We start from the raw sequence: 115343 nt of genomic DNA on the forward strand, positions 1-115343 counted from the left end.
GCGGCGCGGCGCCGGGGTGTTCCTGGTCGGGTTCGGGGTGCGGCTTGGGATGAACGGGTAGTCGCTAAGCCGAACCTTCGTCATTCCCGCGAAAGCGGAAATCCATGGACGTTGTTCTTCGTAGGCTTAACGTCCTTGGATTCCCGCTTTCGCGGGAATGACGAGCAAAAACCAACGCGTTTGGCTTGCCCATTGTTCAATCGCGCGTACTGATCTCCCACGTGGCATGGGCGACGCCGGGATGGCGTTCCAGTTCGTCGACCACCGCGTCCATCTCGTTCGGATCGACCGCGGTGCTGACCAGGGTGGCGACCACCTCGACCTGTTCCTCGCCGCGTTCGTGCAGTTCCACGTCGCCCACCGGGTAGTCGGCCGCCTCCAGGTGCTCGACCAGGCGTTCGCGCACGTGCGGCAGCGCCTCGGTGTCGGTGGTCAGGCGCACCTCGTAGGTGGCCTCGGTCGCGCGCTCGTTGATCGGGATGCGGTTGATCGCGTTGACCAGCGGCCGCAGCACGGTGTTGCCGGCAATCACCAGCCCGGTCAGCAAGGCGCCCTCGGCCAGCATGTCCGCGCCGGTGCAGCAGCCGACCGCGGCCGAGCACCACAGCGTGGCGGCGGTGTTGAGGCCGCGCACGTTCATGCCCTCCTTCATGATCACGCCGGCGCCGAGGAAGCCGACGCCGGAGACCACGTAGGAGATCACCCGCACCGCCTCGGCGTTGCCGGCGATGCGCATGCCGAGATCGACGAACGCCGCCGCGCCGACCGCGACCAGCACGCAGGTGCGCAGGCCGGCGGTGCGCTGGCGGTACTGGCGCTCGACGCCGATCAGGGTGCCGAGCACGAACGCGGCGACCAGGCTGACCACGGTGTCGAGGAAGGGGCCCGCCTGGAAGGTCTCGATGAAACGCATGGTCGGCTCCGCTCTCAGGTCGGGTTGTCCAGGGTGAGCAGGCCGGCCTGCTCGTCGTAGGCGAAGTATTCGCCATAGCGCGCCCAGCTGATCACCGCGCGCAGGGTCTGCGCGGCATTGTCCTCGGACATGTGGTCCTCCAGCTCGTCGCTGAAGCGGCTCAGCGGCGCCTGGTGGCTGGCGCGGTCGTCGAGCACGCGGCGGATGTGCGCGGCCAGCGGCACGTAGGTCGCCAGCTGCTGGCTGAGCAGGTGCTTGCGCGCGTCGGTGCCGGCCTCGACGAAGCGCTGGCCGGTCGCGGTCAGGCGCAGGTCGCCGCCTTCCAGCTCGGCCAGCCGCAGCAGCTGCAGCACCTCGGCGATCGGGAACAGCTCGTCGATCTCCAACTGCAGGCTGGCCGCCAGCGGCGGCAGGTCGGCCTGGCCGCGATAGGGCTCGGCGGCGACCGCTTCGAGCAGGCCGGCCAGCAGGTTCGGCGACACGCGCGGCAGCGTCATCGCGATGCCGGTGCCGGGGAACAGGCCCTCGCGCGCCGGCGCCGCCGGGCGCGCGGTCATGCGCGCATAGATGTCCTCGACCAGCGCGCGGAACGCGGGGTCGAGCCGGTTGCGCGGCTGCGGCAGCGCCACCGCGATCTCGCCGATCACCCGGCCCGGGTTGGAACCGAAGATCACGATGCGGTCGCACATCAGCACCGCCTCCTCGATGTTGTGGGTGACCATCAGGATCGACTCGATCGGCATGCGGCCCTCGCTCCACAGGTCGAGCAGGTCGGTGCGCAGGGTCTCGGCGGTGAGCACGTCCAGCGCCGAGAACGGCTCGTCCATCAGCAGCAGCCTGGGATGCACCACCAGCGCGCGCGCCAGCCCGACGCGCTGGCGCATGCCGCCGGAGAGTTCCTTCGGGTAGGCGTTCTCGTAGCCGTCCAGGCCGATCAGGTCGATCGCCTCCAGCGCGCGGCGGCGGCGTTCCTCCGGCGCGACGCCGCGCGCCTCCAGGCCGACCTCGACGTTCTGCTGCACGGTCAGCCACGGGAACAGCGCGAAGCTCTGGAACACCATCGCCAGTTCGTCCGGGCCGCCGTCGCGGTAGGCGATCTCGCCGGCGCTCGGCTGCAGCAACCCGGCGATCGCGCGCAGCAGCGTGGACTTGCCCGAGCCGGAACGGCCGAGCAGCCCGACGATCTCGCCCGAGCGCAGGCTCAGGTCGACGTTCTCCAGCACCACCAGTTCGGCGGCGCCCTTGTCGTAGGTCTTGCGCACGCCGCGCACGCTGACCAGCGGGCGCTCCAGGGCGAGGTTGGACACGTTCATCGGCAACTCCTGATCGAAAGCGGAAAGGGCGGGTCAGTCCAGGCGCAGGCGGCGCTCGGCGTACACGTACAGGCGGCGCCACAGCGCGCGGTTGAAGGCGGTCACGAACAGCGACATCACCAGCACGCCGAGCACGACGCGCGGGAAATCGCCGGCGGCGGTGGCGCGGGCGATGTAGGCGCCCAGGCCGTAGGCCTCGACGTGCCTGTCGCCCCAGCTGGCCAGTTCGGCGACGATGCTGGCGTTCCAGGAGCCGCCCGAGGCGGTCAGCGCGCCGGTCAGGTAGTACGGGAAGATCCCCGGCAGGATCACCCGCCGCCACCACGTCCACGAGCGCAGCCGATACACCTGCGCGGCCTCGCGCAGGTCGGTCGGGAACGCGCTGGCGCCGGCGATCACGTTGAACAGGATGTACCACTGGGTGCCGAGCACCATCAGCGGCGACAGCCAGATGTCCGGATCGGCGCCGGTGGCCACGATCGCCACGACCGCGAACGGGAACAGCACGTTGGCGGGGAACGCCGCCAGGAACTGCGCCAGCGGCTGGATGCGCTGCGCCAGCGCCGGGCGCAGCCCGATCCACACGCCGACCGGCACCCACACCAGCGAGGCCAGCGCGATCAGCACCGCCACGCGCAGCAGCGTGGCCAGGCCGCCGCCGATCGCCTCGCGCAGGTCGGCCAGGCCGAGCGTGCGGTGCGCATAGTCGAACACCAGCCAGGTGCCCGCCAGCGCCGCCGCCCCGATCGCGCCCAGCCACAGCCGGTCGCCCCATGCGCCGCCGCGCGGCGTGCGCCCGGCCCGTATGCGCGCACCGCGGCGGCGCGGCCAGCGCAGCATCAGCGCGCGCTGCCACAACGCCGCCACCGGCGCGGCCAGCCGGCGCAGCAGGCGGGTGCGGCGCAACAGGTCGTACAGCCACGAGCGCGGCACCACCTGGCTGGCGGTCTGCTCGACGCGGAACTTGTCGGCCCAGGCCACGATCGGGCGGAAGAACAGCTGGTCGTAGAGCACGATCAGCAGCGCCATCGCCAGTACCGCCCAGCCGACCGCGGCGAAATCCTCGCGCTCGATCGCCAGCGCGAGATAGGAGCCGATGCCCGGCAGCGTCACCGTGGTGTCGCCGACCGTGATCGCCTCGGAGGCGACCACGAAGAACCAGCCGCCCGACATCGACATCATCATGTTCCAGACCAGCCCCGGCGCGGCGAACGGCGCTTCCAGCCGCCAGAAGCGCAGCCACGGCGAGAAGCCGAAGCCGCGCGAGACTTCCTGCAGGTCGCCCGGCACGGTGCGCAGCGACTGGTAGAACGAGAACGCCATGTTCCAGGCCTGGCTGGTGAAGATCGCGAACACCGCCGCGCACTCCGCGCCGAGCTGGCGGCCCGGGAACAGGCCGAGGAAGAAGGTCACCGTGAAGCTGATGAAGCCCAGCACCGGCACCGACTGCAGGATGTCCAGCGCCGGCACGATCACCTTCTCGGCGCGGCGGCTCTTGGCCGCCCAGGTCGCGACCACGAAGGTGAACGCCAGCGAGGCCGCCATCGCCGCGAACATGCGCAGCGTCGTGCGCAGGCCGTACTCGGGCAGCTGCCACGGATCAAGCGACACCGCCTGCGCCGACAGCGCGGCCAGCGGTGCGCGCGCGTCCTCGGCGCCGTGCACCAGCAGTACGCCGAGCGCCAGCAGCAGCGCCATCGCGGCGAAGTCGTGGAGATTGGGCCATAGCCGCGGACGCGCGAGCGACGCCACGGGAGGTACGGAACGATCACGGAATGCGAAGGCCATGACGATGCCTCGGGAGCAAGTGACAGGATGGGGCCCGCTTATTGCGGGAGCAGGACGTTCAGGCCGAGCGTGAGCCAGCGCGTGCCATCGCCATCGGCGCGATGGCGGCCGGCGAGCAGGTCGAGGCTGGCGTTCGGGCCGAGCGCGCGGCGCAGGCCGAGTTGCCCGCCAGCGCCGCCGCGGTCGTCGCCGCGCAGTGCCGCGAGCAGTGTCCAGCGCGGATCGAGCACCCGTTCGAGGCCGATGCCGGCGGTCGCCGCGCGGCGTGCCCGGTCGGGCGCCTCCCAGCCCAGGTTGAGGTGGACCAAGGTCCGCTGCGCGGGATCGAGCGCGACGCTGGCCGGCAGCGCCAGCACCCAGCCCGGGCCCTGCCCCGGTTCGTGGCTGGCGCTCGCGGCGACGGCCAGGCCCCAGCCGCGCCCGTCGAACGCGCGCAGCACGCGCTTCAGCCCGAGCGACAGGCCGGCGCCCCCGGTGCCTGGATCGCGCCCGAGCACGCCCAGGCTGACCTCGGTGGCGGCCACGGTGCACGCCGGCACCGCCACGGCCTGGCGCTGCGCGCTTTCGCGGCGCAGCCAGCTTTCGACCTGGCAGCGGCCTTCGGGGGTGATCGCGGCGTCATCGATGTCCAGGCTGGCGCCGGCCCACGCGGCAACGGGCCAGGCCAACAGGACGACCGGCAACAGGACGAGCACGAACAAGGGCGGCATCGGCGACCTCCGTAATGCAAAGGCGCGCCAAAGACCGGCCTCCCGGGTATCCGGAAGAGGTTCGCTACAGCTGAGGGGGAATGCAGGCGTGGCGGTCGCCACGCACGAGGCCCCGGTCCCGAGTCACGGAACCGGCCCTGGAATCGGACGGTCCGTCGGCTCAGGCGCCGTATCGAGATCGACTACAAGATTCCAAGGAGGGGCCTCTGGAGCGGAAAAGGTGGCGCACGATAGGCCGATCGCCGGACCGCGTCAACCAAGCCGGGGCTTCATTTTCAAGGCGGGAATATCGACGTTCAGGGACGGCGGCGCGACGGCCGCGTTCCGGCCGGCCATGGCTTTGCTGCACCGCATTCGGCGAAACTCGCGCACTGTTCTTTTTTACCCGAGGTCCGAATGCAGTCCTGGCTCCGGCGCAAGCCCATCGATCAGGTCACCACGCACGAAGCCGGCCGGCGCCTGATCCCGACGCTCAGTTGGCCCCACCTGGTAGCGCTCGGCATCGGCGCCATCGTCGGAACCGGCATCTACACCCTGATCGGCGTCGGCGCCGACAAGGCCGGCCCCGCGGTGCTGCTGTCGTTCGTCGCCGCCGGCCTGGTCTGCGCCTGCGCGGCGCTGGCCTACGCCGAGATGGCCACGCTGATGCCGGCCGCCGGCAGCGCCTACACCTACAGCTACACCGCGCTCGGCGAGACCATCGCCTGGGTGGTCGGCTGGAGCCTGGTGCTCGAATACTCGCTGGTGGTCAGCACCGTGGCGGTGGGCTGGTCGGGCTACTTCGTCGGCTTCCTGCAATGGGCCGGCGTGGACCTGCCGCACAAGCTCGTCGCCGGCCCCCACGCCGGCGGCGTCATCAACCTGCCGGCGGTGGCGATCACCTTCGTGGTGGCCGGCCTGTTGATGGCCGGCACCAAGGAAAGCGCCACGCTCAACGCGGTGCTGGTGGTGGTCAAGCTGGTCGCGCTGGCGGTGTTCGTGGCCTTGGCGCTGCCCGCGTTCAACGACGCCAACCTGCAGCCGTTCATGCCCTACGGCTTTCCCAAGTCGATCGGTCCCGACGGCGCCGAGCACGGCGTGATGGCCGCCGCGGCGATCATCTTCTTCGCCTTCTACGGCTTCGACGCGATCTCCACCGCGGCCGAGGAAACCAAGAATCCCGGCCGCGACCTGTCGATCGGCATCATCGGCTCGATGATCGGCTGCACGCTGATCTACGTGCTGGTGGCGCTGGCCGCGGTCGGCGCGATGAGCTACACGATCTTCGGCAAGAGCGCCGAGCCGCTGGCGCTGATCCTGCGCGAACTCGGCCACGGCAAGGCCGCCGCGGGGATCGGCATCGCCGCGGTGATCGCGCTGCCGACGGTGCTGCTGGCGTTCCTGTACGGCCAGAGCCGGATCTTCTTCGTGATGTCGCGCGATGGCCTGCTGCCGCGCGGGCTGTCCACGGTCAACGCGCGCACCGGCACGCCGATCGCGACCACGCTGTTCACCGCGATCCTGGTCGCGGCGCTGGCCGGCGTGGCGCGGCTGGACGAGATCGCCGCGCTCGCCAACGCCGGCACGCTGGCCGCGTTCATCGCGGTGGCCGCCTGCCTGCTGGTGCTGCGCAAGCGCGAGCCGCAGCGGGCGCGGCTGTTCCGCACGCCGCTGGCCTGGCTGGTCGGTCCGGTCGCGATCCTCGGCTGCCTGTACCTGTTCTGGAGCCTGCCGGGCAAGACCCAGCTGTGGTTCCTGGCCTGGAACGCATTCGGGCTGGTGGTCTACCTGCTGTACGGGCGCGGGCACGCGCTGCTGGCGCGCAAGGGCTGAATATGGCGTCGTGGTGCCAAGCATCTGATCGAAGAGGTGGAAGCCTTCATCAAACCGCGTCATTCCCGCGAAAGCGGGAACCCATGGACTTTCGCATCGGAAAGGGCGCCGCTGAACGTCCTTGGGTTCCCGCTTTCGCGGGAATGACGAGGGAAAGATTTTCGGACCGATGGGATGGCGAGAAAATCAGTTCGCCCCATCCAGCGCGCGTCGCAGCGCCGCCACGACGGCGGCATCGGAAGCCTGCCAGTCGTGTTCCAGGCCCTGCAGCGCGGGATTGCGCCAGCGCATCGCCGAGCGCACGACCTGCTTGGCCGAGGCATGCAGGTCGCGCACGCCAGTGCTGCGCGCGAGCGCGGCGATGTTGCCGGCGGTGACGCCGGCGCCGGCCATCACCTCGATGCGCCCGGCGGCCTGGCGCACCAATGCGGCGATCGTGTCCACGCCTTCCGGCGCGCTGGCGCGCGCGCCGGAGGTCAGCACGCGCCGGCAGCCGAGCGCGATGGCCTGCTCCAGCGCCTGCGCCGGATCGCGCGCGGCATCGAGGGCGCGGTGGAAGGTCACGTCCAATCCGGCGGCCGCATCGACCAAGCGCCGGCACAGCGCGACGTCGACGTTCCCGTCGGCGTCGAGCGCGCCGATCACCACGCCGTCGCAGCCCAGCCGCACGCACAGCTCGACGTCGCGCAGCATGGCCTCGGCTTCGTGCGGTGCGTAGAGGAAGTCGCCGGCGCGCGGCCGCACCAGCACGTGCAGGCCGATGCGCAGGCGTTCGCGCGCCAGCGCCAGCGTGCCGTACGACGGCGTGCAGCCGCCCTCGCTGAGGTTCTCGCACAGCTCGACGCGGTCGGCGCCGCCTTCCTGCGCGGCCAGCGCCGAGCCCAGCGAATTGGCGGCGATCTCCAGCCGCAGCGGGACCGGCGCGCTCATGCCTGCGTGGTGGCGTAGACCGAGGACGAATCGCGCAGGTCGTCCTGGCGCTGCGCGTCGCAGACCGCGTAGACGAAGCCCTGGTGCAGCGCGAACGCGCCGACCTCGCCGTGCTTGTTCAACGCGAGGAAGCAGACCTGCAAGGTCTTGCTGGCCTCCGGGCGCTTCTTCACCACCCGCGCGATGGCCTCGCGGCAAGCCTCGGCCGGTGAGCGGCCCTGGCGCATCAGCTCGACCACCAGGAAGCTGGCGGCGTTGCGGATCATCTCCTCGCCGACGCCCGATGCGGTGGCGCCGCCGACCTCGTTGTCGACGTACAGGCCGGCGCCGACGATCGGGCTGTCGCCGACGCGGCCGTGCAGTTTCCAGGCCATGCCGCTGGTGGTGCAGGCGCCGGCGAGCCGGCCCTCGCGATCGATCGCGAGCATGCCCAGGGTGTCGTGGTTCTGGCTGTTGCCCGGGATCAGCCTGCGCTCGGCGTTGATCTGCGGCTGGTACCTGGAGGTCTTGCGCCACGCCTCCCAGGCGCGCCTGGCCTCGGGCGTCAGCAACGGCTTCTTCGCGAACCCCTGCTCGACGGCGAACTGCTGCGCGCCCTCGCCCACCAGCAGCACGTGCGGGCTCTTCTCCATCACCGCGCGCGCCACCGAGATCGGGTGCTCGATGTCCTCGATCGCCGCGACCGCGCCGCAGCGCCCGTCGCCGTCCATGATGCTGGCATCCAGGGTCAGCACGCCGTCGCGGTCGGGATAGCCGCAATGGCCGACGGTCGGGTTGCACAGCTCGCTCTCGACCCAGCGCGCGCCGGCCTCGACCGCATCGAGCGCGCTGCCGCCGGCCGCCAGCACCTTCCATGCGGCCTGGTTGGCCGGCACGCCGAAATCCCAGGTCGACACCACGCGGGCGCCGCCGGCGGTGGAGGAAGCACGCACGCGCGGGAGCGCGAGCGCGCCGGCCGCGGCCAGTCCGGCCTGCAGGAACTGCCTGCGATCGGTCATCGGGATCTCCTGTGGTTAGAGCGCGTCATGGACTTCGGGATGCGTACGAAGCGGCCTTGGGCGCGTCGAGACAAAGCATGCAACGCAGCATCGGCGCGCCCCACCCGGCACCGGCTCATCGCCGACGGCCCGCGCATTTCCCCAAGGTCCATGACACCCCCTGGAGGTCACGCGCCCGTGCCGCGGCGCCAGGCATGCCAGGCGGCCGCGCCGAGCACGCCGAGTTCGCCATGCTCCACGCGCCAGACCGGTACGTGCGCCAGCACTTCGCCGAGCACGCCCTTGGCCAGGAAGCGCTCGCGGAAGCTGCCTTGCAGCAGGAACGGCTCGATGTGCGCGGTGATGCCGCCGGCCAGGTACACGCTGCGCGCGCCGAAGACGATCGCCAGGTCGCCGCACACGCTGCCGAGCCAGCCGCAGAACACGTCCAGCGTCTCGGCGGCGAGCGCATCGCCGCCGTGCAACGCGGCTTCGACCAGCTCGCTCGGCGTGTTCCAGCGCGGGGTCGCGCCGCGGATCTCGCACAGGCACGGATACAGGTTCATCAGCCCGGTGCCGGACAGCACGCGCTCGGTGTCCACGTGCGGCCAGCGCCGCATCAGCTTGCCGAGGATCTCCAGTTCCAGCGCGTTGGCCGGCGCCAGCGCCGAGTGTCCCGCTTCGCTGGCCAGCACCGGATGCTCGCCGTCGGGCAGGCGCAGCGCGGCGCCCAGGCCGGTACCGGGGCCGAGCACCAGCGCGGGCCACTGCAGGCTGCGCGGCTGCTCGCCGTTGAGCGGCACCAGCGCCTGCGCCGGCACGTGCGCGATGGCGTGCGCCACCGCCTCGAAATCGTTCATCAGCTCCAGCCACGCCAACCCGGCCTCGCGGCGCGTGGCCTGCAGCGATACCGGCCACGGCAGGTTGGTGTTGACCAGGCGATCGCCGTCGAGCACGCCGGCGATCGCCACGGTCGCGCCGTTCACGGCACGGCCCTCGGCCTGGCGGAAATCGCGCAGGATCGACGCCAGCGAAGGATGCTCGGCGCAGGCGTAGCGGCGCAGCGCGAGGATGCGCGGCTCGCCGCGGCGGGGGATTTCCGCCAGCGCCACGCGCGCGAAGGTGCCGCCGACGTCGGCCGCGAGGATCGTCGATGCCGCCGCCGGCACGGGCGTATCGAAGGCCGGAGGAGCTGCCTCCGCCGCGGAGGGCTGCGACGCCGTATGGTCCATGCGCTGCTTCACTACCTTATTCGGGAAAGCGGCCGCGCCGCTCGTCTTCGTAGTCTAAGCGGACGGCGGCTTTCGGGGCCGGATGGCATGCGCAATTGTGCGATGGATCCCCTGCATCGAGGGAAGGCCCGCAGAAGCGGCGCAGCCGAGCCGCGACCGGGCTTTCCCCTGGAAGCCCGCCGCGGCTCGCCTCGCTCCTGCAGGGACACGCGCGTGGACAGGGAAAGTCCGTGCAGGTCAGCGCCGGCTGGCCGCCCAGTCCTGCGCCTGGCGCATCACCCGCAGCACGTTGCCGCCCCAGATGTCGGCGATCTGGCGCTCGCTGTAGCCCTTGCGCAGCAGCCAGGCGGTGATCTTGGGCAGGTCGCTCACGTCGCGCATGCCCTCCACGCCGCCGCCGCCGTCCCAGTCCATGCCGATGCCGACGTGCTCGGGGCCGACCAGGTCCAGCACGTGCTCGAAGTGGGCGAAGAAATCGTCCAGCGTGGCCTTGCGCACCGGATAGCGGGCGTCCAGCGCCTCCAGGTCGGCGGCCAGGCGGGCCCCGTCGGCCACCTTCATGTGTTCCCAGTCGCCGTACTTCGCCTGCAACGCCGCCAGCGCCGCCTTGCGCTGCGGCGTGGCGCCGTCGTCGACCAGGTAGCCGCCGTAGGAGTTCATCTGGATCACGCCGCCGTGCTCGGCCAGCCGGCGCAGGCGCGCGTCGTCGAGGTTGCGCGGGTGGTCGTGGACCGCGCGGGCGCCGCTGTGCGAGAGCAGGATCGGCACCGGCGACATCGCGATCAGCTGGTCGAACACCGCGTCGGAGGCGTGCGACTGGTCGATCACGATGCCCAGCCGCTGCGCGCGCTCCACCAGCGCCTTGCCGGCCGGGCTCAGCCCGTGCCACTCCGGCCCCTTGGGATCGGTGGCCGAATCGGCGAACTCGTTGTTGGCGAAGTGCACCGTGCTGAGCAGGCGCAGGCCCTGCTTGTAGTAGAAATCCAGCAGCGTGGGATCGGCGACCAGCGGGCTGGCGTTCTCCATGCTGATGAAGACCACGCGCTTGCCCTCGGCCTTGATCCGCGCCGCGTCGTCCGCCGTGGTGGCCAGCGCGAACTTGTCCGGGTGCGCGGCCAGCAGCTGCTTGATCGCGACCAGGCGCTGCAGTCCGGCATCGCGCTCTTCGCGGTGCGCCCGGTCGCTGCGGTCGCCCTGGCCGGTGTAGATCGCCCAGAAACCGCCGTCGAGCGCGCCCTGCACCATGCGCGGGTAATCCACCTGCGCGAGCGCGTTGCCGGCATGCGCGGCGAGCACGTCGAAGTCGGCGCGCTCGAAATTGGCCGGCGTGTCCAGGTGCGAATCCAGCGTCAGCAGTTTCTTCTGCAGCTCGGCGGCGCGTTGCAGTTCGGCCTGCGAGAACTCGACGGCACGGGCGGGCAGCGCGGCGGCCAGCGCCAGCGACAACGACAGGGAAAGGCTCAGCACTCGCGACATCGGCGGACGATCCTTGAGGGGGTTCGGCCGATCATAGCGGCGCACACCTTGTCTCGACACGCCCAGGCCGCTTCGCACTCGTCCCCAAGTGCATAACACGCTCTACAGATCGGCCAGCCCGGCTGGATTGGTTTCCGAGCGCGGCACCGCCTCTTCGCCGAGGTTCCAGCGCGCCAGCACCTGGGCGTAGGTGCCGGCTTCGATCTGGCTGTTGAGCGCCTGGGTGACCGCCTCGGCCAGGCCGCTGCCCTTGCGCGTGGTCACCGAGATCGCCGCCGCCTTCGGCCAGCCGCCCGGGAACAGGCCGACCCGGCGCACCCGACCGTCGCGCGCGGCCCAGGCGCCGGTGGCATTGGGCTCGAACGACACGTCGGCGCGGCCGGTGATGACCGCCAGCCGGCCGACCACCGAGTCGTCGAAATACTGGAACTCCACCGGTTTCAACCCAGCCGCGACGTTCTGCGCATCCCAATGGCGCAGGATCTGGTCCTGGTTGGTGCTGGCGCCGATCGCCACCTTCAGCCCGGCCACGTCCGTGGGGCCGGTGATCGCCTTGATCGGGCCATCGCTGCGGGTGTAGATGCCGAGCAGGTCGTGACGGTAGCTGGAGAAGTCGAACTTCTTCTTGCGCTCCTCGGTGACGGTGATGTTGGCGATCGCCGCGTCGTACTTGCCCGACTCCAGGCCGAGCGGCCAGTCCGCCCAGGCCACCGGCACCAGGTTCAGGCGCAGGCCAAGCGCATCGGCGACCAGCTGCGCGATGTCCGGCTCTACGCCGATGAGGGTCTTGCTGTCGGCGGCGTAGTCGCCCAGCGGCAGCGCACCGGCCACTGTGGCCACGGTCAGCGTACCCGGCACGATCGGCTTGAACCGCTTCGACAGCAGTGCGATCGCGGCCGGGTCCGGCTGGGCATGGATCGGCGGCCCGGTAACGACGCCGGGCTTCGAGGCCGCCGTCGCGCCGGTCTCGCGCGAGGGGCGCGAATGCAGGATCGCCGCGATGCCGGCGGCGAGCACCAGCACGATCACGGCGATGTTGAGGTAGCGGCGGCGGGAGACGGGCATGCACGATCCTTGGGGAGGGAGATTTGCGATTGCTTTGTGGGGTGCTTTTGCAGGTCTTTATTTGTGGGAGCGACTTCAGTCGCGACGGGCTTTACCGGTGAAGCCCGTCGCGACTGAAGTCGCTCCCACAGAAGGCAGGAAGACAGGAGGAGACAGGAAAGCGCTACAGCACCTTGGCAAGGAACTCGGCGGTGCGCGGGTGCGTGGGGTGTTCGAAGATCCGTTCCGGAGCACCGACCTCGACCACGCGTCCCTGCTCCATGAAGACGATGCGATCGGCGATGCGCCGGGCGAAGCCGATCTCGTGGGTGACGATCACCAGCGTGGTGCCCGAGCGCGCCAGTTCCTCGATCACCGCCAGCACTTCGTTGACCAGTTCCGGGTCCAGCGCCGAGGTCGGTTCGTCGAACAGCAGCACCTTCGGCCGCAACGCCAGCGCGCGCGCGATCGCCACGCGCTGCTGCTGGCCGCCGGAGAGCTGGCGTGGGTAGGCATCGGCCTTGTCAGCCAGGCCGACCCGCGCCAACAGCGCCAGCGCCTGGCGTTCGGCCTCGGCGCGCGCGAGGCCGCGCACCGCGCGCGGCGCCTCGATCACGTTCTCCAGCACGCTCAGGTGCGGGAACAAGTTGAAGTTCTGGAACACCATGCCGATGTCGGCGCGGCGGCGGCGGATCTCGGCCTCGCGCAGTTCGTGCAGGGTGTCACCCTCGCGACGGTAGCCGACCAGTTCGCCATCGACGGCGACGTAGCCGGCATCCACGCGTTCGAGATGGTTGATCGTGCGCAGCAGGGTGGACTTGCCGGCGCCGGAAGGCCCGATGATCGCAGTCACGCTGCCGGCAGGCAGATCGAGGTCGATCCCGTCGAGCACGCGCAGCTCGCCGAAGCGCTTGCTGACGCCATGAATCGCCACCGCGCCGCCGCGGCCAACGGGATCGGCGGCACCGGCCACGGCCGCGTTCGGCACGGGGAAGACCGCGGATGCGCGCCGCGGTGGACGCGAGCGCCGCCCCGGTGCTTCACGCAAGGCCCCTCGCGCGAAGCGGCGCTCGATACGCAGCTGCGCCAGCGACAGCAAGGTCAGGATCACCAGGTACCAGACCGTGGCGACCATCAGCAGCGGCACCACTTCCAGGTTGCGCCGGTAGATCACCTGGATCGTGTAGAACAGCTCCGGCAAGGCCAGCACGTACACCACCGAGGTGGCCTTGGCGAGGTTGATGATGTCGTTGAAGGCGCCGGGCAGGATCGTACGCATCGCCTGCGGCAGCACGATGCGGCGCACCTGCCGCGCGCGCGGCAGGCCGAGCGCGGCGGCGGCCTCGAACTGGCCCTGGTCCACCGACAGGATGCCGCCGCGAATGATCTCGGCCGAAAACGCGGCCTGATTGAGCGACAGCCCCAGCAGTGCCGCGACGAACTGGCTGATCAACTGGGTGGTCGGCCAGGACGCCAGCACGGTATCGGTGAACGGCACCTGCAACTGGATGGTCGCGTACAGGTAGCCCAGGTTGTTGAGCAACAGCAGCAGCACCAGCAGCGGGATCGAGCGGAACAGCCACACGTAGCCCCACGACACACCCACCAGCAGCGGCGAGCCCGACACGCGCGCCAATGCCAGCGCGGTGCCGAGCACGAAGCCGAACGCGGTACCCAGTGCGGTCAGCAGCAGGGTGCGGCCGAGTCCTTCCAGCACCGGTTCGGCGAAGAACCATTCGGCGAATATGTTCCAGCCCCAACGCGGGTTGCCGAGCACCGATTGCAGCACCGCCAGCAGGATCAGGATGGCGAGCACCGTGCCGAAGGCCTGGCCGGGATGCCGCGCCGGCACGATGCGCAGCGTGGCGGGGGCGCGCGTGGCGGGGGCGCGCGACAGGTCGGGAAGGGTCTGGCTGCTCATGGCCCGTGCGTCCTCGGGAATTCGGCGGGGGCGGCCGGCCACGCCGGCGCGATCGGATCCAGGTACTTTTCGAAGGCGAGATGGACCACGCTCTCCGGATCGGCCTGCAGATCGAACAGCGCCGTATAGCCCTGCTTGAGATACAGGCCGACCGCCTCGGGCTGACGGAAGCCGGTGGTGAGATAGACGCGCCGATATCCCTGGCGCGCGGCCTGCTCTTCCAGCTCGCCCAGCACCCGTTGCGCCAACCCCTGGCGGCGCAGGTCGTGGCGAGTCCAGATGCGCTTGAACTCGGCGGTGTCCGCGTCGCGATGGCGCATGAAGGCACCGCCGCCGACCACGTCCTCATCGCGCAGCAGCAGCAGGAATGCCCCGTGCGGCGGCGCGAACGCCTCGGCCGGATAGCGCTCCAGCTCGTCGCGCGGCGTTCCGCCGATGCGCGCGATCACGTCGCGGTAGCGCTCGCCGTACTCCTGCTCCAGTCCGTCGAACAACGGCTTCGCGCGCGGGTCGCGCACCGAGGTGTAGAGGATGCGCTCGCTCATGTCGTTGTCTCCACGGGTTCGGCCAGGAAGCGCTCGGCCAGCCGCGCCCAGTAGCTGGCGGCCGGGGCGATGATGGCGTCGTCGAACACATAGCGCGGGCTGTGCAGTGAGGCGCTGTCTCCATTGCCGACGAACAGGAAGCTGCCTGGGCGCTGCTGCAGCAGGAAGGCGAAATCCTCGCTGGCGGTACGCGGCGCCAGGCCAGGCACCACGCCGGCCTCGCCGAACGTTTCCAGCGCGACCTGGCGCGCGAACGCGGTCTCGGCGGCATGGTTGAGCACGCTCGGGAAACCGAGCGGGAACTCGATCTCCACACTCGCACCGAAACCGGCGGCGATCGACTCGGCCAGCACCGGAATGCGCCGGCGCAGCGTCTCGCGCACCTCCGGCAGGAACGCGCGCACGGTCAGCTTCAGCTCGACGCTGTCGGGAATGACATTGGCCGCCTGACCGCCATGGATCGAACCGACCGTCACCACCGCCATCTCGCGCGGATCGACGTTGCGCGCCACCACGCTCTGCAGCGCGGTGACGATGTGCGCGGCGGCCAGCACCGGATCGATCCCGGTATGCGGCTCGGCACCATGCCCGCCCTTGCCGACCACCCGGATCCGCGCCCAGTCCACCGAGGCCATCGCCGGCCCATCGACGAAACCGAAGCGCCCGGCCGGCACGCCCGGCCAGTTGTGCAGCCCGAAGATCGCATCGACCGGAAAACGCTCGAACAGCCCGTCCTCGATCATCCGCGTGGCGCCCTTGCCGATTTCCTCGGCGGGCTGGAACACCAGGTGCACCGTGCCGTCGAAGCGTCCGTGCTTGGCCAGGTAATGCGCTGCCGAAAGCAGGATCGTGGTGTGGCCATCGTGGCCGCAGGCATGCATCAGGCCGGGATTCCGGCTGGCGTAGGCCAGCCCGGAGTCCTCGCTGATCGGCAGCGCGTCGAAGTCCGCGCGCAGGCCGAGCCGGCGCGTGCCGGTGCCGCGCGTCAGCGTGCCGACCACGCCGGTGCCGCCGACGCCGGTGGCCACGTCGTAACCCCAGTCCGCCAGCAGGCCGGCGATGCGCGCGCTGGTGCGATGTTCCTCGAAGGCCAGCTCCGGATGGCGATGCAGATCGTGACGTATCGCGATCGCCTGTTGCTCGCTGAAGGCGGCCACCTGCGGGATCACGCCGGTGGCCGCTGCCGGAACGCGAGGCAATGCGCTCATCGCGATTCCTCAACCGGCCTTGCGCGCAGCGTCGGACGCGGCGGCATGGCGGCTCGGCTTGTACGGCAGCCCGAGGTGATCGCGCAGGGTCTCGCCGGTCAGTTCGCGGCGGTAGTAGCCGCGCGCCTCCAGCACCGGCAGCACCAGCTCGACGAAGTCGTCCAGGCCCTGCGTCTGCACCGGGAAGCCGAGGATGAAGCCATCGCTGGCACCGGCATCGAACCAGCGGATCAACTCGTCGGCGACCTGCTCGCCGGTGCCGATGAACTGGGTGCGCGGGCTGACCGATTCCTGCGCCACCTGGCGCAAGGTCAGGCCCCGCTCGCGGGCGTCGCGCTTGAGCTTGTCGGTGCCGGATTTGAAACTGTTGGCGCCGATCTCGCCCAGCTCCGGGAACGGCTCGTCCAGCGGGTACTGGCTGAAATCGTGGTGATCGAAGAAGCGCCCGAGATAGGCCAGCGCCTCGTTGATGTCGGCCAGCGCGGCAATCTGCTGGTACTTGGCCTCGGCTTCCTCGGCGGAGCGGCCAACGATCGGGCCGATGCCGGGAAATATCTTTACATCGCCGGCGCTGCGCCCATGCGCGATCGCCGCGTTCTTGACCTTCTGGGTGAAGGCGCGGGTTTCTTCCAGCGACGGTGAAGGCGTGAACACCGCATCGGCGTACTTGCCGGCCAGGCCGATGCCGTCGTCGGAGGCGCCGGCCTGGAAGATCACCGGCTGGCCCTGTGGCGAGCGCTGGATGTTGAGCGGGCCTTCGACCTGGAAGAAGCGGCCTTTGTGATCGAGCCGGCGGAACTTGTTCTTGTCGAAAAATTCGCCGCTGGCGCGATCGCGCGGGAACGCATCCTCATCCCACGAATCCCACAGGCCCTGCGTCACTTCCAGGTACTCGTCGGCGATCCTGTAGCGCAGCGCGTGGTCCGGATGCGGGCGGCCGTAGTTGCGACCGGAGCCTTCCAGCGGCGAGGTCACCACGTTCCAGCCGGCGCGGCCACCGCTGATCAGGTCCAGCGAGGCGAACTGGCGCGCGACCGTGAACGGATCGCTGTAGGACGTGGAGAGCGTGCCGGCCAGGCCGATCTTGGAGGTGGCGGTGGCCAGCGCCGAGAGAATGGTGATCGGCTCGAAGCGGTTGAGGAAGTGCGGAATCGACTTCTCGTTGATGTACAGCCCATCCGCGACGAACGCGAAGGCCACGCCGTTGGCCTCGGCCTTGCGTGCGATGTCGATGTAGAACTGCAGGTTGACGCTGGCATCGGCCGGGTTGGACGGATGCTTCCAGGCATTCATGTGGCCGCCGGGACCGTGCAACATGATGCCGAAGGGAATGGGACGGGGTGCGGTGCTCATCGGAAAGTCCTCATGGATTCATGGCGCGCGGGCTGCGGGAATCTGATCGGTGCCGGATGCCCGCTTTTCCCTTCTCCCTTCGGGGGAAGGCGTGTTGCTTGCGAACCGCGGGGGTTCGCACACGCCTGAACGCCTGGCGCGCTGCGCCAGGCCGGGGCGCGAAGCGAGGTACCCGCTTTTTTCCCTTTTCCCTTCGGGAGAAGGTGCCCCGTAGGGGCGGATGAGGGTCCGGGCGAAGCCTCATGCGGTCGGACATCGTGAGGGCTTCGCCCCGTACCCTCACCCCAACCCGCGCCCCGGCCCACGCCAGCGGCGTAGGCGCTCCAAGGCACGCACGCCAGTGGCGTGCAAGCCGTGCCTTCTCGCCCCGAAGGGAGAGGGGCTTGGTTGGCTGACGCTCCGCGCTCGTCGAGCCAGCGAACAACCCGACGCTCGCCCATGTCGCGCTCACGCCGCTGCCGCTCGCGGTGCCGGCGCAAGCAGTTCCAGCGATGCCAGCCGCGCCTGGTGATCGGCCACCGGTGCATCCAGCACGAACTCCTCGACGCCGAAGCGGCGATGCAGCAGGTCGAGCTGGCCGCGCACGTAGTCGGCATCGCCGGCCAGCACGCTGGGATGGGTTTCTTCGATGCGGTAATCGCTCACGCCGGCCTGGCGCGCGTACTCGGCGGCCAGCTCCTGGCTCGGCAGGTTGACGGTCTGGCCGGGGCCGAGATGCAGCTTGTGGACGCGCAGAGCGCTGATATGGCGTGCAGCCTCGTCGCTGCTGCGCGCGGCGAAGGCGATCACCGCCAGCAGCGGCGTCAGCGCACTTCCGCGGTGATAGGCATCGAACGCGCGCTCGATATGCGCGTGGTCGCCATCGAAGTGAGCGGCATAGACGAAACGCCACCCCAGCCGCGCCGCCAGCTCGGCGCTTTCCGGGCTGGCACCCAGCAGGAACCGCTGCGGGCCCTGCGCCGGCAATGGCGTGGCGATGGCGTCGGCGTGGCGATGTCCTTCCGGCAACGTGTTGGACAGGAAACCGTCCAGGTCGGTCAACTGCTCGGTGAAGTCCGGCGCACGTTCGCGGCCATGGGCGAGTGCACGCGTGGAAGCGAGCAACCCGCCCGGTGCCTTGCCCACGCCGAGATCGACGCGGCCCGGCGCCAGGTTGGCGAGCAGGTTGAATACCTCGGCCACCTTGTACGGCGCGTAGTGGCGCAACATCACCCCGCCGGTACCGATACGGATGCGCGAGGTCTGTGCGAGCACGAACGCCGCCAGCACCTCCGGCGCGGAACTGGCCAGCGGCGGCGCCGCATGATGCTCTGCGAACCAGTAGCGGTGATAGCCCAGGCGCTCGGCCTGCTGCGCCAGCGCAAGGCTGTCGCGCAGCGCCTGGGCGGCGTTGCCACCCTCGGGGATGTAGCTCTTGTCCAGGATACTGAGGTGGTAGGGCATGGTCGGGCTACGGGTCGGGATGCAACAGGGAGAAGCTCGGTGGCGTCATGGCGGCGGCTTTACGGATGCGGCTGCGCAATGCCGTACAGCTCGCCGAGCGCGGCAAGGATCGGTTCGGTACCGGAAATGTATTGGCGCCCCTCGTGCTCGCCACCGGCATGCGTGCTGCGGATTTCGGCCGGCAATACCAGCTTCGGCAGCGACTGGTTGCTTTCGCCAACCACGTCGATGACATCCCGGCGCGGGCGCGGGAAATCGACATGGCGCACGTCCAATCGCTCGCGCAAGCCCGGCAGGCTGGCGAGCGCGCCTTCCAGCAGCAGGCTGTGCCGGCAAAAGAAGCGTTGTCCGCGCTGGCTGGGATCTTCGAATTCATGTTCCAGCAGGAAGAGGATCGGCTTGGAAATCGGGTCCGACATACGAGGCCACGTGTCCTAAGGGAAGCGGTGCCGGCGACGATGCGCCGGGGGTCGAGTCCATCGTAGGCAACGCCCTCTCGGCCGCCGCGCCGGAACTCGACAATGTCCGGTCATATCCGGCCAGGAAAATGCCGGTCGGGAATAAGCAAATCACTCGATGCCGTGCTGATCCGTCATTCCCGCGACAGCGGGAATCCATGGACGTTGCCTTCCAGGCTTTCCGGCAAGGCCAACGACTCAACGTCCTTGGATTCCCGCTTTCGCGGGAATGACGGAGAACGGGAGGCGGATTCACTTCAGGCAATCCGGCGCAATGCCGCACTTCGCGAGCGCCACAACACTCCCGCCGCACGTTCGGCCGCCAGCGCGATGCGCTCGTGCAGCAGCGTGCTGGCGACGTGCTCGCCATCGAAATCCGTGGGCGTGGCGTAGACCCCGATCGGCAAGGTCAGCGCCTGCAGGAAGCTGAAGAGCGGCCGCAGCTGATGATCGATCACCAGCGCATGCCGCTCGCTGCCTCCGGTCGCGGCCAGCAGCACGGGCCTGTCCACCAACGCGTCCACATGGATCAGATCGAACAGATGCTTGAACAGGCCCGGATACGAGCCGCGATAGACCGGCGCGGCGGCCAGTACCAGATCGGCCGATTCGATGCGCAACAGGTGCTGCTCGATCTCGTTGGGCAGCTCCTCGCGCGATAACGCACCGCCGAGGGGTCGCGCGATCCGCGCCAACTCCACCACATGGCTGCTGATCGGCAGCTCGTGCTCCAACCGGGCCAGGATCGCACGGACCAGCGCCAATGTGCGCGACGTGGTGGACGTGCTGCCGACGACAGCGACGACTTTCAGGGGAAAGGACATGGGCGATCTTCCGACGAAGGAGGGGCGGACGACGCCCGGCGCCAGCCGGGCATCGATGCCTATTCAAGGTTTCCGGGGCCATCACGGCCATATCCGCAGCGACAACCGCTGGCAACATCCCGCCAGCGTCATGAGCGTTGCTCATATGCAAACAACCGGAAGCGTTGATGCTTCTTGCAGATGGGCCTGCACCACGACCTGCCGGGACTGAAATCCCTCCCGCATGACCCGTTACCGCTTCCTGCAGCGCTAGAACCGATAGTTCACCCGCCCGTACCAATACCCACCCACGGTATCGAGCACGTCGCCCAACTCGTAGTTCTCCGTATAGGTGGCCCGGTCGCTGGCGCTGCGATAGCGATCGGGCACCTTGCGGATGCGCTTGTCGAACAGGTTGTTCACGCCGGCGTCCACACTCCAGCCGCCGCCAAAGTCGTAGCTGCCGCCAATGCGGGTCACCAGCACCGGCGCAAGCTGGTACTTGTGGCCGTTGGTCAGCCGCCTGATCGGGCCGTAGTAGGTGAAATCCAGGTTTGCCGACCACGGCCCCTGGTTCCAGCCGAGGCCGGCGACCTGGGTGTAGCGCGGCGTGCGGTAACGCAGCGCGTACTCGCTCGACTCGGTCAACAGATTGATGTTGGGCAGGCTCTGCAGCACCGTCGGAATGTCGCGCACCTGAGTGATGTCGGTCTTGCCGGCATTGGCCGCGTAGGTGTAGCGCAAGCGCCCCCAGCGCGTATCCTGGCTGGCCTCCACGGTCAGTTCCACGCCGCGGGTACGGGTGTCGCCGATGTTGGTGAAGTAGCTGACGTAATAGGCATCGCCTTGCGCGATGCTGACGCCTGCGCTCGCCAGCAACGCGTCGATGGTGGCCTTCTGCGCGGCGCTCAGCGCAGTGCCGTTGTAATCGGTGACGTTGGCCGGATCCTGCGCGTTGTAGCCGATCTGGCTGGACTGGCCGAGCTGGTTGCGGATGTCGATCTGGTACACATCCAGCGCCGCATGGAAATCCGGCGACGGATCGAAGGTGAAGCCGACGCTGTAGTTGTTGGCCTTTTCCGGCCGCAACGGTTTGGCGCCCAGCGCGAGCGCGGTCGGCGAGCCGACCTGCGCCACCACCGTGGTGCCGCACGGGCAGTTGCCGGTCGCCTGGTAGTACTGTGCCCCCAGGCTGGGCGCATGGAAGCCGTTGCTGACCGTGGCGCGCACGCCGAACGCATCGGTGAAATCGAAACGGGTGGTGAGCCGGCCGGTGGACACGTCGCCGAAGTCGGAATGGTCTTCCCAGCGCGCGGCCGCATCCAGGAACCAGCGCGAGGTGATGTTGGCCGAGGCGCCGACATAGACTGCCTTGCTGTTGCGCGTGGCATCGGCCGCATCGGCGGTTGAATAGCCGACGAAGGCCGCCGCGCCCCAGCCCGTATACGACTCCCACTGGCCCGGATCGCGCCGGTATTTCTCGTGCTGGTATTCGAGCCCGGCGCTGAAATCCAGTGGCGAGGACAACCACGCCAGCTCGAACGAGCGGCGCAGGTCGAGGTTGTTGATCAGTTGCTGGTAATCGACCTTGCCATCGTAGAAGTCGGTCGGCGCGCCGGGATACTGCAACGAGAAGTTGGCCGAATCGTTGGTGTAGGTGCGGATCGTGTCGCGGTTGGCGGTAACGCTGAAATCGTAGTCCCATCCGCCCAGCAGGCCCTTGACCCCAGCGCTGCCGGTGTACTGCTGCTCCTTGGTTTTCAGCACCGGCGAGAAACCATCGGGCCACACGTTGAGCACGCTCGGCGCGGCGTAGACGCCGAAGATCGTCGCCGGCAAACGGTAGTTCTGGATCGCGTTGGCAGTGCGGTCACTCGCGCTCAGCGTGGCGTAGAAATCGGCGTCCCCGCCCAATCCGTGGCCGAGATTGGCGGCCAGCGACTTCAGCGAATAATCGATCGAACTCAGGATGCGGTTGGCCTTGGTATCGCGGTTGGCCTCGGCCGGATTCGGCGTCGCGCCGGCCGGCAGGCTGTTGTAGGTGCCGAGCGCGACCGGATTGCCTTTCGCATCGATCGCCGGATAGCTGAGATAGCCGTCGCGATAGGTACGCGCACGGATCGCGCTGTGCTGCCGTGTGTTTTCCGCCGACAGGTTGACGAAGCCGTCCTCGCCCCAGGGCAGGCCGAGGTTGGCGCGGATCGTGGTGCGCGCGCCGTCGCCGTCGTAGCTCTCGCCGCTTTCGATCGACGCGCTGCCGCCCGACGCCTGCGATTTGAGGATCACGTTGATGACGCCGGCGATGGCGTCGGAACCGTAGATCGCCGAGGCACCGTCGCGCAGCACTTCGACATGGTCGATCGCCGCGACCGGGATCAGCGCGAGATCGGCCCAGGCATGGCCGGGAAAGCCGCCGCCGTTGGCGCCGCTGACATAGGCGCTGGCGTTGCGGCGTTTGCCGTTGACAAGCACCAGTGTGTAGCCGGGCGAAAGATTGCGCAGCTGGTAGCCGCGGATCAGGCTTTCCTGGTCGCTCTGGTAGCCGCCGACCTGGCTGAGCGAAGGCAGCGTGCGCTGCAGCGCCTCCAGCAGCGTGGCCTGGCCGCTGGCGGCCAGATCCTGCGCGGAAATCACGTCGATCGGCGTGGAACTGTTCTTGACCGTACGCGTGCTGGTGCGCGAACCGGTCACCAGCACGGTATCCAGCGTGGAGGCGGAAGCGTCGCCCGTGGCCGTTTCGGCGGCGAGGGCGGGTGCGGCCAGCGCGATCGCCAGCGGCAGCAGCGCCCACGGCAATGGACGAGGGAAGGAAAGGAGATCGGGCATGCGTCGGATCCGGAACGGCGGGAAGGAAGGCGAACAGCGGTTTGTGCGAAACCGCCGCCCGCTATTCGAGAGCCTTTGCCGAAGGGCGGCCATCGCCGATCACGACAGCCGCAGGCAACATCCCGCCATCCACATGAATTTTGGCAATGACCAAACAGCCAGCCGTGTCGCCAGGCGCGCGCATCGCACGAAACCGCTGAAAACAAGCGGTTTTTGCGCTCTTGTCATGCCCTCGCGGATTCACGCGCGGCATCGGCCTGCGGCGAGGGAGCGGTAGTATCCGGCCATGTCCTCGCCCACCGATGCTTCCGCTTCGTCCGCCCCGCTGGTGGCGATCGTCGCCTACCAGCAACTCGGCCTGTTCGAATTCGGCTGCGCCGTCGGCCTGTTCGCGCCGGTGCGGCCCGAGCTGGAAGTGGATTGGTATCGCAGCGCCGTGTGCGCCTGTGAACCCGGGCCGTTACGTGCGCTGGGCGGATTGCTGATACAGGCGCCGCACGGGCTGGACGTGCTCGACGATGCCGACATCGTGGTGATCCCCGGCTGGCGCAATCCCGAGGAACGCCCGCCTTCGGCGTTGCTGGAAAAGCTGCGCGCCGCGCACGCGCGTGGCGCGCGCCTGGCCTCGATCTGCTCGGGCGCGTTCGCGTTGGCCTGGGCCGGCCTGCTCGACGGCAAGGACGCCACCACCCACTGGCGCCTGACCGATCTGCTGGCCAGTCGTTTCCCGGCCGTGCAGGTGCGCGAAAACGTGCTGTACGTGGACACCGGCCAGATCATCACGTCGGCCGGATCGGCTACCGGCATGGACATGCTGCTGCACATGGTGCGCAAGGACTACGGCACGCGCGTGGCCAACCTGGTCGCACAGCGGCTGGTGCTGGCGCCATGGCGCGACGGCGAACGCAGCCAGGTGGTCAACCGCTCGATCCCGCACGGCGAACCGAACCGCCTGGCGGTGCTGACCGAATGGATCCGCGCCCATCTCGACCAACCGCACACGCTGGCCTCGCTGGCCGAACGCGCGGCGCTGAGCCAGCGTACGTTGCAGCGGCAGTTTCTCGAAGCGACTGGCCTGTCGCCGATCGATTGGGTGATCCGCGAGCGCGTGGCGCTGGCGCGCGAACTGCTCGAAACCACCGACCGGCCCTTGCAGTGGATCACCGAGCGCGCCGGCTTCGGCTCGCTCGAATCGTTCCGCCGACACTTCCGCGTGCTGGTCGGCAGCAGCCCCAGCCGCTACCGCCAGCAGCTGTCGGTAACGGCACTCGGTTGATCGCGGGGGGCGTAAGCCGCGACGGGGCTTTCCAAGGCGCTCCCCTGCAGGGATTCCTGTGGGAGGGACTTTAGTCCCGACAGGTTTTACCAGGAAGACCCGTCGGGACTGAAGTCCCTCCCACAAAAGTCCCTACCCACAAAGGTCTTGACCATTGCCGGGAAAGCCCCGCCGGCTCCTGCGAGAAAAACCAGCCGCGCGGGAATTCCTGTGGGAGGGACTTCAGTCCCGACAGGCTTTACCGGGAAGGCCCGTCGGGACTGAAGTCCCTCCTACAAAAGTCCTGCCCACAAAGGTCCTGACCATTGCCCGGGAAAGCCTGGCGGCTCCTGCGAGAGAAACCAGCCGCGGCTCAGTCCACCACGCGGCAGAACACCGCCTTGAGGTAGCGCGACTCCTGCACGTGCGCCATGAACGGGTGGTCCGGGCCGGCACCGGCGACCTTGAGCACCTGGATCGTGCGCCCCGAATAGAACGCCGCGCGGCGCAGCATGTCGAGGAACTGCTCCTCGCTGACCAGGCCGGTGCACGAGAACGTGGCGAACAGCCCGCCCGGCTTGACCACGCCCAGGGCCAGCTTGTTCATGTCCAGGTACTTCTTCAGCGCATTGATCACCTGGTCGCGGTCGCGGGTCATCTTGGCCGGGTCGAGGATCACCACGTCGTACTGCTCGCCGCGGGTGGCCGCCTCGCGCAGATACGGAAAGATGTCGGCCTGCACGAACTTGGGCCGCACGTTGTTGAGCTTGGCGTTGCCCTTGGCGATCTGGATCACGTCCTGGTCGATGTCCACGCCCAGTACCTCGCTGGCGCCGCGCGCGGCTGCGTACACCGCGAATCCGCCGGTGTTGCAGCACAGGTCGAGCACGCGCTTGCCCTCGACCTGCTGGCTCAGCCACTGCCGGTTCTCGCGCTGGTCGGCGAAGAAGCCGGTCTTGTGCGCGCCGGCCGGGTCAGCGCGGAAGCGGATGCCGTGCTCGGTGATCACCGCCGGCTCGGTGCCGCTGGTGTTGTGGAAATCGAAGCTCTCCTGCTTCTGCACGTGCTCGTCGGCGAAGCTGTGGAAGCGGCAGCCGGGGAACTGCCGGCGCAGTGCGGCGTAGATCCATTCGCGATGGCGGAACATGCCGGCGGCGAAGAACTCGACCACGATCAGGTCGCCGTAGCGGTCCACGACCAGCCCGGACAGCCCGTCGCCCTCGCTGTGCACCACGCGCCAGGCATCGGACACCGCGTCGAGCTTCAGCACCTCGCGGCGCAGCTCCACCGCCTCGGCGATCCTGCGCGCGAACCAGGCCTCGTCCACAGGCACGTCCTGGCGGGTCTCCAGGATCCGCACCGCGATGCGCGAGTGGCCGTTGTAGAAGCCGCGGCCGATCCACTCGCCGTCCACCCCGACCACGTCGACGATGCTGCCCGGCTTGGGCCGGACGCTGGGCTTTTCCACCAGCTTCTGGAAGATCCAAGGATGGCTGGAGCGCCAGGCGTTCTTGAGGCGTACGACAGGATTGGCAGTATTCATCCGCCTATTCTACCGGCGGCCCCCTGTGGGAGCGGTTTTTGTAGGAGCGGCTTCAGCCGCGATGGGGCGTTCCCATTTGAACCCCTGCACAGGGATGTGCAGGCTGTTACAGAGGGATCCGCCTCATTTGAACCCCGCGCATGGATGTGCGGGCTGTTGCAGAGGGATCTGCAGGAAAGCCCCATCGCGGCTGAAGCCGCTCCCACAAAAACCGCTCCTCCGGGGACGGTAGAGCGGTGGCATTCGTCAGATACCTCTGTGGGAGGGACTTCAGTCCCGACAGGCTTTCCCGGGAAGGCCCGTCGGGCCTGAAGTTCCGCTCACACATCGCCAGCCCGGCGATTGACTCGTCCCTCCGGCACCGCCAGAATGGCCCCCAGAAGGGGAGTAGCTCCCAGACGTTGTCGCCGTCATTTCGAGCCCGCAGGCTCCGGTGCAACGGCAACCGGCCCGGTCCACCGGCGGTTGCGAGCAAGACCTTCGCCGTCCAGGCGAAGGTCCGTCACCCGGAATCCATGATCTCCGTGTAACAACGCCTCGGCCGGACGGCTCCCGAAGCGTTCTCGACTATTACCCGGAAGAAAAACGATGGAAACGATAGGCAATGTCTGGTTGTGGGGCGGTTTCGCGGTCGTCGTGGTCGCCGCCCTGCTGGTCGACCTGGTGCTGATGCGCCACGGCGGCCCGCACAAGGTCACCTTCAAGGAAGCCGCCTGGTGGAGCATCGGCTGGGTGGCCCTGGCGCTGCTGTTCAATGCCGGCCTGTGGTGGTACCTGCGCGGCACGATGGGCGATGCGGAGGCGCACCGCATCGGCCTGGAGTTCCTGACCGGCTACCTGGTCGAGAAATCGCTGGCGGTCGACAACATCTTCGTGTTCCTGATGCTGATGACCTACTTCGCGGTGCCGGAGGAGCAGCGCCAGCGCGTGCTGATCATCGGCGTGCTCGGCGCGATCGTGCTGCGCGCGATCATGATCTTCGCCGGCACGCTGCTGCTGGCCAAGTTCCACTGGCTGCTGTACGTGTTCGGCGCGTTCCTGCTGCTGACCGGCATCAAGATGTGGTTCTCGGCGGGCAAGGAGCCCGACCTGGAGGCCAACCCGGTGCTGCGCTGGATGCGCGGCCACCTGCGCCTGAGCCCCACCTACGAAGGCAACGCGCTGAGCGTGGTGCGCGACGGCAAGCGCTGGTTCACCCCGCTGTTCGTCGTGCTGATCCTGATCGCGGTGATCGACGTGATCTTCGCGGTGGACAGCATCCCGGCGATCTTCGCGATCACCACCGACCCGTTCATCGTGCTCACCTCCAACGTGTTCGCGGTGCTGGGTCTGCGCGCGATGTTCTTCCTGCTGGCGGGCATGGCGGATCGCTTCCACCTGCTGCCGTACGGCCTGGCGGTGATCCTGGTGTTCATCGGCGCCAAGATGCTGATGATCGACGTGTACAAGATCCCGGTGCTGGTGTCGCTGGGCGTGGTCGCGGCGATCCTGGCGGCGACCATCGCGCTGAGCCTGGCGCGCCCGCCCAAGCCGCAGCACTGACGACTCGCGGCGGCGGATTGTCCCGCCGGGCGCCGACGTCGTCCCATCGCGGCGGCCTTGCAAACCGCAGGGCCGCCGCCATCCGATCCCCATGGACATCCGCGACCCTGAAACCAGCGCCCTGGATCCCGCCGTGCAGGGGCGTTTCGACCGCAGCCGCCTCCTGCGCGCGTTCAACCTGAGCCTCGGCGCGGTGCTGCTGCTGGTGGCGGTGTTCGCCAGCCAGGGCATGTTCGACTGGCGCCCCTGGGCGGTGGCGCCGCACGAGGTCGGGGGATTGCACGGCCTGCTGACCGCGCCGTTGCTGCACGGCTCGCTCGAGCACCTGGGCGCCAACAGCTTCGCCCTGCTGATCCTCGGCACGCTGGCGGGCAGCGTCTACCCGCGCGCCACCGTGTTCTCGCTGCCTTTGCTGTGGGTGGGCTCGGGATTGGGCGCCTGGCTGCTGGGCGATGTCGGCAGCCGCCACCTCGGCGCCAGCGGCATCACCCACGGCCTGCTGTTCCTGGTGTTCGTGCTCGGCGTGCTGCGCCGCGACCGCGCGGCGATCGCCACCAGCATGATCGCGTTCCTGTTCTACGGCGGCATGCTGCTGACGATCCTGCCGCACGAGCCCGGCGTGTCCTGGCAGTCGCACATGGGCGGCGCCATGGCCGGCGTGATCGCGGCGCTGCTGTTCCGCCTGTGCGACCCGCTGCCGCCGCGCAAGCGCTACAGCTGGGAAGACGAGGACGAGGATCTCGACGGCGAGCGCCTGGACGAGAAGGACGGCCTGGAGCCGCCGTCCCCGCGCGAAGTCCCGGTGCTGTGGCAGCGCGATCCGGGCTCGCCCGGCGGCGTGGTCATCCGCTTCCGGCCGCGCGGCGAGCCGAACGACTAGCGGCGCGAGAACCGTAGGAAGAGCGGCTTTCTGTGGGGGCGGCTTCAGCCGCGACGGGGCTTTCTCATTTGAACCCCTGCACATGGATGTGCGGGCTGTTGCAGAGGGATCTGCATGAAAGCCCTTCGCGGCTGAAGCCGCTCCCACAGAAAGCCGCTTGCTGCGATGAGCCGGCATCACCGCCGGTCGCGCGCCGCCGCCGTACCATGTTGGCCGTCCCGTACGAACCGGAGCAGTGCCATGGACCTGAAGTTCTCCGTCTCGGCCCACATCGACAAGTCGGCCGCCGAGGTGTTCGAAGCCGTGGCCGATCCCGCCCGGCTCTCGCGCTACTTCACCACCGGCGGCGCCCAGGGCCGGCTCGAGGGCGGCACCACGGTGTGGTGGGAGTTCGCGGATTTTCCTGGCAAGTTCCCGGTGGATGTCGTGGAAGTCGAGCCCAATCGGCGGATCGTGCTGCGCTGGGCCTCGCAGGAGGCGCCGACCGAAGCCGACGACCGCGAGCGCCAGACCACGGTCACGTTCGACTTCGAGGCGCTGCCGGATGGACGCACCCGCGTCGACATCCGGGAAGAAGGCTGGCAGCACACGCAGACCGGCCTGCAGGCCTCCTACGGCAACTGCATGGGTTGGTCGCAGATGCTGTGCGCGCTCAAGGCCTGGCTGGAATACGGCATCAACCTGCGCCAGGGCATGTACGTCTGAGGCGCGCCGGATTCAGCGCGCCAGGCCGTCGACCGCGCGCCGCCCGAGCGCCGGGTCGTCGGTGAAGAACGCATCGATGCCGGCTTCCAGGTAGGCGCGCATCTCGGCGACCGAGCCGTCGTCGCTGCGCCTGGCCGGATCGGTGCCGTCGCGGAAGTCGGCGGCCAGGAAGTGGTTCTCCGGGCGGAACGTGTACGGCTGCACCTGCAGCCCGGCCGCATGCGCCTGGCGCACCAGCGCGGTGGGCGTCCCGAGCCGCTTATCCGCATCGAGCGGGATGATCGCGCGCAGCTCGGGGCCGATCGCATCGGCGTACTGCGCGATCGCGCGCAGGCCCTCGGGCGTGAGCATGTCGGCATAGCGCGCGGTCCCGCCCTGCGCGCGCACGTCGCCGGGCACGTCGTCCGGGCGTGCGATCAGCTGCAGCAGGCGGATGTTCGAGCCGCGTGCGATGCGCTCGCGCAGGTAGCGCAGGTTGTCGCGCTCGAACGACTGGATCATTACCGGCGCGCTGCGCGTGTAGGCGTGCGCCCGCAGCGTCGCCAGCACCTTGTCCTCCATGCCCAGGCCGAGCGACTGGAAGTAGCTGGGATGCTTGATCTCCGGGACGATGCCGATCGTCCGCCCGCGCGCGGCCGCTTCGGCGGCGACGAAATCGATGATCTCGTCGAACGTGACCAGCTGGAACTGCCCGTCCCAGCGCGTGCCGCGCAGCTGCGGCAGGCGCTCGCGCGCGCGCAGCGTCTTCAGCTCCGCCAGGGTGAAGTCCTCGGTGAACCAGCCTTCCACCCGCTCGCCGTCGATGGTCTTGGCGGTCTTGCGGCCGGCGAACTCGGGATGCCCGGCGACGTCGGTAGTCCCGCCGATCTCGTTCTCGTGGCGCGCCACCAGCACGCCATCCTTGGTCGAGACCAGGTCCGGCTCGACGAAATCCGCGCCATCGGCGATCGCCTTGGCATACGAGGCCAGCGTGTGCTCCGGCCGCAGCGCACTCGCCCCGCGATGCGCATACACCTGCGGCTTGGCCACCAACGGCGCCTCCGCCAGGACCGGCGAAGCCAGGATCGAAAGCATCATGCACACCAGAATTCGACGCATCGTCATCGCAGCACTCTACTCCAAGGTTCGGTTAATGGATCCAGCGATTCGAAGCAATCCAAAGATCACGACCAGGCTTGCTGTTGCTGTTGCTGTTGCTGTTGCTCGTGATTTTGCTTTGGATTGGGTAACGCTTCCTCGCGCGGCGAATGCCCCGGGCTCGTCCGCGCAGCGGACGAGTGCGCCGTTTTTCGCCGGGGCAGGATGCCCCGTCGAAAAATCCCGCCGGCTCCGCGGACCCGCAGCGCAGCTGCGGGCGCGCAGGCGGGGTGTGCTTGATCAGCCGTTCGGCTGCTGTGAAGCGCTTCTTTGGGTTACCTTTCTTTACGCGGCACATCCTTGTGCCGCGCCCTTCGGGCCGGCTCCGCCGTGCGGCGCCGCTCCTGCGGCGCGCGTGCACAAGCAAAGAAAGATAACTCGCCGGAGGCGAAAGCTTTGGCCTTTTTTGCCAAAGGCCCAAAGCCAAAAGCAAAGCAACGTCCCTGGATGATCAGCCGTTCGGCTGCTGAAAGGCGCTTCCCGCCTTCGCGGGAATGACGATAGAGAGATGGTGCGGGCTGATAGATAACGTCAGAAGCAAAGATACTGGTGGGCCCCGCCTTCACAGGGACAGGGTCAAAGAAGTGCGCAGGATAAAACCTCCCGCACAACACCCCCACTAGAACTTCGCATCCAGCGTCAAGAACACCTGCCGCGGCGCACTGGCATGGAACGCCAACACCCGCCCGTTCGGGTCGCTGTTGGTGAACCCGCTCAGGTCCGCCGCATACCGCTTGTCGGTCAGGTTCGTCACATTGACGCTGAGCCGAAGCGCCTGCAGCGCCGACACCTGCCCGAAGTCGTATCCCGCCCCCGCATCGAACGTCGTGAACCCGCCGAAGCCCTGGTCGTTGGTGTACGTGTAGTAACGCTGTCCCACGTACTTCGCGCGGAGATTCGCGTTCCAGCCCGCGTAGGTCCAGGCGATCTCGCTGGCGAACATGCGCTTGGGCGTATCCACCGTGGTCTTGCCCGAGGTCGGCACCGTCACCCCGTTCTGCACGTAGTCGTCGTCGTAGGTCGAACGATTGAACGAGGCCGAGTTGTACCACTGGAAATGCTCGCTCGGCTTCCACAGCACCGTCAGCTCGGCGCCGCGGCTGGTCACCGAACCGACGTTGTAGAAACGCGTCGTGCACGCCGGCGTCGTGCCCTGCTGGATGCTCGGGCACGGGTTGAGCGACAGCAGGCGGTTGTCGAACTTGACGTCGTAGGCGGCCAGGGACGCCTCGACATCGCCGCGCACGAAGCGGTAGCCGCCTTCGATCGTGCGCGATTCCTCCGGCTCCAGGTTGCCGCGGGTCGCGTCGAACGAGGCCTGCGTCACCAGCAGCGGGCCGCCGGCGCCGCCGCCCTGGAACGCGGCGATGTTCTTGGCGTACGACAGGAACACTTCCTGCCCTTCGGCCAGGCGATAGCTCAGGCCGGCCTGCGGCAACAGCGCCTTGCTCGCCTTCAGTTCGCCGTTGGCGACCGGCGATTCCACCGCGATTCCCGGCGTCTCGCGCGCGGTCATCGTGGTGTGCGGGCTCTTCACGCCGACGTCGACGCTCAGGCGTTCGTCGAGCAGCTGGAAGCTGCCCTGCACGTAGGCCTGCTTGGTGGTGATCACGTAGTCCTGCGAGAACAGCCGGCGGTCCGGGCCGTCCAGGAAGGTGTCGTCGTCGACCGGCCCGTCGATCCAGTAGAAGTTGCGCTCGACGTGGTGCTTGTTGCGCTCGTACCAGACGCCGGCCTCGAGATGGTGCGGGCCCAGGTCCCAACCGACCGAGGCGATGCCGCCGGTGCGGTTGATCCTGTAGTTGGTGCTGCGGATCGAGATCGGCAATGCCTGCGGCGTGCCGGGGTTGGAGGCCTGGCCGGGCGCCCACCAGTGGCCCTGGCCGGCATTCTCGTGGTGGTAGACCTGCGCATGCAGCGCGACCGCATCGGCCGGCTGGAAATCGCCGGCCAGGTAGTACAGGTCGTCGTCGCGCAGCGCGCGGCTCTGGTAGTAGGCGTCGTCGATGTTGTCCACGCCGCCGCTGTAGGCGCAGCGGCTGGCGTCGAAGGTCGCCTTCGCGCAGTAGGCCGCGGCCAGGGCGCGGTTCCAGTCCGGCGCGTACAGGTTCCAGTCCCAGCCCAGCCCGCGCTGCATGCCGCTCTTGGACAGGTAGGCGTAATCGGCCTGCGAGGTGCGCGAGGTATCGACGAACGCGGTGATCTTGCCCGCGTCGAACTGGTACACCGCCTTGCCGTTGAACTGGCGGGTGGTGGTCGGCGAATACGGGCGCGCCCACATGTCGGCCTTGGCGTCGATGCCCGACAGGTAGGCCGAGAAGCCGTTGTATTCGCCGGTGTCCACGCGCAGGTAGGTGCGCCGGTTCGAGTCCGAACCGACGGTCTGCGCGATGCGCCCGCCGAACACGCTGGCCGGGTCGTCCGAGTAGTACTGGATCGTGCCGCCCAGGTTGCTGGTCGAGGCGGTGCCGAGGCTGCCGATGCCCGAGGCCAGCTCGACGCCGCCGAAGTTCTCGGCGATCAGCGCGCGGCTGACGTTCAGGCCGTTGTAGTTGCCGTAGGCGTTGTCGCCGAGCGGGAGCCCGTCCAGCGTGTAGCCCAGGCGCGTGCCGTTGAAGCCGCGCAGGCTGATCTTCTGCGATTCCTCGTTGGCGCCGAACGCGTCGTTGGATTGCACGTTCACGCCCGGCATGCGGCCCAGCAGCTTCTGGATGCTGGTGCCGGCCGGCAGCACTTCCACGTCCTGGCGGGTGATGCGCTGGACCTGGCGGGTCTCGCCCTGGCCGATCACCGAGACCGCGTCGAGCTGGCGTACGTCGCCGCCATCGGCCGGGGCCGGGGCGGCGTCTTCGGCGGCGCGGGCGCAAAAGGAGGACATCAGGGCGACGGCGATCGCCGCCTGCAGGACGGTGGGTCGGAGCATGTAGGGTGCGGGGGAGAGGGGGAAACCGGTCCGCAACACTGCGACCGCGATCTTTCCGCTATGCGACACGCCGGTTACACCCGTAAAACAGTGTGACCCCGTGCCATGGGCCGGCGACCGGCGCGACTTGCCGATCGGCCCCGGCACGCGGCGGGCCCGGCCCTACTTGCCGATGCAGAAACTGGAGAAGATCCTGCCCAGCAGCTCGTCCGCGCTCATCCGCCCGGTGATTTCGCCCAGCGCTTCGTGCGCCAGCCGCAGTTCCTCGGCGGCCAGCTCCAGCCGCTCGTGGTCCAGCTCCGCCGACGCGGCCGCGACGTGCCCGGCCGCCCGCGCGATCGCCTCGACATGGCGCGCGCGCGCGGTGAACTCGCCGTCGACGCTCTCGCCGGCATCGCCTTCGGCCAGCGTGCGCAGGCGCGCGTGCAGCGCGTCGAGCCCCTCGCCGGTGGCGGCGGAGACCGCGATCTCGTCCTCGGCCAATGTCGCCGGTACCCCGAGCAGGTCGCGCTTGTTATGGATCCACAACCGGCGCGGCACGCCTTCGATCGCATCGGCGACCGCGGCGCGGCCGGCCTGCGGGTCGCGCGCGTCGATCACCACCAGCGCCAGGTCGGCGCGATGCAGTTCGTCGCGCGCGCGGCGCATGCCCTCGCGCTCGATCGCATCGCCGCCCTCGCGCAGCCCCGCGGTGTCCACCAGCACCAGTTCGAGGCCGTCGATGCGGATCGTCTCGCGCAGCGTGTCGCGGGTGGTGCCGGCGACCTCGGTGACGATGGCGCGCTCGCTGCCCGCCAGCGCGTTGAGCAGCGAGCTCTTGCCGGCATTGGGCGGACCGACCAGCACCGCGTGCAGGCCGTCGCGCAGCTTGCGGCCGCGTTCGGCATCGCGCCGCAGGCGCGCCAGCACCTCGGCGGCCTGCGCCAATCCCGCGCGCACCTGTTCGCCGCCCAGCGTGTCGATCGGCTCGTCGACGAAATCGATCGCGGCCTCGACGTGGATGCGCAGCCGGGTGATCTGCCCGGCCACCTCCTCCACGCGCCGGGAGAACACGCCATCCAGCGAGCGTCGTGCCGCCCGCGCGGCGCGCTCGTCGCCGGCGGCGATGAGGTCGGCGATGGCCTCGGCCTGGGCCAGGTCGAGCTTGCCGTTGAGGAACGCCCGTTCGCTGAACTCCCCGGGCCGCGCCTGGCGCGCGCCCAGCCCGATGCACCGCGCCAGCAGCCGGCGCAGCACCACCGGGCTGCCGTGTCCCTGCAGTTCCAGCACGTGCTCGCCGGTGAAGCTGCGCGGCGCCGGAAACCACAGCGCGATGCCATCGTCGATCGTCTCGCCGCGCGCATCGAGAAAGCGCGCGTAGCGCGCACGCCGCGGCTCCAGCCCGGCGATGCCGAGCCCGGCCGCGATCTCCATGGCCCGTGGCCCGGAAACGCGCAGCATCCCCACCCCACCGGCTCCGGCCGCGGTGGCGATGGCGACGATGGTGTCGTTGTTGGTGGTCATGGCGTCGTGGGTCAAGGCGTATCGCTATCGATCAGTAAAGTTGCTGTTGCTGTTGCTGTTGCTCGTGATTTTGACTTGGCTTTCCGCTTTTGACTTACCGGGCCCACCATTCGCAGCGGCGGAGCCAGCAGGAATAACCCCGCAGGGCGGCGCACATGGGCTCGCCGGAAAAAGGCGAAGCACTGCTTCGCCCCGGCGGGCGGGCATTCGCCGCGCGGCGAATGCCCCGGGCTCGTCCGCGCAGCGGACGAGTGCGTCGTTTTTCGCCGGGACAGGAGGTCCCGTCGAAGAATCCCGCTGGTGCAGCGGACCTGGAGCGCGCCGCGCGGAAGGCGCGGAGACCTGGGGCGCGCATTCTTTGGGTTGCTTTTCTTTGCACGAGCAAGGAAAAGTGACTCGCCCAAGGGCGAAAGCTTTTGCTCCTAAAGCAGGAAGCAAGAAGCCAAAGCACCCTCATCCGCCCTCCGGGCACCTTCTCCCGCGAACGGGAGAAGGAAAGCGCATGATCCCACATCGCCGGGTCCCGCCGGGCACCTATAACTCGTGCAGCCGACCGCGCACCTGTTCCGCCACCGCCCCCTGGGGCTGCAACTCCAGGTATGTCGCATAAGCCGTGCGAGCCTTCGCATGCTGCCCGGCCTGGTAATAGGCATCGCCCAGGTTGAGATAGGCCACCGCCCGCGAAGGATCGATCTTCAGCGTGTTCTCCAGCCAGCGCGCCGCCTCCGCGTAACGCCCCTGCCGGTAATAGACGAAACCGAGGTTGTTGGCCGCCAACGCGAAATCCGGCCGCAGCTTCAGCGCCTCCGCGAACTGCGCGGCGGCCTCGTCGTAGCGCTTCTCCTTGTACAGCTGCAGCCCACGCTCGTTGGCACGCTGCGCGAGCTGGCGGTCGCCGAGCTTGGCCGCCGCCGGCACCACCAGCCTGGATTCGCCGCCTTGCAGGTCCTTCACCATCACCGGCGCCGGCGCGGCGGCATCGGCCGGCCGCGCCTTGTCCACCCGGTTGTTGAGCGCGATCGCGTCGGCCGGCAGCTGCGCGGTATCGGCGGTGAGGAATTCCTCGGCCTGCGGCACCTGGAACACGAACTCGCCGCCCTGCGACCCCGGCAGGCTGCCGAACGCCGGAGTCTGCTGCGATACCGCCGACACCGCCGGCGCGACGTACGCGGCCAGCTCGGTACCGGTGATCAGGCCATCGCCATTGAGGTCGGCCTTGCCCGACAACGCCTGCAGCAGCACCCAGGTGAACACCGAATGGCCGTCCGGCCCGCTGTCGGCGACCTGCTGGTCGGCGCCGCCGGCGGTGAGCATCTGCCGTCCCACGCGCCGCGCGTTCTCGCGCAGGTAGGCGTTGACGCCGCCACCGCCGCGGGTGAGGCCGAGCCCGCTGTAGCAGGCGTCCATCACGAACAGCACGTGCTTGGCCTGCAGGCTCTCGGCGATGTTCTGGATGTCGCTCATCGCGATCGCGTCGCTGGCGAACTCGGCCGGATCCGAATCGGCCGGGATGATGTAGCCCAGCTCGCGCCCGGAAGCGAGCCGGCGCGTGGCGCCATGCCCGGCGAAGAACACGAACACGCGGTCGTTCTTCTGCGTGCGCCCGTCCGCCAGGCGGTCGTGGAACGCGGCCAGGATGTTGTTGCGGGTCGCCTCGCCGTTCTTCAGCACGATCACCTGCGAGGACGGGAAGCCGAAGCGCCCGGTCAGCGCATCGGCGATCGCCTGCGCATCGTTGGCGGCGTATTCCAGCCGGGGCCACTTGGCGTAGTCGTCGATGCCGATCACCAGCGCCCACGACTTCTCGTAGCCGGTGGTGACCGTGGCATCGGCCGCGGCCTCGCCGCGCGGGCGCGCCACGGTGAAATCGCGCCCGTTCCATCCGGCGAACTGGTAGCCGTCGGCGGTGAGCTTGTCCAGGATCTGCGGCAGCGCCTTGACCGCGCGATCGTGGATGTCGTGGAACAGGATGATGCCGCGTTGCTCCTTGGCCACCTGGCCGAGCACGCGCTGCACGATCGAGTCCGGCACCGGGTCGGCCCAGTCCAGCGAATCGATGTTCCACATCACCGATTTCAGCCCCGCCTCCTTCAGCACCTGCAGGCCTTCGGCGTTGCGCGCGCCGTACGGGAAGCGGAACAGCGGCGCGCGCTTGTCGTCCACCGCGCGCAGCAGGGTATCGGCGTCCAGCACCTGGCTGCGCAGCGCGGCGCCGGTGGTCTTGGACAGCTGCGCGTGGGTGAGGCTGTGGTTGCCGACCGCGTAGCCTTCCTCCATCAGCCCGCGGCTGACCTTGGCCAGCGGCGCCAGTCGCGGCTTGCCGTCGGCGTCGAGCCGGCCGAGGTTGCGCCCGACCTCGAAGAACGCGCCGGGCACGTCGTAGCGCTTGAGGATCGCCACGATCTCGTCGGTATAGGCGCCGTGCGGGCCGTCGTCGAAGGTCAGCGCCACGGTCTTCGGCGGCAGGTCGCGCCCGAAGATCTCGCGCTCGCCGTCGCCCATCGGCATCGGGTACGGCTCGACCACGCCGTAGTCGCGCAGGATCGCCTCGCGTGGGTACAGCGTGCGCAGGTGGGCGACGTAGTCCTCCCATTTCTCGCGCTTCTGCGCGATCGCGCGGGTGGTGTCGAAGCGGCTGAAGATGCGGGTGATCTCGCGGTTGTAGGTGCGCTCGATCTCGTCGAGCGCATCCAGGTCCTCGCCGATGCGCTGGTGCAGCTTCACCGCCGGCAACGCCGAGTCGCGGCCGATGCGTTCCTGCAGGTCGCGCAGCACCTCGCGGAACGCCAGCCGGTCGGCGTCGTACAGGTCCGGCGCCGATTCGATGTAGTCGAGCAGCGAGGCGACGCCGTCGAGCCGGTCCGGCGCGCCGGATTTCAACAGCGCGTCGAACGCCGCGTCGATGGCGGCGCGCTGGTCCAGCCCATCGTGGAAAAGCTGTTGCCCGACCATGCCGGAGGTCGCGCGGTCGCGCTCGGATTGCGCGTCCTCGTCGGCCAGCAACACGATGATCTTGCGATGGCCGGCCAGCAGCGCCTGCAGCTGGGCGCGCAACGCGCGCACCTGGGCGTTCTCGCTGGCCGTCGTCCCGGCGCTCGCGGCCGGCGCCGCGGCGGGATCGGCCGCAGCCTGCTCCGCGGCCTTCTTGCCGCAGCCGGCCAGCAGCAGCGTGCAGGCCAGGACGACCGACAGGGAACGCAGGGCAACGGGCATCGCGGGGACTCGTCCATGTTGAGTGCGCGCGATTCTACGGCACCTCCGCGGGAAGACGCCGGCCCTGGCGCCTTGCCGCCCGCGCTTGCCGGGACTGAAGTCCCTCCCCCGGCGGGTCCCGCAACGAAAAGGCCCGCCTTGCGGCGGGCCTTGGATCACTTGGCGACGTTGTCGTGGATGATCTTGCTCGGCGACTCGCCGTGCTGGCGGATCATCCACCACTGGATCAGCAGGCCGAGGCCGCCGTTGACCACCCAGTACAGGGCCAGGCCGGACGGCACGAAGGCCATCATCACGCCGAACACCAGCGGCATGAACTGCATCATCTTGACCTGCACCGGATCCATGCCCGGGGTCGGGGTCAGCTTCTGCGTCGCCCACATGATCGCGATGTTGATGATCGGCAGGATGAAGTACGGGTCGCGCGCGGTCAGGTCCTGGATCCAGCCCAGCCACGGCGCCTGGCGCAGTTCCACCGACTCGACCAGCACCCAGTACAGCGCGAAGAAGATCGGCATCTGGATCAGCACCGGCAGGCAGCCGCCCATCGGGTTGATCTTCTCCTTCTTGTACAGCTCCATCATCGCCTGGTTGAGCTTGGCGCGATCGTCGCCGTAGCGCTCCTTGAGCTGCTGCAGGCGCGGCTGGAACTTGCGCATCTTCGCCGCCGACTTGTACTGCGCCGCGGCCAGCGGGTACATCGCCGCACGCAGCAGCACCACCAGGCCCACGATCGCCCAGCCCCAGTTGCCGATCAGCCCGTGCAGGTGGTTGAGCACCCAGAACAGGCCCTGGCCGATGACCGCCATCAGCGAGAAGCGGCTGTAGTCGACCACGCGGTCCAGGCCCTTCACGTCCTCCTTGGCGATCGCCCCGACCAGCTTCGGGCCGACCCACAGGCGCGCTTCGGTGCTGGCGCTCTGGCCCGGCGCCACGGTGAAGGCCGGGCCGCGCAGCTCGGCCACGTCGCGCGGACCGTCCTGCGCCAGCACGTACAGCGAGGTCTGGTCCTTCTGCGGGATCCAGGCGGTGAAGAAGTGGTGCTGCAGCAGCGCGATCCAGCCGCCGGCGATCTGGCGGTTGAGGCCGCCATCGTCGGCGTAGTCCTTGAACGCGCGGCGCTCGTAGCCCTCCTGCGGGCTGTACCAGGTCGCGCCGTTGAAGCTGAAGGAATCCGGGTTGGTCATGTTGCGGCTGAGGATCGCCGGCACGCGGCTCAGCTTGCGGAACACGTAGCCGGTCCACGGCGCGCTGCCGCGGTTGACCACCTCGTCCTTGATCGTGATCGCGTAGCGGTTGCGCTCCAGGGTGAAGGTGCGGCGGATGCTGACGCCGTCCGGGCCGTTCCAGACGAACGGGATCACCAGCTTGTCCTGGCCCTGGCCCAGCGTGAATTCGCGGGTATCCGCCTGCTCCAGGCGGAAGCCGCCGATCCCCGGCACTGGCGAGTTGCCCTGGCTGGCCCAGCCGCTGGTGGCGCTGTACGGATGCGCCGGCTCGTCGGTCAGCAGGTCCACCGGCGGTGCGCCGGGTTCCTTGCTTTGCGGGAACTCGAGCAGCTGCGCGTCGATCACGCTGCGGCCGTCGAGCTTCAGGCGCAGCACGTCGGTGGTGACGGTGACGATCGGTGCCGCGGCCGCGGGACCGGTCTCGGCAACGGCCGCCGCGGCCGGCGTGCCCGTGGCCTGCGGCACGGCCTGCGCCGGGGCGCCCGGCACGTCGGCATCGCGCGCGGCCGGCACGGCCTGGGTGGCGGCCGGCGGGGCGGGAGGAGCGCTCTTCTCGCGGTTCCACTCCATCCACAGCAGCGCTGCGACCATCAGCCAGGCGAAAATCAGGAATACACGGGTCTGGTTCATCAGGCAGCAACTCGGCTCAGTCGGAACGGCGTTCCGGCTCGTTCGGTGAAGGGGAGGCAGCGGCCCCGGTGGGCGGCGGCATTGTGCCGTCCGCGGCAGGCACGGGCAATGCGCCGGCGCGGCGCAGCAGGCGCAGCAAGGCCTGGCGGATCTGTTCGTTGCTGGCCTGGGCGGCGCCCTGGCGTGCGACCACGACGTAGTCGCCGCCGGCCAGCGACGGCAGGAGGTGGCGGACCGTCTCGCGCAGGGTGCGCTTGATGCGGTTGCGGCCCACGGCCCGGGCATCGACCTTGCGCGACACCGCCATTCCCAGCCGGGGCGGCGTGTCGGCGGATCGCCAGTGCAGGCTCAGCAGCGGATCGGAACAGCGGCGCGCCTGGTCGAAGACGACCGTGTATTCGGCGCGCGTGCGAACCCGCGCAGAGCGAGGGAATCGCCTGCGCGGGTGGGATTCGATCACGGTAGGGATTGCCTTGGCCGCGTTCAGCGGCAGGGCAATCAAGCGCTCAGGCGCTTGCGGCCCTTGGCACGGCGACGAGCCAGGACCTTGCGGCCGTCGGCGGTCTTCATACGGGCGCGGAAGCCGTGGTCGCGCTTGCGCTTGAGGTTGCTGGGTTGATAGGTGCGCTTGGTGGCCATGGGGGCCTCTGCATGAAGGGATACGAAAGAACCGGAAATTCTATAGAGGTTGAAGCCCCTGGGTCAAGCCATTGATTGCGCAGCGTTTCCACGGGGCCATGCACGCTGTGGATGTACCTGTGAATAAGTCTGGGAAAAACCGGGGTCCGGTGGTAGTCTGGCCCATCCGTTTCTTGACTCACCGGGCGACCCGCACGGCGCATTTCTGCGCGCTTTCGCCCGGCTCTGGATGAATACACTTTGATGGAAGCTTGGCCCCGCTGCCTTGAACGTCTCGAAGCCGAATTTCCGCCGGAAGACGTCCATACCTGGTTGAAACCGCTGCAGGCCGACGAACGCGCCGACAGCGTCGTGCTGTACGCCCCGAACGCCTTCATCGTCGAGCAGGTGCGCGAGCGCTACCTGGTCCGCATCCGCGAGCTGCTCGCCCACTACGCCGGCAACGGCGAGGTGGCCCTGGCGGTCGGCTCGCGCCCGAAGCCGGCCGAACCGCTGCCGCCGCCCGCGGCGGCGGGCGCCACGCCGCATGCCGCGCCCGCGCCGGCGATGGTGCCGTTCACCAGCAACCTCGATCCGCACTACACCTTCGCCAACTTCGTCGAGGGCCGCAGCAACCAGCTCGGCCTGGCGGCGGCGTTCCAGGCGGCGCAGAAGCCGGGCGACCGCGCGCACAACCCGCTGCTGCTGTACGGCAGCACCGGCCTGGGCAAGACCCACCTGATGTTCGCGGCCGGCAACGCGATGCGCCAGGCCAACCCGAGCGCGCGGATCATGTACCTGCGGTCGGAACAGTTCTTCAGCGCGATGATCCGGGCGCTGCAGGACAAGACCATGGACCAGTTCAAGCGCCAGTTCCAGCAGATCGACGCGCTGCTGATCGACGACATCCAGTTCTTCGCCGGCAAGGACCGCACCCAGGAAGAGTTCTTCCACACCTTCAACGCGCTGTTCGACGGTCGCCAGCAGATCATCCTGACCTGCGACCGCTATCCGCGCGAAGTCGAGGGCCTGGAGCCGCGGCTGAAGTCGCGCCTGGCCTGGGGCCTGTCGGTGGCGATCGACCCGCCCGATTTCGAGACCCGCGCGGCGATCGTGCTGGCCAAGGCGCGCGAGCGCGGCGCGGAGATCCCCGACGACGTGGCGTTCCTGATCGCCAAGAAGATGCGATCCAACGTGCGCGACCTGGAAGGCGCGCTCAACACGCTGGTGGCGCGCGCCAACTTCACCGGCCGCGCGATCACCGTCGAGTTCGCGCAGGAAACCTTGCGCGACCTGTTGCGCGCGCAGCAGCAGGCGATCGGTATTCCCAACATCCAGAAGACCGTGGCCGACTACTACGGGCTGCAGATCAAGGACCTGCTGTCCAAGCGCCGCACCCGCTCGCTGGCGCGCCCGCGCCAGGTCGCGATGGCGCTGGCCAAGGAGCTGACCGAGCACAGCCTGCCGGAGATCGGCGACGCCTTCGCCGGGCGCGACCACACCACGGTCCTGCACGCCTGCAGGCAGATCAAGAGCCTGATGGAGACCGACGGCAAGCTGCGCGAGGACTGGGACAAGCTGATCCGCAAGCTCAGCGAGTGATTCCATGCCACGCACCGCGCATCTCAAGGACAATTCGGTGCATGATCGGCGGGCAAATCGGGGAGAATCTGTGGATAAACTGGCGCGCGGGATCCGGGGAAAAACTATCCACAGCTTTTCCCGGAACTCCGCAGGCAGTCATCCAAAGGGTTTCAAGGAAGAAAAATCCTTTCAAAACATATAGTTAAGGTAGTTTTCCGCGAAATCTGCAACTACCAGCACCACCAAGCTTTTGATTTATTCCACATCTTTAAAGCATAGGGACACGGAACCACATGCGTTTCACACTGCAGCGCGAAGCCTTTCTCAAGCCGTTGGCCCAGGTCGTCAACGTGGTCGAACGCCGTCAGACCCTGCCGGTCCTTGCCAACTTCCTGGTGCAGGTGCAGAACGGCCAGCTGTCGCTGACCGGCACCGACCTGGAAGTGGAAATGATCTCGCGCGCCGCAGTGGAAGACGCGCAGGACGGCGAGACCACGATCCCGGCGCGCAAGCTGTTCGACATCGTGCGCGCCCTGCCCGACGGCAGCCGCGTCACGGTGACGCAATCGGGCGACAAGGTCACCGTGCAGGCGGGACGCTCCCGCTTCACGCTGGCCACGCTGCCGGCCAACGATTTCCCGTCGGTCGACGAGGTGGAAGCCACCGAGCGCGTGGCCGTGCCGGAAGCTTCGCTCAAGGAGCTGATCGAGCGCACCGCGTTCGCGATGGCGCAGCAGGACGTGCGCTACTACCTCAACGGCCTGCTGTTCGACCTGCGCGACAGCACGCTGCGCTGCGTGGCGACCGATGGCCACCGCCTGGCGTTGTGCGAGACGCCGCTGGAAGGCGAGACCGGCACCAAGCGCCAGATCATCGTGCCGCGCAAGGGCGTGACCGAGCTGCAGCGCCTGCTCGAGGGCGGCGATCGCGAGCTGGAACTGGAAGTCGGCCGCAGCCACGTGCGGGTCAAGCGCGACGACGTGACCTTCACCTCCAAGCTGATCGACGGCCGGTTCCCGGACTACGAGGCGGTGATCCCGATCGGCGCGGACCGCGAAGTCAAGATCGACCGCGAATCCCTGCGCGCGGCGCTGCAGCGTGCGGCGATCCTGTCCAACGAGAAGTACCGCGGCGTGCGCGTGGAAGTCTCGCCGGGCCAGCTGAAGATCAGCGCGCACAACCCCGAGCAGGAAGAAGCGCAGGAAGAGGTCGAGGCCGAGACCAAGGTCAGCGACCTGGCGATCGGCTTCAACGTGAACTACCTGCTGGACGCCTTGTCGGCGCTGCGCGACGAGTTCGTGATCATCCAGCTGCGCGACGCCAACTCCTCGGCGCTGGTGCGCGAGTCGAGCAGCGAGAAATCGCGCCATGTGGTGATGCCGCTGCGCCTGTGACATCCGGTTCCACGTGGAACACGCAGGATCGAACGCCCGGCCATGCCGGGCGTTTCGTTTTTCGGGGCAGCATTGGGCGGGATGCGCGCTGCCATCCGTTGTAGCGCGCGGCTTCGTTCGACTTCATGCCGGCGGGCGATCGAGCGTACGGGATGCGCCTGGAAGGTCCAGATTCCGGCATGCGAAGCGATGCCCGGGGTGCCGGGCCGAGCGGCTTCATCATGCTTCAAAGCTTTAAATATCTTGGATATCTGCTGTGGTGGTAGAGCCAGATTTCGTGGGAATCATGCCTATCTGTTTGATCTTAAAGATATTTATGGTCGCGAAACCCAGTCGATTTCCCGCCCTGAGGCTGAGGATAGGGTGTGGATAAGCTCATCATGGCCTGGATCTCCCCATTGCCCGCCAGAGTTGTCCACAGCTTGCCTACAGCGGCGGCCACCGTGCGAGTCGCACCTCCCGCGCCCGGGCAGCTCCGGGACGGTTTCACGTATGCTGTCGCGCCACGCGGATTCGCGGGCGCGAACCCGTGATCGACCCGCATGCGCATCCACCGTCTCGCTCTCCATCACATGCGCCGCTTCGAGGCGGCCGAGCTGCGTCCTGCCGCCGGGTTGAACCTGATCGTCGGCGACAATGGCGCCGGCAAGACGACGCTGCTGGAAGCCCTGCACCTGATGGCCTATGGGCGCAGCTTCCGTGGCCGGGTCCGCGATGGCCTGATCCGGCAAGGCGCACCGGCACTGGACGTGTACGTGGAGTGGGAGGAGCCGCTCGAAGGCGCGGACTCCGGTTTGCGGCGACGGGTCGGCCTGCGCCACACCGGCCAGGACTGGAAGGGGCGCCTGGATGGCGAGGACGTCAGCCAGATGAGCAGCTTGTGCGCGGCCTTGGCGGTGGTGACCTTCGAGCCCGGCAGCCATGCGCTGATCAGCGGCGGCGGCGAAGCCCGGCGGCGCTTCCTGGATTGGGGGTTGTTCCACGTGGAACCTGACTTCCTGCCGCTCTGGCGCCGCTATGCGCGGGCCCTCAAGCAGCGCAACGCCCTGCTCAAACAGGGCGGATACCCAAACGCGGCGCTCGACGCCTGGGATCGGGAGCTTTCCGACGCCGGGGAGCTCCTGACCTCGCGGCGCCTGCGCTACCTGGAACGGCTGCAGGAACGGGCGGTGCCGCTGGCGCAACGGATCGCGCCGGGGCTCGAGATCACCGGCCTGGAGTTCGCCCCGGGCTGGCGCCGCCAGGAATTGCCGCTGTCGGACGCCCTGCTCCTCGCCCGCGAGCGCGACCGGCAGTACGGCTACACCTCGGTGGGCCCGCACCGCGCCGACTGGAAGACCGAGTACGCCGCGATCCCCGGCCGCGACGCCCTGTCGCGCGGGCAGGCCAAGCTGACCGCCCTGGCCTGCCTGATGGCGCAGGCGGAGGACTTCGCCGGAGTGCGCGGGCAGTGGCCGGTCGTCGCCCTGGACGACCTCGGCTCCGAACTGGACCGCCACCACCAGCGGCGGGTGCTCGAGCATCTGGCGGCGGCCCCGGCGCAGGTCATGATCACCGCCACCGAGATTCCCACGGCGATCGCCGAACTGGCGTTGCCGCATGCCTTGTTCCACGTGGAACAAGGCGTCGTGTTAGCGGCCTGACCGGGCGTCGTCGCTCGCCGGGGACCGGCCGGCCGGGCCCGGCTGGTATACTCGACACCACTCCTTCCTTTCTTCCCCGGTGTGTCGCGACTGCCGTCGTGACATGCGGTGCAGTGGAGCCCACGGCAAGCGAATGACCGAAGAACAGAACACCACGCCGTCCAACGGCACCTACGATTCCAGCAAGATCACCGTGCTGCGTGGCCTGGAGGCCGTCCGCAAGCGACCGGGCATGTACATCGGCGACGTCCATGACGGCACGGGCCTGCACCACATGGTGTTCGAGGTGGTCGACAACTCGGTCGACGAGGCCCTGGCCGGGCACGCCGACGACATCGTGGTGAAGATCCTGGCCGACGGTTCGGTCTCGGTCTCCGACAACGGCCGCGGCATCCCGGTCGACATCCACAAGGAAGAAGGCGTCTCCGCGGCAGAGGTGATCCTCACCGTGCTGCACGCCGGCGGCAAGTTCGACGACAACAGCTACAAGGTTTCCGGCGGCCTGCACGGCGTCGGCGTGTCGGTGGTCAACGCCCTGTCCGAGCACCTGTGGCTGGACATCTGGCGCGACGGCTTCCACTGGCAGCAGGAATACGCCCTGGGCGAACCGCAGTACCCGCTCAAGCAGCTGGAGCCCTCGACCAAGCGCGGCACCACGCTGCGCTTCAAGCCGGCGGCGGAGATCTTCACCGACGTCGAGTTCCACTACGAGATCCTGGCGCGGCGCCTGCGCGAGCTGTCGTTCCTCAATTCCGGGGTCAAGATCACCCTGGTCGACGAGCGCGGCGAAGGCCGCCGCGACGATTTCCACTACGAGGGCGGCATCCGCAGCTTCGTCGAGCACCTGGCGCAACTGAAGAACCCGCTGCACCCGAACGTGATCTCGGTGACCGGCGAATCCAACGGCATCGTCGTGGACGTGGCGCTGCAGTGGACCGACGCCTACCAGGAAACGATGTACTGCTTCACCAACAACATCCCGCAGAAGGACGGCGGTACCCACCTGGCCGGCTTCCGCGCGGCGCTGACCCGCACCCTGACCAACTACATCGAGCAGAACGGCATCGCCAAGCAGGCCAAGATCAGCCTGACCGGCGACGACATGCGCGAGGGCATGATCGCGGTGCTGTCGGTGAAGGTGCCCGACCCGAGCTTCTCCTCGCAGACCAAGGAAAAGCTGGTCAGCTCGGACGTCAAGCCGGCGGTGGAAGCCACCTTCGGCGCGCGCCTGGAGGAGTTCCTGCAGGAGAACCCGAACGAGGCCCGCGCGATCGCCGGCAAGATCGTCGACGCCGCCCGCGCCCGCGAAGCGGCGCGCAAGGCCCGCGACCTGACCCGCCGCAAGGGCGCGCTCGACATCGCCGGCCTGCCCGGCAAGCTGGCCGACTGCCAGGAGAAGGACCCGGCGCTGTCCGAGCTGTTCATCGTCGAGGGCGACTCGGCGGGCGGCTCGGCCAAGCAGGGCCGCAACCGCAAGAACCAGGCGGTGCTGCCGCTGCGCGGCAAGATCCTCAACGTGGAACGCGCGCGCTTCGACCGGATGCTGTCCTCCGACCAGGTCGGCACGCTGATCACCGCGCTGGGCACCGGCATCGGCCGCGACGAGTACAACCCGGACAAGCTGCGCTACCACAAGATCATCATCATGACCGACGCCGACGTGGACGGCGCGCACATCCGCACCCTGCTGCTGACGTTCTTCTACCGCCAGATGCCGGAGCTGATCGAGCGCGGCCACGTCTACATCGGCCTGCCGCCGCTGTACAAGATCAAGCAGGGCAAGCAGGAGCTGTACCTGAAGGACGACCCGGCGCTGGACAGCTATCTCGCCAGCAGCGCGGTGGAAGGCGCCTCGCTGGTGCCGGCCGCAGGCGAACCGCCGATCGAGGGCGTGGCCCTGGAGAAGCTGCTCCTGGCCTACGCCGCCGCGCAGGACGCGATCGAGCGCAATGCGCACCGCTACGACCGCAACCTGCTCGAGGCCCTGCTCGACTTCGTGCCGATGGACCTGGAACACCTGCGCGCCGCGGCCGCGGGCGAAGGCCTGCAGGCGCTGGCCACGCGCCTGAACCTGGGCAGCCTGGGCAGCCCGCGCTTCAGCCTGGAGCTGCAGGAGCCGAACGACCAGCGCCCCGCCGCGGTGCTGGTGACCCGCCGCCACATGGGCGAGGAGCACATCCAGGTGCTGCCGCTGTCGGCGTTCGACGGCGGCGAGCTGCGCGCGATCCACCAGGCCGCGCAACTGCTGCACGGCCTGGTCCGCGAAGGCGCGAGCATCGCCCGCGGCGCCAGGTCGGTGGAGGTGACCAGCTTCGGCCAGGCCCAGGCCTGGTTGCTCGAGGAGGCGAAGAAGGGCCGCCAGATCCAGCGCTTCAAGGGCCTGGGCGAAATGAACCCGGAACAGCTGTGGGACACCACCGTCAATCCGGACACGCGCCGCCTGTTGCAGGTCCGGATCGAGGACGCGGTCGCCGCCGACCAGATCTTCAGCACGCTGATGGGCGACGTGGTCGAACCGCGCCGCGACTTCATCGAGGACAACGCGCTGAAGGTCGCCAACCTGGATATCTGACACAATCCGGTGCCGATCGCCGCCGCCCCTCCGGGTGCGGCGGCGTGCACTTCCTGCCCTTCCCGGAATCGCGATGACCGAACCGCAGGCACCTTCTTCCACCGTTACCGTGCCTGCCTTGCCGCCCCGCGCGGGAACGCCCGTCCTGGGATTCTTCATCGACCTGCTGATCGGCCTCGGCGTGCTGCTGGTGGTCAGCGTCGCGGCCAGCGTGGTCTGGGGCGTCTTCCGCGGATTCGAACTGGCGATGGCCAGCCACCGCCAGGGCATCGCCCCGGCGCCCGAACGGATCGCCGAGGGCATAGGCCAGCCCGGCGCGATGGCGCAGATGCTGATCGCGCTGGCCAGCACCGCCTCGGCGGCGCTGCTGCTGTACTTCTGGCGCCGCCGCGCCAGCGCGCAGGAGCGGCAGGCCTCGCGCGCCGCGATCGCGCGCCGCTCGACCTGGGGCCTGGTCGTCGCCGTGGCGATCGGCGTGTTCGCGTTCAGCGCCCTGGTCGGCTCGGTGGCCGAGTTCCTGGGCATCCATCCGGTGCCGACCAACCTCGCGTTGATGGAACAGGCCATCGACCAGTACCCGTGGTTCCTGGTCGTGTTCGCGGTGGCGCTCGCGCCGGCCTACGAGGAACTGCTGTTCCGGCGCGTCCTGTTCGGCCGCCTGCTCGCCGCCGGCCGGCCCTGGCTCGGCATGCTGCTGAGCAGCCTGGCGTTCGCACTGCTGCACGAGGTGCCCGGCATCAGCGGCAACGGCCCCTGGGCGATCCTGCAGCTCTGGCTGGTCTACGGCACGATGGGCGCGGCCTTCGCCTGGCTCTATTGGCGCACCGGCACGTTGTGGGCGCCGATCGTCGCGCACGGCCTGAACAACGCGGTGGCCCTGGCCGCGTTGCACTGGTTCGGCATTCCGTGACGCTTGACGAAAAGTTAAGCCACCGGCGAACACAATGGCGCCGGTTCCACGGGGATATCCAGATGAAACGAGTCCTGTTGGGAGCGCTGGTGGCCCTCGTCGTGGCCGGGTGCGCGACCACCACTTCGCCCACCGGACGCCGGCAGGTGATCGGGGGCGTCTCCCAGCAACAGCTCGACCAACTGGGTGCCCAGGCCTTCGCCGAAACCAAGGCCAAGGAGAAGGTCAGCACCAACGGCCAGCAGAACGCCTACGTGAAGTGCGTGGTCGGTGCCCTGGTCGCGCAGCTGCCGCCGCAATGGCGCAGCACCCCCTGGGAAACCGCGGTGTTCGTCGACAACGAACCCAACGCGTTCGCCCTGCCCGGCGGCAAGGTCGGCGTGAACACCGGCATCTTCACCGTCGCCAAGAACCAGGACCAGCTGGCCGCCGTGCTCGGGCACGAGATCGGCCACGTCATCTCGCGCCACCACGAAGAGCGCATCACCCGCCAGATGGGCGCGCAGACCGGCCTCGGCATCCTCGGCGCCCTGGCCGGCGCCGCCTACGGCAGCGGCGCGGCCAATGCCGTCAACCAGTTCGGCGGCATGACCGCCCAGACCATGTTCCTGCTGCCGGGTTCGCGCACCCAGGAAAGCGAGGCCGACGTGGTCGGCCAGCGGCTGATGGCCCAGGCCGGCTTCGACCCGGCCCAGGCGGTGAACCTCTGGCAGAACATGATCGCCGCCGGCGGATCGCGCCAGCCGCAATGGCTGTCCACCCACCCGGATCCCGCCAACCGCATCCGCGAACTGCAGCGCGACACGCCCGCCCTGGAGCCGGTCTACGCGCAGGCCCGGCGCGACGGCCGCAATCCCCGGTGCGGTTGAGCCGGAATTTTGCCGCAGCACAGCATGGAAATCGTTTTCGCGGCGGAAAAGTTTCTGCTAAGTTTGCCGGCTCACTTTCCGTACAGCCTGCGTTTCACTCCCGTACCGCTGCGTGCGGTCCAGCCGAGGTCACCATGAAACTGCCCATCCGCAAGAAAGCACTGTTGTCCCTGTTCATTGCCGCATCGCTGGGCGGGGCCGTCGTCGCCGATGCGTTCGCGCAGTCCGACAGCCGCTCCTCCGAACGCCAGGGGCGCAAGTCGAAGGACGACAAGGCGAAGGACCTGTACCCGCAGGCCACGCGCGAGGCGCCCAAGGTCAAGAACTCCGCGAAGATGGGCAGCAAGCTGCAGAAGCTCATCGACACGTTCAACAAGGGCGAGGACTACGCGTCGGTGCGCACGCAGGCCGACGAGATCATCGCCAACGCCGGCGCCAACGAGGCCGACAAGGCCCTGGCCGCGCAGCTGGCCGCGCAGGCCGCCTACAACCTCGACGACCCCGCCGCCGCCAAGGCCTACCTCAAGCAGGCGATCGACCTCAACGCGCTGGACAACAACGGCCACTACCAGTCGATGCTGATGCTGGCCCAGCTGCAGCTGCAGGACAACGAGTACGACGCCGGCCTGGCCACGCTCGACAAGTACCTGTCCGAGACCCATTCGCAGCGCCCGGAAGACCTGATCATCAAGGGCCAGGCGCTGTACCAGAACGAGAAGTACGCCGAGGCCATTCCGGTGCTCAAGCAGGCGATCGCCGCCTCGCCGGAACCGAAGGACAGCTGGAACCAGCTGCTGATGGCCGCCTACGCCGAGGCCGGCCAGACCGGCGAGGCGGTCGCCGCCGCCGAGCAGCTGGCCGCCAAGAACCCGAACGACAAGAAGGCCCAGCTCAACCTGGCCAGCATGTACATGCAGGCCGACCAGATGGACAAGGCCGCAGCGGTGATGGACAAGCTGCGCGCCAGCGGCCAGCTCACGGACGAGAAGGAGTACAAGCAGCTGTACTCGATCTACGCCAACACCGACAACCACGAGAAGGACGTCATCGCGGTGATCAACGAAGGCCTGCAGAAGGGCATCCTCAAGCCCGACTACCAGGTCTACCTCGCGCTCGCCCAGTCTTACTACTACACCGACCAGGTCCCGCAGGCGATCGAGAACTGGCAGAAGGCCGCGCCGCTGTCCAAGGACGGCGAGACCTACCTCAACCTGGCCAAGGTGCTGCACTCGGAAGGGCGCATCCCGGAAGCCAAGGAAGCGGCCAGGAAGGCCCTGGACAAGGGCGTGAAGAAGCCGGACGAGGCGAAGAAGATCATCAACCTGAAGTAAGCGGAAAAAATAACCCCCAAAAGCCTGTGCATAAGTGGTTGCAGGCCGCGGGATTGGTATAAGCTTGGAGGTTCCTGCGGCATGAACGCCGCCCTAATAGGGGATCGCCGGAACGGGATCCAGGCCCCCACTGAAAGAGCCATTGGCGCATGACGGAACAATTTGTTGTCCACGGGTACGACCGGGATGCAGGGAACCAGAGCTTGAGCTGGCCCCGCATCGTGGGTATTGCCTTCGTAATCGCTCTCCATCTTGCTGCCCTGATGCTGCTCCTGATCCCGGCCGTGGCGCCCAAGGCCCCGGCGGAGAAGGAACGCAACGTCATGGTGACGATCGTCGACGCGCCGCCGCCGCCGCCTCCACCGCCGCCGCCGCCGCCGCCGCAGGACAAGCCGCCGCCGCCGGTGAAGAACCTGGCGCCGCCGAAGCCGTCGCCGGTGCCGCCGCCGCCGGAAGCCCCGGTGGTGGACGTGCCGGAACCGCGCCCGGCCGACATCGTCACCCCGCCGTCGCCGCCGGCGCCGCCGCAACCGGCGCAGGATATCGGCGCCAGCGTGGACATCTCGTCGAAGAACATGAACCCGCCCAAGTACCCGCCGGCGGCGTTCCGCGCCGGTATCCAGGGCGAGGTCATCCTGATCATCGACGTCGATGCGAACGGCAACGTGACCAACGTGTCGGTCGAGAAGTCCAGCCGCAACCGCGATCTCGATCGCGCGGCGATGGAAGCGGCCCGCAAATGGAAGTTCAACGCCGCGGTCGTCAATGGGCAGAAGTCCGCCGGTCGCGTCCGCGTCCCGGTCAACTTCGCGCTCAACTGATCGCCAGGGGCCGGCAGCGGCCGGCCCCGATCCCTGTCGTTTTCTTTAGCACCACCCTTCATCACCACACACAACAAAGGTAAGCGTCATGCTGCAGGATCTCTTCATCGCCGCCGCTGCCGGGGGCTCCAACCCGTCGGCTGCCCTCTCGCAGATGGGCTTCGAGCACCTCATCGGCGAAATGACCTCCAACCCGGGTGACTTCGCGGTTTCCTGGGTCGTCCTGATCGCCCTGGTCGTTATGTCGGCGATGTCCTGGTACTGGACCGTCATCAACATCTTCCGCGCCGCCCGCCTGAAGGCCGCTTCGGACCGCGTCGTCAGCGCCTTCTGGGAAGCCCCGAACGCGCAGGAAGCCATCCGCGTGATGGAAGAGCAGCCGGCTTCCGAGCCGTTCTCGAAGATCGCCCTGGACGCCGCCCAGGCCGCCGCCCACCACCAGCGCGCCGAAACCAGCGGCACCGGCCTGGGCGAGAACCTGAGCCGTTCCGAGTTCGTCGACCGCGCCCTGCGCCAGGCCGTGACCCGCGAGAGCGGCAAGCTGCAGTCGGGCATGGTGCTGCTGGCCACCGTCGGCGCGACCTCGCCGTTCGTCGGCCTGCTGGGTACCGTGTGGGGCATCTACGGCGCGCTGATCAAGATCGGTGCCAGCGGCAACGCCGGCATCGAGGCCGTGGCCGGCCCGGTGGGCGAGGCGCTGATCATGACCGCGATCGGCCTGTTCGTCGCGATCCCGGCGGTGTTCGCGTTCAACTTCTTCTCGAAGATCAACAGCTCCACGATCGCGAAGTTCGACACGTTCGCCCACGACCTGCACGACTTCTTCGCCACCGGTTCGCGCGTCAAGTAAGACGCGCCTTCCGGGCAGAAGCTATTGCATTGATTTAGACGGAGCCTGTTATGGCCTTCAGTAGCGGAAACAGCGGCGGCCCCATGGCCGACATCAACGTCACGCCCCTCGTGGACGTGATGCTGGTGTTGCTGATCATCTTCATCATCACCACACCGTTGATGACCCAGAAGGTCAAGGTGGAACTGCCCAAGGCCAACCTCACCAAGCAGGAAGAGGACGACAAGCGCCTGGGGCCGATCACGATCGCGGTGAAGGAGAACGGCGACCTGTTCTTCAACGACGAGCCGATCACCAAGGAAGCCTTGGAGTCGCGCCTGTCGACCGCCGCGCAGCAGACCCCCCAGCCCCCGCTCAACCTGCGTGGCGACCGCACCACCAAGATGAGCACGATCAACGAGGTCATGAAGATCGCGCAGGGCCAGGGCATGCTGGACATCGGCTTCGTCACGACCAAAGACAGAGGGCAGTGAGTTATGGCTTTCAGTAGTGGAACCAGCGGAAAGCCGATGGCCGACATCAACGTCACGCCGCTTATCGACGTGATGCTGGTGTTGCTGATCATCTTCATCGTGACCGCGCCGATCATGACCTACCCGATCGCCGTGGACCTGCCGCAGCGGGTGCTCAACCCCCCGCCGCAGACGGTCGAGCCGCCGCCGCCGATCGACCTGCGCATCGACGCGGGCAACCAGGTCTACTGGAACAACAGCCCGGTCGCGGTCACCGAACTGCAGCAGCGGATGGAAGAGGTGGTCCAGTCGGATCCCACCAACCAGCCGCAGCTGAAGATCGACGCCAACGCGGATGCTGAGTACGAGGTCGTGGCCAAGGTGCTGGCCGCCGCCAAGAACGCGGATATGAAGAAGATCGGTTTCGTCCAGTAAGACGCAACACCGTTTCAAACAGTCATGACGCGACTGCAAACGCCACCGGCAACGGTGGCGTTTTTTTGTGGATGCGGGAACCGGAGGCGCGGGCGTCCGGTCAGGAAGCGGCCGGGCTCTGCCTGAGGATGTCCAGGTAGGCGCGCACGGTGGCGTCGAGGCCGTCGTAGAGGGCTTCGCCGATCAGCGCGTGGCCGATCGATACCTCCAGCACGCCGGGCACGGCCGCGAGGAAGTCGCCGAGGTTGGCTTGCGAAAGATCGTGGCCGGCGTTGATGCCGAGCCCGGCCTCGCGCGCGAGCCGCGCCGAGGCGGCGAACGTGGCGAGGCTGGCCTGGGCCTGGCCGGCATGGTGGGCTTCCGCGTAGGGGCCGGTGTAGAACTCGACCCGGTCGGCGCCGTAGGCCGCCGCCTGCGGCAGGTCCGGGTTGCCGGCATCGACGAACACGCTGACCCGGCAGCCGATCTGCTTGAACGCGGCGATCAGCGGCGGCAGGCGCCCGGCTTCCTGGCGAAAGTCGAAGCCGTGGTCGGAGGTCAGCTGGCCGTCGCTGTCCGGCACCAGGGTGACCTGCTCGGGCCGAACCAGCCGGCACAGTTCCAGCAGGCCCGGGTAGCCCTCGCGAGGTGGCGCGAACGGATTGCCTTCGATGTTGAACTCGACCCCGGCCTCGCGGGTCAGCGCCGACAGCGCGACCACGTCCTCGGCTCGGATGTGCCGGCGGTCGGGGCGCGGGTGCACGGTGATGCCGTGCGCGCCCGCGGCGATGCAGGTGCGCGCCGCGCTCGCCACGTCCGGCTCGTGGCCGCCGCGGGAATTGCGCAGCACCGCGACCTTGTTGACGTTGACGCTGAGCCTGGTGGTCACGGCGCCCCGCCCTCGCCGGACGCCGCCGGGCCCTCCGGTGGCGCCTTGCGCGCCTGCGCCAGTTCGCGCAGCCGGCGCAGTTCGGCCGGGTCGATCATCGTGCCGATGTCGCGTTGCAGGTCGCCCATCCGCGCGGCATACCAGCCGCGGACCCAGGCCAGCAGCAACGCCAGCGCGGCCAGCAGCGACAGCACCAGCAACCACATGTGCGGCGTGCTGAAGGCGAGAACCAGCGCGCCGAGCGCCAGGAGCAGGAACAGCCAGTGCATGTCGATCTCCCCGGATGGTGCGCGCAGTTTAGCGCCGGCCCGGCGAGGGGTTCCATGCGCCCGCGCGGGGATTCCGCCGCAGGTCCGGGGCGCGGCGGCGGCTTCGACCCCGGTCCACGCGAGTCGCCACCAGGCCCTACAGCAGCGGCGACAGCAGCCGCGCGAACGCTTCCGGCAAGCGCGAACGCAGCAACGGGCGATGGCGCTCGAAGCGCACTTCCTGCGCCTGCGCCATCTCGTGGGCGAGCAGCCGGGACAAGTCTTGCGCCACGCCACGGTTGCGGAACAGCATCGACACCTCGAAGTTGAGACGGAAGCTGCGATTGTCGAAGTTGGCGCTGCCGACGATGCAGACGTCGTCGTCGGCCACGAAGGCCTTGGTGTGCAGCATGCGCGGGCCGTACTCGAAAATGCGCACGCCCGCCTCGAGCAGCTCGTCGAAATAGGAACGCGCGGCGTAGGTCACCAGCCGCGAATCGCTCATCCGCGGCACCAGCAAGCGGGCGTCCAGGCCTCCCAGCGCCGCGGAGGTCAGCGCCATCCTGGCGGCCTCGCCCGGGACGAAGTACGGCGTGGCCAGCCAGACCCGTTCGCGCGCCTCGTGGATGGCCGCCACGTGCAGGCGATGGATGGTCTCCCAGGACGAATCCGGGCCGGAGACCAGCACCTGGGCATCGATGGCGCCGTCGCGCCGCCGCGGCGCATGCTCCGGCCAGAGCTGCTGGCCGGCGAACCGCTCGCGTCCCTGCCCGGTCGCGTAGATCCAGTCCTCCAGGAACACCAGCTGCAGGCTGCGCACGACATGCCCTTCCAGGCGCATGTGCAGGTCGCGGTAGGCGTCGGCGCGCAGCGCCTCGTCTTCCTCGTCGGTGACGTTGATGCCGCCGGTGAACGCCACCAGGCCGTCGACCACCACGATCTTGCGGTGGGTGCGCATGTTCACCCAGGGGCGCTTGAACGGCTTGAGCAGCTGGGTCGGGTGGAACCAGGCCATCTCGCCGCCCGCATCCAGCAGCGGGCGCAGGAAGCGGCGCTTCACCCGGGACGAACCCACCGCATCGAGCAGCAGGCGCACCTTGACGCCGGCGCGGGCGCGTTCGACCAGGGCGTCGCGGATGCGGGTGCCGGTCCGGTCCGGATTGAAGATGTAGTACTCCAGGTGGATGTGGTCGCGGGCCTGCGAGATCGCCTGCAGGATCGACGCGTAGGTGGCCGCGCCGTCCACCAGCCATTCGGCCCGGGTGGCGGAGCTTGGCGCGACCCCGCAGGTCGATTGCGCGATCTTGCCCAGCTCGGTGCAGTCCGCGTCCGGCGGGCAGACGCTGCTGTAGTGCTCCATGCCCGAACGCGCGCGGCCCCTGCGCAGGCGCTGCCGCTTCACCTTCTGCGGGCCGAGCAGGTAGTAGATGAGCAGCCCGAGGTACGGCAGCGCGGCCAGCGACAGCACCCAGCTCAGCGTGGCGACCGGCTCGCGCTTCTGCAGGATGATCCAGCCGAGGATCCACAGCAGGTACATCACGTAGGCGGCAGTGATGTAGGCGCCGAGGTGGGGAATGCCTGCCAGCCAGTCCCACGCGCCCTGCAGGGTTGCGAGCATGCGGCGATTCTATGTCCCGATCGCCGGCGAGATGAATCGCCCCGCTCGTCCCGCGTGGCGGGACGGGCCCCGGCCGCGGCGGATGAACCGCTCATCCGCCGCGCATGCCCGGTCGCGCGGGTTGAGACCGCGACCGCGTAACCTTGCCCGATGGCACAGGCGATCAAGGGACGCGGCGCTACCGGCTTCCTGCCGGGGCGTTTCGAAACCACCGTCAGCGAGGCGGTGGACGATGGCTGGTGGCAGCAGGAAAGCGAGGAGTTCGCCGGTCCCGCGCTGCGCACCCAGGTGACCGAGGAGACCGCGCGCAGCATCATCAGCCGCAACCGCTCGCCCGACATCCCGTTCTCGCAATCGGTGAACCCGTATCGAGGCTGCGAGCACGGCTGCAGCTACTGCTTCGCCCGCCCCAGCCACGCCTACCTCAACCTCTCGCCCGGCCTGGACTTCGAGACCCGGCTGTTCGCCAAGACCAACGCGCCCGAACTGCTGCGAAGGGAACTGGCCCGGCCCGGCTACGAGCCCAGCCCGATCGCGCTCGGCATCAATACCGACGCCTACCAGCCGATCGAGCGCAAGCTGCAGTTGACGCGGCGCCTGATCGAGGTGCTGTGGGAAGCCCGGCATCCGTTCACGCTGATCACCAAGAACGCCCTGGTGGTGCGCGACCTGGACCTGCTCGCGCCGCTGGCGCGCGAGCGCCTGGTCAGCGTGCACTTCTCGGTGACCACGCTCGACCCGCGCCTGTCGGCGCGGCTGGAGCCGCGCGCGTCCGCGCCGCACGCGCGCCTGCGCGCGATGCGCACGCTGCACGAAGCGGGCGTGCCGGTCGGCGCGATGGTCGCGCCGGTGATTCCCTGGATCAACGACCACGAACTGGAAGCGGTGCTGCAGGCCGCGGCGGATGCCGGCGCCTGCTCGGCCGGCTACGTGCTGCTGCGATTGCCGCACGAGGTCGCGCCGTTGTTCCGGGACTGGCTGCAGGCGCACCACCCGCAGCGCGCCGCGCACGTGATGAGCACGATCCAGCAGCTGCGCGGCGGCAAGGACTACGACAGCCGTTTCGGCACGCGCTTCAGCGGCGAGGGCGTGTACGCCGACCTGCTGGCGCGGCGGTTCGCGCTGGCGATGCGCCGCGCAGGCCTGGAGGGCCGGCGCTATCCGCCGCTGGATACGCACAAGTTCCGGCGCCCGCCGATGCCGGCCAAGGCGAAGCCGGCATCACCGCAAGGCGAGCTGTTCTGAACCTGCAGGCATGGTTCCTGTGGGAGCGGCTTCAGCCGCGATGGGGCTTCTCCATCTGATCCCTGCACATGAGGTGGCGCGTTCTTGCATGGGCAGTTCCATGCGGAAAGCCTCGTCGCGGCTGAAGCCGCTCCCACAGGGGGCGGCGGCTGTCCGGCCCGGCTAGCCGCCGTAGAGCTTCTGCGCCGGCTGGAACAGGATCCAGCTGGTGGCGATGAACTTGTCACCCCCGACCGGCCGGTTGCCGCGATGGGTGTGGGTGAATGCGGTCGGCGCGATCAGCAGGCTGCCGGTGCGGGGCTTGGCCTTGCGCTGCTGGAACAGGAACTCGGTCTCGCCCGCGTCGAACTCCTCGTTGAGGTAGAGCGTCCACAGCAGGTGCCGGTGCAGCGTCTCGCCGCCGGGATCGCGGGGATACAGTTCGCAGTGCCAGTACGGATAGCCGCCCTCGCCCGCCGCGTACCACTGCAGGTTGATCGCGCCGGGCCGCAGGCAGGTACGCACCAGCCCGGAAAGCGCCGCATCGTCCATGCCGGGGAAATGCTCGGCCGCCAGGCGGTGGACCTGTCCGTCCTCGCCGGTGACCTGCAGCATCAGCGGCGAGATCAGCGCCTGCGGGTAGCGGCGCAGGTAGCGCAGCAGGCCGGCGAACACCGCCTGCTGCAGGCGCTGCTCGACCTCGCGCCAATCGGCCATGCCGCTGATGCGCAGGTCGCGGCTGCGCTTGAGTTCGGGGTACACGCCGCCGCCGACCTGGCCGGGCTGCAGGCGGTCGCTGTCGCGAAGGCGTTGCACGATCGCCGCGCACTCCGCGCGCGGCACCGCGTCGTCGATGATCTCGATGAAGTCGGGCTGGTCCATGGTCGCCGACCATAGCAATCGCGCCGGTCGCGTGCACGCAAAAGAAAACCCCGCCGAGGCGGGGTTTTCCGGGATCGCACGGGTCCGATCAGAACTTGTACTTGAACGCGCCGGCCAGGATGTCGCCGGAGACGTCGTACGTGCCGGCGACCACGCTGTTGGTCGAGCTGGTCGAACGGACGTTCGGGTCGCTGGTGAACAGGTGGGTGTAGCCGACGGTGTACTCGGTGTTCGCCGAGGGGGTCCAGCTCAGGCCGAGCGAGAGCCACTTGCGGGTGGTGTCCGGCACGCGGACGTCGCGGTGGGCGTCGGTGGTCGGGGTCTGGTCGTAGGCCAGGCCGCCGCGCAGGGTGAGCGCATCGCTGACGCGGTAGTCGGCACCGATCGAGGCGAAGGTGGTGTCGCGGTAGTGGAACGGCAGCACGTTGTCGGGCTGGTTGGACGAGAAGTCCACCGTGACCTGGTCGAACTTGCTCCACGCGGTGCGGGTCACGTCCGCCATGATCGACCACTGGTCGTTGATGCGGTGGGTGAAGCTGACCGTGGCGCTGGCCGGCAGGGTGATCGTGGCGCGGCCCTTGCTGTCGATGAAGGTGCCCGGGGCGGTGGTCGCCAGCAGCGCGGCGGCATTGGCCGGCACGGTGAAGTCGGCGGTGCCGTCGGTGATCTTGTGCTCGACCTTGGAGCGGTAGCTGAAGCCGATGTTGGTGCCTTCCACCGGGGTCAGCAACGTGCCCAGGGTGTAGCCGACCGACACCTCGTCGCCCTTGATGCGCAGGTAGCCGTCGGCGGTGCCCGGGGCGAAGCCCAGCGCGGCCATCTGCTGCGCGGCGGCGCGGGCGGCGGCGGCGGCCTGGGCGGCGGTGGCGCCCTGCGCCAGGGCGGTGGCCGCCGCGCGCTGCTGGGCGGTGCCGCTGATGACGCTGCCCATGTCCAGCGCGCTGGACAGGTCCACGTTCAGGCGCTCGGCGAACACCGACGCGCCGAACGACACGTACGGGTTCACGTCGTAGGAGAACGCGAAGTTCAGGTCGATCGTCTCCAGCTCGGTCTTGACGCCGTTGTAGCGGCCCTTCCAGGTGCGGTCGTACTCGGTCTTGAAGCCGTACGGCACCGTCAGCGAGGTGCCGAAGTGCATGTTGTCCTTCTCGCCGAACGGCACGTGGAAGTAGAGCGCCGGCACCGGCGCGATCGTGCCGGCATCGCCGCCGTTGCCGCCGGATATCGGGGCGCCGTTGGCATAGGTGGCGTCGCCCTTGAACTTGGCGCCGAAGCTGATCGCGCTGACATTGGCCTCGAACTGGCGGCCATCCAGCAGGCGCATGCCGGCCGGGTTGTTGACGATGATCGCCGCGTCGTCCGGGGCGCTGCCGGAACCGGCGAAGGCGCGGCCCTGGCCCTTGGCGCTGTTTTCCTTGAGCTGGAAGGCGGCGCCGTGGGCCTGGCCGAAGGCCAGGACGCCGGCGATGCCGACGGCCAGCGCGGTGATGCGGCTGAATTGGGAAATGTTCGACATGTAATGCTCTCCGGAGACCTTGGAATTGTTCTTCACGCGCGCCTGCGACGGCCAGCCCGGAGGCTTGGCCATCGCGCCGGAGACCCCTCCCGACATACGACGCCGTATGCAGTATACCCATGTGGGTTAACCGAACAATAACGACCAACGTCATGCCCGGCCTCCCAGGTTGGGGATGGGTTCAGGCCGATGAAGCCGGTATCGTGCCGGCCCATGTTCGTGTCGATTCCATCGCGCCGCAAACCCGCGCACCGCTGGGCGGTGCCGCTGCTGTTCGCGGCGATCTGGCTGGCCTTCCTGTGGTCGATCAGCCGGCCCGGCGAGGCCCGCAATACCCTGTGGCTGGATTGGGGCGCCCTTTCCAGCGGCGTTTCGCGGCCCGGCGACTGGTGGGCGATGCTGGAGGACGGCAGCGTGATGCGCCTGTTCACCGCCCTGTTCCTGCATGCGGACTGGTCGCACCTGATCGGCAACCTGGTGTTCCTGCTGATCTTCGGCCTGCCGGCCGAGCGCATCCTCGGGCCCTGGCGATTGCTGCTGCTGTTCCTGGTCGGCGGGGCGGCCTCCAACCTGGCGGCGATCGTGGCGATCGGCACGCCCGACCAGGTGGTGATCGGGGCGTCCGGGGCGGTGTCGGCGCTGATCGGGACCTACCTGGCCCTGTTTCCCGGCGCCAAGCTCGGCGTGGTGCTGCCGCTGGGGCTGTTCCTGGAATTCATCCGGGTGCCGGCGCCGCTGCTGATCGGGGCGTGGGCGCTGCTGCAGGTGGTGTTCGCCTGGATCGGGCCGGCGTTCGGCGCGGTGGCCTGGTCGGCGCATGTGGCCGGGTTCCTGTTCGGCGTGGCCTACGGCATCTACGTGCGCGCGGCGATCGCGCGGCGCCTGCGCAAGCGGCACGGGTTCTGAGCGGCTTCCCCGGGGATCCGCGACCGTCCGCTTCCTGGCCCGGCGTGCGCCCGGCCGCTCTTGCGTCGCGGCGCGCGCAACCCCATTTTGCGGACGTTCCCAGGCAGACCTCGCATCGCCCATGTCCAAGCCGCTGTACAAAGTGACGTTCCTCAACCACGGCAAGGTGTACGAGCTGTACGCACGCCATGTCGGCAGCAGCCACCTGTGGGGATTCAACGAGATCGGCGAGCTGGTGTTCGACGTGCACGACGGGCTGGTGGTCGATCCCACCGAGGAGCGGCTGCGCGAGGAGTTCGGCAACACCAAGACGCTGCACCTGCCGATGCAGAGCATCGTGCGCATCGAGGAAGTGGAGAAGAAGGGCCAGTCGGCGATCCGCGACGCGGCCACCGGCGAGAAGGTGGTGACGCCGTTCCCGATCCCGGCCAAGCCGCGCTGAGCGCGATGCGCATCCTGGTCCCCGACGATTACCAGGACGCGGTCCGCCACCTGGCTTGTTTCGAACGCCTGCGCGGCCACCAGGCGACCGTGCTCGGGCATGGCCTGGCGGAAACGCCCGATGCGGTGCTCGCGCAGGTGGAAGCGCTGGTCCTGGTCCGCGAGCGCTCGCGCGTCGATGCGGCGCTGCTGCGACGCATGCCGCGACTGAAGCTGGTCAGCCAGACCGGCAGGATCTCCGCGCACATCGACCTCGATGCCTGCACGGCGCGCGGCGTGGCGGTGGCCGAAGGCACCGGATCGCCGGTGGCGCCCGCCGAGCTGACCTGGGCGCTGGTGATGGCGGCGAGCCGCCGCCTGCCCGCCTACGTGCAGGCGCTGCAGGCCGGGCGCTGGCAACGGACCGGCGATCCCGGCCTGGGGCGCGTGCTGCGGGGCCTGACGCTGGGCATCTGGAGCTACGGCAAGATCGGCCGGCAGGTCGCCGGATACGGCCGCGCGTTCGGCATGGACGTACGGGTCTGGGGCAGCGAGGCGTCGCGCGCGCAGGCGCGGGCCGAGGGCTTTGCCGCGTTCGCCAGCCGCGAGGAACTGTTCGAGGCCAGCGACGTGCTCAGCCTGCACCGGCGCTTGGTCGACGCGACGCGCCACGACGTCGGTCCGGCCGACCTGGCACGGATGAAGCCGGACGCCTTGCTGGTGAACACCAGCCGCGCCGAGCTGGTGGCGCCGGGCGCGCTGCTGGCGGCGCTGGAGGCCGGCCGGCCCGGCGCCGCGGCGATCGACGTGTTCGAGCACGAGCCGCTGCTGGACGTCGACGACCCGCTGCTGCGCCATCCGCGGGTGCTGGCGACACCGCACCTGGGCTACGTCGAGGCCGGCAGCTACGAGCTGTACTTCGGAACGGCGTTCGACAACGTGCTGGCGTTCGCCGAAGGGCGGCCGCAGGGGATCGCCAATCCCGAGGTATTGGTACTGTCGTAGGCGCGGCTCTTGTGGGAGCGGCTTCAGCCGCGATGAGGCTTTACCGAGAAAGCCCTATCGCGGCTGAAGCCGCTCCCACAAAGCTGCTCCCACAAAGCCGCTTCCACAAGAGCCGGGTCACTTCGTGGGGACGGGCGCCGGCTTGGACGGTGCTGCGGGCTTGGCTTTGGCCTTCTTGGCGGCTTCGGCCTTGGCGACCGCGCCGGGCTGCTTCAGCTCGGCCAACGCGGAGGCGATCGGGCCGTCGCCGGGCAGCACGTCGCCGGCCTTGTAGCCTTCCTCGCCTTCGGCATCGCCGTGCAGGTGGCCGGGCAGCGAGGCTTCGCTGTAGTCGGCCAGGCTGGCCGGGGCGTCGGCATCGGGCTCGCCGCCTTCGGGTTGCAGCACCACGTCCGGCACGATGCCGCTGGCCTGGATCGACTTGCCGCTCGGGGTGTAGTAGCGCGCAGTGGTCAGCTTGACCGAGTCGCCGTTGTCCAGCGGCAACACCGTCTGCACCGAACCCTTGCCGAAGGTGCGGCTGCCGACGATGCGCGCGCGCTGGTTGTCGCGCAGCGCGCCGGCCAGCACCTCCGAGGCGCTGGCCGAGCCGGCGTCCACCAGCACCACCACCGGCGCGCCCTGCAGCAGGTCGCCGGGCGTGGCCTCGAACTTGGCGTCGCTGATCGAGATGCGCCCGCGCGTGCTGACGATGGTGCCCTTGTCGAGCAGGTCGTCGGCCACCTGCACCGCCGAGGTGAGCAGGCCGCCGGGGTTGCTGCGCAGGTCCAGCACCAGGCCCTTGAGCTTGCCGCCGGCCTGCTGCCTGAGCTTCTCCAGGTTCTTCTGGAAGTCGGTGCCGGTATCGGCCTGGAAGGTGCTGATGCGGATGTAGGCGTAGCCGGGCTCGAGCATCCTCGAGCGCACGCTGGCGACGCGGATGGTCTCGCGCTGCAGGGTGACGTCGAACGGCTTGTCGACCTTCTCGCGCACGATGGTCAGCGTGACCTTGCTGCCCGGGTCGCCGCGCAGGGGTTCCATCGAGTCCACCGTGCTGATCGGCTTGCCGTCGATCGCCACGATCAGGTCGCCGGCGCGGATGCCGGCGCGCGCGGCCGGCGTGTCGTCGATCGGCGCGATCACCTTCAGCGTGTTGTCGGGTTGCTGCAGCAGCTCCACGCCGATGCCGTCGTAGGCGCCGTTGGTCTGTTCGTCGAAGGCCTCGGCGTCTTCCTTGTCGAAATAGGTGCTGTGCGGATCCAGGTCCAAAAGCAGGCCGCGGACCGCCGAGTGCATCAGCTTCTTGTCGTCCACCGGGTCGACGTAGGCTTGCCGCACCGCGTTGTAGACGGCGACGAAGCGGCGGATCTCGTCGAGCGGGACCTTGCTGGCCGCGGATTCGTCGGCATCGGGATCGTTCTGGGCGGTGTCGGCGCTGTCCGTGGCCGGAGCGGCGTCCTGGGCGAGGACGGCGGGCGAAAGCAGGGCGAGCGAAAGGGCGAGGGACAGGACGGCTACGCGCATGAAGCACTCCGGGGAAGACAGCGCCCCACCAGCGCGGGGTTGCCCGGATTATGCGCGAAGCGGCGGTAAATTCCTGTTGAACGAGGACACCGGGAACCGGAGGCGGGGACCCGGAACGCGAAAAGCCTGTGGGGTCCTGGAAGAGCGGCAAGCCTGCTTCGGGTCGAGTGCTGCCGTGGGAGGGACTTCAGTCCCGACGGGCTTTGCTGGCTTGCCGTCTGGACTGAAGTCCCTCCTGCGGAAAAGCCGAAAACAGAAAGGCATTGGATCGCTCGATCCCTGCCCCGGGCTTGTCGCCCTTCCGGGTCCCGGCTTCTCAGCGCCGCTGCAGCCAGGACGAGGGATCGACCGGCTGGCCGTTGCGGCGCAGCTCGAAGTACAGCGCCGGGACGCCCTGCCCGCCCGAGTTGCCGACCTTGGCCACGGCTTCGCCGCGCTTCACCGCCGTGCCGGCGTCGCGCAACAGCGACTCGTTGTGCGCGTACAGGCTCATGTAGCCGTTGCCGTGATCGATGATCAGGATCATGCCGTAGCCGGTCATCCAGTCGGAGAACACCACGGTGCCGTCGGCGACGGCGCCGACGGTGCTGCCGAGCGGTGCGCCGATCAGCACGCCGTTGCTGGTGCGCCCGTCCGGCAGGGTGCCGCCGAAGCGCGCCAGCAGGTTGCCCGAGACCGGCCAGCTCAGGCCGCCGACCTTGGGCGCCGGCGCGTTGGCGACGACCTTCGGCGGCGTCTTGCCGGGCTTGCGGCTGCCCCCGGCCTTGGCTTCGGCGGCGGCCTGTTCGGCGGCGCGCTTGGCCGCGGCACGGCGTTCGGCTTCGGCCCGCGCGGCCGCGGCGCGCAGGTTCGCCAGCAGCTTCTCCAGCGCCTTGGTGTCCTCGCCGAGCGCCTTCTCGCGCTCGCTGCGCTCCTTGTAGCGATCGTCCAGCTGGGCGACGGTGCTGGCCTGTTGCTTGCGGTCGCGCTGCAGCGCGCCGGTCTGCTGCTGTTGCTGTTGCCTGGCCTCGGCCAGCGCCTGCTGGCGCGACTGGATCTCCTGCTCGACCTGCTGCAGCGACTGCAGGTCGGCGGTCAGGCCCTGGATCTTCGCGGCGCGCTCGTTCTGCACGTAGCGGTGGTAGGCCAGCACGCGATTGGCGTCGGCGGCGCTGTCCTGCGACAACAGCAGCTTGAGCGGCGCGTTGCCGCCGACCTGGTAGGCCGCGCGCAGCAGCGCGGCCAGCTGCGCGCGCTGCGCCTCCAGGCTCCTGCGCAGGCGCTCGCGCCTGTCCTGCAGCTCGGCCAGCGTCTGCTGCTGCTCGCGCAGGGCGCTTTCGGTCTGCGCCAGCTGGCGCGCCGAGCGGGCCACTTTCTCGTCCGCTTCACGCAGCTTGCGCGCGGCTTCGCCGCGCTGGCCTTCGAGCTTGCGCCGCTCCTCGCTGATGCTCTTCAGCTCGCGTTGCATCTGTGCGAGCTTGCGCTCGGTCTCGCGCTGGCTCTGCGCCTGGCCGGGACCGGCGACCCCGCTGGCCAGGACCGCGGCCAGGGTCAGGCCGGCGGCGAGCCGGAGCGGCATGTCCTTGCGGCGGGAAGGCGGATGCAAGCGGGAAGGTCCAGTGACTTCAGACAGGTGCGGATTGTAGCCAAGCGTGGTGTGATCGCCGCGGAATCAGGCAATGCCGCCACCGGCGGGAGGTAGCGATGAACCGTTTGCATCTGGCGCTGGGGCTGGCGGTCGCCCTGGCCGCGGGCCCGGCCTGGGCCGACGAGGACATCAGCAAGGTCAACGGCCGCATCGTCGCCGAGGCCGGCCGGCAGTACGGCGACCTGGATACGGTCAACGGCAGCATCGAGATCGGCGAGGGCGCGAAGGTGCGCGAGGCGCAGACCGTGAACGGCGGCATCTCGGTCGGCGCGCATGCGCAGACCCGCGGGCTGTCCACCGTCAACGGCAGCATCAACGTGGGCGCGCAGGCGATCGTCGACGGCGGCATCGAGACGGTCAACGGCGGGGTGTTCATCGACCGCGGCAGCGAGGTGCGCGGCGGCCTGGAGACCGTCAACGGCAGCATCGGGCTGGTCGACACCCGGCTGCAAGGCGGCATCGAGACGGTCAGCGGCGACATCACCGTCGGCGTCGGTTCGCACGTGACCGGCGACATCGCGATCCGCAAGCCCGGCTTCAGCCTCTCGTTCAAGCCGGCGCGCAAGCCGCGGGTGGTGATCGGGCCGAACGCGGTGGTCGACGGCTCGCTCGAGTTCGAGCGCGAGGTCACCCTGTACGTGCATCGCACCGCCAAGGTCGGCAGCGTCAGCGGCGCCACCGCGCAGACCTTCGACAGCGAGGTCGCCCCGGGCGATTGACACGTCCTAGAATCGGGGCTTCGTCGAACCGAGGAGTCCCGATGTCCCGCAAGATCCTGCTCTGCCTGGCCGCGACCGCGGCGCTGGCAGCGTGCAAGCGCGAACCGGAGGCGGCGCCCGCCGCGCCCGCGCAACCCGACACCGTCGCGAGCGCGGCCGCCCCGGCCAGCGCGCACGCGTTCTCGCCGGAGATCACCCAGGGCGATTTCGCCGAGCTGGTGAAGACCCTGGCCTCCGATGGCTTCGAGGGCCGCGGCCCCGGCACCGCCGGCGAGGAAAAGACCGTCAACTACATCCGCGACCAGATGCAGCGCATCGGCCTGCAGCCGGGCAACGGCGACAGCTGGTTCCAGGAAGTACCGATGGTGGAGACCACCGCCGACGAGCGCACCGCGCCGGTCCTGGTGTCCGGCGGCAAGAGCCGCACGCTGAAGTTCGGCGACGACATCGTGGTGGGCACGCGCACCGGCCAGCCGGAGGTGAAGATCGACGGCAGCGAGCTGGTGTTCGTCGGCTATGGCGTCGACGCGCCCGAGCAGCGGTGGAACGACTACGCCGGGCAGGACTGGAAGGGCAAGACGGTGGTGATGTTCGTCAACGACCCGGGCTTCCACACCGGCGACGACACGCTGTTCGAAGGCAAGCGCATGACCTACTACGGGCGCTGGACCTACAAGTTCGAGGAAGCCGCGCGCAAGGGCGCGGCGGCGGCGCTGATCGTCCACGACACGCCCGGCGCCAGCTACGGCTGGGACGTGGTCAAGAACTCCTGGTCCGGCGCGCAGTACGACCTGCCGGCCAAGGACGACCCGGCGCCGCGCCTGCCGGTGCAGGGCTGGATCACCCGCGACGTGGCGCGCCAGCTGTTCGCCGACGCCGGGCTCGACCTCGACGAGGAATACAAGGCGGCGAGCAAGCGCGGCTTCAAGCCGGTGCCGCTGAAGGCCACCTGGTCGGTGGACCTGAAGAGCACGATCGCGCAGAAGACCTCGCGCAACGTGGTCGGCGTGCTGCCGGGCAGCAGCCGTGCCGACGAGGCGGTGCTGTACATGGCGCACTGGGACCACCTCGGCAAGCACGAGGGCGAGAGCGGCGACAACATCTACAACGGCGCCGTGGACAACGCGACCGGCGTGGCCGGCATCCTCGAGGTCGCCGAGGCGTTCGCGCACCAGGACCCGAAGCCGCAGCGCTCGGTGGTGTTCCTGGCGGTGACGCTGGAGGAGTCGGGCCTGCTCGGTTCGCAGTACTACGTCGCGCACCCGACCTTCCCGCTCGACAAGATCGCAGGCGTGATCAACATCGACGCCATGTCGATCGCCGGGCGGGCCAAGGACATCACCGTGGTCGGCATGGGCAGCTCGGAACTGGAGGACATCCTCAAGCCGATCGCCGCGATGCAGGGCCGCGTGCTGCACGGCGAGGCCTCGCCGCAGAACGGCTCGTACTTCCGCTCGGACCACTTCAACTTCGCCAAGGCCGGCGTGCCCGCGCTGTACGCCGACGGCGGCGAGGACCTGCGCGAGGGCGGCACCGCGGCCGGCCGCAAGGCCGCCGAGGACTACGCCAAGTGCTACCACGCGCCGTGCGACCAGTTCGACCCGGCCACCTGGAAGCTCGACGGCAACGTCGAGGACCTGCAGGCGCTGTACGGCGTCGGCAAGGAACTGGCGGCGGGCGACCGCTGGCCCAACTGGTACCAGGGCAATCCGTTCAAGGCCGCGCGCGACCGCATGATGGCGGGCAAGGCCGCCAAGTGATCCCGGCGCCCCTCTCCCGCGGGGAGAGGGGCGTTCCCGCCGTGCCGGGCGAGGCGGGCTCAGTCGTTCTGCGAGCCGATCACCCGGCCGTCGTTGGGATCCACGTACACCACGGCGTCCTGGCCGCCGGGGCGCTCCGCCTCGGCCTGCCACAGGCCGTCCTCGAACTTGAGGTCGTGGACCTTGGAATAGCCGCCGGCCGCCAGCGCCGCGCGGATGTCGGCCTCGCCCAGGCGCGAGGTCTTCTGGTCGCCGTAGATGCGGCCGCTCACCGGGTCGATCCTCAGGTCCACGTCCTTGCCGTCGCCGCTGTCGGCATCGGCCTGCCACAGGCCGTGCTCGAACTTCACGTCATGGACGTTCCGGAAACCCTTGCCGGCCAGCAGCGCGGTGACCTGGGCCTCGGTCATCGCTTCGCCCGCGGGCGCCTGCCCCTGGGCGAAGGCGCTGGGGACGGCGCCGGCCATGGCCAGCGCGGTGGCCAGCAGGGTCGTATGCATCGTCGTGCGCATCGGCATCTCCTCCTGGGAGTGTGGGAGAGGCCATCGTCGGCAGCCGGGGATCGCGCGCGGGTGAAAACCGCGCCGGCCCGGGAGCGGGGGTTCAGCCAGGTGAACCCGGCCTGGCCGGCGCGATCCCGCCGCGACGGCACGCGCGGACGCTAGAGCAGCCAGATCTCCACGCGTTCGTTGCGCTGGCGCGCGGCCGGGTCGGACGCGCCGGCCAGCGGCCGGACCGCGCCCAGGCCGCGCGCGCGCTGCACCACGATGCCGCGCTCGGCGAGGTAGCCGGCCACGATGTCGGCGCGATCGTTGCTGGCGATGGTCGGGAACAGCTTGTTCGCCGGATCCGCGTTGGCGAAGCCGACCACCGCCAGCGGCCGGTGCCGGTATTGCGGCTGCTGCATCCAGGCCACCAGCCGGTCCAGGTCCTGGGCCGAGCCGCCCTCGAACATCGTGCTGAGCGAGCGCAGGTCGAAGCGCACGCCCAGCGGCAGGCGCACCGCGCCGGCGACGGCCTGGCCATAGGCGTCGTCCGCGGCCGCGGCGGGCGCCGCATCGCCGGCCGGGGGAGGCAGCGTCATCGCGTCGAATCCCTGGCGCGCCACCACGCGCTGCGCCGAGGGGCCGAGCAGGTACAGCGCCAGGCTGCGGCCCAGCGCGGACATCATCTGGCCGCCGTAGACGGTGTAGCGCTGCACCAGCGGATAGTCCTCGCTGCGCACGCCGACCGCGTCCGGCCGCACGGCGATGCCGCCGTCGGAAACCGCCAGCGCGCGCGTGCCGGCGACCGCCGGCGTGGCCAGCTCGACCAGCGCGATCGCCTGCGGGTCGGCGGCGACGGCGGCCGCGACCGCGCGCAGGTCGCGCAGCGTGCGGGTGCAGGCGCGCCGCTCCAGCGCCCCGACGCGCTGGCGCAGGTAGTCGGCCAGCCCGGCACCGCCATCGCTGCAGAGCAGGTGCAACGGGCGGTCGGCGCCGCCGAGCTGCTTCCAGTTGCCGACGCGTCCGGCCAGCAGCGCGCGCAGTTGCTCGAGATCGAGCTGGCGCAGCGGGTTGTCCTGCGCGACCAGCACGCGCGCGCCGTTGCGCGCGAGCACGAACTGCTGGTCGGGCGAGGACAGATCGCCGAGCTGCCAGCCGGCCTCGCGCTCGGCGGCGTTCGGCGGGCGCGTGCTCATGGCCAGTTCGGCTTGGCCCTGGACCAGCGCTTGCAGGCCGTGGGTCGAGCCGCGCCGGTCGATCTGCACGAGCAGGGGCTGGCCGTCGCGCACGGCGCGTATTTCGGTGAGCGCAGCGGAGGGCGAGGCGCGTTGCAGGTCGCCGTAGCCGATGGAACGCAGCCAGTCCTCCACCAGCGCGGGCATCAGCCGTTCGCCGATGGTGTTGGAGCCGTGGATGCGCAGGCGTTCGGCTTCCTGCGCCTGGGCGCACAAGGGCAATGCCAGGCAAGCGGCCAGGACGACGCGACGAAGCAACCCCACCACCATGCATTCCCCCTGCACCGTGAAAAGGCGGGGATTTTCGTGGCGGGGGATGACATGGCGATGACGGGGAATGGAGCGTGCGGTGGGCGGGTTCTTTTAGGGCGGCGGCATGTGTCTTCCCTGCCTCCTCATCGTCGTTCCCGAAGGCGGGAACCTGGCGGCTTGCTCGCGATCGGTCTCGCCCGTGCCATTTCCCTGCTCGCGTAATCTCGACTGTCGGCATCCCCCGAGGAAGCGAGAAGCGCTTTTCAGCAGCCGAACGGCCGATCAAGCGCACCCCGCCCACGCGCCCGCAGCTGCGCTTGCGTATCGGTCAGGCGGCTGTTGTCCGCTCCCGGCGCAATTGCACGGCCTTGGCCCAGCGTGCGGCGACAGCCGGGGAGGTGATGCACACGGCGTGGTCGGTGACGGTGGTGACGGCGCGTTCCAGCAGTTGGATGTCGGCTTCGTGCTGGCGGGCGACGTGCGGGTCCTCGAAGAACACCGCGCGCTGGCAGTCCTTTTCCAGCACGCGGTCGGCGATCTGGGCGTCGCCGCCCATCGGACCGCTTTCGTAGCGCTGCACCCAGGGGCGGTCCTGCGGCCAGCCGCGGCTCCAGGCCATCTCGTTGAGGCGCTGGCCGGTGGTGCCGGTGCCGACCCGGTGCGCGAAGCGCGACAGCAGGTCGAAGTGCTCGGCGGCGAAGGCCAGCATCTGCGGCTTCATCGCGTCGTGCGCGATCAGCGCCAGCGTCTGCGCTTCCAGCGCGTGCAGGTCGTCGGCGCCCGGGTCCGGGGCCAGGCCGGCATGGATGCGTTCCATCTCGACCCAGTCGCGCGCCGAAGCGACGGTCGATATGAACGGCTTGCCATGGATCACGCACTGGCGCTTGAGCGCGATCGCCTCGGGGAAGATCGAGGACGGGTCGACCGGATCGATCAGGTAGACCGCGCCGTCGAGCGTGCGCCCGGCGCCTTCCAGCCCGACCACTTCGGCGACCAGCTTCATCAGGCCGCCCTCGCGCCCGTAGGGATAGCGCTTCAGGCCGGGGTGGCCGCGCAGCAGGCCGGCGCGCTCGATGGCGTCGTAGGTGCGGCCGACCGCATGCAGGCCGAGGCCGAGCTCGCGGATGCCGGCTTCGCAGGCGCGCAGCCAGCGGAACAGCGCGGCATCCGCGCCCTGGTGGTGGAGTTGGTTGGCGGCCAGTCCCAGACGCATGCGTGCGATCCCCTCGGCGTGATGGAGAGGGAAGTCTAGTGCGCAGGCGCGGAGATAGCTTCTGTGGGAGCGACTTCAGTCGCGACTGAAGTCGCTCCCACAGCGCTTGCGGCAGGCCGGGTGACGGAACCGCTACGGCGCCCCCGTCACCTTCTTCGCGTGCGGTACCAGGATCTCCATCTGCGGCTTGTCGGCGCCTTCCTTGCTGGGCTGCACGTTGAACGGATAGTCCGGCCTCCACCAGGCGCCGGCGGCCCAGTAGGTCCAGCCCAGCCAGACGTCGCGGTTCTCCTCGAGGAAGGCGAGCAGGCCGTCCAGGGCCTGGCGGCAGGTCTCGTTGTCGGCGGCGCCGAACTCGCCGAGGAAGCCCTGCTTGCCCTGCTCGCGCAGCCAGGCGGTGACGCCGCGCAGCTTGTCCGCGCCGATGGTCGGGCTGGCGCAGTCGGCGCTGGTGCCGCTGTAGTTGGCGTCCAGGTACTGGTGCAGCTCGACCGCGTAGCGGTTCAGCGGATCGTGCAGGTCGTCCTGCGCCTGGGCGTTTGTGGTGGCGCCGTAACCGCCGCTGACCCAGTTGTGGGCGCCGGTATAGGCCGTGCCCGGCACCAGGATCAGGTTGCGCGCGCCGGCGGTGCGGATCGCGTTGATCGAGGCCTGCGCGACGGCGGCCCAGTCGGTGGCGGAGATGCCGTTGGGCTCGTTCATCAGGCCGAAGATCACCGCATCGTCGTTGCCGAACTCGCCGGCCAGGCGCTTCCACAGGTCGGCCAGCGCGGCGCTGCCGCCTTCGAGCTGGTCGATCCGGGTGCCGTTGTACTTGGCGTAGTTGTGCACGTCCAGGATCAGGTGCAGGCCGTTGGCCTTGGCCTGCTCGACCGCCTTCTTCAGCAGCGCGAGCTGCTCGGCGTCCAGCTCGCCTCCCGCCTGGGGCTGCAGGCGCTCCCACAGGAACGGCAGGCGCACGATGTTCATGCCCTTGCCGGCGAAGTAGGCGTAGTCGGAGGCGGCCGGATAGGTGTAGTCCTTGTAGAGCACGCCGGGGCGCTTGCCGGAATTGAACTCGGCGCCGGCGAGGTTGACGCCGGCGTACTTCAGCGCGTCGGCGGCATGCGCCAGCGGCGCGGACAGCAGGGCCAGTGCCAGCAACAGGGCGGATCGCCGGCGCGAGCGGGAACGGATCGTCATGGGGCGGGACTCCTGACAGCGGGGGAAATGTCGGGATGGCGTGCCGCGCGGGGCGGACACAACCGACCAGAGCCTAGGCGCGGTTTCGTTAGCGCGGCATGGACGACGCCATCCCGTGCGCGGTTCTGCGGAACGGTTCGCGGAACCGATGCGACCGCGACCGCAAGCGCCTGGGCACAACGCTGTGTCATGCCGCCGCAACGCGGCAGTGGTCTAAGCTTGGCCCATCCCCTCACCTGCCCGGCACGGTACGCGCACGCCACCGTGGCCGTGCCCTTTCCGGAGATCCACCATGAGCCATGCCCACGGCTATGCCGCCCGTTCCGCCGACCAGGCGCTCGCCCCGTTCTCCTTCGAGCGCCGCGAGCCCGGCCCGCACGACGTTCGCATCGACATCCTCTATTGCGGCGTCTGCCATTCCGACCTGCACACCGTGCGCAACGAATGGCAGAACACGCTCTATCCGTCGGTACCGGGCCACGAGATCGTCGGCCGGGTCAGCGCGGTCGGCAGCGAGGTGAAGGGCTTCAAGGTCGGCGACATCGCCGGCGTCGGCTGCATGGTCGACAGCTGCCGCACCTGCCCGTCCTGCCGGGAAGGCGAGGAGCAGTACTGCGAGGCCGGCTTCACCGGCACCTACAACGGGCCAATGTTCGGCGGCGAGAACACCTACGGCGGCTACTCCGACCACATCGTCGTGGACGAGAACTACGTGCTGCAGATCCGCCACGGCGAAGACGAGCTGGCCGCGGTGGCGCCGCTGCTGTGCGCCGGCATCACCACGTATTCGCCGCTGGCGCACTGGAAGGTCGGTCCCGGCCAGAAGGTCGGCATCGTCGGCCTGGGCGGCCTGGGCCACATGGGCGTGAAGATCGCCAAGGCGATGGGCGCCAAGGTCGTGCTGTTCACCACCTCCGAGCAAAAGCGCGCCGATGCGCTGCGCCTGGGCGCGGACGAGGTGGTGGTGTCGAAGGACCCCGAGCAGATGGCCGCGCAGGCGAACTCGCTGGATTTCATCCTCAACACCGTGGCCGCGCAGCACAACCTCGATCCGTTCCTCAACGCGCTCAAGCGCGACGGCGCGATGGTGCTGGTCGGCGCGCCCGAGCATCCGCACCCGGCGCCGACCGTGTTCAACCTGATCATGAAGCGCCGCACCCTGGCCGGCTCGCTGATCGGCGGCATCCGCCAGACCCAGGAGATGCTGGATTTCTGCGCCAGGCACGGCATCGTCTCCGACATCGAGATGATCCGCATGGACGAGATCGAGCAGGCCTATGCGCGCATGCTCAAGGGCGACGTGAAATACCGCTTCGTGATCGACATGGCCACGCTCGGCAAGGCGGCCTGACATGCGCGCGACGATCTGGCACAACCCGCGCTGCGGCACCTCGCGCAACGTGCTGGCGCTGCTGCGCCATGCCGGCATCGAGCCGGAGGTGATCGAGTACCTCAAGCAGCCGCCCGACCGCGAGCGGCTGAAGGCGATGATCGCCGCGGCCGGTCTGGGCGTGCGCGAGGCGATCCGCGCCAAGGAGCCGGCCTACCGCGAGCGCGGGCTGGACGATCCGGCGCTGGACGAGGAGGCGTTGCTCGACGCGATGCTGGCCGAGCCGGTCCTGATCAACCGGCCCTTCGTCGAGACCGAGCTGGGCACGCGGCTGTGCCGGCCATCGGAAGTGACGCTGCAGATCCTGCCGCCGCTGGCGACGCCGTTCGTCAAGGAAGATGGGCAGGTGGTCGGGGGGTAGGAGCGGTAGCGGGAATCGGTGCGGTCGAAATGATCGTGGTGAGGCCACCTTCGATCTTTCTATCGTCGTCCCCGCGCAGGCGGGGACCCAGTGCCTTTGGCTCTCCGCGCGGCATGCTCCAAGTCAATGGGTCCCCGTCTGCGCGGAGGACGATGGCTGGGGCATCCCGGGTGCAGCGGATAGATGACATCCGATTCCCACGACAGCCATCCTCACCTCGTAGAGCGCAGCAAGCTCTACGAGGTGACGGGCATCTTCAGGCCGCCACGGCCTGATCGGCCACTGCCACGCCCAGCCACTGCGCGATGCTGGCGGCCGCGTCGCGGCCCTCGGCCACCGCGGTGACCACCAGGTCGGCGCCGCGCACGCAGTCGCCGCCGGCGAACAGCTTGGGATTGGCGGTCTGGTAAGGCAGCTTGCTGCCGCCCACCGCGATGCGTCCGTTCTGCGCCGCCTGCACGCCCTGCGCCGAGAGCCACTCCGGCAGGGTCGGCGAGAAGCCGAAGGCGATGATCACCACGTCGGCCTCCAGCAGCGATTCGCTGCCCTCGATCGGCTCGGCGTTGCGGCGGCCGCGTTCGTCCGGCTCGCCGAGCCGGGTCTCGACCACGGTCACGCCGATCGCCTCGTCGTCGGCGCCGCCCTCGATCGACAGCGGCTGGCGGTTGAACAGGAAGCGCACGCCTTCCTCGCGCGCGTTGGCCACCTCGCGCGCGCTGCCCGGCATGTTGGCCTCGTCGCGGCGGTAGGCGCAGGTCACCTTGGCCGCGCCCAGGCGGATCGCGCTGCGCACGCAGTCCATGCCGGTGTCGCCGCCGCCGAGCACGACCACGCGCTTGCCGGCCAGGTCGGGCAGTTCGACCTTGTCCTCCCAGCCGGCGATCGGCCGGCCCCACGGGTCGTTGCCGGAGACGATGCGGCTGTTCTGCACCAGGAACGGCAGTGCCGGCAGCACGTTCTTCAGGTCCTGCCCCGGCAGGCCGCCATCGGTGTAGCGGTAGGCGCCGGTGCCGACGAAGACCGCATCGAACTCGTCCACCAGCGCGTCGATGGTCAGGTCCTTGCCGATCTCCATGCCGAGCCGGAACTGCACGCCCATGCCTTCCAGCACCTCGCGGCGCTTGGCGATCACGCTCTTGTCGAGCTTGAAGCTGGGGATGCCGAACTGCAGCAGGCCGCCGATCTGCTCGTAGCGGTCGAACACCACCGCCTGGATGCCGGCGCGCGCCAGCCGGTCGGCGCAGGCCAAGCCGGCCGGACCGGCGCCGATCACCGCCACGCGCTTGCCGGTCGGCTCGACCGCGCCCAGGTCCGGGCGCCAGCCCGACGCCAGCGCGGTATCGACGATGTACTTCTCGACCGCGCCGATGGTGACCGCGCCGAACTCCTCCAGCGTGCAGCTGCCCTCGCACAGGCGGTCCTGCGGGCAGACCCGGCCGCACACCTCCGGCAGCGGGTTGGTCGAATGGCACAGCGCCGCGGCCTCCTCGATGCGGTTCTCCTGCACCAGCTGCAGCCACTGCGGGATGGCGTTGTGCACCGGGCACTTCCAGCTGCAGTAGGGATTGCCGCAGTCCAGGCAGCGGCCGGCCTGGTACTGGGCTTCCTCCTTGCCGAACTTGCCGTACAGCTCGCCCCAGTCGCCGGAGGTGCGCAGCTCCACCGGGATGCGCTGCGGCATCTGGCGCGGGAGGTCTAGGAATTGGAAGACGTGCTTGCGGCTCATGGGGGCGGGATTCGGGATTCGGGATTGGAGATTCGGGAAGCGTAAATCCGGCGGAATGCGCTTTTGCGTATCCCGAATCCCGAATCCCGAATCCCGGCGAAGGCGGCGTTCACGCCGCCCGCCTAAGCGATTCGCTCAGCGACTCGATGCTGGCCGCCTTGGGCTTGACCAGCCAGAACTTGCCGACGTAATCGCGGAACTCGTCGAGGATCTGCTGCGCCCAGATGCTGCCGGTCAGCTCGCGGTGCCGGCCGATCAACCCGTGCAGGTGCTGGCGGTGGCTCTCGAAGCCCTCGGCCGAGATGCGGTGGATGTCGATCAGCTCGTGGTTGTAGCGGTCCACGAAGTCGCGCTCCACGTCCAGCACGTAGGCCATGCCGCCGGTGAAGCCGGCGCCGAAGTTCAGGCCGACCCGGCCCAGCACCAGCACGATGCCGTCGGTCATGTACTCGCAGCAGTGGTCGCCGGCGCCCTCGATCACCGCCAGCGCGCCGGAGTTGCGCACCGCGAAGCGCTCGCCGGCGCGGCCGGCCGCGAACAGCTCGCCGCCGGTGGCGCCGTACAGGCAGGTGTTGCCGATGATCGCGGTGTTGCGCGCCTCGAAGCGCGCCCCGCGCGGCGGGCGGACCACCAGCCGGCCGCCGGCCATGCCCTTGCCGACGTAGTCGTTGGCCTCGCCTTCGATCTCCATGTGCAGGCCGCCGGCGTTGAACGCGCCGAAGCTCTGCCCGGCGGTGCCGCGGAAGCGCAGCGTGATCGGCACCTCGTCCATGCCGTGGTTGCCGTGCGCGCGCGCGATCGCGCCGGACAGGCGCGCGCCGATCGAGCGGTCGGTGTTGTGGATCAGGAAACGGTGCTCGCCGCCGCGCTTGTTCGCGATCGCGTCGGCGAGCAGGCCGTCCATCTGCGTGGCCAGGCTGTCCGGCGATTCGTACAGGCGCTGCGCGGCGCAGTGCGCGGCGTCGTAGCGGGCGTTCTTGAGCAGCCGCGACAGGTCGACGCCGACGCCTTCGCGCGGCGCCACCTGCAGCTGCTCGAGCAGGTCGGTGCGGCCGACGATCTCGTCCAGCGACTTCGCGCCCAGGTACGACAGCCAGCCGCGCACCTCCTCGGCGAGCAGGCGGAAGAAGTTCTCCACGCGCTCGGGCAGGCCGGTGAAATAGCCCTCGCGCAGGCGCTCGTCCTGGGTGGCCACGCCGGTCGCGCAGTTGTTGAGGTGGCAGATGCGCAGGTACTTGCAGCCGAGCACGATCATCGGCGCGGTGCCGAAGCCAAAGCTGTCCGCGCCCAGCAGCGCCGCCTTGACCACGTCCAGGCCGGTCTTCAGGCCGCCGTCGGTCTGCAGGATGGTGCGCTCGCGCAGGTCGTTGGCGACCAGCGCCTGGTGCGACTCGGCCACGCCCAGCTCCCACGGCACGCCGGCGTAGCGGATCGAGCTGACCGGCGAGGCGCCGGTACCGCCGTCGTGGCCGGACACGGTGATCAGGTCGGCGCCGGCCTTGACCACGCCGGCGGCGATCGTGCCCACGCCGGCGTGCGAGACCAGCTTCACCGACACCAGCGCGGTCGGGTTGACCTGCTTGAGGTCGTAGATCAGCTGCGCCAGGTCCTCGATCGAATAGATGTCGTGGTGCGGCGGCGGCGAGATCAGGCCGATGCCCGGCTTGGCGTAGCGCAGCCGCGCGATCAGCTCGTTGACCTTGTGGCCGGGCAGCTGGCCGCCCTCGCCCGGCTTGGCGCCCTGGGCGACCTTGATCTGCAGCACCTCGGCGTTGACCAGGTACTCGGGGGTGACGCCGAAGCGGCCGGAGGCGACCTGCTTGATCTTGGAGCGCTTCTCGGTGCCGTAGCGGACCGGGTCCTCGCCGCCCTCGCCGGAGTTGGAGCGCCCGCCCAGGCGGTTCATCGCGATCGCCAGCGCCTCGTGCGCCTCGGGCGAGAGCGCGCCGAGCGAGATCGCGGCGGTGTCGAAGCGGCGCAGCACGTCCTCGGCCGGGGCGACCTGGTCCAGCGGCGTCGGCGCGTCGGCCTTCTTCAGCTGCAGCAGGTCGCGCAGCGCCGACGGCGGGCGCGCGTGCACCGCCTCGGTGTAGCGCTGCCAGTCCGCCGCGCTGCCGGTGCGGGTCGCGCGCTGCAGGGTCAGCACCACGTCCGGGTTGTACATGTGGTACTCGCCGCCATGCACGTACTTGAGCAGCCCGCCGACCTCCGGCTTGAGCTGGTCGTTCCAGGCGCGCGCGGCCAGCTCGCGCGCCTCGGTGTCCAGCCGCGCCAGGTTGGCGCCGCCGATGCGCGAGACGGTGCCGGGGAAGCACAGCGCGACCACGTCCGCGTCGAGGCCGACGATCTCGAACAGCTGCGCGCCGCGGTAGCTGGCGATGGTGGCGATGCCCATCTTGGAGATGATCTTGCTCAGCCCCTTGATGATGCCCTTGCGGTAGCTCGGGCCGATCTGCATCGGCTCGCCGCTGCCGCGCTTGAGCTTGAGGATGCCGCGGCGGTTGAGGTCGAACAGGGTCTGGTAGGCCAGGTACGGGTACACCGCGGTGGCGCCGAAGCCGAGCAGGCACGCCATGTGGTGCGGGTCGCGCGCGGTGCCGGTCTCGATGATCAGGTTGACGTCGCAGCGCAGGCCCTTGGCCGAGAGGTGGTGGTGGACCGCGCCGGTGGCGAGCAATGCGTGCACCATCGGACGGTCCGGCACCGGGTAGCGGTCGGACAGCAGCAGCATCACCGCGCCGTCGCGCGCGGCCTGCTCGGCCTCGCGGCAGATCCGCTCGATGCCGGCCTTCAGCCCTTCCTCGACCGAGTAGGACAAATCGATCAGGCGGTTGCGCTCGACGTACTGCTCCATCTTCAGCAGCTGGCGCAGCTTGCGCTGGCTCAGCACCGGCGAGTTCAGGATGACGTGGTTGACCGTCTCCGGGCCGGCGTGGAAGACGTTGGTCTCCTTGCCGAGCTGGGTGGTCAGCGACATCACGCAGTTCTCGCGCAGCGGATCGATCGGCGGGTTGGTGACCTGCGCGAACGCCTGGCGGAAGTAGTCGTACAGCGGCCGGGTGTGCTGGCTGAGCACCGCCATCGGGGTGTCGTCGCCCATCGAGCCGGTGGCTTCCTGCTCGGTCTCGGCGAGCGGGCGCAGCACCTGTTCCACTTCCTCGGTGCTGAGCTGGAACAGCTTGTGGTAGCTGCGCAGGGTCTTCTCGTCGAACGGCTCCTCGGCCAGCGACGGGTCGATCAGCTCGGTCTGCAGGTAGGTCACGCCCTGCTGCAGCCATTGCTTGTACGGCGCGCGCGCGCGGTTGATGCGGTCGATCGCGTCGCTGTCGAGCAGGTCGCCGCGCTTGAGGTCGATCGCCATCATCTCGCCGGGGCCGAGCTTGCCCTTGCGGGTGACGCGCTCGGCCGGCAGCTCCCACACGCCGGCCTCGGAGGCGACCAGGAAGTGGCGGTCGGAGGTCAGCATCCAGCGCGCCGGGCGCAGGCCGTTGCGGTCGAGCGTGCAGGCGGCGTAGCGGCCGTCGCAGGCGACGATGCCGGCCGGGCCGTCCCACGGTTCGGTGTTCAGGCCGTGGAACTCGTAGAACGCGGCCAGGTCGGCGTCCTTGAACTCCAGCGACTGGGTGGCCGGCGGCACCAGGATGCGCAGCGCCTGCAGCAGGTCCATGCCGCCGGCGACCAGCAGCTCGAGCATGTTGTCCAGGCTCTGCGAGTCCGAGCCGTGCATCGAGATCACCGGGTCGAACTCGGCGATGTCGAACCTCGGGGTCTTCCAGACCTTGCTGCGCGCCTGCGCCCAGCGGCGGTTGCCCTCGATGGTGTTGATCTCGCCGTTGTGCGCCAGCATCCGGAACGGGTGCGCCAGCGGCCAGCGCGGCAGCGTGTTGGTGGAGAAGCGCTGGTGGAACACCACCGCGCTGGAGGCCAGTTCGCTGCGCTGCAGGTCCGGGTAGAACGTGCTCAGCTTGTCCGGCAGCACCATGCCCTTGTAGCTGACCGCGCTCGGCGAGAGCGTGGTGACGTAGAAGTCGGCGTGCCCGCGCAGCGCCTGCTCGGCGCGACGGCGGGCCAGGAACAGCGAGAGCGCGAAGGCGTCGTCGCCCTGCCCGGCGCCGGCGTCGACGAACACCTGTTCGATGCGCGGCAGGGTGTCCTTGGCCAGTTCTCCGCAGACGCGGTCGTCGGTCGGCACCACGCGCCAGCCGCGCGGCTCGGCGCCGGCGCGGCGCAGCTGCGCCTCCAGTTCCTCGCGGCAGCGCGCGGCGTCGGCCTCGGCGTGCGGCAGGAACACCACGCCGGCGGCGTAGCGCGCGCCGATCGCGATGCCGGCCTCGCGCGCCAGCGCGCGCAGGAACGGGTCGGGTTTGCGGATCAGCAGGCCGCAGCCGTCGCCGGTGAGGCCGTCGGCGGCGACGCCGCCGCGGTGGGTCATGCGCGAGAGCGCGGCGATCGCGGTGTCCACCAGCGATCGGGACGGCTGGTCGTCCAGCTGGACGACCATGCCGAAGCCACACGCATCGCGTTCGTCGCGTGCGTCGTAGAGACCTGGGTCTTGGAGCCCTTGGCGAGTGCGGGGGGCCATGCGTGCCTCGTTGCGATCCGGAGAAGCGGCGACTGACGTCCCCGCTCATTCCGTGGAGCGCATTCGTTAGGTCACCGGACGACCGACTACATCACATGTTGGTGCGGTGCCGCAACTGCGGTTGCAAGTGCAACGAGAACGCCCGGAAACCGTTGCTGCGCTTGGCTTTCGCGGGCCCCGCGCGCACCCCTTCCGGAGGGCGCCGGTCAGCCGCAGCGCACGCCGGTGACGACGTTGTCCGCGTCGACCTCGATGTTGAGCCGCTCGCCGTCGAATTCCATCGTCACGGCCTGCCCGCGCTTGAGCACGCGCACGTGCTTGGCCTGGGTGTCCTGTTGCGCTTGCCGGGTCGCCTCGTCGGTGAGCGGCTGGCCGACCAGCGCCTGCGCCTGGGTGGCATCGCAGGTGCCGACCGGGGGCGCCTCGGGCGCGGTGGCGGGGGCCGGGGTGGCGGCCGCCTCCGCGGCCTGCTGGGCGCGGGCGCCGACGGCTTCCTGTTCGTCCGGCGCCGGCGGTTGGCAGGCGGCCAACGACAGGACCAGGGCGGACACCAGCAGCAGGCCGGTGGCACGCGGACGGAAGGCGGTCAGCTCGTTCCTCATCGGGATCTCCGGAGTGGGGGCGGGCCGACAGCATAAGCACAAGCCGCGGGCGATGCAGGCGTGGCCGCGCGCGTTGACGCCTTCTGCGCACCGGCCCGCCAACAATCCGGCCGGGTACCCCCCTCGCCCGTCCCGCATGAAATCCACCGTTTCCGCGCGCGCCATCGCCGATGCCCTGCACGAAGTGCGCCAGGCCGCGCGCGCCGCGGGGCTGGTCTACGTCAGCGACGACCAGCCCGGGATCCGGCGCCGGCGCGCCGGCAAGGGCTTCAGCTACCACGACGCGGACGGCGCCCGCATCGCCGACCGCGAGACGTTGCAGCGGATCCGCGCGCTGGCCATTCCCCCGGCCTACACCGAGGTGTGGATCTGCCGGCGCGCCGACGGCCACCTGCAGGCGACCGGGCGCGATGCGCGGCGGCGCAAGCAGTACCGCTACCACCCCGACTGGGCGCAGGTGCGCGGCGACGGCAAGTTCGAGCGCGTGGCCGCCTTCGGCCGGGCGCTGCCGAAGCTGCGCCGCCGCCTGCGCCGCGACCTGGCGCTGCCGGGCTTCCCGCGCGGGAAGGTGCTGGCGATCGTGGTCGCGCTGATGGCCGAGACGCTGGTGCGCGTCGGCAACGCCGAGTACGCCCGCAGCAACCGTTCCTACGGCCTGACCACGCTGCGCAACCGGCACCTGGAGTTCCTGAGCGGCGGCCGGGCGCGGCTGAAGTTCCGCGGCAAGGGCGGGCAGGAACACGACGTCGCGATCGACGACGCGCGCCTGGTCAAGCTGGTGCGCGCCTGCCAGCAACTGCCGGGCCAGGCGCTGTTCCAGTACCGCGACGACGACGGGACGCTGCAGCCGGTCGACTCGGGCATGGTCAACGACTACCTGCGCGAGGCCACCGGCGAGGACTTCACCGCCAAGGACTTCCGGACCTGGGGCGGCACGCTGGCCGCACTGCAGCGGCTGGCGCGGCGGCCGTTGCCCGAGCCGCGCAGCGAGCGCGCGCTGCGGCAGGCGCAGAACGAGGTGGTCCGCGAGGTCGCGCAGGCGCTGGGCAACACGCCGGCGGTGTGCCGCAAGGCCTACATCGACCCTTGCGTGTTCGAGGCGTGGCGCGAGGGCGCGTTGCAATCGCTCGCCGCCGGGGTGCGCGGCGAGCGGCAGTGGGAGCAGGCCGCGTTGCGGTTCCTGGCGCGCGCGCACCGGCGGCGCAGGTCCTCCTGATCCGTGCGCCCCGGCCGGAGCGGTGCCGGTCAGCCGCAGTAGATCGCGGTGATGTTGTTGGTCGGGCCCTTCTCGATGACCAGGCGGTCGCCGCCGGATTCGCTGGCGCCCTGGGCCGGATCGGCCGCGCCGCTGGCCGTGCCGCCGGTAGCGGCGCGCGTGCCGCGCCTCACGTCGACGGAAAGGCTGTCGCTGTCCACGCGCGCGCGTTCGACGGTCTGCGGCGCGGCCGCCAACCCCACCGCGCCGCGGACCTTGTCGGTATGGCACTGCCCGGAGATGACGCCGTCGATGGGCTGCACCTGGGCTATTTGCGCGGTGCTGCAGGCGGACAGGAGCACCGCGGCGGCGGCCAGGGCGAAATGGCGGGACATGGCGTTTCTCCGTGCGTTTTTCCGGCGAGCTTGGCCCGGCGCGCGTGTGCGCGGCATGAAGGTGTTGCCCGCGTTCGTCACCGGGCCTGATCGATCCGGCCGGCAGGCTGCAATGCGATCCCACGCGCGATGGAGGATTCCCGCCATGCCCGTCTGCGACGTCTGCGGCAACGACTACGACAAGGCGTTCACCCTGTCCCAGGGGGGGCGCAGCGGCACGTTCGACTCGTTCGAGTGCGCCATCCACGCGTTCGCCCCGGCCTGCGCGCACTGCCAGTGCCGCATCGTCGGCCACGGCGTGGAGAGCGATGGCGCCATCTACTGCTGCGCCAGCTGCGCGCGCCACGCCGGCGTGCAGGGCGTGGCCGATCGCGCCTGACCGTTCCCCCACACGGAGATCACCGCCCCATGGCCACTCGCAAGACCGCCTCCGCCGCCGCCGGAAAGACCGCCGGCCGCCAGCGCACCCTGCAGCGCAAGGTCGATCGCAAGGACGCCGCCAAGACCGCCAGGAAGACGTCCAAGAAGGCGGCCAAGAAACCGACCCAGGCCGGCGCGCGCCGCCAGCCGGAGAACCCGTTGCCGGCCCAGCACCTGCGCAAGCCCGGCAACGAGCACGAGCTGGCGGTCGAACCGCGCTATCTCGCGCCCGACTACCTGGGCAGCGACAAGCTCAAGGGCATGCGCGCGATCGTCACCGGCGGCGACTCCGGCATCGGCCGCGCGGTGGCGGTGCTGTTCGCGCGCGAGGGCGCCGACGTGGCGCTGGTCTACCTCGACGAGCACGAGGATGCGCAGGCCACCTGCCGGCAGGTCGAGGCCGAAGGCCGGCGCTGCCTGCTGCTGCCGGGCGACGTGCGCGACAGCGCGTTCTGCGAGGACGCGGTGCGGCAGACGGTGGAAGCGTTCGGCGGGCTCGACATCCTGGTCAACAACGCGGCGTTCCAGCTGCACGCCGACGCCATCGAGGACCTCACCGACGAGCACCTGCAGATGACGCTGGACACCAACATCGGCGGCTACTTCCGCATGGCGCGCGCAGCGGTGCCGCACCTCGGCCGCGGCGGCTGCATCATCAACACCGGTTCGGAGACCGGCCTGTTCGGCAGCAAGGCGCTGCTGGACTACTCGGCGACCAAGGGCGCCATCCATGCCTTCACGATGGCACTGGCCGGCCAGCTGCAACCGCGCGGCATCCGCGTCAACGCGGTCGCGCCCGGCCCGGTATGGACCCCGCTCAATCCCGCCGACAAGCCGGCCGAGGCGGTGGCCGAGTTCGGCAAGGACAGCGCGATGGGCCGCCCGGCGCAGCCGGAGGAGCTGTCGCCGGCCTACGTGTTCCTGGCCTCGCCGGTCACCGCCAGCTACATCTCCGGCGCGATCCTGCCGGTCATGGGCGGGCCGCAGGGCTGATCCCGCCCCACGGCGTGACCACGGTCGCATTCCGATGTGCCGAACGGCCTATTGACTACAGATGTCGCCACCACGTAGCGTGGCGACATCTGTAGTCATGGAGGCGGGCCATGCGCCGCAAGACGATCGGGGACCAGGAACTGGCCCTGCTGCAGTACATCGACGAACACGGCGAGGCCAGCGTCGGCGAGGTCGCCGCCGGCTTCGGCGAGGCGCGCGGGCTGGCGCGCTCGACCGTGCTGACCATGATGGAGCGCCTGCGCGCCAAGGCCTACCTGCGCCGCCGCCGGGTCGACGGCGTGTACCGCTACGCCGCCACCGCGCAACAGGACGAAGTGCTCGGCAACACCATCGGGCATTTCGTCGAGAAGACCCTGCAAGGCTCGCTCTCGCCGTTCGTGGCGTGGATGTCCGAGCGGGCCGAGGTCAGCGACGACGAGCTGGCCGAACTGGAAGCGCTGGTGAGCAAGCTGCAATCGCAGCGGCGGGAGGGCTGAACGATGGACACGTTCCTGGACATGCTGTTGGGACGCCTGGCCGCGACCAGCGTGCAGACGCTGCTGCTCGCCGGCCTGGTCTGGCTGGTGTGCCGCGGCTTCAAGCGCCTGCCCGCCGCCAGCCAGTGCTGGCTGTGGTGGCTGGTCGCGCTGCAGGCGCTGGTCGGCCTGTTCGCGCCGGGCGCGGTCGAGCTGCCGCTGTTGCCGGCGGCGCAGGTCGAGGCCATGGTCGTGCCGGCGCTGGCCGCTGCCGATGCCGCGCCGGCGGCCAGCGCGGTGCGGTTCGACTGGACCCATGCCGTGGCGGCGCTGTGGCTGGCCGGCGTGCTGGTGCTGGCCTTGCGCACCGCGTTCGCCTTCCGCGCCAGCCGTCGCCTGCTGCGCGATGCGCGGCCGTGCCCGGACGCGCGCCTCGATGCGGCGCTGCGCCTGGCCGCCGAGGCGCACGGGCTGCGCCAGGCACCGCAACTGCGGGTCAGCGATGCGATCGATTCGCCGCAGCTGGTGGGGCCGTGGCGGCCGGTGCTGCTGCTGCCGGCGCGCCGGTTCGCCACGATGAACGACGACGACCTCGACATGGCGCTGACCCATGAGCTGGTCCACCTGGGCCGCCGCGACCTGTGGCTTGGCCTGGTGCCGGCGCTGGCCCAGCACCTGTTCTTCTTCCATCCGGCGGTGCAGCTGGCCGTGCGCGAGTACGGCATCGCGCGCGAGGCCGCCTGCGATGCGGCGGTGGTCGCGGGCAACCGCCGCTGCGCGCACGACTACGGCCGCCTGCTGGTGCAGCTCGGCGTGGCGCGGCGCCCGCACGCCGGCCTGGCCAGCGCCTCGCCCAGTTTCCTCAGCCTCAAGCGCCGCCTGACGTTGCTGCAACACGCCGCCGGCACGCCGGGCTGGGGCACGCGCCTGCTGCTCGGCGCGGTGGCCATCGCGGCGATCACGCCGCTGCGGCTGGTCGCCGGCACCGCCGCGCCGGGCGAAACGCCAGCGGTCACCGTGCCTGCCGGGGCCGATCGCAGCCCTGCGCCGGTGGCTCCGCTGCCGCCGGCGGCTCCGGCCCAGGCGGCCGCTCCCGCCGCGCCGCCTGCCCCGCCACCGGCGGCCGCGGCCGCGCCCATGCCGGCGGCCGCTCCCGTGCCAAGCGTGCAGGGTGGATGGCTGAGCGAGGAAGATCGCCGCGAGATCAGCCGCGCCATCGCGGATGCCCGCCGCGAGGCCCACGATGCCGTGCTCGCTGAACTCGGCCCGGAGCATGCCGCGCTGGCCGACAGTGCGGGCGAGCTGGGTATCCAGGCCGCGCAGCTGGCGTTGCAGGAGGTCGGCCGGCAGATGGAGCTGCTGGGACCGCAGCTGCGCCAGGCCGCGGAGGAAGCGCGCCGCGCCGGTGTCGAGGCGAGCCGTGCGCAGGCGGTGGCGATGCGCGAGCAGAAGCAGGCGATGGCGCAGGCCCGGGAGCAGGTCCGCGCCGCGACCCGTGCGGCGGCGGCTGCGACGCGCAGCATGGATGCGGCGCAGCGTGCCAACGAGGCGGCGGCGGAGCGGGCCGAGCGGGCGGCCGATGCGGCGGAGGCGCGTGCGCGCTGAGGGAGTTGTTTCGCGGGGCCGATCGGGAGGTCGGCTCCGCTGGCGCTAAGAACCCTTCGCGCAATGTCTCCGCGGTTGCGCTCGCGAAGGCGGGCGAAGGTCGCTGCTTGCGGCTGCTGGCTTGCCGCTGCTGGGTGCCATCGGGTTGGGCTCGGTGGCCGGGGGGATCGAAGATCCAATGACTTTCGTCATCTGTCAGTTTCAAGAGATCTATCTACCGTCATCCCCGCGAAGGCGGGGGCGATGGGCCGCTGCATGCGAGCCACCGGCTCGCGCGGCACAGAGCGCCATCGGGCTATGCCCGATGGCCGGGGATCGAAGATCCATGGACGTTGCTTTTGCTTTTTCTGTCTGGCAGCAGCAAAAGCTTTCGCCTTGCGGCGAGTCACCTTTCTTTGCTTGTGCACGCGCGCCGCAGGAGCGGCGCCGCACGGCGAAGCCGACCCGAAGGGCGCGGCACAAGGATGTGCCGCGTAAAGAAAGGTAACCCAAAGAAGCGCTTCACAGCAGCCGAACGGCTGATCAAACACACCCCGCCTGCGCGCCCGCAGCTTTGCTGCGGGTCCGCGGAGCCGGCGGGATTTTTCGACGGGGCTCGTCCGCTACGCGGCCGAGTCCGGGGCATTCGCCGCGCGGCGAATGCCCGCCCGCCGGGGCGAAGCAGTGCTTCGCCTTTTTCCGGCGAGCCCATGCACGTCGCCCTACGGGTTTTTCCGGCGTCTCCGCCGCTTCGGAGGGGCCCGTGCCGCAGTGGCATTCGTGGGCCATGGAGGTGGGCGCGCCGCCGCGCGAGGAAGCGTTACCCAGCCCAAAGCAAAACCGCGAGCAACAGCAACAGCACGGGCGCCTTCATTCATTCGCTGAAGCTGATGGGCGGATCGCTTTCACTCATGCCGGCTTCCTGCAACCGCAAAGCCGTCCGCTCCTCCGCTTCCGCTTCCACCAGGCGCCGGAACAGCAACGCCAGCGTCACCACGTCCTGGTGGTTGTGCGCGGCGACGCGGTGCAGGCTGCGCGCGCTGCCGCCGCGCAGCCAGGTGAGCCAGGCGGCCGGGGCTTCCGAGCCGGGGAGGTCGTCCTCGCGCACGATCCGCAGCAGGTGCCGCTCGATCGTGGCCAGGCGGCAGTTCTCCCAGTGGCCGCGATAGCGGCGGCGGGTGGGGAACAGCAGGTCGACGTGGTCGAGCGCGCCCAGCGGTTCGGCCAACCTGGCCAGCCGGAAGCGCGTCTTCAGCAGCGGGGCGTCGTAGCAGCGGCCGTTGTAGCTGGAGAGTACCGTGGCCGGGCCCAGCCAGCCGGCGAACTCGCGCAGCATCGCGGTCTCCGCCGCCATCGTCGCCATCAGCAGCTGGCGCACGCGCAGGCCTTCGCGGCCCGCGGCGTCCACGTGCCAGTCGGCGGCACCGATCATGAAGGCGCGCGTACCGGTGCCGCCGGCCAGGCCGGTGGTCTCGGTGTCGAAGAACAGCAGGTCGCGCGGGGCCACGGCGTCGTCCGGGCGCCGCGCGAACGCCAGCGACAGCGGCGCGGCCGGGATCGGCTGCGGCAGGAAGGCTTCGATCCGCCACAGGCCCGGGGCGATCTCCTGCCCCGGCAGCGTGCGGTCGACCGCGGCCGGGCGGGCCGGCGCGGAGGCGCTTGCGGTTGGCTTGCGTTCGCGCAGGCCGAGCAGGCGACGCAAGGCGTCGAGGTCATGGGAGGCATTGCGCACGGGAGCCGCGGGACTCGCGGATGCGTCGATCCAGGCGAATGCCGAACCCTGCGGGGCGGGTGTGTTTTGTGGGAGGGACTTCTGTGGGAGGGACTTCAGTCCCGACGGGCTTTTGTGCGGGCTCTCTGCATCAGAGGGAAGCCCTGTCGAGACTGAAGTCCCTCCCACAAGACAGCCCTCGTCGGAAGCATCGCCCCGCGCGGCGGCGCGCCGAGCATCGTGGCGGGTCGAGGTCGCCGGGGCGCGGCCATTTTCCCGGGCGGTGGCGTGGACGGCAGGCTCGGAAGCTTCCGCCGGTTTCACCGCTCCGCCCGCTTGCTTCCGCAGCGCGCGCAGCTTGTCCAGGCTGATGCTCATCGCAGCGCGTCGGCCTCGCGCAGCAGGGCCAGCACCTTCAGCGCGAGCGTCTTCGGCGAGTCGCCGCGGCCTTCCTCCTGCGCCGCCAGCACCGGGCCGACGCAGGCCGGGCAGCCGGCCTTGCAGTCGCAGCGCTGCACCAGCTCGCCCGCGCGCTGCACCAGTTCCGCCTGGCGCCGCCACAGCGGTTCGCTCAGGCCCACGCCGCCGGGGAAGTTGTCGTACAGGTACACGGTCGGCACGAAGCTCTGCTGCAGCTCCACCCCGCCCTCGCGCTCGGCGCCGCGCACCTGGCCGCGCCCGCTCTCGTCGGCGATCGCGAACCAGGCGCCGTCGCCGTTGCCGACCGCCTTCTGCAGGTCGCGCGCGTCGGCCATCACCGCGACCGTGGCGACGATGTGCAGCGCGTAGGCCGCGCCGAGGAAACCGTCCAGCGCGGCCTGGCGATCGGCGAACTCGCGCAGCAGCGTGGCCTGCGGCAGCTGCCACCACACCGCGGTCGTGTGCAGTTCCTGGTCAGGCAGGTTGACCGGGCCGTAGCCGATGTTCTCGTGGGTGTAGTAGCGGATCTTCTTGTAGCCGGCCACGCGCCGCACCACGTGCACCTCGCCGTGGTGGCTGTCGCCGCGCCCGGCCGCGCTGCCGTCGAAGCGGTCGAGCACCTTCAGCTTGGTGTAGTCGATGCTGTCGGTGTAGTAGTCCACGTGCGTGCGCGTGACGTAGGCCTTGCGGCCGTCCCAATCGAGCCTTTCCACCTGGTAGGGCGTGGACTGCACCATGTGGATCGCGCCCTCGTACAGGGTCAGCGCGGCGGCCGAATAGTCCACCTCGGCGATGATCTGCTGCTTGCCGTCGCTGCGGTCCACCACCACGAAGTTGCCGTCGGCCACCGAGCGCAGGCTCACCGCGTTGGCCGGGTAGCTGTCGGCGATCCACTCCCAGCGCTCGCCCTCCTGGTGCACCACGCCGCTCTCGGCCAGCGCCTCCAGGAACACCGCCGGGTCGACCGGGCCGAACGTCTCGCCGGCCAGGAACGGCAGCTCGAACGCGGCGCAGCGGATGTGGTCGAACAGGATCAGCGGCTGGTCCGGCGCGATCCGCGCATGTTCGGGCGAAGCGTCGGCGAAGAAGTCCGGATGCCGCACCACGTACTGGTCCAGCGGCTGCGAACTGGCCACCAGCACGCCCAGCGCCGGCTGCCGGCGGCGCCCGGCGCGCCCGAAGCGCTGCCAGGTCGCGGCCACGCTGCCCGGATAGCCGTTGAGGATCACCACGTCGAGCGCGCCGATGTCCACGCCCAGCTCCAGCGCGGAGGTCGAGACGATGCCGTCGATGTCGCCGGCGCGCATCGCCCGCTCCACCTCGCGCCGCTCGGTCGGCAGGTAGCCGCCGCGATAGGCGCGGATGCGCGCCGGCTTGCGCGGGTCGTGGTCGAAGATGTCCTTCAGGTACTTGGTCAGCACCTCCACCATCAGCCGCGTCTGCGCGAACACCAGCGTCTTCAGCCCGCTCTTGATCGCGATGCGCGCGATGCGGTTGCTCTGCGAGCGCGCCGACGCGCGCAGGCCCAGGTCCGGGTTCACCACCGGCGGGTTCCACAGCAGCACGTGCTTGTCGCCGCTCGGCGCGCCCGACTCGACGATGGCATGCACGCGCTGCTCGACCAGCGCCTCGGCATGCGCGTGCGGGTTGCCGATCGTCGCCGAGCACAGGATGAACTGCGGCTCGGCGCCGTAGAACGCGCAGATGCGCTTGAGCCGGCGCAGCACGTTGGTGACGTGGCTGCCGAACACGCCGCGGTAGGTGTGGATCTCGTCGATCACCACGTAGCGCAGGTTCTCGAAGAACTGCGCCCACTTGGTGTGGTGCGGCAGGATCGCCTGGTGCAGCATGTCCGGGTTGCTGACCACGATGTCGCCGTGCAGCCGGATCGCCTGGCGCGCGTCCCCCGGCGTGTCGCCGTCGAAGGTGAAGGCCTTCACGCCCAGGTCGCCGGCGCGGTTGAGCTCCAGCAGCTCGGCCACCTGGTCCTGCGCCAGTGCCTTGGTCGGGAACAGGTACAGCGCCTTCGCATCGCCCTGCATCGCCGCGCTGACCACCGGCAGCGTGTAGCACAGCGACTTGCCCGAGGCGGTGGGCGTGACGATGGCGACGTGCTCGCCGCGCTGCGTCGCCTCCCAGGCCTCGGCCTGGTGCGAGTACAGCCGCTCGATCCCGCGCGCCCGCAGCGCCGCCTTCAGCGCGGCCGGCACGTCGTCCGGGATCGGCGCATAGCGTCCCTCGCGCCCGGGGATGGTGAAGCTGCCGGTGATCCGGTCGCGATAGCGCCGCTCCAGGCGCCGGCTCAGCAGCGCCCCGTCCCGCGACGGCCGGCCATCGGTGGTCGCCAGCGCCCGTTCGCTGGCTTCGGTGCGGGGGGCGAGGGAGAAGGTCATGGAGACGGTCGGCCGATCAAAGGGCGCCATCAAAGCACGAGGGCGTCTCAGCCTGTGAGACGGACATGCGGTGCCGGGCGATCGCATGTCGTCCGGCGGCTTGGCCTTCACTTCGCCGGCACCACCTCGCTGACCGGCGAGACCCCGCGTTCGTCGAACGCTTCCACCGCGAACACGTAGCCGGTATCGACGTTCAACGCGCGGATCTCCAGTTCGGTGCCGCGGTCGGCGAAGACCTGGTAGGTCAGGTCGAGGCGGTCCGGACGCAGGCCCCAGCGCACGTTGTAGCCGACCGCGCCGGGTACCGCCCGCCAGCGCACGGTGGCGTCCCGGCGGTCGCTGCCGCGCTCGACGCGCACCTCGCGCGGCGTCGCGGGCGGCGGGCCGTCGGCGTTGCCGAACACGCGCAGGTCGCTGATCGCCAGGTGCGCGGCGCCGACGTGCCCATGCACGTAGCGCACGTAGCGGGTGCGCACCGGCGCGGGCAGGTGCAGGTAGGCATTGGGGCGGTCGCGGCGGTCCGGGCCGTCGCCGACCTCGGCCAGCGGCTGCCAATGGCGGCCATCGCGCGAGTGTTCGAGCCGGAAGCTCGTATAGATGTCGGGCGCATCGCCATAGCGTCCGGATCGGTAGTCGGCGTAGTTCACCTGCACCGCGCGCACGGTCTTCTCCGCGCCCAGGTCGACGGTGAGCGCCTCGCCAGAGGCGTTGCGCGCGGCGACCCAGAACGTGCGCGGGTCCTCGTCGGTGACGCGGGCCGCGGCGAACTCGCCGAGCGTGGACGAGGCATGCGCCGGCTTGCGGTAGGACAGCAGCATCCAGCCGGTGAACAGCGCCTGCGGATCGTCGACCGGGCCATCCGGCATCCAGTGCGGGAAGTCGCCGAAGCGGGTCGACACGCGCATCTGCCCGTCGTCGGCGAAGGCGGCCGGGAACAGCGCGATGCGGCGCTCGAAGGTCCAGTTGGCGCCGATCCATGGCGTGCCGCTGTTCCACCAGTTGCCGTGCGCGTCCTGGAACGTGGAGCCGTGGCCGGCGCCCTGCACGAAACCGCCGGGCTTGTACGCCACCGGGTTGTAGTCGGCGTAGCGGAACGGGCCGAGCGGATGGTCGCCGACGTAGACGCCGGTGGCATAGGCGTTGTACTCGGTGCCCGGTGCGGCGTACTGCAGGTAGTAGCGGCCGCCGGCCTTGGTCATCCACGCGCCTTCCAGGTAGCTGCGCGCGATGCTGCCGTCGGAGAGGACCGCGCCGCGGTGGTCGGGGCCGAAGCGTTCCCAGCCGTGGCGCTGCGGGTCCGCCGAGACCAGCGGCGTGGGCGTGCCGCGGAAGGCGAAGCCGCGCGCGCCGCGGTCCATCGCGATGCCGTACAGCGGATAGCGGTCCGACGAGCCCCAGTACAGGTACCACTGGCCGTCGTCGTCGATGAACAGCGCCGGATCCCAGGGGCCGGGCGGCGTGCGGCCCGGCGGCAGCGGCGGCTGGTCGCGGCCTTCCGCCATCGCGGTCGGGATCGACGGCAGCAGGCGCGTGAGGAAATCGAGCCGTCCTCGCGCGGGATCGCGCGTTTCCAGCAGCGGGCGCGGACCGAACGCGGATTGCATGATCACCAGCCGCTCGCCGTCGGCCACGACGGCCGGCGCGACGATGCTCTCGAACGGCCAGCGGCTGGGCGCGACGAAGGTCCAGTCGACCAGGTTGGTGGAACGCCAGTAGCCGTCGGCCAGCGTCAGGAACAGGTAGTACGCGTCGCCGGAGCGCACGAACACCGGATCGGCGCCGGTGCGGTAGGAAATGCCCTCGTTGAGCTGCTCGAAGTTGTAGCGGTAGTCGATGTCGAGCGGGTTGGCGTAGGTGCGTTGCCCCGGCGGCGCGGCATGGGCCGCGGCGGCGCAGGCGAGCATGGCCGGTGCGATCAAGTGCGGCAGGCGCATGGCGTGGTTCCCCTTTGGACGATCCGGTGCAAGACCTTAGGACGGATCGGCGTGGGGAGATAGGGCGGGCGCGTCGTGCAGGCGGGCGAAGCCTCCATGCGCGACATCGCGCATCGCGCGCGATAGCGCATCGATGTGAACGCGCAGTCAGGCTCGCGTGAGCGCAGCGGTTATAATGTCGTTCGCAATCCGTTCCCTGGACCGTGTTCCGCCCGGTCCTCTCACCTGCCAATCCTGGCCTGGCCGTCCGTGGTTCGCACGCGGAGGCCCGGCGATTCCCCACAAGTCCACGCGCATTCGGCGCATCGGCATGGGCCTGCTTGCGCGCGCGCAACGGAAACAGGATCGGCATCGCCGCAGGAGGAAAACCCAGATGCAGGATTCGCATGCCGCCCACGTCCACTTCGGCTGGTTCAAGCGCAGGCGCCAGCTGCGGCTCGACGACGTCACCGTGGTGGACCGTCCCATGCTGCGCAAGGCGGTCGGCGCCGCCGCGCTCGGCAACGCCATGGAGTGGTTCGACTTCGGCGTGTACGGCTACATCGCCGTGGTGCTCGGCCAGGTGTTCTTCCCGACCAGCAGCCCGACCGCGCAGTTGATCGCCACCTTCGCCACGTTCACGGTCGCGTTCCTGGTGCGTCCGCTGGGCGGGCTGGTGTTCGGCCCGCTCGGCGACCGCTACGGCCGCCAGAAGGTGCTCGCCTTCACGATGATCCTGATGGCGCTGGGCACCTTCAGCATCGGCCTGATCCCCTCCTACGACCGCATCGGCCTGTGGGCGCCGGCGCTGCTGCTGCTGGCGCGGCTGGTGCAGGGCTTCTCGACCGGCGGCGAGTACGGCGGCGCGGCGACCTTCATCGCCGAGTACGCCACCGACCGCAACCGCGGCCTGATGGGCAGCTGGCTCGAGTTCGGCACGCTGGCCGGCTACATCGCCGGTGCCGGCGTGGTGACCGCGCTGCACTGGTCGCTCACGCCGGCGCAGATGCTGGAATGGGGCTGGCGCCTTCCGTTCCTGGTGGCGGGGCCGCTCGGCCTGCTCGGCCTGTACATGCGCATGAAGCTGGAGGAGACGCCGGCGTTCCGCGCGCACGTGGAGCAGGCCGAGCGCCGCGAGCGCGAGCATGCCGCGCCGCGCCTGGCCGAGATGCTGCGCGTGCATTGGCCGCAGCTGCTCAAGTGCGTGGGCCTGGTGCTGGTGTTCAATGTCACCGACTACATGCTGCTGACCTACATGCCCAGTTACCTGGAGGTGACGATGGGCTACGCCGAGACCAAGGGCCTGCTGCTGATCCTGATCGTGATGCTGGTGATGATGCCGCTCAACGTGCTCGGCGGACTGTTCAGCGATCGCCTGGGACGGCGGCCGATGATCATCGGCGCCTGCGTGGCGCTGATGGTGCTGGCGGTGCCGTGCCTGAAGCTGGTCGGCAGCGGCCACGACGGCCTGATCTTCCTCGGCCTGGTGCTGCTGGGCCTGGCGCTGGTGTGCTTCACCAGCTCGATGCCGTCCACGCTGCCGGCGCTGTTCTACACGCCGGTGCGCTACAGCGCGCTGTCGATCGCCTTCAACGTCTCGGTCTCGCTGTTCGGCGGCACCACGCCGCTGGTGACCGCATGGCTGGTCGAGCGCAGCGGCGACCCGCTGGTGCCGGCCTACTACCTGATGGGTGCGGCGGCGATCGGCCTGGTGACGATGCTGTTCGTGCGCGAGACGGCCGGCCTGCCGCTGCGCGGTTCGCCGCCGGCGGTGGGCAGCGATGCCGAGGCGCGCGCGCTGGTGCGCGGCGACGTGCCGGTCACGGTCGACCCGGTATTGCCATCGCTGCCGGAGAACGTGGTGGCCGGCGACGGCATCGAGGCGGCGGAACCGGTGCGCGGCGGTACTTGAGCCGCTGCGGCGGGTTCGTCAGTGCGAAACCCAGTAGGCGAACTCGCCCATGCTGCGGCCGAACTGGAAGATGGCCGCGGCGGCCAGCAGGAATAGTGCCGGCCTCGGCAGTTTCCGGAAGAAGGTCATCGCAGGGCTTCCTGGACTCGGTCCGCCAAGCTTGCCATGCCGAGATGGCATGGCAAGCGGGCCCGTCGCTTGTCGGATAGGCTAGCGGACTCAAGGAGGAACAGGTTCGATATCCATGGCCAGGCACAAGATCGCCGTCCTGCTATGCATTGCGTTGGGGACGGCACGGGCCCAGACCCCGGGCGTGCCAGGCGATCCGCAGCCGCAGGCCGACATCCCTACGCTGGGCGAGGTCCGTGCGCTCGCCCCTGAGGAGGAAACCCCGGTCGACCTGTACCGGTTCCGTAATCCCGTGCAAGTCGAGCCCAATCGCTTCGATCGTGCCTACAGGCCGCCGCCGAGCGTCAAGCAGGTTAGCGAGGGCGGGGGCTATGTGATGATGGGGCTCTACTACGGTGTCGCGGCAATCGCGAAGGGCGTACATCGCTTGACCGGCGGGCGCGACGAGATCCAGGCGGCGATCGCGCGGCCGCCGCCGCTGAACGAGGCGCAGATGCAGCGCGCCGCGGCGATGTGCGACAGCGACGGCCGGCCGTGCGATGGACAGGCGCAGGAAGGCGCGAACTGAGCGTCCGCGCCCCTACCGCCGCCGGGTCACGGCGCGGGATTCCCGCCGCTGCCCGCTCAACCCAGTTCCAGCGCGTTGGTCAGGTCGCCCGGCGTCACGCCGCTGGCGGCCTGCATCGCGCGTTCGCGTTCGACCAGGCCCGGTAGCGGCTCCAGGCCGAAGCGGCGGTTGATCAGGCGCAGGATCGAGCCGGTGTCGTAGACGGTGTGGTCGACGAAGCCGCGCCTGGCCAGCGGCGAGACCACCAGCGCGGGGATGCGCGAGCCCGGGCCCCAGCGATCGGCCCTGGGCGGGGCGACGTGGTCCCACCAGCCGCCGTTCTCGTCGAAGGTGATCACCACGACGGTGTTCTCCCACTGCGGGCCGTTGCGCAGTGCGTCGATCACGCAGGCGACATGGCGGTCGCCGGCGGCGACGTCGGAGTAGCCGGCGTGCATGTTGAGATTGCCCTGCGGCTTGTAGAACGTCACCGGCGGCAGCTTGCCGTCGCGGATGTCGGCGATGAAGCGGTTGCCCGGCGCGCTGTCGCCGAGGCCGCCGTCGCGCAGGCGCCTGGCGCGCGCGGACGTGCCGGGGGCGAGGTTGGCGAAGTAGTTGAACGGCTGGTGGTGGTACTGGAAGTTGGGGCTGCCGGGGAACTCGGCGGTCTCGCCGGTCTCGCCGTTGCCCTGCACCGCCAGCGCCCAGCCGCCGGCGTACCAGGCCCAGTCCACGCCGGCCGCGTCCAGCGCGTCGCCGATGTGGCGATGGCGCTGCGGCGGCAGCACGTTGGCGCTGTCGGCCGGGGCGTAGTCCGGGCGCGCCGGGTTGTTCATGCCGCACGGCTGGAACGGCGGCAGCATCGTGTTGACCGCCCAGAAGTCGGGCGTGAGCGCGCCGTTGCGGACGAACTTCGGGCGGCCGTCGAGCGCGCTCGGCGGGCTCTTCTCGTCGAGCAGCAGGCGCGTGCCGCGCGGGTCGTCGCCGTCGAGGATCGCGGTCTGCAGGCGCGCCGGGCTGCGGTCGGCATCGGGGTAGAACGGCGGCTGCGCGGCGACCAGGTACTGGTGGTTGAGGAACGAGCCGCCGAAGGCGCCCATGAAGAAGTTGTCGCAGAGCGTGTACTCGCGCGCCAGCTGCCATAGCCGCAGCGTGGCGGGCGCGTCGCCGTAATGGCCCATCACCAGCGCGCCGCTGTCGCCCCAGGCGGCGAACCCGTCGTTGCGCCCGCCGTTGATCTGCATCTGGTTCTCGTAGAAGCGGTGCACCAGGTCGCGCGTCACCACGCCGTGCGGCAGCGGCCTGCCGTCGGGCGTGGCCAGCGCGAACGGTGCGTTCGGCAGCGGGCCGAGCGCGTCCTCGGCGATCCGGTAGCGGCGATGGTCGACCACCTGTTCGTCGGGCACCATCCCGCCCCAGATCGGCGGCAGGACGTCGAGCACGCTGCCGTCGCGGTCGCGCTGCAGCGCGCCGGCCGGCTTCAGGGCCGACAGCGGCCGTTGCAGGCCGGGGAAGTCCGGGAACAGGTTGTTGAAGCTGCGGTTCTCGCAATAGATCACCACGATGCGCTGCACGCGCTCGCGCAATGCGTGGTCCAGCGCGGTGGCGCTCCCGCGAGGCGCGGCCTTCGGGCGCGCGCTGGCCGCGCTCTCGCCGGGCGGCGCGCCGACGGCGAGGGCGCCGCCGGCCAGGGCCATGCCGCCGAGCAGGCGGCGGCGTTGCGGGTTGTCGGGGGTGTCGGGGCGGCGGGGTGGCGTCTTCAACGTGTGGCTCGGTTCAGGGCAATGGAGCCGGCTGGGCCAGGCACGCCCAGGATCCGCCCGCGGCGCGCGGCCAGGCAAGGGACAGGGCGGAATGGGAGGGACGGGTCATCAGGCGCGGCGTGCGGTGCGCCGGCGGCCGGGGCCGTCGGCGCGATGGAGCGGGACCGCATCCTGCGGAGGCTGGCGGAATCTAGCGCGATCGGGTGGCGGTTGCATGACAACCGCGGCAACGTTCAGCGCACCCAGCCGCCGGGGACGAACCACCAGTTGCGGCCACGGTGTTCCCAATGCGCGGGGCGGTAGTAGTAGCCCACGCGCACCGGTTCCCAGTAGCCGTCCACCCAGACGTGGCGGCGCACGGGGCCATCCCAGCGCCAGTAGCCCGGGGCCCAGACGTAGCCGGGACGGGGCGGCGGCACGCGCACGTAGTACGGCGGCGGCGGCGGGACGCCGACCACCACCTCGACGACGGTGCGGGCTTGCGCTTGCGGAACGAAGGCGGCGCCTGCGGCGGCCAGGGCGAGGCTGGCGCTCAGGGCGAGGGGGCGGAAAAGGCCGTTCATGGGGTGTCTCCGTCGATGCCGTCGGGGACGGCGGGCCATGCGGAGAACGTGGAGTGGTTTGCGGTGTTGACGGTGGGGATCGGGCGGTTCAGCGACGGGTGGTGTTGCGGTGGGCGGCGGTTGTGTTCGGGCTGGATTGCGTTGGCTTTAGGTTCCCGCAAGGCCGGGCGTCCTTCTCGCGCGCGAGCCGAAGCGGGCTCGTTACTTTTCCGAATCCCGAATCCCGAATCCCGAATCCCAGCCTTCCTCGAGCCCGCCGGCCGCGAGGGTTGGTCCCTTCACTCTATGTTCGGTGCGACCAGGCGCTTCCACAGCCGTGCATTGGCGTCGGTGTCGGGTTCCAGCGCGGCCAGTTGCGCCAGTGCGTGTTCTTCGGTCTCGGCGCCGGTGCGTACCAGGATCGCGAGTGCGGCGGCCATGCGGCCGTAGCGCAGGGCGGTGCCCAACGGCGTGGCGGGGGCCACGGCGTCGCGTTCGGGGCGTTGTTCGTCGAGGGCCGCCGCGAGGGCTGGCGGCATCTTCCAGCCGATGGCGATGGTGCGCGCGGTGACGGCGGTATAGCGGTCGACCAGGGCCGCGGCCACGCCCAGGTCGGGCTCGATGCCGGGGCGGCTGGCGTACTCGTCGCGCAGCACGCGCATCGCCACCACCGCGCCGAGGCCGTGCAGCAGGCCCACCAGTTGCGCCGACAGCGCATCGCCCCGGCGCCGGCGCGCGTAACCGGCGGTCGCCGCGGCGCTGCGCAGCGCGAAATCCCATACCGCCGCCGGGAGGCGATCGAACAGGTAGCCGTCCAGGTCGAGCACCGGCTGCATCAGCGCGGTGGCGACGATCTGGCGCACGCCTTCGGTCCCGACCTGCACCACCGCGCGTTCGAGGTTTTCCAGCGGCTGGCCCTGCGGGCGGTAGAGCGCGCTGTTGGCGATGCGCAGCAGGTTGGCGGCGAGCGCGGGGTCGCGCGCGATGATCGCGGCGATGTCGCGCCCGGAAGCATTGGGGTCGTTCACCGCGCGCATCAGCTGCGGCAGCAGGTGCGGACGGCGCGGCATCTGCTGGGGGCGCACGTCGAGGCGATCGAGCACGTCGCCGGCGGCCGCCAGCACGTGGGCCTGGGCCTCGTCCGGGCACGGCGACTCCTCGGCCAGCGCGGGCGTGTCCATCACCGCCGCGTACATGCGCCGCAGCAGCGGCCGCAACGGGGGCGGTGCCGGCCTGGCGAGGGTGGGCGGCGGCGGGGGCCCGGCGTCCGTTCCCGCGGATCCGGCCGATGCCTCGTCGCGGCGCCGGCGCCGTTGCCACCACAGCAGCAGCACGACGGCAAGGACGACGGCGATCGGCAATAGCGCAGGAATCATGGACGGTCGGGCCAAGGAGCGTGCGTACTATCCGTCGTGCAGGCCGGGATCGGCAATGCGCGTCCGGCATGCGCCGGGTGGCGCGCCTCCGGGCGGACATGCCAGGCGTGCGCTGCTTGGCGGGAGCGGTGCACGCCGCGCTGGCGCCCGCGGCAAGCCTTGCCGCGGCCCGTGCCATCTCCATGGCACCAGGCATGCTCCCCGTGGACGCGGGATCCGGCGGCCTTCGCGCCGATCGGGGGCGGGCCGCGTCCCCGCCCGCGCGGGGACGACGGCGGCGTCGATCAAAGCTCGATGACGTCGAACTTCACGTCCGGGTCGACCTCGGCGTCGTAGTCCACATCGTCGCGCTCGAAGCCGAACAGCTTGAGGAACTCGTGCTTGTAGCTGGCGTAGTCGGTCAGCTCGAACAGGTTCTCGGTGGTGACCTGCGGCCAGATCGCCTTGCACTCGGCCTGCACGTCCTCGCGCAGCTCCCAGTCGTCCAGGCGCAGGCGGTTCTCGGCGTCGACCTCGCCCGGCTGGCCGTCGGCGCGGTACATGCGCTCGCGGAACAGGCGGTCGAGCTGCTCGATGGTGCCTTCGTGCAGGCCCTTGGCCTTCATCACCTTGAAGACGATGGCGATGTACAGCGGCAGCACCGGGATCGCCGCGCTGGCCTGGGTAACCACCGACTTCAGCACCGCCACGTTCGCCGCGCCGCCGCCGATCGCCTTCAGGCGCGCGTCCAGGCGCCGCGCGGTGGCGTCCAGGTCGGCCTTGGCCTTGCCGAGCGCGCCGTGCCAGTAGATCGGCCAGGTGATCTCGGTGCCGATGTAGCTGAAGGCCACGGTGCGCGCGCCCTCGGCGAGCACGCCGGCCTGCTCCAGCGCGTCGATCCACAGCTGCCAGTCCTGGCCGCCCATCACCGCGACGGTGTCCTCGATCTCCTGCTCGGTGGCCGGCTCGACCGTGGCCTGGACCACCTGGTCCTTGTTGGTGTCGATCGCGCTGGAGGTGTACGGCGCGCCGATCGGCTTGAGCGCCGAGCGCTTCACTTCGCCGGTGGACGGCAGCTTGCGCACCGGCGAGGCCAGCGAATAGACGACCAGGTCGACCTTGCCGCCCATCTCGTTCTTGATCAGCTCGATCGCCTTGGCGCGCACCTCGTCGGAGAACGCGTCGCCGTTGATCGAGCGCGAGTACAGCCCGGCCTGCTTGGCGTACTTGTCGAAGGCGGCGGCGTTGTACCAGCCGGCGGTGCCGGCCTTCTTCTCGCTGCCGGGCTTCTCGAAGAACACGCCGAGCGTGTCGGCGCCGAAGCCGAACGCCGCGGAGATGCGCGCGGCCAGGCCGTAGCCGCTGGAGGCGCCGATCACCAGCACCTTCCTGGGACCGTCGTTGCGCACGCCCAGCGCGCGGGTGGCGGCGATCTGGTCGCGCACGTTGAGGTCGCAGCCGGTCGGGTGCGTGGTGGTGCAGATGAAGCCGCGGACCTTGGGATGGATGATCAAAGCGGTTGCCTCTCGGTTTTCAAAGCGCGCGGCATCTTAAGCCCAGAGGCGCGGCGCGGCCACGTTCGCGGGCGTATGGCCGGAGCCGGGGCGGAGATCCCGGGAAGGACGGAGGCCTTGCGGGAGGGACTGCGGTCCCGGCGCTTGTGCAGCAAGCCCGCCGGGACCGAAGTCCCTCCCACGAGAACCATCGCGGCCGGCCACGGAATGCGTGCACGAGTCTTCCCCGCAGCGCGCTGGCGGACGGGATAACGCGATGCACACGTTTGTTCCTCGCCCCGCTCACATCGGCTGGCCTACCGTCGAGGGTCAACCGTAACGAGGAAACCCCATGCCGCAGATCCCCGAAGGCACCTTGGTCGTCGTCGCCGACGGCGGCTCCGCCCGCGTGTTCACCAACGTCGGAAGCGACCACCGGCTGGTGCTCAAGCAACAGGAGGAACTGCAGGTGCAGGCCCTGGCCGAACAGGGCGTGATCGGCCAGGGGCCGGCCGGCGCGATGCCGGACGGGATGAGCATCGCGCAGTTGAACGAGGCCACCTTCGCCAAGCAGCTGGCCGAACAGCTCAACGAGGACGCGCTGAACAACCGCTACGCGCACCTGGTGCTGGTGGCCGACCCGCAGACGCTGGGCCGGATCCGCCCGCTGCTGCACAAGCAGGCGCAGCAGCGGCTGGTGATGGACCTCGCCAAGGACCTCACCAACTCGCCGCTGGCCGATATCGAACGCGCGCTGTCGGCCTGAGCGGCACGCCTCACGGCGGGACCGGCACCGGCAGCGGGGCCGGCTGGTCGGTCGGGGCGGGGATGGGCAGCAGCAGTTCCGCGTCCGCCGGCGCCTGCGGCAGGACCGGCACGCGCGCGGGATTCTCCGGATAGCGCCTGCCGTCGTAGGCCAGCCGGGCCAGCCCCGCAGGCTTGATGCCGACCAGCAGGTCGCGCCAGCCGTTGCTGCGCGAGCGTGCCGCATACAAGGGCGCGCCGGCCGGGCCGATCTGCGCGACCACCTTGTACAGGCCGGTGGGGTCCGGCGACAGTACGAACACCGAGCAGCCCTCGTCGGTGCACACCGCCGGGCCGATCACCTCCACCACCACCTCGTCGTGCCCGTCGTCGTTCAGGTCCACCGCCCGGGCGAAGTAATGCAGTTCGCCGTCGGCCGGCGCGAACAGCGACGCCAGCGCCTTGATCGCCGCCTCCGGGACCATTGCGTCCTGCGCCTGGACGCGGGCGGCGAAGGTCCCGCCGGCGGGCTCGCCGGGCGCGTCGCCGGTGGACGAGGACCCTGGCGCGGGCGGATCGCAGGCCGCCAGCAGCAAGGCACAGGCACAACCCTGGATGACATCGCGTGCGCGCATCGGCGCCTCCTCCCCCCCTGTAGTGGCTTCCGTTCTAGCGTAGTGGACGTGTAGGCCGGGTCGGTCTCCGCCGTCGGTGCCGCCGTCCCCTGCCCGCGTGCCGAAGCGGCGCGGACGCTCATGGTAGGCGTTGGATGCCATGGGAGGGGCAAGGCGGGCGAAGATGACGATGGACGGATGGCTGCCGGGCGACGCAGGAACGTTCCGCAGGAGCGGTGCAAGCCGCGACGGGACTTTGCCGCCACCTTCGGCATCGGCCTCGGTCATCGTTCCCATCCCGTCGTCCCCGGGCAGGCGGGACCCAGCGCCTTGTGGCAATGGCTCAAGGCGCTGGTTTGCGCCCTGGCCTCGCGCATAGCGCTCCGGCGTTCAGCCAGGTGCGAGCCGATGGCTCACAAGCAACCCGGCTTCACCCCTGCCTGCGCGGGGACGACGGGTCCTCGAGAAAGTTTCGGGCTGATGCAACCTCGCCATGGTTCTTGTGGGAGGGACTTCAGTCCCGACGGGCGGTACCGATGAAGCGTCGGGACCGAAGTCCCTCCCACGATCCTTGCGGTACCGATCCGGTGACGGCGTACGGAAACACCGATCTGCTACCGTTCCCGCACTTTTCCCAAGCCGTTGCCGTCGCCATGCCCGCATCCCCGATCCGCCCCTCCCTGCTCGCCCTGGCCGCCACCGCCGCGCTCGCCGGCTGCGCCTCCGCTCCCACGGCGAAGACCGCCCTGGCCGACGGTGCGCAGGCGCGGGTGGCGATCCTGGAGACCACCGACGTGCACGCCAACGTGCTCAGCTACGACTACTACCGGCAGCGCGAGGACAAGACCGTCGGCTACGAGCGGGTGGCCACGCTGATCCGGCAGGCGCGCCGGGAATTCCCCAACACCTTCCTGTTCGACAGCGGCGACACCATCCAGGGCAGCGTGCTGGCCGACTACCAGGCCAAGGTCAAGCCGGTCGGCTGCGACGAGGAGCTGGCCATCTACAAGGCGATGGACGCGATCGGCTACGACGGCGGGACCGCCGGCAACCACGAGTTCAACTACGGCCTGCCGTTCCTGTCGCAGGTGACCGGCACGCCGATGAACGTCGATGGCGGCCGCAGCGACCGCTGCGCCGGCCCGGCCTTCCCGCTGGTGCTGAGCAACGTCTTCAGCGCGCGCGACGGCGCGCCGATCTTCAAGCCGTGGGCGGTGGTGGAAAAGCCGATCGTCGTCACCGACGCCGACGGCACCTCCCGCCAGGTGCCGCTGCGCGTGGGCATCATCGGCTTCACCCCGCCGCCGATCCTGGAATGGGACAAGCAGAACCTGGAAGGCAAGGTCACCGTGACCGGCGTGGTCGAGGCCGCCAAGCGCTACCTGCCCGAGCTGCAGGCGCAGCATCCGGACATCGTGGTCGGCATCCTGCACGGCGGGCTCAACACCGCGCCGTACACGCCGGACATGGAGAACGGCGGCTGGCACCTCGCCGCCGTGCCGGGCATCGACGTGCTGCTGCTCGGCCATTCGCACACCGAGTTCCCGGGGCCGCGCTTCGCCGGCATGCCGGAGGTGGACAACCAGCGCGGCCTGGTGCGCGGCAAGCCGGCGGTGATGGGCGGCTTCTTCGGCAAGGACCTGGGCGTGATCGACCTGAAGCTGGTGCGCAAGGACGGCCGCTGGACCGTTGACGCCGCCGCCAGCCAGAGCCAGGTGCGCCCGATCTGCAAGGGCAAGGACGACTGCGTGCCGGCCGACCCGGCGATCGCGCCGCTGGTCGCGCAGGCGCACGCCGCCGCCCAGGCCCACGTCAACACGCCGATCGGCCGCAGCGAGATCGAACTGAGCAGCTACTTCGTCGACCAGGGCAACAGCACCGCGCTGGCGGTGGTCAACGCGGCCCAGCGCGACTACGTGCTGCGCGAGCTGCCGGCGGCGCGCCCGGACCTGGCCACGCTGCCGGTGCTGTCGGCGGCGGCGCCGTTCCGCACCGGTTTCGGCGGTCCCGACGACTACACCGACGTGCCGGCCGGCGAGCTGACCCTGCGCAGCGCCGCCGACCTGTACTTCTATCCGAACACGCTGGCCGCAGTGAAGGTGGACGGCGCCGGGCTCAAGGCCTGGCTGGAGCAGTCCGCCAGCCGCTACGCGCAGGTCGATCCGGCCAAGCCCGGCGAGCAGCCCTTCATCAACGAGCGCTACGTGCCCTACAACGCCGACCAGCTGCAGGCGCCGGGGCTGGCCTACACGATCGACGTGAGCAGGCCGCAAGGGCAGCGCATCGTCGCGCTGACCTGGCAGGGCAAGCCGGTGACGCCGCGGCAGGCGTTCGTGGTGGCGACCAACAACTATCGCGCCAGCGGCGGCGGCAACTTCCCGGGCCTGGACGGTTCCAGCGTGGTGTTCCCGGCGCCGGACGGCGTGCGCGAGATCGTCGCGGCCTGGCTGCAGAAGCAGGGCACGCTGCGCGCCGCCGACCTGCCGCCGCGCGCCTGGCGCTTCGCCCCGGTCAAGGCCAAGGGCCCGCTGAGCTTCGGCTGCGCGCCGGGCAAGCTCGACGTCGCCCGCGCCGCCGGCGTGGACAGCGTGCGCGTGCTCAAGGACAACGGCGACGGCACCGGCACCTGCGCGATCGACCTGTCGCGCTGAGCCGATTCAGGAAGGTTGTGGGAGGGACTTCGGTCCCGACGGGCTCTATCGGTAAAGCTCATCGGGACTGAAATCCCTCCCACAAAAAAACCACATCGCGCTGGCATGACGGAACGTGAAGCTTTGCCTGCCTATGATCGGTGCCCTGGCTTTCGAACCCGAGAGGTGACGCCGTGACCGAACCGCTGCCGATCCCGGTGATGGACGAGTCCGCCCTGCGCGATCTCGCCACCGCGCGCGAACTGCTGGAGAACCCCGGCCTGGCCGCGCAACTGGCCAACTACGTGGGCGCGCCGATCGAGAGCCTGATCAACAAGCGCCTGCCGAAATCGGTCGCGCAGCGCATCGACGCGATCAGCCGGCGCGCGCTGCAACTGTCGCTGCGGTCGGCGCTGCTGACCCTGCGCCGCGACAAGCGCAGCGCAGGCACCGGCCGCCATCGCCTGGCGGTGATGTTCACCGGCGCCGGCGGAGGGTTCTTCGGCCTGCCCGGCCTGGCGGTGGAACTGCCGCTGACCACCACGCTGATGCTGCGTTCGATCGCCGCGATCGCGCGCGCCGAAGGCGAGCGGCTGGACGATCCGGAAACCGCGCTGGCCTGCCTGGAAGTGCTCGCCCACGGCGGCCCCAGCCGCGGCGACGACGGCAGCGAGTCCGGCTACTTCGCGGTGCGCGCGGCGATGGCGCAGCAGGTCAACGCCGCCGCGCGCCACATCGCCGCGCACGGCCTCGCCCACAAGGGCGGCCCGGCCCTGGTGACGCTGCTTTCGCGCATCGCGGCGCGCTTTTCGGTCAACGTCAGCGAGAAGCTCGCCGCGCAGGCGGTTCCGCTGGTCGGCGCCGCCAGCGGCGCGGCGCTCAACATGCTGTTCATCCGCCACTTCCAGGCGATGGCACGCGGCCACTTCACGATCCGGCGGCTGGAGCGCCGCTACGGCGAGATCGCGGTGCGGCGCGCGTACGAGGCGATGCCGGCCGGCTGACCTTCGTCACCTCGTCGCGAATCGCAGGCGCCGCTTTTTGTGGGAGCGGCTCTGGGTGGCCCAGGGCCATCAGCCGCGATGGGGCTTTCCCCGCAATGGATAAGGAAGAGAGAGTCTTTGTGGGAGGGACTCAGTCCCGACAGGCTTTCCCGGTGAAGCCCGTCGGGACTGAAGTCCCTCCCACAGGAATGCTTGTAGGGAGTACCTCGGTAGAACCCATCGCAGGCATGGCTTTTGTGGGAGCGGCTCTGGGTGGCCTAGGGCCATTAGCCGCGATGGAGCTTTCCCCACAATGGATAGGGAAGAGAGTCTTTGTGGGAGGGACTTCAGTCCCGACAAGCTTTCCCGGTAAAGCCTGTCAGGACTGAGGTCCCTCCCACAAAAACGCTCCTGCAGCCGCGCCTGCGAGGGATGGCAGCGTCGATCACAACGCGGGCCGGTCGTCGCGACCGGCTTCCACGCTGACCACGCGCCGCGATGCCGGCAACAAGGCCTTGTCGATCTTCGCCGCCACGCCGACGCTGCGGCCGGCCAGGTTCGCCACCGAGTAGCGCGCCGCGCTGCCCAGCACCTGGGCCGCCTGCGACAGCGTCATGCCGTAGTCCTGCTGCAGCCACGCGATCATGCCGCCGCTGGCGGCCTTGAGCGCTTCGTCGAGCGAGCCGGCCTGGCCGAGCGCCATGACCTGCGTGGCCGACTCCACGCGAGGCATGGCGATCGCCTTGCCCTTGATCAGCTCGACCGAGAACGTCACGTCCATCGAGGTCTCCAGCGCGTACTGGCTGGTTTCGCCATCGCCCTGCAGCGCATGGGCATCGCCCAGGTACAGCAGCGCGCCGGGTTGCTGCACCGGCAGGTAGACGGTGTTGCCCTCGACCACCTCGTTGAAGTCCATGTTGCCGCCGAAGCGGCCGGTGTCGCCGGTCGAGACCGGCGGCATGCCGAATCCCGGCGCGACCGCCAATCCGCCCAGCATCGGCTTCACCGGTACCTGGTAACCGGCCAGCGCGCCGTCGGCGTGTTCGGGCCGCGCGGTGCCGCGCATGCGGTCGAGCGTCCAGCGCACCGACTTGCCGAGTTCGCCGGCCTGCGCCGCAAGGCTGGACGGCAGGGCGCGCCCGACGACCGTATCCAGGCTGTCGGCGTAGTCGCGGTTCAATCGCAGCCGCCTCAGGTGGACGACGAGGGTGTCGCCGGGCGCCGCGCCGGCGACGAAGAACGGTCCGGTCTGCGGATTGCCGAACAGCGCGCGGGTGACGCCGTGCTCGTCCACGCCACCGGAATCGAGCGTCTTGGTCCGCACCGTGTCGCCGGGCCAAAGCACCAGCACCGGCGCGCGGTCCGCGTTCCAGGTGTTGGAATAATCGGTGGGTTGGAAATCGAGCGTGCGCGGCGCGCCCGCAGCGCGCTCCGGCAGACGCCATGCACTGAAGCGGTGCCGCGCCCGCGCCTGGCGATCGTTGGTGTCGGGCGCATCCACCTCGCCCTGCATGCGCTCGCCTTCGATGTCGGCGGTGTAGCGCGATACGCCGCCGTTGCGTTCGATCGCGCCGAACGCGATGCGTTGCCCGGCAAGGGTTCCTTCGACCCGGTCGCCATCGAGGTCGCCGCCGATGCGCGCGCCGTCGCGCTCGATGGTCAGCGTCGAGAACGCCGGGTTGCCCCACAAGTCGGTGCGGAGGATCCAGGTTTCCCCGGCCTGGAGCGAAGGAGCGACGAGCGACGCGCACAATGCGATAGCCATTGCTTGGAACTTCATCGCCATCTCCACCGAAAGCCGTCCGCATGGTGGCATGGCCCCGCTGGCCCGGCCGCAGTGCCGGATGTCACGTGGACGACCGGCCCGTATCCGGATGGGCCGCCGGAAAAAGACCGGCCCCGGCGCGATGGAGCCGCCGGGGCCGCCGCCCGTTCCCGCATGCCGCGCGAGGCGTGCTACGCGATCTCCTTCACCGTGGCGCTGGGCCCGTTGTTCTGCACCGAGGCGATGCCGCCGTCGCGCGCGGCCTCGCTGCCGTACATCTGGCTGGTGCCGATGACCTGGTGGTTGGCGGCCTTCAGGGTGAAATAGAACTTGCCGTTGCTGGCGGCCTTGCGCTCGTAGCGGGCCGGGTCGGGGCTGTTCTTCTGCACCGAGGCGATGCCGCCCTCGGCGGCGGCCCGGGAACCGTAGTGCTCGCTGCTGAGGATGGTCTCGGCGTTGCCCGCCTTCAGCACGAAATGGAATTCGCCCTTCGCGTTCTTGCTCAACTCGTACCAGCCAGCCATATGGGGCTCCTTGGATAAGGGGAAAACGATCCTGGGACGACATCGCCGGCCAGGGGCTTCCGGGGGGCTGGCCGGCGCCGCGTATTGCGCGGTCGGCAAGGTGAAGCGGTCGTGACGAAGGGTCAGCGGGCGGTTCCGGCGCGGTCCCGGCCGAGGCGGCTGCGTTCCAGCCACCACAGCAACGCGGCAGCGGCGACGAAGGCCAGCCACCATGGCCAGCGCGGGCCGGGCTGCGGCGCGGCCATCGCCGGCCGCGGCGGCGCGCCTTCGCGCACCAGCCCTAGCGTGGCCGCGCGCAGGCCATTGGCGTGCAACGCGGGCGCCTCGGCCGGATCGCGCACCAGCACGCGGCCGGCGCGTTCGCCGTCCTGCCAGCGATACAGGCCGGCCTGGCGCGGCCACGCGCCGGCGCACGCGGCGTCGCCGGTGGCCGGATCGCGCAGCAGCGGGGCCGCGCTGCCGTCCGGGGCCTGCAGCACGGCGGCGTCGCCCAGGCCGCACAGCGCCAGCCGTTCGTCGCGCCACCCGGGCGCGGCGACGGCCAGGGCGGGCGCCTTCGGGCGCGCCAGCGGCGACAGCAGCTCGCTCCACAGCGCCGCATGCGCGGACGCGTGGCCTTCGAGCACCAGGCGATAGCTGTCGGCGAGCGTGGTCACGCCGATCCGACCGCGGCCGAGCGTGCGCCACCAGGCGTAGGCGCTGCCGTCGGCAGCGCGCAGCGCATCGACCGCGCCAGCGGCGGCGGGTGCGAAAACCCGGCGCTCCAGCGCCGGCAAGGGCGATGCTTCGTCGTCGCGGCCAGGGTCCGGCCCGGCCGGTGCGCCGCGCCGCGCCGCATCCAGCGACGCATCGGCCGGACCGGGGAGCCTGACCGGCGCGATCCCGCCCTCGCCGCGCAGCGGCATGCCGAGCTCGGCCAGCGCGGCGCGCGCGCCGGCGTCGAGCGGGCCGCCGATCCGCACCAGCAGGCCCAGCCCGCGCGCGACCGCGTCGCGCACGGCGGCGCGCTGCCCGCGGCCGAGCCCGGCCAACGCGCGTTCGTCGACGATCAACAGGTCGACGCCGTCCAGCGTGGCCGCCTCCAATGGGCGCGGCGCATCGCCCAGTTGCAGGCCGCCGCCGACCGCGACCTGGGTCTGCAGCGAGAGCCCGGCGTCGTGCGCCCAGCGGCGCAGGTACTTCAGTTCCGGCTGCGGCGCGCCGGCGATCAGCCACAGTTCGAGGGCCGGCGCTTCGGCCACCGATACCGGCACCTGCGCGCGGTCGCGCGGGTCGCCCTTGGCATCGAGCACGCGGACCTCGAACAGGACATCGCCGGTCGCGCGCGCGCTGCCGTCCAGGACGAAGCGCCCGTCCTCGCCGATGCTCGCGCGATCGACCCGGCGGCCGGCCGGGTCGAGCAGTTCCACGCTCGCGTGCGGCAGGCCAACGACGCGGCCGCCGATGGCGAAACCGGCGCCCGGCGCCAACGGCGGCGGCGTGGACAGCTCGGCCAGGCCCGGCACCGGCGCCACGGGCGCATACGCCAGCGGCCAGCCGGCGGCGGCGTCGCGATCGCGCGCGGGCAATCCCGCGCCGACGATCCGCAGCCGCTGCGTGCCGGGATGGCGGCGCAATGCCGTGGCCAGGTCCGGGACGCGTTCCACCTCCGCCAGCGCGGGGGCTTCGGGCAGCGCGACGACGCGGTCGCCTGGTGCCGCGCCCAGCGAACGCAGGTCGCTGCCGGCGCTGGCGACCACCAGCGTGCCGGCCTGTCCTGCGCGCGGCGGCGGTGCCAGCGCGAAGTAGAGCAGCGCCGCGCATGCCGGTTGCAGCGCAAGCAGGGCGATCTTCTTCCAGGCGGCGACGCGGGCGCGGCGCAGGCGCCACATCGCCAACAATGCCGCCACCGCCAGCACGGCGGCCAGGACCAGTTGCGTCATCGCGCGTCCTCCTGCCGTTGCAGCGCGTCCAGGTAGCGCCGGCCACGCTCGTTGGCCGGCGCGCGCGGCGCCGGCGCGGCCGGGGGACGGACCAGCAGCGGCCACACCAGGGCGCGCAGGCGCTGCCGGCAGGCGCCGCAGTCGGGCGTGGCGCGCAAGGTCTCGACCGCGGCGGCCAGGTCGAGCGCGTTCTCGATGCTCCCCTGGTGGGTGCCTAGCCACGCCGCGAAATCGTCCAATGCGCCAGACGCCGCGGCGCGATCGGCCGCGCCCAGCGCCTGCCACAAGGCCATCGGCCGCGGGTCGGGCGCGGTACGCGCGACGAGCGCGTCCTCGCGCCGCGCCAGGCCGTCGCGCTGGCCGCTCATGCGGCGGCCCTCGTCGATCGGCGGCAGCTCCGGCCCCACCCGCGCCAGGTAGATGCGTTCGGACTGCTGCACCTGCTTGATGTACTCCAGCGCCTTGTACGCATGCGGCAGTGCCTGCGCGGGACGGCCCTGGCGCAGTTCGCCCTCGGATTGCCACATCTGGTCGAGCGCGGCCTTGAGCGTGGCGCGGGTCTTCGGATCGAGCAGGGTCGCGGCCTCGGCATGGTCGTGGGTGTGGCCGAACTCGGCGAGCACGTTGCCGGCCTGGCCGAAACCGGCGCTCCCGTGCGCGTCATGGTCGTGATCATGGTCGTCGAGCGCGGCCGCGCCTTGCGGCGCTTCGTCGTGGTCGTGGCCGGCATGCGCGTCGCGTGCCGGCTCGGGCCTGGGCGCGGGCGCATCGGCGGTGGGCAGGTCGGCCGTCGGCGGCGCGTCGGCGCTGGGAATGTCGTCGGCCGGCGGCGGCTTCGGCGCGCCTTCGCTCTCCTCGCCGAGGAACTGGCCGTAGCGCAGCCGCAGCAGGCGCTGGTCCACGCCGATCGCGTCGGAGCGCTTGAGGAAGGCGTCGGGATCGAGCCGCGGCTTCTCCTTCAGCAGCGCCTCGGCGTCGAGGATGATCTGGCGCTGGCTGCGGAAGTACGCCGGCAGGGTCTTCTTGACGCTGCCTTCCAGGTCGGTCGCCAGCGCCTGTTCCGGCGGCGGCCAGCGCAGGATCACGCTGGCGCTGCGCGCCTCCTGCGGCGCCGGCTGGCGGGTGTCGCGCACGACCAGCTGCGCGATCAGGTCGTCGCCCGGCGCCATGCCCAGCGCCTGCGGCTGCAGCGTGTGCGCGAACCGGCGCAGCGTCGCCGGCCCGCTGCCGGCCAGCGCCACGGTCTGCTCGCGGAAGCGGATGTTCTCGCCGCTGCCTTGCGCCAGCGTGAGCTTCAGTTGCGCGCCGGCGGCGACGCCGTAGTCGTCGCTGGCCTCGAAGCGGAGCGCCCAGCCGGCGCGCGTCGGCGTCCACTGCACCAGGCTGCTTTCCGGTTCGAGCACGCGCACCTGCGGCGGGCGGTCCGGCAGCGCCTCGAGCTTGTGCAGCGCGCCGTCCAGCGGCTTGCCGTCGACGATCACCCGGTACAGCGTGGAGCGCTGCAGCGCCATCCGCGCCTGCCAGGCATCGCCGTCGCGCACCAGCTCCAGCGTGCTGCCGTCGTGCAGGCGCAAGGCGACGCGCATCGGTTGCGGCTCGAAGCGCAGCGTCCACGCCAGCTGCGTGCCTTGCGGCACCTTGGCGTCGAGCGACGGCAGCGTGCCCGGCGCCTGGCCGGTATAGGCCGGCGGCGTGGCGTGCAGGCGCGCCGTGCGCAGCACCGGTGCACGGCTGGCCGGTGCGGATGCCTCGTCGCGCGCCGCGGGCGCGCTCGGGCGTTGGCCGTGCATCGGCCAGCGCAGCGCCAGCGACGCCAGGACGAGCGCGGCCAGCGCGAGCGGCAGGATCGAGCGCCAGGGCCAGGGTTCGCGCAGGTCGCGGGAGCCGGAACCGAGCCGCGCCTCCACGCGCGCGCGCTGCAATCGCTGCAACGGCCCGAGCGCGGCCGGATCGGCGAACAGCAGGTCGGCGCTGTCCTCCAGGTCGCGGTCGCGGTCGAGCCGGCGGACCAGCCAGCGGCGGTCCAGGCGCCGCGCGCGCAGCACGCCGGACGCGGCGGTGGCCAGCAGCGCGACGGTGGCGACGGCCATGGCCATGGACGGGCCGGCCCAGCGCCAGGCCAGCGCGGCCGCCAGCAACGCCAGCGGCACGCCCTGCGACCAGACGATCGCCTGGCGGCGGCGCCGCGCCGCGCGCCACAGCAGGGAGAGCCGCGCGGCGCTCATGCGGACCTCCCGCGCCGCGGCGAGGTCGCCAGCCAGCGTTCGAGCAGGAAGAGCAGCGCGGCGACCAACGCCAGCCAGGGCGCCAGCGATCGCGGTGCGGCCGGCGAAGGCGTGGCGCCGGTCATCGGCGCCTGGGTCGAGGCGAACGCGCGTTGCGGCGGCGGCGGCGGTTGCAGCACGCCGCGCAGGCGGTCCGGGAACGCGGCGTCGAGCAATGGCGGCAGTGCGACCGGATCCAGCGCGCGGGCGAAGCGCAACACGCGCCCGGCGCCGAAGCCGGCGCCTTCGACCACGGCGGTGCCGCGCTCGTCGTGCCAGTGCGGCTGCAGCGCGAGCCCGCGCGGCAGCGGCGTGCGCGCATCGAGCAGCAGCGTGCCGCCGTCGCGGGCCCACTGCAGCAGCGATGCCGGCGGTGCGGCCGCGGAGAGCCACAGCGCGGTCGTATCGCGCGGCGGTGCGGCGGCAGCATCGGCGGCGGGCCGGACATCGAGCGTGGCGTCTTCGTGCCAGGCCGCCTGCACGGCGCGCAGGTAGCGCAATGCGCCATCGTTCGCAGCATCGGCGAACACGCGCAGCGTTGGCGGTGCGGTCTTCGCGGCCGCGGGCGATGGCGACGCGGCTTCCACGACCTGCCATCGCACGCGCCGCGACAGCACCGGTACCTGCCCGTCCAGGCCGCCCCATCGGCGCGGGACCACGACGGTCAACGGCGTCGCGGCCGGCAACGTCGCGTCGAGTTCGCGCAACAGGCTGGCCTGCTGCCGGGCCGCATCGGGCGCGGGTGTGGCCAGGTCGGGAAATCCAGGGGCCAGCCACAACCAATGCGCATCCGCCTCGCCGGCAACCGCGGCGCGCGCCTGCGCCGGATCGACGCCGGGCGCGACCGCGATGCGCGGCCGGCGGTCGTCGCGCCCGAGCAGCGCCGGTTGCGCGAGCAGCAGCGCCAGCAGCGCGAGCAGCAACAAGCGCACCAGCAACAGCGGCCATTCGTCGAAGCGGACGCGATGGCGCGGGCGCGGCACCGCGCGCAGCCAGCGCAGCGCCGCGAACGGTGTCGGGCGATGCTCGCTGCGGCGCGCCAGGTGGATCAGCAGCGGCAGCAGCAGCGCGGCGAGCGCGGCCAGGCCGAGGGGCAGGAGCAGGACGAGGTTCAAGGGATACCCTCATCCGCCCCTTCGGGGCACCTTCTCCCGCTCGCGGGAGAAGGGAGCGAAACCGTTGGCGCGGCGTGCGGCGGCATGCCGGCGTTCCTTCTCCCGCCCGGCGGGAGAAGGTGCCCCGAAGGGGCGGATGAGGGCCAAGACGACAACGCGATGCCGATCATGCCTTGGCCTCGAACAACCGCCGCAGCACCGCGTCCGCCGGCTCGTCCAGATGATGGACCGCATGCCGGATGCCCGCCGCCTGCCAGCGTGCCGCGCGCGCGCGTTGCGCCTCGGCGAAGCGGCGCAGGTAGTCGGCGCGCATCGCGGCGCCGTCGCCGAGCAGTTCCTCGCCGGTCTCCGGATCGAGGAAGCGATGGCCGCCAGCGAACGCGAAATCGCGCTCGTCGCAGGTCAGCACCTGCAACTGCAGCACCTCGCGGCGCGCGGCCGCGAGCTTTTCCAGCAGTTCGCCCGCGTCCTCGTCGAAACCGTCGCCGATCGCCAGTACCAGGTCGTTGGCGGCGATGCGTTCCCAGACCGGCCGCAGCGCCGCCGGCGACGGCCAGGCGCCTTGCGCGCGCAGGCGATGCAAGGCCAGCCAGAGCCGGTCGCGCTGGCGCAGGCCGGTACCGGCAGGCACAAGCTCCAGGCCTGCCCCATGCACGGCGACCAGGCCGAAGCGGTCGCCCTGCTGCAGCGCGACCTCGGCGGCGCAGGCGGCCAGGGTCTTCATCGCATCCAGCCGCGCGTAGTCCGGCCGGCGCTGGTCCGCCTGTCCCGCCGACGCGGTCGCATCGAGCAGCAGCCACAGCGTCAACGGGCTCTCGCGCTCGGCCTCGCGCACGAAGAAGCGGTCCGAGCGCGCGTAGAGCTTCCAGTCGACCTGGCGCAGTTCGTCGCCCGGCTCGTAGGCGCGGTACTGCGCGAACTCCAGCCCGGCGCCGCGGCTGCGGCTGGCGTGCAGGCCGATGCCGTGCGCGCCGGCCATGCGCCGCGCGCGCAGCTGCAACGTGCGCAGGCGGCTTCGCACATCGCCCGGGATCAGCGCCGGCAAGCCTTCGGCCACGACGGCCCGCTCAGGCGGCGAACGGCACGCCGCGCAGCAGCGCGGCGACCACGTCGTCGGCCGTCTTCTGCTCGGCCTCGGCGGCGAACGACAGCAGCAGGCGATGGCGCATCACCGGCGCGGCCAGCGCGGCCACGTCCTCGCGGGTCGCGGCGTAGCGGCCGTGCAGCAGCGCGCGCGCCTTCGAGGCCAGCACCAGCGACTGCCCGGCGCGCGGGCCGGCGCCCCACTTCACCCATTGCCGCACCTCCTCCGGCGCCTGCGGCCCCGGGCGGCTGGCGCGCACCAGGCGGTTGATCCAGCCGAGCAGGTCCTCGCCGACGTGCACCTCGCGCACGTGGCGCTGCAGGGCCTGCACCGCCTCCGCGTCCATCACGCGCGGGACCTGCGCGCCATGCGAGCCGGTGGTCTGCCGCAGGATGTCGCGCTCCTCCGCTTCGCTCGGGTAGTCCACGCGCACGTGCAGCAGGAAGCGGTCCAGCTGCGCCTCCGGCAGCGGATAGGTGCCGGCCTGCTCGATCGGGTTCTGCGTGGCCAGCACGAAGAACGGCGCCGGCAGCGAGTAGGTGGTGCCGGCGTAGCTGACGGTGCGCTCCTGCATCGCCTCCAGCAGCGCCGCCTGGGTCTTGGGCGGGGTACGGTTGAGCTCGTCGGCCAGCAGCAGGTTGGTGAAGACCGGGCCGGGCTGGAAGCGGAAATGGCGATGGCCGGTGCCGTGGTCCTCCTCCAGCAGCTCGGTGCCGAGGATGTCGCTGGGCATCAGGTCGGGCGTGAACTGCACGCGCCGGAACTGCAGCTCCAGCGCCTGGCCGAGCGAGCGCACCAGCAGGGTCTTGCCCAGCCCGGGCGCGCCTTCGAGCAGGCAATGGCCGCCGGCGAGCAGGCCGATCAGCAACTGCTCGACCACCTCGCCCTGGCCGACCACGGCCTGGGCGAGCGCGCCGCGCAGTTCGCCGAGCTTGGCGAGCAGGGGATCGAGGGTCTGTGGGTCGGGGGAGGTCATGGGAATCTCGCAGTGGTTCTCTGCGGGAGGGACTTCAGTCCCGACGGGCTTTACCGGTAAAGCCCGTCGGGACTGAAGTCCCTCCCACAAGGGTCATGAGTTCAATGCATACATCACGATGTTCACGCCGAACTTGGTGTTGTCCTCGGCCAGGAAGCGCTTGTTGCGCCAGTCGTAGTCCCATTCGCAGCCGTAGTCCTTGTTGCTGTAGAGCACGCCCAGGCGGCCGTCGATCTCGATGCCCTTGAGGTAGTCGTGCACCAGGTCGTCGCCCCAGCCGTTGAGCTCGAACCCGGTCGCCGGCGGGCCGTCCGGGAACTTGAAGAAGCTGCTGTAGATCGGGTGCCGGTTGGGCAGTTTCCTCAGGGCGGACTTGCCGAAGATCGCCGCCATCTGCGCCTCGAACGACTTGGCGAACAGCCCGTCGATGTCGTGGTTGCAGTCGTCCACGAACACGAACCCGCCGTTGCGCACGTAGCGCTCGAAGTTGCGCCGCTCGGCCGGGTTGAACTCCACCAGCTTGTGCCCGGCCAGGTAGCAGAACGGCGCCGACAGCATGCGCGGGTCGGCCAGCGGCAGCACGTGCTCGACCGGGTCCACGCGCAGCGTGGTGTAGTCGATCAGCGAGGTGATCAGGTTGGACGGCATGCGCGCGTCCACGTCCCAGTCGCCGGAGTCGTACTTCAGGCGCGTGAACCAGAAGTCGTAGCGCGCCGCCTGCGCCCGCGCCGGCCACGGCAGCGCGGCGGCGGCGGCCGTGCCGAGCAGCAGCTGCAGGAACTGGTTGCGAGTCATGGCCCTCATCCGCCCTGCGGGCACCCTCTCCCGCAAGCGGGAGAAGGGACACTTCCGGCATCCCGGACCGCGGAAAGATCGTAGCTGGCCAATACTTCTCCTGCGCGCGGGACAAGGTGCCTTGCCGCGCTGCGTGTGACGCCGGGTGCCATCCCTTCTCCCGCGCGCGGGAGAAGGTGCCCCGGAGGGGCGGATGAGGGCCGCCTTTCCCTCACACCGCGTCCGACAGCGAGGTGAACGTGAAGTCCCGCAACCGCATCGGCGGGATCATCATCACGAAGCTCGACTCGTCGCCGGCCACGCGCACCGGCTTGCCCAGCTCGTCGATGTTGTTGAGCATGATCACCGGCGACTCGTTGAAGCGGAAGTTCTTCACCGGGTGCTTGATCTGGCCGTTCTCGATGTAGAACGTGCCGTCGCGGGTCAGCCCGGTCAGCAGCACGGTCTGCGGGTCGACCATGCGGATGTACCAGGTGCGGGTGACCAGGATGCCCTTCTCGGTGGTGCGCACCAGGTCGGCGATCGACTTGTCGCCGCCGGCCATCAGCAGGTTGCCCGGCTCGCCCACCGC

Annotated in this window: 91 protein-coding genes and 2 pseudogenes (2 of these 93 running past the window's edge); 35 read left to right on the forward strand and 58 right to left on the reverse strand. The window is 70.0% G+C overall.

The features are described from left to right. Positions 1–61, forward strand: the 3' portion of a protein-coding gene (gene leuE, locus FD678_RS13345) for a leucine efflux protein LeuE (RefSeq protein WP_140724401.1). The gene continues 566 nt to the left of window position 1, outside the view; only the last 61 of its 627 coding nucleotides appear in the window; its start codon lies off the left edge, out of view; the stop codon is at positions 59–61. A gap of 135 nt (positions 62–196) precedes the next feature. On the opposite strand, the gene FD678_RS13350 is transcribed toward leuE, so the two are convergent. From FD678_RS13350 to FD678_RS13365, 4 genes are read right to left on the reverse strand one after another with little or no spacing between them, the layout of a single operon-like run. Then, the gene (locus FD678_RS13350) at positions 197–913 is read right to left on the reverse strand and encodes an MgtC/SapB family protein (protein ID WP_140724404.1); all 717 of its coding nucleotides are present in this window, start codon (positions 911–913) and stop codon (positions 197–199) included. Between the two features lie 14 nt (positions 914–927). Continuing rightward, positions 928–2226, reverse strand: a complete 1299-nt coding sequence (locus tag FD678_RS13355) for an ABC transporter ATP-binding protein (RefSeq protein ID WP_140724407.1) — start codon at positions 2224–2226, stop codon at positions 928–930. 33 nt (positions 2227–2259) lie between these two features. After that, positions 2260–4014, reverse strand: coding sequence for an ABC transporter permease (locus FD678_RS13360; RefSeq protein WP_140724410.1), 1755 nt, complete (start codon positions 4012–4014; stop codon positions 2260–2262). A 38-nt stretch (positions 4015–4052) separates the two neighbouring features. After that, entirely contained in the window at positions 4053–4724 is a 672-nt protein-coding gene (locus tag FD678_RS13365) for a hypothetical protein (protein WP_140724413.1), read from the reverse strand. A gap of 396 nt (positions 4725–5120) precedes the next feature. Here FD678_RS13365 and FD678_RS13370 point away from each other — a divergent pair, with 396 nt between their 5' ends. Then, entirely contained in the window at positions 5121–6536 is a 1416-nt protein-coding gene (locus FD678_RS13370; protein ID WP_140724417.1) for an amino acid permease, read from the forward strand. Between the two features lie 186 nt (positions 6537–6722). Here the strand turns inward: FD678_RS13370 and FD678_RS13375 are convergent, their stop codons facing one another. From FD678_RS13375 to FD678_RS13440, 14 genes and pseudogenes are all read right to left on the reverse strand, one after another. Then, complete coding sequence (locus FD678_RS13375; RefSeq protein WP_140724420.1) at positions 6723–7466, reverse strand: copper homeostasis protein CutC; 744 nt, start codon at positions 7464–7466, stop codon at positions 6723–6725. Beyond that, positions 7463–8464, reverse strand: a complete 1002-nt coding sequence (locus FD678_RS13380; protein ID WP_140724423.1) for a N(4)-(beta-N-acetylglucosaminyl)-L-asparaginase — start codon at positions 8462–8464, stop codon at positions 7463–7465. The genes FD678_RS13375 and FD678_RS13380 overlap by 4 nt, the downstream gene beginning before the upstream one ends. A gap of 167 nt (positions 8465–8631) precedes the next feature. Beyond that, a complete protein-coding gene (locus FD678_RS13385) occupies positions 8632–9687 on the reverse strand; it encodes a glucokinase (RefSeq protein WP_218569718.1) in 1056 nt (351 codons plus the stop codon). A 225-nt stretch (positions 9688–9912) separates the two neighbouring features. Further along, a complete protein-coding gene (locus FD678_RS13390) occupies positions 9913–11151 on the reverse strand; it encodes a dipeptidase (RefSeq protein ID WP_140724429.1) in 1239 nt (412 codons plus the stop codon). 102 nt (positions 11152–11253) lie between these two features. Continuing rightward, positions 11254–12216 carry an ABC transporter substrate-binding protein gene (locus tag FD678_RS13395; protein WP_140724432.1) on the reverse strand — a complete coding sequence of 321 codons (963 nt, stop codon included), beginning with the start codon at positions 12214–12216 and terminating at the stop codon, positions 11254–11256. A 163-nt stretch (positions 12217–12379) separates the two neighbouring features. Continuing rightward, on the reverse strand, positions 12380–13183 hold the full coding sequence (locus FD678_RS20420) for an amino acid ABC transporter ATP-binding protein (protein ID WP_305955987.1): 804 nt from the start codon (positions 13181–13183) through the stop codon (positions 12380–12382). A 45-nt stretch (positions 13184–13228) separates the two neighbouring features. Beyond that, positions 13229–14116, reverse strand: a pseudogene (locus tag FD678_RS20650) (amino acid ABC transporter permease); the annotation flags it as partial. Further along, the gene (locus FD678_RS13405; RefSeq protein ID WP_140724438.1) at positions 14113–14661 is read right to left on the reverse strand and encodes a GNAT family N-acetyltransferase; all 549 of its coding nucleotides are present in this window, start codon (positions 14659–14661) and stop codon (positions 14113–14115) included. The pseudogene FD678_RS20650 and the gene FD678_RS13405, both read right to left, overlap by 4 nt. Then, positions 14658–15869 carry a M20 aminoacylase family protein gene (locus FD678_RS13410; RefSeq protein WP_140724441.1) on the reverse strand — a complete coding sequence of 404 codons (1212 nt, stop codon included), beginning with the start codon at positions 15867–15869 and terminating at the stop codon, positions 14658–14660. The genes FD678_RS13405 and FD678_RS13410 overlap by 4 nt, the downstream gene beginning before the upstream one ends. 9 nt (positions 15870–15878) lie before the next feature. After that, positions 15879–17222: an LLM class flavin-dependent oxidoreductase gene (locus tag FD678_RS13415; RefSeq protein WP_140724444.1), complete on the reverse strand. Its 1344-nt coding sequence runs from the start codon at positions 17220–17222 to the stop codon at positions 15879–15881. 447 nt (positions 17223–17669) lie between these two features. Beyond that, a complete protein-coding gene (locus tag FD678_RS13425) occupies positions 17670–18665 on the reverse strand; it encodes an LLM class flavin-dependent oxidoreductase (protein ID WP_140724447.1) in 996 nt (331 codons plus the stop codon). A gap of 59 nt (positions 18666–18724) precedes the next feature. After that, positions 18725–19084: a DUF3088 domain-containing protein gene (locus FD678_RS13430; RefSeq protein ID WP_140724450.1), complete on the reverse strand. Its 360-nt coding sequence runs from the start codon at positions 19082–19084 to the stop codon at positions 18725–18727. A gap of 296 nt (positions 19085–19380) precedes the next feature. After that, positions 19381–19947, reverse strand: coding sequence for an FMN reductase (gene msuE / locus FD678_RS13435; RefSeq protein ID WP_140724453.1), 567 nt, complete (start codon positions 19945–19947; stop codon positions 19381–19383). Between the two features lie 249 nt (positions 19948–20196). Next, a complete protein-coding gene (locus FD678_RS13440) occupies positions 20197–22845 on the reverse strand; it encodes a TonB-dependent receptor plug domain-containing protein (protein WP_441346745.1) in 2649 nt (882 codons plus the stop codon). Between the two features lie 193 nt (positions 22846–23038). Here FD678_RS13440 and ftrA point away from each other — a divergent pair, with 193 nt between their 5' ends. Next, complete coding sequence (gene ftrA / locus FD678_RS13445) at positions 23039–24028, forward strand: transcriptional regulator FtrA (protein WP_140724459.1); 990 nt, start codon at positions 23039–23041, stop codon at positions 24026–24028. 352 nt (positions 24029–24380) lie between these two features. On the opposite strand, the gene FD678_RS13450 is transcribed toward ftrA, so the two are convergent. Continuing rightward, complete coding sequence (locus FD678_RS13450; RefSeq protein WP_140724462.1) at positions 24381–25550, reverse strand: class I SAM-dependent rRNA methyltransferase; 1170 nt, start codon at positions 25548–25550, stop codon at positions 24381–24383. 588 nt (positions 25551–26138) lie between these two features. On the opposite strand from FD678_RS13450, the gene FD678_RS13460 reads away from it, so the two are divergent. From FD678_RS13460 to FD678_RS13470, 3 genes are all read left to right on the forward strand, one after another. Next, positions 26139–27092 carry a TerC family protein gene (locus FD678_RS13460; protein WP_140724465.1) on the forward strand — a complete coding sequence of 318 codons (954 nt, stop codon included), beginning with the start codon at positions 26139–26141 and terminating at the stop codon, positions 27090–27092. 91 nt (positions 27093–27183) lie between these two features. Beyond that, a complete protein-coding gene (locus tag FD678_RS13465; RefSeq protein WP_140724468.1) occupies positions 27184–27972 on the forward strand; it encodes a rhomboid family intramembrane serine protease in 789 nt (262 codons plus the stop codon). Between the two features lie 240 nt (positions 27973–28212). After that, positions 28213–28677: an SRPBCC family protein gene (locus tag FD678_RS13470; RefSeq protein WP_140724471.1), complete on the forward strand. Its 465-nt coding sequence runs from the start codon at positions 28213–28215 to the stop codon at positions 28675–28677. A gap of 12 nt (positions 28678–28689) precedes the next feature. On the opposite strand, the gene FD678_RS13475 is transcribed toward FD678_RS13470, so the two are convergent. The 7 genes from FD678_RS13475 to rpmH all read right to left on the reverse strand — a co-directional run bounded on the left by FD678_RS13475 (position 28690) and on the right by rpmH (position 39951). Next, on the reverse strand, positions 28690–29754 hold the full coding sequence (locus FD678_RS13475; RefSeq protein ID WP_218569719.1) for a glycerophosphodiester phosphodiesterase: 1065 nt from the start codon (positions 29752–29754) through the stop codon (positions 28690–28692). 679 nt (positions 29755–30433) lie between these two features. Next, complete coding sequence (locus tag FD678_RS13480) at positions 30434–32737, reverse strand: TonB-dependent receptor (RefSeq protein ID WP_140724474.1); 2304 nt, start codon at positions 32735–32737, stop codon at positions 30434–30436. 162 nt (positions 32738–32899) lie between these two features. Further along, a complete protein-coding gene (mnmE, locus tag FD678_RS13485; RefSeq protein ID WP_140725279.1) occupies positions 32900–34240 on the reverse strand; it encodes a tRNA uridine-5-carboxymethylaminomethyl(34) synthesis GTPase MnmE in 1341 nt (446 codons plus the stop codon). Between the two features lie 534 nt (positions 34241–34774). Then, positions 34775–37453 (reverse strand): polysaccharide deacetylase family protein, encoded by a 2679-nt coding sequence (locus FD678_RS13495; RefSeq protein ID WP_140724480.1) that lies wholly within the window; start codon positions 37451–37453, stop codon positions 34775–34777. A 155-nt stretch (positions 37454–37608) separates the two neighbouring features. Continuing rightward, complete coding sequence (yidC, locus tag FD678_RS13500; RefSeq protein WP_140724484.1) at positions 37609–39312, reverse strand: membrane protein insertase YidC; 1704 nt, start codon at positions 39310–39312, stop codon at positions 37609–37611. A gap of 16 nt (positions 39313–39328) precedes the next feature. Beyond that, entirely contained in the window at positions 39329–39814 is a 486-nt protein-coding gene (gene rnpA / locus FD678_RS13505) for a ribonuclease P protein component (protein ID WP_218569720.1), read from the reverse strand. Continuing rightward, entirely contained in the window at positions 39811–39951 is a 141-nt protein-coding gene (gene rpmH / locus FD678_RS13510) for a 50S ribosomal protein L34 (RefSeq protein ID WP_057649007.1), read from the reverse strand. Before rpmH ends, rnpA begins: the two co-directional genes overlap by 4 nt. 243 nt (positions 39952–40194) lie before the next feature. Here rpmH and dnaA point away from each other — a divergent pair, with 243 nt between their 5' ends. From dnaA to FD678_RS13565, 11 genes and pseudogenes are all read left to right on the forward strand, one after another. Then, the gene (gene dnaA / locus FD678_RS13515) at positions 40195–41532 is read left to right on the forward strand and encodes a chromosomal replication initiator protein DnaA (RefSeq protein ID WP_140724487.1); all 1338 of its coding nucleotides are present in this window, start codon (positions 40195–40197) and stop codon (positions 41530–41532) included. A 275-nt stretch (positions 41533–41807) separates the two neighbouring features. Further along, positions 41808–42908, forward strand: a complete 1101-nt coding sequence (gene dnaN, locus FD678_RS13520; protein WP_140724490.1) for a DNA polymerase III subunit beta — start codon at positions 41808–41810, stop codon at positions 42906–42908. Between the two features lie 542 nt (positions 42909–43450). Continuing rightward, complete coding sequence (gene recF / locus FD678_RS13525) at positions 43451–44551, forward strand: DNA replication/repair protein RecF (protein ID WP_140724493.1); 1101 nt, start codon at positions 43451–43453, stop codon at positions 44549–44551. Positions 44552–44684: 133 nt separating this feature from the next. After that, on the forward strand, positions 44685–47123 hold the full coding sequence (gyrB, locus tag FD678_RS13530) for a DNA topoisomerase (ATP-hydrolyzing) subunit B (protein ID WP_140724496.1): 2439 nt from the start codon (positions 44685–44687) through the stop codon (positions 47121–47123). A 73-nt stretch (positions 47124–47196) separates the two neighbouring features. Then, positions 47197–48033, forward strand: a complete 837-nt coding sequence (locus FD678_RS13535; RefSeq protein WP_140724499.1) for a CPBP family intramembrane glutamic endopeptidase — start codon at positions 47197–47199, stop codon at positions 48031–48033. Between the two features lie 62 nt (positions 48034–48095). Beyond that, the gene (locus tag FD678_RS13540) at positions 48096–48902 is read left to right on the forward strand and encodes a M48 family metallopeptidase (protein WP_140724503.1); all 807 of its coding nucleotides are present in this window, start codon (positions 48096–48098) and stop codon (positions 48900–48902) included. 335 nt (positions 48903–49237) lie between these two features. Beyond that, a pseudogene (locus FD678_RS20875) lies at positions 49238–49897 on the forward strand (tetratricopeptide repeat protein); the annotation flags it as partial. Between the two features lie 599 nt (positions 49898–50496). Then, complete coding sequence (locus tag FD678_RS20780) at positions 50497–51054, forward strand: energy transducer TonB (protein ID WP_177497792.1); 558 nt, start codon at positions 50497–50499, stop codon at positions 51052–51054. A gap of 88 nt (positions 51055–51142) precedes the next feature. Then, positions 51143–51904, forward strand: coding sequence for a TonB-system energizer ExbB (gene exbB / locus FD678_RS13555; protein ID WP_140724513.1), 762 nt, complete (start codon positions 51143–51145; stop codon positions 51902–51904). A 50-nt stretch (positions 51905–51954) separates the two neighbouring features. Continuing rightward, the gene (locus FD678_RS13560; RefSeq protein WP_140724516.1) at positions 51955–52377 is read left to right on the forward strand and encodes an ExbD/TolR family protein; all 423 of its coding nucleotides are present in this window, start codon (positions 51955–51957) and stop codon (positions 52375–52377) included. Positions 52378–52413: 36 nt separating this feature from the next. Continuing rightward, positions 52414–52791 (forward strand): ExbD/TolR family protein, encoded by a 378-nt coding sequence (locus tag FD678_RS13565; RefSeq protein WP_218569721.1) that lies wholly within the window; start codon positions 52414–52416, stop codon positions 52789–52791. A 100-nt stretch (positions 52792–52891) separates the two neighbouring features. Here the strand turns inward: FD678_RS13565 and FD678_RS13570 are convergent, their stop codons facing one another. The 3 genes from FD678_RS13570 to cls all read right to left on the reverse strand — a co-directional run bounded on the left by FD678_RS13570 (position 52892) and on the right by cls (position 55525). Further along, complete coding sequence (locus tag FD678_RS13570) at positions 52892–53659, reverse strand: pyridoxine 5'-phosphate synthase (RefSeq protein WP_140724522.1); 768 nt, start codon at positions 53657–53659, stop codon at positions 52892–52894. Beyond that, entirely contained in the window at positions 53656–53928 is a 273-nt protein-coding gene (locus FD678_RS13575) for a hypothetical protein (RefSeq protein WP_140724525.1), read from the reverse strand. The genes FD678_RS13570 and FD678_RS13575 overlap by 4 nt, the downstream gene beginning before the upstream one ends. 136 nt (positions 53929–54064) lie before the next feature. Continuing rightward, positions 54065–55525 (reverse strand): cardiolipin synthase, encoded by a 1461-nt coding sequence (gene cls, locus FD678_RS13580; protein ID WP_140724528.1) that lies wholly within the window; start codon positions 55523–55525, stop codon positions 54065–54067. Positions 55526–55675: 150 nt separating this feature from the next. Here cls and FD678_RS13585 point away from each other — a divergent pair, with 150 nt between their 5' ends. After that, the gene (locus FD678_RS13585) at positions 55676–56770 is read left to right on the forward strand and encodes a PA0069 family radical SAM protein (RefSeq protein ID WP_140724531.1); all 1095 of its coding nucleotides are present in this window, start codon (positions 55676–55678) and stop codon (positions 56768–56770) included. A 162-nt stretch (positions 56771–56932) separates the two neighbouring features. On the opposite strand, the gene FD678_RS13590 is transcribed toward FD678_RS13585, so the two are convergent. Further along, positions 56933–57631, reverse strand: a complete 699-nt coding sequence (locus FD678_RS13590) for a 2OG-Fe(II) oxygenase (protein ID WP_140724534.1) — start codon at positions 57629–57631, stop codon at positions 56933–56935. Between the two features lie 88 nt (positions 57632–57719). Next, complete coding sequence (locus tag FD678_RS13595) at positions 57720–59147, reverse strand: outer membrane protein transport protein (protein WP_140724537.1); 1428 nt, start codon at positions 59145–59147, stop codon at positions 57720–57722. 213 nt (positions 59148–59360) lie between these two features. On the opposite strand from FD678_RS13595, the gene FD678_RS13600 reads away from it, so the two are divergent. From FD678_RS13600 to FD678_RS13610, 3 genes are all read left to right on the forward strand, one after another. Further along, positions 59361–60053, forward strand: a complete 693-nt coding sequence (locus FD678_RS13600) for a rhomboid family intramembrane serine protease (RefSeq protein ID WP_140724541.1) — start codon at positions 59361–59363, stop codon at positions 60051–60053. A gap of 121 nt (positions 60054–60174) precedes the next feature. Beyond that, positions 60175–60495, forward strand: coding sequence for a DUF1820 family protein (locus FD678_RS13605; protein ID WP_140724544.1), 321 nt, complete (start codon positions 60175–60177; stop codon positions 60493–60495). Positions 60496–60500: 5 nt separating this feature from the next. Further along, entirely contained in the window at positions 60501–61478 is a 978-nt protein-coding gene (locus FD678_RS13610; RefSeq protein ID WP_140724547.1) for a D-2-hydroxyacid dehydrogenase family protein, read from the forward strand. 117 nt (positions 61479–61595) lie between these two features. Here the strand turns inward: FD678_RS13610 and FD678_RS13615 are convergent, their stop codons facing one another. Together FD678_RS13615 and FD678_RS13620 are read right to left on the reverse strand one after the other, a co-directional pair. Further along, positions 61596–62981 carry a S41 family peptidase gene (locus FD678_RS13615; RefSeq protein ID WP_140724550.1) on the reverse strand — a complete coding sequence of 462 codons (1386 nt, stop codon included), beginning with the start codon at positions 62979–62981 and terminating at the stop codon, positions 61596–61598. Between the two features lie 316 nt (positions 62982–63297). Beyond that, entirely contained in the window at positions 63298–64566 is a 1269-nt protein-coding gene (locus FD678_RS13620) for a murein hydrolase activator EnvC family protein (protein WP_218569722.1), read from the reverse strand. Between the two features lie 98 nt (positions 64567–64664). On the opposite strand from FD678_RS13620, the gene FD678_RS13625 reads away from it, so the two are divergent. Both FD678_RS13625 and FD678_RS13630 read left to right on the forward strand, forming a co-directional pair. Then, positions 64665–65327, forward strand: a complete 663-nt coding sequence (locus tag FD678_RS13625) for a hypothetical protein (protein ID WP_140724553.1) — start codon at positions 64665–64667, stop codon at positions 65325–65327. A gap of 41 nt (positions 65328–65368) precedes the next feature. Next, complete coding sequence (locus FD678_RS13630) at positions 65369–67087, forward strand: M28 family metallopeptidase (RefSeq protein ID WP_140724556.1); 1719 nt, start codon at positions 65369–65371, stop codon at positions 67085–67087. A 59-nt stretch (positions 67088–67146) separates the two neighbouring features. Here the strand turns inward: FD678_RS13630 and FD678_RS13635 are convergent, their stop codons facing one another. The 4 genes from FD678_RS13635 to FD678_RS13650 form a co-directional block, all read right to left on the reverse strand. After that, positions 67147–67599, reverse strand: coding sequence for a PepSY domain-containing protein (locus FD678_RS13635; RefSeq protein WP_218569723.1), 453 nt, complete (start codon positions 67597–67599; stop codon positions 67147–67149). A gap of 149 nt (positions 67600–67748) precedes the next feature. Then, positions 67749–69071, reverse strand: coding sequence for a substrate-binding domain-containing protein (locus FD678_RS13640; protein ID WP_218569724.1), 1323 nt, complete (start codon positions 69069–69071; stop codon positions 67749–67751). Between the two features lie 316 nt (positions 69072–69387). Next, a complete protein-coding gene (locus tag FD678_RS13645) occupies positions 69388–70272 on the reverse strand; it encodes a methylglyoxal synthase (protein WP_140724563.1) in 885 nt (294 codons plus the stop codon). Positions 70273–70404: 132 nt separating this feature from the next. Beyond that, on the reverse strand, positions 70405–71454 hold the full coding sequence (locus tag FD678_RS13650; RefSeq protein WP_140724566.1) for a glycoside hydrolase family 5 protein: 1050 nt from the start codon (positions 71452–71454) through the stop codon (positions 70405–70407). Between the two features lie 292 nt (positions 71455–71746). On the opposite strand from FD678_RS13650, the gene FD678_RS13655 reads away from it, so the two are divergent. Then, a complete protein-coding gene (locus FD678_RS13655; RefSeq protein ID WP_140724569.1) occupies positions 71747–72805 on the forward strand; it encodes an NAD(P)-dependent alcohol dehydrogenase in 1059 nt (352 codons plus the stop codon). 1 nt (position 72806) lies between these two features. Further along, positions 72807–73205, forward strand: coding sequence for an arsenate reductase (glutaredoxin) (gene arsC, locus FD678_RS13660; RefSeq protein ID WP_140724572.1), 399 nt, complete (start codon positions 72807–72809; stop codon positions 73203–73205). A gap of 256 nt (positions 73206–73461) precedes the next feature. On the opposite strand, the gene FD678_RS13665 is transcribed toward arsC, so the two are convergent. From FD678_RS13665 to FD678_RS13675, 3 genes are all read right to left on the reverse strand, one after another. After that, entirely contained in the window at positions 73462–74931 is a 1470-nt protein-coding gene (locus FD678_RS13665) for an FAD-dependent oxidoreductase (protein WP_140724575.1), read from the reverse strand. Positions 74932–75040: 109 nt separating this feature from the next. Beyond that, positions 75041–79513 (reverse strand): glutamate synthase large subunit, encoded by a 4473-nt coding sequence (gene gltB, locus FD678_RS13670; protein WP_140724578.1) that lies wholly within the window; start codon positions 79511–79513, stop codon positions 75041–75043. A 206-nt stretch (positions 79514–79719) separates the two neighbouring features. Continuing rightward, on the reverse strand, positions 79720–80115 hold the full coding sequence (locus FD678_RS13675) for an I78 family peptidase inhibitor (RefSeq protein WP_140724582.1): 396 nt from the start codon (positions 80113–80115) through the stop codon (positions 79720–79722). A 136-nt stretch (positions 80116–80251) separates the two neighbouring features. Here FD678_RS13675 and FD678_RS13680 point away from each other — a divergent pair, with 136 nt between their 5' ends. Continuing rightward, entirely contained in the window at positions 80252–81331 is a 1080-nt protein-coding gene (locus tag FD678_RS13680) for a DNA topoisomerase IB (protein WP_140724586.1), read from the forward strand. 29 nt (positions 81332–81360) lie between these two features. On the opposite strand, the gene FD678_RS13685 is transcribed toward FD678_RS13680, so the two are convergent. Further along, entirely contained in the window at positions 81361–81705 is a 345-nt protein-coding gene (locus FD678_RS13685; protein WP_140724589.1) for a hypothetical protein, read from the reverse strand. Positions 81706–81850: 145 nt separating this feature from the next. Here FD678_RS13685 and FD678_RS13690 point away from each other — a divergent pair, with 145 nt between their 5' ends. The 4 genes from FD678_RS13690 (at position 81851) to FD678_RS13705 (ending at position 85199) form a co-directional block, all read left to right on the forward strand. Further along, entirely contained in the window at positions 81851–82084 is a 234-nt protein-coding gene (locus FD678_RS13690; RefSeq protein ID WP_140724593.1) for a hypothetical protein, read from the forward strand. Positions 82085–82113: 29 nt separating this feature from the next. Then, positions 82114–83118: an SDR family oxidoreductase gene (locus FD678_RS13695; protein ID WP_140724596.1), complete on the forward strand. Its 1005-nt coding sequence runs from the start codon at positions 82114–82116 to the stop codon at positions 83116–83118. A 110-nt stretch (positions 83119–83228) separates the two neighbouring features. Then, positions 83229–83615, forward strand: coding sequence for a BlaI/MecI/CopY family transcriptional regulator (locus FD678_RS13700; RefSeq protein WP_140724599.1), 387 nt, complete (start codon positions 83229–83231; stop codon positions 83613–83615). Between the two features lie 3 nt (positions 83616–83618). Further along, positions 83619–85199 carry a M56 family metallopeptidase gene (locus tag FD678_RS13705; RefSeq protein ID WP_140724602.1) on the forward strand — a complete coding sequence of 527 codons (1581 nt, stop codon included), beginning with the start codon at positions 83619–83621 and terminating at the stop codon, positions 85197–85199. Between the two features lie 853 nt (positions 85200–86052). Here the strand turns inward: FD678_RS13705 and FD678_RS13710 are convergent. From FD678_RS13710 to FD678_RS13720, 3 genes are all read right to left on the reverse strand, one after another. Beyond that, the gene (locus tag FD678_RS13710; RefSeq protein ID WP_218569725.1) at positions 86053–86910 is read right to left on the reverse strand and encodes a ribonuclease H-like domain-containing protein; all 858 of its coding nucleotides are present in this window, start codon (positions 86908–86910) and stop codon (positions 86053–86055) included. Positions 86911–87263: 353 nt separating this feature from the next. After that, positions 87264–89702 carry a DEAD/DEAH box helicase gene (locus FD678_RS13715; protein ID WP_177497794.1) on the reverse strand — a complete coding sequence of 813 codons (2439 nt, stop codon included), beginning with the start codon at positions 89700–89702 and terminating at the stop codon, positions 87264–87266. Positions 89703–89809: 107 nt separating this feature from the next. After that, entirely contained in the window at positions 89810–91636 is a 1827-nt protein-coding gene (locus tag FD678_RS13720) for a family 43 glycosylhydrolase (protein WP_177497796.1), read from the reverse strand. A 373-nt stretch (positions 91637–92009) separates the two neighbouring features. Here FD678_RS13720 and proP point away from each other — a divergent pair, with 373 nt between their 5' ends. Then, on the forward strand, positions 92010–93527 hold the full coding sequence (gene proP, locus FD678_RS13725; RefSeq protein ID WP_140724608.1) for a glycine betaine/L-proline transporter ProP: 1518 nt from the start codon (positions 92010–92012) through the stop codon (positions 93525–93527). A 244-nt stretch (positions 93528–93771) separates the two neighbouring features. Beyond that, positions 93772–94224: a hypothetical protein gene (locus tag FD678_RS13730; RefSeq protein WP_140724611.1), complete on the forward strand. Its 453-nt coding sequence runs from the start codon at positions 93772–93774 to the stop codon at positions 94222–94224. Between the two features lie 56 nt (positions 94225–94280). On the opposite strand, the gene acpA is transcribed toward FD678_RS13730, so the two are convergent. From acpA to fabV, 4 genes are all read right to left on the reverse strand, one after another. Next, a complete protein-coding gene (gene acpA / locus FD678_RS13735; RefSeq protein WP_256661933.1) occupies positions 94281–95966 on the reverse strand; it encodes an acid phosphatase in 1686 nt (561 codons plus the stop codon). Between the two features lie 233 nt (positions 95967–96199). Further along, the gene (locus FD678_RS13740; protein WP_140724615.1) at positions 96200–96529 is read right to left on the reverse strand and encodes a YXWGXW repeat-containing protein; all 330 of its coding nucleotides are present in this window, start codon (positions 96527–96529) and stop codon (positions 96200–96202) included. A gap of 278 nt (positions 96530–96807) precedes the next feature. Continuing rightward, on the reverse strand, positions 96808–97884 hold the full coding sequence (locus FD678_RS13745; RefSeq protein WP_140724618.1) for an HDOD domain-containing protein: 1077 nt from the start codon (positions 97882–97884) through the stop codon (positions 96808–96810). A 284-nt stretch (positions 97885–98168) separates the two neighbouring features. After that, complete coding sequence (gene fabV, locus FD678_RS13750) at positions 98169–99377, reverse strand: enoyl-ACP reductase FabV (protein WP_140724621.1); 1209 nt, start codon at positions 99375–99377, stop codon at positions 98169–98171. Between the two features lie 331 nt (positions 99378–99708). Here fabV and FD678_RS13755 point away from each other — a divergent pair, with 331 nt between their 5' ends. After that, the gene (locus FD678_RS13755) at positions 99709–100122 is read left to right on the forward strand and encodes a host attachment family protein (RefSeq protein WP_140724624.1); all 414 of its coding nucleotides are present in this window, start codon (positions 99709–99711) and stop codon (positions 100120–100122) included. A gap of 10 nt (positions 100123–100132) precedes the next feature. Here FD678_RS13755 and FD678_RS13760 read toward each other — a convergent pair whose 3' ends face one another. Next, positions 100133–100735 carry a hypothetical protein gene (locus FD678_RS13760; protein ID WP_140724627.1) on the reverse strand — a complete coding sequence of 201 codons (603 nt, stop codon included), beginning with the start codon at positions 100733–100735 and terminating at the stop codon, positions 100133–100135. Positions 100736–101367: 632 nt separating this feature from the next. Here FD678_RS13760 and FD678_RS13765 point away from each other — a divergent pair. Together FD678_RS13765 and FD678_RS13770 are read left to right on the forward strand one after the other, a co-directional pair. Next, complete coding sequence (locus FD678_RS13765) at positions 101368–103365, forward strand: bifunctional 2',3'-cyclic-nucleotide 2'-phosphodiesterase/3'-nucleotidase (RefSeq protein ID WP_140724631.1); 1998 nt, start codon at positions 101368–101370, stop codon at positions 103363–103365. A 173-nt stretch (positions 103366–103538) separates the two neighbouring features. Continuing rightward, the gene (locus FD678_RS13770) at positions 103539–104348 is read left to right on the forward strand and encodes an EcsC family protein (protein ID WP_218569726.1); all 810 of its coding nucleotides are present in this window, start codon (positions 103539–103541) and stop codon (positions 104346–104348) included. A gap of 424 nt (positions 104349–104772) precedes the next feature. On the opposite strand, the gene FD678_RS13775 is transcribed toward FD678_RS13770, so the two are convergent. The 9 genes from FD678_RS13775 to FD678_RS13815 all read right to left on the reverse strand — a co-directional run. Further along, positions 104773–106107, reverse strand: coding sequence for an acetamidase/formamidase family protein (locus tag FD678_RS13775; RefSeq protein WP_140724634.1), 1335 nt, complete (start codon positions 106105–106107; stop codon positions 104773–104775). Between the two features lie 176 nt (positions 106108–106283). Continuing rightward, positions 106284–106616, reverse strand: coding sequence for a YegP family protein (locus FD678_RS13780; protein ID WP_140724637.1), 333 nt, complete (start codon positions 106614–106616; stop codon positions 106284–106286). Between the two features lie 122 nt (positions 106617–106738). Further along, positions 106739–108538: a carboxypeptidase regulatory-like domain-containing protein gene (locus tag FD678_RS13785; RefSeq protein ID WP_140724640.1), complete on the reverse strand. Its 1800-nt coding sequence runs from the start codon at positions 108536–108538 to the stop codon at positions 106739–106741. Then, complete coding sequence (locus FD678_RS13790) at positions 108535–110763, reverse strand: DUF4175 domain-containing protein (RefSeq protein WP_140724643.1); 2229 nt, start codon at positions 110761–110763, stop codon at positions 108535–108537. Before FD678_RS13790 ends, FD678_RS13785 begins: the two co-directional genes overlap by 4 nt. Continuing rightward, positions 110760–111917 (reverse strand): BatA domain-containing protein, encoded by a 1158-nt coding sequence (locus tag FD678_RS13795; protein ID WP_140724646.1) that lies wholly within the window; start codon positions 111915–111917, stop codon positions 110760–110762. The genes FD678_RS13790 and FD678_RS13795 overlap by 4 nt, the downstream gene beginning before the upstream one ends. 166 nt (positions 111918–112083) lie before the next feature. Next, positions 112084–112974: a DUF58 domain-containing protein gene (locus tag FD678_RS13800; RefSeq protein WP_140724649.1), complete on the reverse strand. Its 891-nt coding sequence runs from the start codon at positions 112972–112974 to the stop codon at positions 112084–112086. Positions 112975–112984: 10 nt separating this feature from the next. Continuing rightward, complete coding sequence (locus FD678_RS13805) at positions 112985–113977, reverse strand: AAA family ATPase (protein ID WP_140724652.1); 993 nt, start codon at positions 113975–113977, stop codon at positions 112985–112987. Positions 113978–114070: 93 nt separating this feature from the next. Continuing rightward, a complete protein-coding gene (locus FD678_RS13810; protein WP_140724655.1) occupies positions 114071–114772 on the reverse strand; it encodes a DUF4159 domain-containing protein in 702 nt (233 codons plus the stop codon). Positions 114773–114983: 211 nt separating this feature from the next. Beyond that, positions 114984–115343: the 3' portion of a TldD/PmbA family protein gene (locus tag FD678_RS13815; RefSeq protein WP_140724658.1), read on the reverse strand. 975 nt of this gene lie beyond the right edge of the window; 360 of the gene's 1335 nt are visible here — the last part of the coding sequence; the start codon falls outside the window, past its right edge; the stop codon is at positions 114984–114986.

The sequence above is a fragment of the Pseudomonas sp. Hp2 genome (assembly GCF_006386585.1).
GTDB classification, from domain to species: Bacteria; Pseudomonadota; Gammaproteobacteria; order Xanthomonadales; family Xanthomonadaceae; genus Pseudomonas_S; species Pseudomonas_S boreopolis.

Bases quoted from the DNA above. Each gene is read 5' to 3' on its own strand.
- FD678_RS13405 (WP_140724438.1), bottom strand. From the start codon at position 14,661: ATGAGCGAGCGCATCCTCTACACCTCGGTGCGCGACCCGCGCGCGAAG.
- FD678_RS20780 (WP_177497792.1), top strand. From the start codon at position 50,497: ATGCTGCTCCTGATCCCGGCCGTGGCGCCCAAGGCCCCGGCGGAGAAG.
- FD678_RS13695 (WP_140724596.1), top strand. From the start codon at position 82,114: ATGGCCACTCGCAAGACCGCCTCCGCCGCCGCCGGAAAGACCGCCGGC.
- ftrA (WP_140724459.1), top strand. From the start codon at position 23,039: ATGTCCTCGCCCACCGATGCTTCCGCTTCGTCCGCCCCGCTGGTGGCG.
- gyrB (WP_140724496.1), top strand. From the start codon at position 44,685: ATGACCGAAGAACAGAACACCACGCCGTCCAACGGCACCTACGATTCC.
- FD678_RS13605 (WP_140724544.1), top strand. From the start codon at position 60,175: ATGTCCAAGCCGCTGTACAAAGTGACGTTCCTCAACCACGGCAAGGTG.
- FD678_RS13715 (WP_177497794.1), bottom strand. From the start codon at position 89,702: ATGACCTTCTCCCTCGCCCCCCGCACCGAAGCCAGCGAACGGGCGCTG.
- FD678_RS13610 (WP_140724547.1), top strand. From the start codon at position 60,501: ATGCGCATCCTGGTCCCCGACGATTACCAGGACGCGGTCCGCCACCTG.
- FD678_RS13790 (WP_140724643.1), bottom strand. From the start codon at position 110,763: ATGAGCGCCGCGCGGCTCTCCCTGCTGTGGCGCGCGGCGCGGCGCCGC.
- FD678_RS13585 (WP_140724531.1), top strand. From the start codon at position 55,676: ATGGCACAGGCGATCAAGGGACGCGGCGCTACCGGCTTCCTGCCGGGG.
- FD678_RS13755 (WP_140724624.1), top strand. From the start codon at position 99,709: ATGCCGCAGATCCCCGAAGGCACCTTGGTCGTCGTCGCCGACGGCGGC.
- FD678_RS13450 (WP_140724462.1), bottom strand. From the start codon at position 25,550: ATGAATACTGCCAATCCTGTCGTACGCCTCAAGAACGCCTGGCGCTCC.
- FD678_RS13415 (WP_140724444.1), bottom strand. From the start codon at position 17,222: ATGAGCACCGCACCCCGTCCCATTCCCTTCGGCATCATGTTGCACGGT.
- FD678_RS13805 (WP_140724652.1), bottom strand. From the start codon at position 113,977: ATGACCTCCCCCGACCCACAGACCCTCGATCCCCTGCTCGCCAAGCTC.
- recF (WP_140724493.1), top strand. From the start codon at position 43,451: ATGCGCATCCACCGTCTCGCTCTCCATCACATGCGCCGCTTCGAGGCG.
- FD678_RS13690 (WP_140724593.1), top strand. From the start codon at position 81,851: ATGCCCGTCTGCGACGTCTGCGGCAACGACTACGACAAGGCGTTCACC.
- FD678_RS13560 (WP_140724516.1), top strand. From the start codon at position 51,955: ATGGCCTTCAGTAGCGGAAACAGCGGCGGCCCCATGGCCGACATCAAC.
- FD678_RS13440 (WP_441346745.1), bottom strand. From the start codon at position 22,845: ATGGCCGCCCTTCGGCAAAGGCTCTCGAATAGCGGGCGGCGGTTTCGC.
- FD678_RS13425 (WP_140724447.1), bottom strand. From the start codon at position 18,665: ATGCCCTACCACCTCAGTATCCTGGACAAGAGCTACATCCCCGAGGGT.
- FD678_RS13375 (WP_140724420.1), bottom strand. From the start codon at position 7,466: ATGAGCGCGCCGGTCCCGCTGCGGCTGGAGATCGCCGCCAATTCGCTG.
- FD678_RS13635 (WP_218569723.1), bottom strand. From the start codon at position 67,599: ATGCGCACGACGATGCATACGACCCTGCTGGCCACCGCGCTGGCCATG.
- proP (WP_140724608.1), top strand. From the start codon at position 92,010: ATGCAGGATTCGCATGCCGCCCACGTCCACTTCGGCTGGTTCAAGCGC.
- FD678_RS13590 (WP_140724534.1), bottom strand. From the start codon at position 57,631: ATGGACCAGCCCGACTTCATCGAGATCATCGACGACGCGGTGCCGCGC.
- FD678_RS13810 (WP_140724655.1), bottom strand. From the start codon at position 114,772: ATGACTCGCAACCAGTTCCTGCAGCTGCTGCTCGGCACGGCCGCCGCC.
- FD678_RS13410 (WP_140724441.1), bottom strand. From the start codon at position 15,869: ATGAGCGCATTGCCTCGCGTTCCGGCAGCGGCCACCGGCGTGATCCCG.
- FD678_RS13365 (WP_140724413.1), bottom strand. From the start codon at position 4,724: ATGCCGCCCTTGTTCGTGCTCGTCCTGTTGCCGGTCGTCCTGTTGGCC.
- arsC (WP_140724572.1), top strand. From the start codon at position 72,807: ATGCGCGCGACGATCTGGCACAACCCGCGCTGCGGCACCTCGCGCAAC.
- FD678_RS13600 (WP_140724541.1), top strand. From the start codon at position 59,361: ATGTTCGTGTCGATTCCATCGCGCCGCAAACCCGCGCACCGCTGGGCG.
- FD678_RS13595 (WP_140724537.1), bottom strand. From the start codon at position 59,147: ATGTCGAACATTTCCCAATTCAGCCGCATCACCGCGCTGGCCGTCGGC.
- mnmE (WP_140725279.1), bottom strand. From the start codon at position 34,240: ATGACCACCAACAACGACACCATCGTCGCCATCGCCACCGCGGCCGGA.
- FD678_RS13655 (WP_140724569.1), top strand. From the start codon at position 71,747: ATGAGCCATGCCCACGGCTATGCCGCCCGTTCCGCCGACCAGGCGCTC.
- FD678_RS13475 (WP_218569719.1), bottom strand. From the start codon at position 29,754: ATGATGCTTTCGATCCTGGCTTCGCCGGTCCTGGCGGAGGCGCCGTTG.
- FD678_RS13430 (WP_140724450.1), bottom strand. From the start codon at position 19,084: ATGTCGGACCCGATTTCCAAGCCGATCCTCTTCCTGCTGGAACATGAA.
- FD678_RS13705 (WP_140724602.1), top strand. From the start codon at position 83,619: ATGGACACGTTCCTGGACATGCTGTTGGGACGCCTGGCCGCGACCAGC.
- dnaA (WP_140724487.1), top strand. From the start codon at position 40,195: ATGGAAGCTTGGCCCCGCTGCCTTGAACGTCTCGAAGCCGAATTTCCG.
- FD678_RS13465 (WP_140724468.1), top strand. From the start codon at position 27,184: ATGGACATCCGCGACCCTGAAACCAGCGCCCTGGATCCCGCCGTGCAG.
- FD678_RS13745 (WP_140724618.1), bottom strand. From the start codon at position 97,884: ATGATTCCTGCGCTATTGCCGATCGCCGTCGTCCTTGCCGTCGTGCTG.
- FD678_RS13665 (WP_140724575.1), bottom strand. From the start codon at position 74,931: ATGAGCCGCAAGCACGTCTTCCAATTCCTAGACCTCCCGCGCCAGATG.
- FD678_RS13395 (WP_140724432.1), bottom strand. From the start codon at position 12,216: ATGCCCGTCTCCCGCCGCCGCTACCTCAACATCGCCGTGATCGTGCTG.
- FD678_RS13460 (WP_140724465.1), top strand. From the start codon at position 26,139: ATGGAAACGATAGGCAATGTCTGGTTGTGGGGCGGTTTCGCGGTCGTC.
- FD678_RS13360 (WP_140724410.1), bottom strand. From the start codon at position 4,014: ATGGCCTTCGCATTCCGTGATCGTTCCGTACCTCCCGTGGCGTCGCTC.
- FD678_RS13780 (WP_140724637.1), bottom strand. From the start codon at position 106,616: ATGGCTGGCTGGTACGAGTTGAGCAAGAACGCGAAGGGCGAATTCCAT.
- FD678_RS13765 (WP_140724631.1), top strand. From the start codon at position 101,368: ATGCCCGCATCCCCGATCCGCCCCTCCCTGCTCGCCCTGGCCGCCACC.
- FD678_RS13565 (WP_218569721.1), top strand. From the start codon at position 52,414: ATGGCCGACATCAACGTCACGCCGCTTATCGACGTGATGCTGGTGTTG.
- FD678_RS13720 (WP_177497796.1), bottom strand. From the start codon at position 91,636: ATGCGCCTGCCGCACTTGATCGCACCGGCCATGCTCGCCTGCGCCGCC.
- cls (WP_140724528.1), bottom strand. From the start codon at position 55,525: ATGCTCGCAACCCTGCAGGGCGCGTGGGACTGGCTGGCAGGCATTCCC.
- FD678_RS13355 (WP_140724407.1), bottom strand. From the start codon at position 2,226: ATGAACGTGTCCAACCTCGCCCTGGAGCGCCCGCTGGTCAGCGTGCGC.
- FD678_RS13675 (WP_140724582.1), bottom strand. From the start codon at position 80,115: ATGAGGAACGAGCTGACCGCCTTCCGTCCGCGTGCCACCGGCCTGCTG.
- gltB (WP_140724578.1), bottom strand. From the start codon at position 79,513: ATGGCCCCCCGCACTCGCCAAGGGCTCCAAGACCCAGGTCTCTACGAC.
- FD678_RS13495 (WP_140724480.1), bottom strand. From the start codon at position 37,453: ATGCCCGTTGCCCTGCGTTCCCTGTCGGTCGTCCTGGCCTGCACGCTG.
- FD678_RS13650 (WP_140724566.1), bottom strand. From the start codon at position 71,454: ATGACGATCCGTTCCCGCTCGCGCCGGCGATCCGCCCTGTTGCTGGCA.
- dnaN (WP_140724490.1), top strand. From the start codon at position 41,808: ATGCGTTTCACACTGCAGCGCGAAGCCTTTCTCAAGCCGTTGGCCCAG.
- FD678_RS13645 (WP_140724563.1), bottom strand. From the start codon at position 70,272: ATGCGTCTGGGACTGGCCGCCAACCAACTCCACCACCAGGGCGCGGAT.
- FD678_RS13615 (WP_140724550.1), bottom strand. From the start codon at position 62,981: ATGCGCGTAGCCGTCCTGTCCCTCGCCCTTTCGCTCGCCCTGCTTTCG.
- FD678_RS13480 (WP_140724474.1), bottom strand. From the start codon at position 32,737: ATGCTCCGACCCACCGTCCTGCAGGCGGCGATCGCCGTCGCCCTGATG.
- FD678_RS13760 (WP_140724627.1), bottom strand. From the start codon at position 100,735: ATGCGCGCACGCGATGTCATCCAGGGTTGTGCCTGTGCCTTGCTGCTG.
- FD678_RS13785 (WP_140724640.1), bottom strand. From the start codon at position 108,538: ATGACGCAACTGGTCCTGGCCGCCGTGCTGGCGGTGGCGGCATTGTTG.
- FD678_RS13775 (WP_140724634.1), bottom strand. From the start codon at position 106,107: ATGAAGTTCCAAGCAATGGCTATCGCATTGTGCGCGTCGCTCGTCGCT.
- FD678_RS13680 (WP_140724586.1), top strand. From the start codon at position 80,252: ATGAAATCCACCGTTTCCGCGCGCGCCATCGCCGATGCCCTGCACGAA.
- FD678_RS13700 (WP_140724599.1), top strand. From the start codon at position 83,229: ATGCGCCGCAAGACGATCGGGGACCAGGAACTGGCCCTGCTGCAGTAC.
- yidC (WP_140724484.1), bottom strand. From the start codon at position 39,312: ATGAACCAGACCCGTGTATTCCTGATTTTCGCCTGGCTGATGGTCGCA.
- FD678_RS13390 (WP_140724429.1), bottom strand. From the start codon at position 11,151: ATGTCGCGAGTGCTGAGCCTTTCCCTGTCGTTGTCGCTGGCGCTGGCC.
- FD678_RS13730 (WP_140724611.1), top strand. From the start codon at position 93,772: ATGGCCAGGCACAAGATCGCCGTCCTGCTATGCATTGCGTTGGGGACG.
- FD678_RS13685 (WP_140724589.1), bottom strand. From the start codon at position 81,705: ATGTCCCGCCATTTCGCCCTGGCCGCCGCCGCGGTGCTCCTGTCCGCC.
- FD678_RS13540 (WP_140724503.1), top strand. From the start codon at position 48,096: ATGAAACGAGTCCTGTTGGGAGCGCTGGTGGCCCTCGTCGTGGCCGGG.
- FD678_RS13740 (WP_140724615.1), bottom strand. From the start codon at position 96,529: ATGAACGGCCTTTTCCGCCCCCTCGCCCTGAGCGCCAGCCTCGCCCTG.
- FD678_RS13535 (WP_140724499.1), top strand. From the start codon at position 47,197: ATGACCGAACCGCAGGCACCTTCTTCCACCGTTACCGTGCCTGCCTTG.
- FD678_RS13350 (WP_140724404.1), bottom strand. From the start codon at position 913: ATGCGTTTCATCGAGACCTTCCAGGCGGGCCCCTTCCTCGACACCGTG.
- FD678_RS13470 (WP_140724471.1), top strand. From the start codon at position 28,213: ATGGACCTGAAGTTCTCCGTCTCGGCCCACATCGACAAGTCGGCCGCC.
- rpmH (WP_057649007.1), bottom strand. From the start codon at position 39,951: ATGGCCACCAAGCGCACCTATCAACCCAGCAACCTCAAGCGCAAGCGC.
- FD678_RS13625 (WP_140724553.1), top strand. From the start codon at position 64,665: ATGAACCGTTTGCATCTGGCGCTGGGGCTGGCGGTCGCCCTGGCCGCG.
- exbB (WP_140724513.1), top strand. From the start codon at position 51,143: ATGCTGCAGGATCTCTTCATCGCCGCCGCTGCCGGGGGCTCCAACCCG.
- FD678_RS13575 (WP_140724525.1), bottom strand. From the start codon at position 53,928: ATGCACTGGCTGTTCCTGCTCCTGGCGCTCGGCGCGCTGGTTCTCGCC.
- FD678_RS13370 (WP_140724417.1), top strand. From the start codon at position 5,121: ATGCAGTCCTGGCTCCGGCGCAAGCCCATCGATCAGGTCACCACGCAC.
- msuE (WP_140724453.1), bottom strand. From the start codon at position 19,947: ATGTCCTTTCCCCTGAAAGTCGTCGCTGTCGTCGGCAGCACGTCCACC.
- FD678_RS13630 (WP_140724556.1), top strand. From the start codon at position 65,369: ATGTCCCGCAAGATCCTGCTCTGCCTGGCCGCGACCGCGGCGCTGGCA.
- FD678_RS13380 (WP_140724423.1), bottom strand. From the start codon at position 8,464: ATGACCGATCGCAGGCAGTTCCTGCAGGCCGGACTGGCCGCGGCCGGC.